At 71.2% G+C, this 86,203-nt stretch carries 77 protein-coding genes, 1 tRNA gene and 2 pseudogenes; 30 read left to right on the forward strand and 50 right to left on the reverse strand.

Translation table 11 applies throughout. From position 1 onward, the window contains the following. Positions 1 to 80: 80 nt before the first annotated feature. Positions 81 to 1,694 (reverse strand): adenosine deaminase family protein, encoded by a 1,614-nt coding sequence (locus QIS96_RS28750; RefSeq protein WP_282545703.1) that lies wholly within the window; start codon positions 1,692 to 1,694, stop codon positions 81 to 83. A gap of 537 nt (positions 1,695 to 2,231) precedes the next feature. On the opposite strand from QIS96_RS28750, the gene QIS96_RS28755 reads away from it, so the two are divergent. After that, positions 2,232 to 2,672 carry a hypothetical protein gene (locus QIS96_RS28755; RefSeq protein ID WP_282545704.1) on the forward strand — a complete coding sequence of 147 codons (441 nt, stop codon included), beginning with the start codon at positions 2,232 to 2,234 and terminating at the stop codon, positions 2,670 to 2,672. Positions 2,673 to 2,727: 55 nt separating this feature from the next. Here the strand turns inward: QIS96_RS28755 and QIS96_RS28760 are convergent, their stop codons facing one another. After that, on the reverse strand, positions 2,728 to 3,258 hold the full coding sequence (locus tag QIS96_RS28760; RefSeq protein WP_282545705.1) for a flavoprotein: 531 nt from the start codon (positions 3,256 to 3,258) through the stop codon (positions 2,728 to 2,730). 182 nt (positions 3,259 to 3,440) lie between these two features. Here QIS96_RS28760 and QIS96_RS28765 point away from each other — a divergent pair, with 182 nt between their 5' ends. The 3 genes from QIS96_RS28765 to QIS96_RS28775 all read left to right on the forward strand — a co-directional run bounded on the left by QIS96_RS28765 (position 3,441) and on the right by QIS96_RS28775 (position 6,723). Then, the gene (locus tag QIS96_RS28765) at positions 3,441 to 3,608 is read left to right on the forward strand and encodes a hypothetical protein (RefSeq protein ID WP_282545706.1); all 168 of its coding nucleotides are present in this window, start codon (positions 3,441 to 3,443) and stop codon (positions 3,606 to 3,608) included. A 268-nt stretch (positions 3,609 to 3,876) separates the two neighbouring features. Further along, positions 3,877 to 5,736, forward strand: a complete 1,860-nt coding sequence (locus tag QIS96_RS28770) for a S9 family peptidase (protein WP_282545707.1) — start codon at positions 3,877 to 3,879, stop codon at positions 5,734 to 5,736. 63 nt (positions 5,737 to 5,799) lie between these two features. After that, positions 5,800 to 6,723, forward strand: coding sequence for an SURF1 family protein (locus QIS96_RS28775; RefSeq protein ID WP_282545708.1), 924 nt, complete (start codon positions 5,800 to 5,802; stop codon positions 6,721 to 6,723). Positions 6,724 to 7,015: 292 nt separating this feature from the next. Here the strand turns inward: QIS96_RS28775 and QIS96_RS28780 are convergent, their stop codons facing one another. From QIS96_RS28780 to QIS96_RS28815, 8 genes and pseudogenes are all read right to left on the reverse strand, one after another. After that, positions 7,016 to 8,257 (reverse strand): hypothetical protein, encoded by a 1,242-nt coding sequence (locus tag QIS96_RS28780; protein WP_282545709.1) that lies wholly within the window; start codon positions 8,255 to 8,257, stop codon positions 7,016 to 7,018. After that, on the reverse strand, positions 8,254 to 8,868 hold the full coding sequence (locus QIS96_RS28785; protein ID WP_282545710.1) for a SigE family RNA polymerase sigma factor: 615 nt from the start codon (positions 8,866 to 8,868) through the stop codon (positions 8,254 to 8,256). The genes QIS96_RS28780 and QIS96_RS28785 overlap by 4 nt, the downstream gene beginning before the upstream one ends. A gap of 425 nt (positions 8,869 to 9,293) precedes the next feature. Then, positions 9,294 to 10,373: an aspartate-semialdehyde dehydrogenase gene (locus QIS96_RS28790; protein WP_282545711.1), complete on the reverse strand. Its 1,080-nt coding sequence runs from the start codon at positions 10,371 to 10,373 to the stop codon at positions 9,294 to 9,296. After that, positions 10,373 to 11,659: an aspartate kinase gene (locus QIS96_RS28795; protein WP_282545712.1), complete on the reverse strand. Its 1,287-nt coding sequence runs from the start codon at positions 11,657 to 11,659 to the stop codon at positions 10,373 to 10,375. Before QIS96_RS28795 ends, QIS96_RS28790 begins: the two co-directional genes overlap by 1 nt. 248 nt (positions 11,660 to 11,907) lie before the next feature. Then, positions 11,908 to 12,156: pseudogene (locus QIS96_RS28800) on the reverse strand (L,D-transpeptidase); the annotation flags it as partial. 33 nt (positions 12,157 to 12,189) lie between these two features. Next, on the reverse strand, positions 12,190 to 12,903 hold the full coding sequence (locus QIS96_RS28805) for a DUF5063 domain-containing protein (protein ID WP_282545713.1): 714 nt from the start codon (positions 12,901 to 12,903) through the stop codon (positions 12,190 to 12,192). Further along, complete coding sequence (recR, locus tag QIS96_RS28810) at positions 12,896 to 13,495, reverse strand: recombination mediator RecR (protein WP_282545714.1); 600 nt, start codon at positions 13,493 to 13,495, stop codon at positions 12,896 to 12,898. Before recR ends, QIS96_RS28805 begins: the two co-directional genes overlap by 8 nt. Before the next feature lie 172 nt (positions 13,496 to 13,667). Then, on the reverse strand, positions 13,668 to 14,015 hold the full coding sequence (locus QIS96_RS28815; protein WP_282545774.1) for a YbaB/EbfC family nucleoid-associated protein: 348 nt from the start codon (positions 14,013 to 14,015) through the stop codon (positions 13,668 to 13,670). Positions 14,016 to 14,325: 310 nt separating this feature from the next. Here QIS96_RS28815 and QIS96_RS28820 point away from each other — a divergent pair, with 310 nt between their 5' ends. The 5 genes from QIS96_RS28820 to QIS96_RS28840 all read left to right on the forward strand — a co-directional run bounded on the left by QIS96_RS28820 (position 14,326) and on the right by QIS96_RS28840 (position 20,410). Further along, positions 14,326 to 15,258 (forward strand): SLATT domain-containing protein, encoded by a 933-nt coding sequence (locus QIS96_RS28820; RefSeq protein WP_408907275.1) that lies wholly within the window; start codon positions 14,326 to 14,328, stop codon positions 15,256 to 15,258. 453 nt (positions 15,259 to 15,711) lie between these two features. Beyond that, entirely contained in the window at positions 15,712 to 16,044 is a 333-nt protein-coding gene (locus QIS96_RS28825; protein ID WP_282545715.1) for an ArsR/SmtB family transcription factor, read from the forward strand. Positions 16,045 to 16,084: 40 nt separating this feature from the next. Continuing rightward, on the forward strand, positions 16,085 to 16,750 hold the full coding sequence (locus tag QIS96_RS28830; protein ID WP_282545716.1) for a GntR family transcriptional regulator: 666 nt from the start codon (positions 16,085 to 16,087) through the stop codon (positions 16,748 to 16,750). Next, the gene (locus QIS96_RS28835; protein ID WP_282545717.1) at positions 16,747 to 19,206 is read left to right on the forward strand and encodes a dolichyl-phosphate beta-glucosyltransferase; all 2,460 of its coding nucleotides are present in this window, start codon (positions 16,747 to 16,749) and stop codon (positions 19,204 to 19,206) included. Before QIS96_RS28830 ends, QIS96_RS28835 begins: the two co-directional genes overlap by 4 nt. Positions 19,207 to 19,759: 553 nt before the next feature. Further along, on the forward strand, positions 19,760 to 20,410 hold the full coding sequence (locus tag QIS96_RS28840; RefSeq protein ID WP_282545718.1) for a hypothetical protein: 651 nt from the start codon (positions 19,760 to 19,762) through the stop codon (positions 20,408 to 20,410). Between the two features lie 55 nt (positions 20,411 to 20,465). Here the strand turns inward: QIS96_RS28840 and QIS96_RS28845 are convergent, their stop codons facing one another. Further along, positions 20,466 to 21,836 carry an aspartate aminotransferase family protein gene (locus QIS96_RS28845; RefSeq protein ID WP_282545719.1) on the reverse strand — a complete coding sequence of 457 codons (1,371 nt, stop codon included), beginning with the start codon at positions 21,834 to 21,836 and terminating at the stop codon, positions 20,466 to 20,468. 191 nt (positions 21,837 to 22,027) lie between these two features. Between QIS96_RS28845 and QIS96_RS28850 the strand changes: the two genes are divergently transcribed. The 6 genes from QIS96_RS28850 to QIS96_RS28875 all read left to right on the forward strand — a co-directional run bounded on the left by QIS96_RS28850 (position 22,028) and on the right by QIS96_RS28875 (position 29,285). Beyond that, complete coding sequence (locus QIS96_RS28850; RefSeq protein WP_282545720.1) at positions 22,028 to 22,678, forward strand: DJ-1/PfpI family protein; 651 nt, start codon at positions 22,028 to 22,030, stop codon at positions 22,676 to 22,678. 31 nt (positions 22,679 to 22,709) lie between these two features. Then, positions 22,710 to 23,159, forward strand: coding sequence for a MarR family winged helix-turn-helix transcriptional regulator (locus QIS96_RS28855; protein ID WP_282545721.1), 450 nt, complete (start codon positions 22,710 to 22,712; stop codon positions 23,157 to 23,159). Positions 23,160 to 23,260: 101 nt separating this feature from the next. Continuing rightward, the gene (locus QIS96_RS28860) at positions 23,261 to 25,354 is read left to right on the forward strand and encodes a serine/threonine-protein kinase (RefSeq protein WP_282545722.1); all 2,094 of its coding nucleotides are present in this window, start codon (positions 23,261 to 23,263) and stop codon (positions 25,352 to 25,354) included. 63 nt (positions 25,355 to 25,417) lie between these two features. Continuing rightward, positions 25,418 to 26,959, forward strand: a complete 1,542-nt coding sequence (locus QIS96_RS28865; RefSeq protein WP_282545723.1) for a PstS family phosphate ABC transporter substrate-binding protein — start codon at positions 25,418 to 25,420, stop codon at positions 26,957 to 26,959. Between the two features lie 23 nt (positions 26,960 to 26,982). Then, positions 26,983 to 27,306 carry a hypothetical protein gene (locus tag QIS96_RS28870; RefSeq protein WP_282545724.1) on the forward strand — a complete coding sequence of 108 codons (324 nt, stop codon included), beginning with the start codon at positions 26,983 to 26,985 and terminating at the stop codon, positions 27,304 to 27,306. 86 nt (positions 27,307 to 27,392) lie between these two features. After that, positions 27,393 to 29,285 carry a serine/threonine-protein kinase gene (locus tag QIS96_RS28875; protein ID WP_282545725.1) on the forward strand — a complete coding sequence of 631 codons (1,893 nt, stop codon included), beginning with the start codon at positions 27,393 to 27,395 and terminating at the stop codon, positions 29,283 to 29,285. A gap of 1 nt (position 29,286) precedes the next feature. Here QIS96_RS28875 and QIS96_RS28880 read toward each other — a convergent pair whose 3' ends face one another. Beyond that, the gene (locus tag QIS96_RS28880) at positions 29,287 to 29,874 is read right to left on the reverse strand and encodes a Uma2 family endonuclease (RefSeq protein WP_282545726.1); all 588 of its coding nucleotides are present in this window, start codon (positions 29,872 to 29,874) and stop codon (positions 29,287 to 29,289) included. A gap of 138 nt (positions 29,875 to 30,012) precedes the next feature. Further along, the gene (locus QIS96_RS28885; RefSeq protein WP_282545727.1) at positions 30,013 to 31,296 is read right to left on the reverse strand and encodes an adenylosuccinate synthase; all 1,284 of its coding nucleotides are present in this window, start codon (positions 31,294 to 31,296) and stop codon (positions 30,013 to 30,015) included. Between the two features lie 185 nt (positions 31,297 to 31,481). Here QIS96_RS28885 and QIS96_RS28890 point away from each other — a divergent pair, with 185 nt between their 5' ends. Then, positions 31,482 to 32,501: a diacylglycerol kinase family protein gene (locus QIS96_RS28890; RefSeq protein WP_282545728.1), complete on the forward strand. Its 1,020-nt coding sequence runs from the start codon at positions 31,482 to 31,484 to the stop codon at positions 32,499 to 32,501. A gap of 40 nt (positions 32,502 to 32,541) precedes the next feature. On the opposite strand, the gene QIS96_RS28895 is transcribed toward QIS96_RS28890, so the two are convergent. Further along, on the reverse strand, positions 32,542 to 33,060 hold the full coding sequence (locus QIS96_RS28895) for a GbsR/MarR family transcriptional regulator (RefSeq protein WP_282545776.1): 519 nt from the start codon (positions 33,058 to 33,060) through the stop codon (positions 32,542 to 32,544). A 104-nt stretch (positions 33,061 to 33,164) separates the two neighbouring features. Here QIS96_RS28895 and QIS96_RS28900 point away from each other — a divergent pair, with 104 nt between their 5' ends. Next, positions 33,165 to 34,130 (forward strand): ABC transporter ATP-binding protein, encoded by a 966-nt coding sequence (locus QIS96_RS28900; protein ID WP_282545729.1) that lies wholly within the window; start codon positions 33,165 to 33,167, stop codon positions 34,128 to 34,130. After that, positions 34,127 to 35,749, forward strand: coding sequence for an ABC transporter permease (locus QIS96_RS28905; protein WP_282545730.1), 1,623 nt, complete (start codon positions 34,127 to 34,129; stop codon positions 35,747 to 35,749). Before QIS96_RS28900 ends, QIS96_RS28905 begins: the two co-directional genes overlap by 4 nt. Before the next feature lie 118 nt (positions 35,750 to 35,867). Here QIS96_RS28905 and QIS96_RS28910 read toward each other — a convergent pair whose 3' ends face one another. The 6 genes from QIS96_RS28910 to QIS96_RS28935 all read right to left on the reverse strand — a co-directional run bounded on the left by QIS96_RS28910 (position 35,868) and on the right by QIS96_RS28935 (position 40,987). Beyond that, positions 35,868 to 36,566 (reverse strand): response regulator, encoded by a 699-nt coding sequence (locus QIS96_RS28910; protein WP_282545731.1) that lies wholly within the window; start codon positions 36,564 to 36,566, stop codon positions 35,868 to 35,870. Beyond that, a complete protein-coding gene (locus tag QIS96_RS28915; protein ID WP_282545732.1) occupies positions 36,563 to 37,903 on the reverse strand; it encodes a sensor histidine kinase in 1,341 nt (446 codons plus the stop codon). Before QIS96_RS28915 ends, QIS96_RS28910 begins: the two co-directional genes overlap by 4 nt. Before the next feature lie 102 nt (positions 37,904 to 38,005). Then, positions 38,006 to 38,611, reverse strand: a complete 606-nt coding sequence (locus QIS96_RS28920; RefSeq protein ID WP_282545733.1) for a Uma2 family endonuclease — start codon at positions 38,609 to 38,611, stop codon at positions 38,006 to 38,008. Between the two features lie 113 nt (positions 38,612 to 38,724). Further along, the gene (locus tag QIS96_RS28925; RefSeq protein ID WP_282545734.1) at positions 38,725 to 39,930 is read right to left on the reverse strand and encodes a cytochrome P450; all 1,206 of its coding nucleotides are present in this window, start codon (positions 39,928 to 39,930) and stop codon (positions 38,725 to 38,727) included. After that, positions 39,909 to 40,154, reverse strand: coding sequence for a DUF397 domain-containing protein (locus QIS96_RS28930; RefSeq protein WP_282545735.1), 246 nt, complete (start codon positions 40,152 to 40,154; stop codon positions 39,909 to 39,911). The genes QIS96_RS28925 and QIS96_RS28930 overlap by 22 nt, the downstream gene beginning before the upstream one ends. Beyond that, entirely contained in the window at positions 40,151 to 40,987 is an 837-nt protein-coding gene (locus QIS96_RS28935) for a helix-turn-helix domain-containing protein (protein WP_282545736.1), read from the reverse strand. Before QIS96_RS28935 ends, QIS96_RS28930 begins: the two co-directional genes overlap by 4 nt. A gap of 125 nt (positions 40,988 to 41,112) precedes the next feature. Between QIS96_RS28935 and QIS96_RS28940 the strand changes: the two genes are divergently transcribed. Then, positions 41,113 to 41,517 (forward strand): hypothetical protein, encoded by a 405-nt coding sequence (locus QIS96_RS28940; protein WP_282545737.1) that lies wholly within the window; start codon positions 41,113 to 41,115, stop codon positions 41,515 to 41,517. Here the strand turns inward: QIS96_RS28940 and QIS96_RS28945 are convergent. The 18 genes from QIS96_RS28945 to QIS96_RS29030 all read right to left on the reverse strand — a co-directional run bounded on the left by QIS96_RS28945 (position 41,514) and on the right by QIS96_RS29030 (position 59,444). Beyond that, positions 41,514 to 41,984 carry a hypothetical protein gene (locus tag QIS96_RS28945; protein WP_282545738.1) on the reverse strand — a complete coding sequence of 157 codons (471 nt, stop codon included), beginning with the start codon at positions 41,982 to 41,984 and terminating at the stop codon, positions 41,514 to 41,516. The genes QIS96_RS28940 and QIS96_RS28945 overlap by 4 nt on opposite strands. Further along, positions 41,972 to 43,282, reverse strand: a complete 1,311-nt coding sequence (locus QIS96_RS28950; RefSeq protein WP_282545739.1) for a hypothetical protein — start codon at positions 43,280 to 43,282, stop codon at positions 41,972 to 41,974. The genes QIS96_RS28945 and QIS96_RS28950 overlap by 13 nt, the downstream gene beginning before the upstream one ends. Next, on the reverse strand, positions 43,282 to 43,683 hold the full coding sequence (locus tag QIS96_RS28955; RefSeq protein ID WP_282545740.1) for a hypothetical protein: 402 nt from the start codon (positions 43,681 to 43,683) through the stop codon (positions 43,282 to 43,284). The genes QIS96_RS28950 and QIS96_RS28955 overlap by 1 nt, the downstream gene beginning before the upstream one ends. 323 nt (positions 43,684 to 44,006) lie before the next feature. After that, on the reverse strand, positions 44,007 to 44,669 hold the full coding sequence (locus tag QIS96_RS28960) for a response regulator (protein ID WP_282545741.1): 663 nt from the start codon (positions 44,667 to 44,669) through the stop codon (positions 44,007 to 44,009). A gap of 10 nt (positions 44,670 to 44,679) precedes the next feature. After that, entirely contained in the window at positions 44,680 to 45,948 is a 1,269-nt protein-coding gene (locus QIS96_RS28965; protein WP_282545742.1) for a sensor histidine kinase, read from the reverse strand. Positions 45,949 to 45,958: 10 nt separating this feature from the next. After that, a complete protein-coding gene (locus QIS96_RS28970; RefSeq protein WP_408907276.1) occupies positions 45,959 to 47,110 on the reverse strand; it encodes an acyltransferase family protein in 1,152 nt (383 codons plus the stop codon). Between the two features lie 148 nt (positions 47,111 to 47,258). Beyond that, complete coding sequence (locus QIS96_RS28975; protein ID WP_282545778.1) at positions 47,259 to 48,251, reverse strand: alpha/beta hydrolase; 993 nt, start codon at positions 48,249 to 48,251, stop codon at positions 47,259 to 47,261. A gap of 188 nt (positions 48,252 to 48,439) precedes the next feature. Further along, the gene (locus QIS96_RS28980; RefSeq protein WP_282545743.1) at positions 48,440 to 49,297 is read right to left on the reverse strand and encodes an alpha/beta hydrolase family protein; all 858 of its coding nucleotides are present in this window, start codon (positions 49,295 to 49,297) and stop codon (positions 48,440 to 48,442) included. Between the two features lie 143 nt (positions 49,298 to 49,440). Then, positions 49,441 to 50,649, reverse strand: a complete 1,209-nt coding sequence (gene kynU / locus QIS96_RS28985) for a kynureninase (RefSeq protein WP_282545744.1) — start codon at positions 50,647 to 50,649, stop codon at positions 49,441 to 49,443. Next, on the reverse strand, positions 50,642 to 51,487 hold the full coding sequence (locus tag QIS96_RS28990) for a tryptophan 2,3-dioxygenase family protein (RefSeq protein WP_282545745.1): 846 nt from the start codon (positions 51,485 to 51,487) through the stop codon (positions 50,642 to 50,644). Before QIS96_RS28990 ends, kynU begins: the two co-directional genes overlap by 8 nt. A gap of 171 nt (positions 51,488 to 51,658) precedes the next feature. Further along, the gene (locus QIS96_RS28995) at positions 51,659 to 52,072 is read right to left on the reverse strand and encodes a DUF3151 domain-containing protein (protein WP_282545746.1); all 414 of its coding nucleotides are present in this window, start codon (positions 52,070 to 52,072) and stop codon (positions 51,659 to 51,661) included. Between the two features lie 206 nt (positions 52,073 to 52,278). After that, a complete protein-coding gene (gene fbaA / locus QIS96_RS29000) occupies positions 52,279 to 53,301 on the reverse strand; it encodes a class II fructose-bisphosphate aldolase (protein WP_282545747.1) in 1,023 nt (340 codons plus the stop codon). Between the two features lie 208 nt (positions 53,302 to 53,509). Beyond that, positions 53,510 to 54,058: an orotate phosphoribosyltransferase gene (pyrE, locus tag QIS96_RS29005; RefSeq protein ID WP_282545748.1), complete on the reverse strand. Its 549-nt coding sequence runs from the start codon at positions 54,056 to 54,058 to the stop codon at positions 53,510 to 53,512. A 306-nt stretch (positions 54,059 to 54,364) separates the two neighbouring features. Beyond that, the gene (locus tag QIS96_RS29010) at positions 54,365 to 55,159 is read right to left on the reverse strand and encodes an aldose epimerase family protein (protein WP_282545749.1); all 795 of its coding nucleotides are present in this window, start codon (positions 55,157 to 55,159) and stop codon (positions 54,365 to 54,367) included. Positions 55,160 to 55,180: 21 nt separating this feature from the next. Then, positions 55,181 to 56,005, reverse strand: coding sequence for an SRPBCC domain-containing protein (locus QIS96_RS29015; protein ID WP_349017421.1), 825 nt, complete (start codon positions 56,003 to 56,005; stop codon positions 55,181 to 55,183). Positions 56,006 to 56,089: 84 nt separating this feature from the next. Then, positions 56,090 to 57,724 carry a polyamine aminopropyltransferase gene (locus QIS96_RS29020; protein WP_456316886.1) on the reverse strand — a complete coding sequence of 545 codons (1,635 nt, stop codon included), beginning with the start codon at positions 57,722 to 57,724 and terminating at the stop codon, positions 56,090 to 56,092. A 282-nt stretch (positions 57,725 to 58,006) separates the two neighbouring features. After that, positions 58,007 to 58,531: a DUF2617 family protein gene (locus QIS96_RS29025; protein ID WP_282545751.1), complete on the reverse strand. Its 525-nt coding sequence runs from the start codon at positions 58,529 to 58,531 to the stop codon at positions 58,007 to 58,009. A gap of 670 nt (positions 58,532 to 59,201) precedes the next feature. Further along, positions 59,202 to 59,444, reverse strand: a complete 243-nt coding sequence (locus tag QIS96_RS29030) for a hypothetical protein (protein ID WP_282545752.1) — start codon at positions 59,442 to 59,444, stop codon at positions 59,202 to 59,204. Positions 59,445 to 59,592: 148 nt separating this feature from the next. On the opposite strand from QIS96_RS29030, the gene QIS96_RS29035 reads away from it, so the two are divergent. Next, positions 59,593 to 60,774, forward strand: a complete 1,182-nt coding sequence (locus QIS96_RS29035) for a pyridoxal phosphate-dependent aminotransferase (protein WP_282545753.1) — start codon at positions 59,593 to 59,595, stop codon at positions 60,772 to 60,774. A gap of 36 nt (positions 60,775 to 60,810) precedes the next feature. Here the strand turns inward: QIS96_RS29035 and QIS96_RS29040 are convergent, their stop codons facing one another. From QIS96_RS29040 to clpB, 3 genes are all read right to left on the reverse strand, one after another. Then, positions 60,811 to 61,554, reverse strand: coding sequence for a DUF6333 family protein (locus tag QIS96_RS29040; protein ID WP_282545754.1), 744 nt, complete (start codon positions 61,552 to 61,554; stop codon positions 60,811 to 60,813). 139 nt (positions 61,555 to 61,693) lie between these two features. After that, entirely contained in the window at positions 61,694 to 62,230 is a 537-nt protein-coding gene (locus QIS96_RS29045) for a type III secretion system chaperone family protein (protein ID WP_282545755.1), read from the reverse strand. A 125-nt stretch (positions 62,231 to 62,355) separates the two neighbouring features. Beyond that, complete coding sequence (gene clpB / locus QIS96_RS29050; RefSeq protein ID WP_282545756.1) at positions 62,356 to 64,962, reverse strand: ATP-dependent chaperone ClpB; 2,607 nt, start codon at positions 64,960 to 64,962, stop codon at positions 62,356 to 62,358. Between the two features lie 111 nt (positions 64,963 to 65,073). Here clpB and QIS96_RS29055 point away from each other — a divergent pair, with 111 nt between their 5' ends. Continuing rightward, positions 65,074 to 65,490, forward strand: a complete 417-nt coding sequence (locus QIS96_RS29055; protein ID WP_282545757.1) for a pyridoxamine 5'-phosphate oxidase family protein — start codon at positions 65,074 to 65,076, stop codon at positions 65,488 to 65,490. 363 nt (positions 65,491 to 65,853) lie between these two features. Here QIS96_RS29055 and QIS96_RS29060 read toward each other — a convergent pair whose 3' ends face one another. Further along, positions 65,854 to 66,174: a Rieske (2Fe-2S) protein gene (locus QIS96_RS29060; protein ID WP_282545758.1), complete on the reverse strand. Its 321-nt coding sequence runs from the start codon at positions 66,172 to 66,174 to the stop codon at positions 65,854 to 65,856. 356 nt (positions 66,175 to 66,530) lie between these two features. Between QIS96_RS29060 and QIS96_RS29065 the strand changes: the two genes are divergently transcribed. Then, the gene (locus tag QIS96_RS29065) at positions 66,531 to 67,514 is read left to right on the forward strand and encodes a helix-turn-helix transcriptional regulator (RefSeq protein ID WP_282545759.1); all 984 of its coding nucleotides are present in this window, start codon (positions 66,531 to 66,533) and stop codon (positions 67,512 to 67,514) included. A gap of 299 nt (positions 67,515 to 67,813) precedes the next feature. Here the strand turns inward: QIS96_RS29065 and QIS96_RS29070 are convergent, their stop codons facing one another. From QIS96_RS29070 to QIS96_RS29095, 6 genes are all read right to left on the reverse strand, one after another. Continuing rightward, positions 67,814 to 68,257 carry a heat shock protein transcriptional repressor HspR gene (locus QIS96_RS29070; protein ID WP_282545760.1) on the reverse strand — a complete coding sequence of 148 codons (444 nt, stop codon included), beginning with the start codon at positions 68,255 to 68,257 and terminating at the stop codon, positions 67,814 to 67,816. 4 nt (positions 68,258 to 68,261) lie between these two features. After that, positions 68,262 to 69,443, reverse strand: a complete 1,182-nt coding sequence (gene dnaJ, locus QIS96_RS29075; protein WP_282545761.1) for a molecular chaperone DnaJ — start codon at positions 69,441 to 69,443, stop codon at positions 68,262 to 68,264. Positions 69,444 to 69,494: 51 nt separating this feature from the next. Further along, positions 69,495 to 70,202, reverse strand: coding sequence for a nucleotide exchange factor GrpE (gene grpE / locus QIS96_RS29080; protein WP_282545762.1), 708 nt, complete (start codon positions 70,200 to 70,202; stop codon positions 69,495 to 69,497). Then, positions 70,199 to 72,067: a molecular chaperone DnaK gene (gene dnaK / locus QIS96_RS29085; RefSeq protein ID WP_282545763.1), complete on the reverse strand. Its 1,869-nt coding sequence runs from the start codon at positions 72,065 to 72,067 to the stop codon at positions 70,199 to 70,201. The genes grpE and dnaK overlap by 4 nt, the downstream gene beginning before the upstream one ends. 231 nt (positions 72,068 to 72,298) lie before the next feature. After that, positions 72,299 to 73,030 (reverse strand): FkbM family methyltransferase, encoded by a 732-nt coding sequence (locus QIS96_RS29090; RefSeq protein ID WP_282545764.1) that lies wholly within the window; start codon positions 73,028 to 73,030, stop codon positions 72,299 to 72,301. Continuing rightward, entirely contained in the window at positions 73,027 to 74,388 is a 1,362-nt protein-coding gene (locus tag QIS96_RS29095) for an MraY family glycosyltransferase (RefSeq protein ID WP_282545765.1), read from the reverse strand. Before QIS96_RS29095 ends, QIS96_RS29090 begins: the two co-directional genes overlap by 4 nt. Before the next feature lie 359 nt (positions 74,389 to 74,747). Between QIS96_RS29095 and QIS96_RS29100 the strand changes: the two genes are divergently transcribed. From QIS96_RS29100 to QIS96_RS29115, 4 genes are all read left to right on the forward strand, one after another. Continuing rightward, a complete protein-coding gene (locus QIS96_RS29100) occupies positions 74,748 to 77,021 on the forward strand; it encodes a (Fe-S)-binding protein (protein WP_282545766.1) in 2,274 nt (757 codons plus the stop codon). Positions 77,022 to 77,144: 123 nt separating this feature from the next. Continuing rightward, a complete protein-coding gene (locus QIS96_RS29105) occupies positions 77,145 to 78,524 on the forward strand; it encodes an FG-GAP repeat domain-containing protein (protein WP_456316887.1) in 1,380 nt (459 codons plus the stop codon). Next, a complete protein-coding gene (locus tag QIS96_RS29110) occupies positions 78,521 to 79,966 on the forward strand; it encodes an FG-GAP repeat domain-containing protein (protein ID WP_282545768.1) in 1,446 nt (481 codons plus the stop codon). Before QIS96_RS29105 ends, QIS96_RS29110 begins: the two co-directional genes overlap by 4 nt. A gap of 178 nt (positions 79,967 to 80,144) precedes the next feature. After that, a complete protein-coding gene (locus QIS96_RS29115) occupies positions 80,145 to 81,065 on the forward strand; it encodes a Yip1 family protein (protein ID WP_282545769.1) in 921 nt (306 codons plus the stop codon). Between the two features lie 94 nt (positions 81,066 to 81,159). Here QIS96_RS29115 and QIS96_RS29120 read toward each other — a convergent pair whose 3' ends face one another. Further along, a complete protein-coding gene (locus tag QIS96_RS29120) occupies positions 81,160 to 81,648 on the reverse strand; it encodes a phosphoribosyltransferase (RefSeq protein WP_408907278.1) in 489 nt (162 codons plus the stop codon). Between the two features lie 26 nt (positions 81,649 to 81,674). Further along, on the reverse strand, positions 81,675 to 82,250 hold the full coding sequence (dcd, locus tag QIS96_RS29125; RefSeq protein WP_282545771.1) for a dCTP deaminase: 576 nt from the start codon (positions 82,248 to 82,250) through the stop codon (positions 81,675 to 81,677). 584 nt (positions 82,251 to 82,834) lie between these two features. Here dcd and QIS96_RS29130 point away from each other — a divergent pair. From QIS96_RS29130 to QIS96_RS29145, 4 genes and pseudogenes are all read left to right on the forward strand, one after another. Beyond that, a tRNA-Gly gene (locus tag QIS96_RS29130) sits at positions 82,835 to 82,908 on the forward strand. 350 nt (positions 82,909 to 83,258) lie between these two features. Then, complete coding sequence (locus QIS96_RS29135) at positions 83,259 to 83,867, forward strand: RNA polymerase sigma factor (protein ID WP_282545772.1); 609 nt, start codon at positions 83,259 to 83,261, stop codon at positions 83,865 to 83,867. Beyond that, complete coding sequence (locus tag QIS96_RS29140) at positions 83,864 to 84,685, forward strand: hypothetical protein (protein ID WP_282545773.1); 822 nt, start codon at positions 83,864 to 83,866, stop codon at positions 84,683 to 84,685. The genes QIS96_RS29135 and QIS96_RS29140 overlap by 4 nt, the downstream gene beginning before the upstream one ends. 1,152 nt (positions 84,686 to 85,837) lie before the next feature. Further along, positions 85,838 to 86,203: pseudogene (locus QIS96_RS29145) on the forward strand (hypothetical protein); the annotation flags it as partial.

Raw genomic sequence — 86,203 nt, forward strand, 5'->3', positions numbered from 1 at the left:
GGACTGTGGGGGGGGCCGGGGGGGGGGGGGGCGGCGCCCGCCCCCCCCCCCCCCGACGAAGTCAGGCGCGCTACGCCCCCTCATGCGCCCCCGCGTGCACCCGTCCACGGCCGGCCGGGGCGGTAGGTGCGTTCGAAGCGGTACAGGGATGCCTCCTGGCTCCACTGGAGCTCGGCCTTCGGGCTGCTCGCGAGCAGGGTGCGGCAGGCCGGGGCGGGCGGGAGCAGGCCGGGCGCCGAGCCGGTGCAGGCGGTGGCGAAGCGGTGGCCGTCGCGCGTCGGGTTGCCCCGCCACAGGCTGCGGCCTGGCAGGAAGGCGTACTCGAGTGACGCCCGCGCCAGGTTCTTGAGCTGCGGATACGACAGGTCGTACGTCTCGGACGCGTACTGGTACTCATGGCTGATGTCGACCCGGCTGATGCCGGGGTCGTCGGTGGCGAGGACGACGGGCACGCCGTGGCGGCGGTACGTCTCGAAGGGGTGGTCGGCACCGCGCACGCCGAGGATCTGCGCGTTGCTGGTGAACGGCACCTCGACGGCGACCTCACGCGCGGCCATGGTGGCGGCCGTGCTCTGCCAGTCGTCCTCGTGGACGAGGTCGACGCCGTGGCCGATGCGCTCGGCGCCCGCGACGCCCACCGCGTCCTTGATGTGGAACTTCAGGTCCTCCGGCTTGACCAGACCCGGCCACAACTCGCCTGCGTGCAGGGTGACATGGGCCTTCGGGTACACCCCGCGCAGGTACTGGATCATGCGCATCTGCAGGCTGTAGTCGCGCAGGGCGCGCTCGCCGTCCTCGGGCTGGACCAGGTTCACGGCGACGAAGCGGCCGTCGCGCTCGGCGAGGCGCATGCCGAGGGCGAGTTGGGTGAAGACCCGCTCGGGCGCGCTGCCGCGCGAGACCTGCGAGATCCAGCGCGTCGGCAGCGCGCAGCCCGGCCGCGCGGTCGGGGTGCCGCAGCGGCCCGCCGTACGGAACTCGGCTGCGGCGTCGTCGGCCTCCTTGCCCGCCTCGGCGACGAGCCGGTCGAGGCGCCCGCCCGCGAGGAGCTTGCCGTGCAGGTCGGCGAGGTTCGCGTCCCAACCGACCTCGGCTGCCAGCTTCTTCGCCCCGTCCGAGGCCGGCGTGACCATGGTCTCCACGTAGAACTGATGCTGCTCGGCCGCGTCGTCCGCCACTTCGGCGAGGAGCTTGCCGCGGTTCCGCCAGGTCACCGCGCCGAACTTCCCGAACGTGCCGAAGAAGTGGTCGTGCCCGTTCCCGTCCGCCGGGAAGTCCTGCATGGACCAGGCGCGGACGAGCGCGGCGCGGAAGTCCTGGTCGGTGCGGGCGTCCGCGGCCGGGCGGGCGTCCGGTCCGCAGGGCGGATCCACGGCCGTCATCGTGCCGGTGTCGATGCACATGCCGTCGTCCGCGGCCAGGTCGACCAGGTACTCGGTCGAGACCGCGCCCGACAGGTGGTTGTGCAGCTCACCTCCCTTGGGCAGCTGGCGGAAGAAGTCCTTCAACAGCTGCGGCTCGTCCTCGATGCCTTGCAGGTACGCGTCCGTGGCCGCCTCGCGGGACGAGATCGGCAGCGGCGGGGACCACGCGTCGGTGCGGGCCGCTGCGGCCGCGGCCGTGCTGGGCGCCGCCGCAGCGGCCGGGGGCAGGAGGAGGGACGACAGGGCCGCGCCGGCGGTGACAGCCACCACGGCCGATGTCCTGACACGGCCCGGGAGACCAGGGAGGCCGGGGAGGCCGGGGAGACCGAGGCGTCCGGGAAGACCAGGGAGACCAGGGAGAGAACGGTGTTGGAGATTCACCGGGTCATGATCAACAGCGCGGGGCGGGGCAGGGCCGCAACGACGCAGCTCTCCCCTTCGAGCCACCCGTAAGCCACCCGGCTGGTCGAAGGCGCCCGGCCCGCCGGGTCGGCGGGAGGGACGAGGGGCGACGGACGAGGGACGAGGGGCGAGGGGCGAGGGGCGAGGGGCGAGGGGCGAGGGACGAGGGGCGAGGGACGAGGGGCGAGGGACGAGGGACGAGGGGCGAGGGGCGAGGGGCGAGGGGCGAGGGGCGAGGGGCGAGGGGCGAGGGGCGAGGGGCGAGGGGCGAGGGGCGAGGGGCGAGGGGCGAGGGGCGAGGGGCGAGGGGCGAGGGGCGAGGGGCCCCGGCGCCCTGACTGTCACGGATCGGGCAGTGCCCGTACGCCCGTTGGGTTCGGCTCTCCTCCGGGCTACCGTCCTCCCATGAGGGAGCCGCCCCGCCTTCGCGCCACGACCGCCTACGACCGCACGTACGACGACCCCTCCCCCGAGCTGCTGCACCGGCTGCTCACGGAAGCCGTCGAGGAGTATCCCTTCGTCGTGCTCGAACGCCTCGATCTCGGCCCCGGCGGGCACTTCATGCAGACCTTCTACTGGGACGACGCGACCGGCTGCTCCGTCGAGTACCGCGAGGGCAGCTCCGAGCGGCAGTTCCGCACGCTCGTCTCCGGCCCTCTCGTGCCGGACGGGCACCGTGCCGTCACCGGTCTTCTCCTCGACTGGGCGCACGAGCGGCCGGGCTGGCGTGAACGGCACGTGTGGGAGCCGGTGTTCACCGAGGCACAGCTCCGCCGGGAGCGGATCGCGGATCGGACACTCGGCCGGCTGTTCCGGAGACGACCGCGCGGACGAGGCGAGGGCTGAACCGGCGGCACGTGGGCGGCGGGGGTCCCGCCAACAGCCGTTGTGCGAAGGGGACTTACTCAGCGACTCCCCCCTCCGCGACCGGATGAGGCAGCAGATCGAGCACGCGCTCCCAGGGGAACGCGTCGGTGTCCGGCACCGGGGTGGCGTCGGCGATCGCCACACCCATGCCGCGCAGCCGCTCCAGGCTCTCCCCGTACGCAGGATGCGCCGCCAACTGCGCGTTCACACTGGGCAGTACGGCCGTGGGGACGCCGCTGCCGAAGGCGTCGCACAGGGTGGCCACGGCCAGGGTGTCGGCTATGCCCGCCGCCCATTTGTTGACCGTGTTGAACGTGGCCGGGGCGACCGCTATCGCGTCCGGGTCCGGGAACGGCCGGGGGTCACCGGGGCCTCGCCAGGCCGAGCGGATCGGGTTGCCGGTCTGCGCCTCCACGGCCGCGGCGTCGAGGAAGGCGAGGCCGTGCGGGGTGGCGATCACGCCGACGTCCCACTGCCGCTCCTGGGCAGCGGTGATCAACTTGCCGGTGTCGGTGGCGACTCCGGCCGCGCAGACGACGAGGTACAGGAAAGGTTTGCGAGTCACGGCTCCGATTCTTTCGTTTCTCTCGTTCGTGTGGGCGTATGCGCGAAGCGAGGCTCCGGCCCGATATTCGTGCAAGTCAGAGCGGCGCCGGACGGCTTCGGGCAAGGTCGAGATGCCGATGGGGGCGGGCGGGGGGACAGTGGGTTACGTATGGCGCTCCGATGCGAGGAGGAGAGTGGACCATGCCCAAGAACGTCCACGGTCACGGTCAGCCGAAGGACCCCCAGCACTCGAAGCTTTCCGCGCAGCAGGCGCGGGAGAAGGGCACGCGGCCCGAGATGCAGTCGATCTCGGCGAAGACGCGGGGGATGCAGCAGAAGTCGCAGGCCCGCCGCCAGGGCAACCGCTGAGACCGCTGCAAGTCTGCCGCCGGCCGGAACCACAGTCGCGAACGATCACGTCAGGGGCCTGACCCGCACGCCGGGTCGGGCCCCTGGCCGTGCCTGCGGTATTCGTGTCGGAACTCGGGCGAGGGCGCAGGTGGGAAGTCATGCCGCGAGTCTGCCGCCGGGCACTGACAATCCCGGCCGGAGCCGCCGAGTTATCCACAGGCCGAGTTATCCACAGGCTGAGGGCCGCGGCGGCGGGTTGTCGGTCGGGCCAGGCAGTATGGGGCTCATGACTGCGGAGATGCCGAACTGGCCGGACTGGGAGAAGCGCTTCAGGGCGCCACGTGTGTCGCTGCCCGAGTGGGCGGAGGACGCACCGGACCGCTCGCTGTTCGTGTCGAACGCGACGGGGACTTACGAGCTGTACGCCTGGGACCGGGCGACCGGCGAGCAACGCCAGGTGACGGACCGGCCGAACGGCACGACGGACGGCGCGGTGAGCCCGGACGGCCAGTGGATCTGGTGGTTCTCGGACACGGACGGCGACGAGTTCGGCGTGTGGATGCGTCAGCCCTTCGCGGCCGACACGGGACAGGGACAGGGACAGGGGCAGGGCGAAGGGGCCACGGGCGCGGGCGCGGTGGACGAGCCGGCCGCTCCGGGTCTCGAACCTTCGTATCCGGCGGGCCTCGCCCTCGGCAGGGACGGCAGAACCGCGGTCGTGGGCCGCTCCACGGACGAGGACGGCTCCACGATCCACGTCGTGCGGGCGGGCGAGAAGCCGGTCGAGATCTACCGCCACCGGGAGTCGGCAGGCGTCGGCGACCTGTCGTACGACGGCACGCTGATCGCCGTGGAGCACACCGAGCACGGCGACGCGATGCACTCCGCACTGCGCGTGGTCCGGCTCGACGGCGGCACGGTCGCCGAGCTCGACGACTCCAAGGGCGGCGTGGAGGAGCTGGGACTCGAAGTGCTCGGCTTCGCTCCGGTCGAGGGGGACACCCGGCTGCTCGTCGGGCATCAGCGGCGCGGGCGCTGGGAGCCGATGGTCTGGGACGTCGCCACGGGCGAGGAGCTCGACCTCGCCCTCGAACTGCCGGGTGACGTGGGCGCGGAGTGGTATCCGGACGGCTCGGCGCTGCTCGTCGTGCACAGCTTCGAGGCCCGTAGCGAGCTGTTCCGGTTCGACCTGGCGGAGCGCGAGCTGATCGAGGTGCCGACGCCGAAGGGCTCGGTGTCGGGGGCGACGGCACGGCCCGACGGCACGGTGGAGTACCTGTGGTCCTCCGCGGCGGAGCCGCCGCAGGTGCGGTCGACGACGGGGGCGGTCGTGCTCGATCCGCCCGGCATGAAGGCGCCGGGGTCGGTGCCGGTGGAGGACGTGTGGGTGGAGGGGCCCGGCGGCCGTGTCCACGCGCTCGTGCAGCGGCCCGCCGGTGCTGGTCCGTTCCCGACGATCTTCGAGATCCACGGCGGCCCGACCTGGCACGACAGCGACGCGTTCGCGGCGGGCCCGGCGGCCTGGGTGGACCACGGGTACGCGGTGGTGCGGGTCAACTACCGCGGCTCCACGGGGTACGGCAGGGAGTGGACGGACGCGCTCAAGCACCGCGTCGGACTCATCGAGCTGGAGGACATCGCGGCCGTCCGCGAGTGGGCCGTCTCCTCCGGCCTCGCGGACCCGGCGAAGCTGGTGCTCTCCGGCGGCTCCTGGGGCGGGTACCTGACGCTCCTCGGGCTCGGCACGCAGCCCGACTTCTGGTCGCTCGGTCTGTCGGCGGTGCCCGTCGCGGACTACGTGACGGCGTACCACGACGAGATGGAGGCCCTGAAGTCGATGGACCGCACGCTGATGGGCGGTACGCCGGAGGAGGTCCCGGAGCGCTACGAGGCGTCGTCGCCGCTGACGTACGTGGACCGGGTGCGGGCACCCCTCTACATCTCGGCGGGCGTGAACGATCCGCGGTGCCCGATCCGCCAGGTCGAGAATTACGTGGACCGGCTGGCGGCGAGAGACGCGGTGCACGAGGTGTACCGGTACGACGCGGGGCACGGCTCGCTGGTCGTGGAGGAGCGGATCAAGCAGGTCCGCCTGGAGCTGGACTTCGCGACCCGGCACTTGGGGGTGAGCCCGTACAGAGCCTGACGGCGGACCGGCTAGCGGCACCCTGAGCCCGGCGTCGGAGGGTCGCACCGTACGGTGGTAGGCGTGTATCGGTTTCTGCTGACTCCGCGATGGTGGGGGATCAACCTCTTCCTGGTGCTGGCCATCCCCTTCTGCGTGTTCATGGGGTCCTGGCAGCTCGGGCGGTTCGAGGACCGTGTGGAGAGCCATGAGGCGGCCGAGAAGCGCAGCCACGAGGCGGGCAAGGGGCCGGCGCGGCCCCTGACCGAGCTGCTGCCCGTGGACAAGGAGACCTCCGGCGAGCGGGCCACCGCGACCGGCCGCTGGGATCGCCAACTCCTGGTCCCTGGCCGGGAGTTGGACGGCAAGCAGGGCTACTACGTCCTGGGGCTGCTGCGTACGGACGGGGGCAAGGCGTTGCCCGTGGTGCGCGGGTGGCTGCCCGGCGAGGCGGGGAAGGCGAAGGCCGAGGCGCCGAAGCTGCCGTCCGGCGAGGTCACGGTGACCGGCGCGCTCCAGGCCTCGGAGAACTCCGGCACCGACGGAGTGCACAAGGCCGGCGGTCTGCCCGAGGGCCAGCTGGGCATGATCAGCGCCGCGTCCCTGGTGAACCTGGTGCCGTACGAGGTGTACGACGCCTGGGTCACCGTCGACCGCAGCTCGGACGGGATGACCGCGGTGCCGCCGAGCGCTCCGCAAGGCAGCGGCCTCGACCTGAAGGCGTTCCAGAACCTCGGCTACACCGGGGAGTGGTTCATCTTCGCCGGGTTCGTGGTGTTCATGTGGTTCCGGTTGTTCCGGCGCGAGGTGGAGTTCGCTAAGGACGCCGAGCTGGGCCTCGTACCGCGGGAGGACGAGGCGGGCTCTGCGAACGGGGCGAGCGGGGCTGCGTCCGCGGGAGACGAGGCCGAGCCGGCCACTGCAACGGAAGCGGGGGCGGAGACACAGGCGGAAGCGGAGGCCGAGGCAGGAACCGCTTCCGGCGAGAAGGCCAAGGCTCAGAGCTGAGGCTGCGAGACTCCGGGGCTGGACCCAGACTGCCGAAGCTCGGGACTGGAGCCAAGCTGCCGAACCTCGGAGCTGAGGCCAGGGCTACCGAAGCTCGGAACTGGAGCCGGGGACGTTGGCTCTCGGTACTGGAGCCAAACTGCCGAACCTCGCGGCTGGACCCAGAACCACCGAACCTCGGGGCTGAAGCCAGAACCACCGAGCCTCGGAACTGAAGCCCAGAACGCCGAGCCTCGGGCGTGCGGCTCAAGGCTCAAGGCAAGGCCGTCGAGCCCTCGCAGCCTCTCCTGCCTCAGGAAGCCGCCAGTACGCCCGTGCGGTAGATCGTGCCCGCGCAGCCCGCGATGGTGGTGGCTGCGCTGGGGGCGCCCGGTTCTGCGGTGTGGGTGACCGTGACGCTGCCGTCGGACGGGCCTTCCTCGCCGCCGAGTTGGGTCGTCGTGCCGCTCTGCTCCGTGCCGCCGCTGGTGCCGTCGCCCGTGGGCGTCGGGTCCGGGGAGGCGCCGGGGCCGGGGCAGCTCTCGGACGGCACCCAGGCGAAGCGGACCTCGTAGGCCATGCCCGGCCCCAGGACGATCGAGGTCGGGCCGGCGGCCGGGTCCGGGAGGCGGGTGGCGGCGTCGCCGGAGGCGTGGTCCACGACGTTGATCTTCGCGGGGTCGGCCGCGCCCTGGGCGGCGAAGACGACGCTGCCCGCACCGCCCACCGTGCACTCGGCGTCGGAGGTGTTGGAGACGCGGAACGTGCCGTAGACCTTGCCCTCGGCGTCCGGGGGCTCGGCGGTCGCGGTGGCGCTGCCCAGCTGGGCGGCGTCGCAGGTCACGGCGGTGATGGCCTCCGTGGCCGTCGGGTCGGCGCCGGCGGTCGAGCCCTCGCCGGGCTCGGTGTCGCCGCTGCCCTTGCCCTTGCCCCCGTCGTCGCCCTTCTCCTTGCCGCCCTCGTCGCCCTTGCCCGCGGGCTTGTCGCCGCCCTGCTCGCCGCCGCCGGTGACCTTGGCGGAGTCGTTGCCGCCGGGCACTTCGGAGCTGTGGCCGACGGCCGAGGGGTGGTCGTCGTTGCCGCTCGGCGAGCTCGTGACGTGTACGAGGGCGGGGACGGCGGTGCCGATGAACAGCGCCGCGGCGGCCATCCCCACGACGGCCTGACGCTTGCGGGCCCGGCGGGCGGGCACGGCTCGACGCAGGTGGTCGAGGGCCTGGTCGGAGGGTTCGAGCTGCTGGACGGCGCCCTGGAGAAGTCGGCGTACGGCGAGCTCATCGGGGCCGAGGTCGGAGGGGCCGGCAGAGGATTCAACAGAGGGGTCGGCACCCGACGGCTCCCTCGACGAGTCCCGCCCGGCCGGCTCCGAGCCGCTCGCGTCTCCCCGCTCGCTCGGGGTGCTCTCGCTGCCGTGGGTGTGGGGGCCGCTGTTCACCGCTTCGTTCCCGCCGTGCTGGTCGTACTGAGCTTCGTTCTCGTACCCGTCGTACCGGTCGTACCCGTCGTACGTCTTGTCCTCGTGCCCGTTGTGCCCGTCGTGCGCGAACCTGCTCATGCCGGCGCCTCCATGGCGACGCGCAGGGCGGCTATGCCGCGCGAGCCGTACGCCTTGACCGAGCCGAGGGAGATGCCGAGGGTCTCGGCGACCTGGGCCTCCGTCATGTCCGCGAAGTACCGCAGGACCAGGACCTCTCGCTGGCGGCGCTGGAGGCCGCGCATCGCCTTGATCAGGGCGTCGCGCTCCAGCTGGTCGTACGCACCCTCCTCCGCGCTCGCCATGTCGGGCATCGGCTTCGAGAGCAGCTTGAGGCCGAGGATGCGGCGGCGCAGGGCGGAGCGGGAGAGGTTGACGACGGTCTGGCGGAGGTAGGCCAGCGTCTTCTCCGGGTCGCGGACGCGCTTGCGCGCGGAGTGCACGCGGATGAAGGCCTCCTGGACGACGTCCTCGCAGGAGGCGGTGTCGTCGAGGAGCAGAGCCGCGAGGCCGAGCAGCGAGCGGTAGTGCGCGCGGTAGGTCTCGGTGAGGTGGTCGACCGTGGTGCCGGAGGCCATGGCTTCGTCAGCGCCCTCGCGCTGGCCGGGCACACGCGTTGGCCGCGTCGCGGGCATGGGGGCGATCACCGGCATGCCGCCGCGCTGCGGCCGCGCGACTGCGCCGCGCGCCATGGGGAATTCGAGAACCTCTGCCACGCTTGTTGGACACGCTTCCCCCCGTCAGGGTTGTACGCACCGGGCCGCGTATTCACCGCGTCCGCTGCCCGCGCCGCGTACCGCACGCGTGGCGATGCGCCACATGTCACCCATGCCGCCCATGCCGTCATGTGCACCAGCTCTTCCCCTACGCCCCGATATGCCCCGTCTCCATGCGGTGCCTTGGAAGGCCGACCGCAAAGACGCTCCCCGGCGCCGCGTGGTTGCAGGAGATCCCACGGAACACGCGGAGGACGGGGAGCGAATCTTCGTACGAGGTCATGGCCCGGTTCAAGTGACCTGGACCGGCACGATGGACACACAACTTACACAGATCACACATGGAAAATCGCCCGGGTTTCAGCGACCCCCGGGCGCAACCAGCAGCAAAATTGGGCGAATTACGACATCTCTGCCGCGATCAGCTCCGCGATCTGTGCCGTGTTCAGTGCGGCGCCCTTGCGCAGATTGTCGCCGCAGACGAAGAGTTCGAGCGCGGCCGGGTCGTCGAGGGCGCGGCGGACGCGGCCGACCCAGGTGGGGTCCGTGCCCACCACGTCCGCGGGGGTGGGGAACTCACCGGCCGCGGGGTTGTCGAAGAGCACGACGCCGGGCGCGGTGGAGAGGATCTCGTGGGCGCGGCCCACCGTCACCTCGTTCTCGAAGCGGGCGTGGACGGTCAGCGAATGGGTCGTCACGACCGGTACACGGACACAGGTGACGCTCACCCGCAGATCGGGAAGATCCAGGATCTTCCGGGACTCGTTCCGGACCTTGAGCTCCTCGGACGACCAGCCGTCGTCCTGCAGCGAGCCGGCCCACGGGATCACGTTGAGGGCGATCGGCTCGCGGAACGGCCCGGTCCCGTCACCGACGGCACGGCGGACGTCGCCCGGCTTGGTGCCGAGGTCGGTGCCCGCGACCAGGTTCAACTGCTCGCGCAGCACGTCCACTCCGGCGAGCCCGGCCCCGCTCACCGCCTGGTACGAGGAGACCACGAGCTCGCGCAGCCCGAACTCGGCGTGCAGCGCGCCGATCGCGACGATCATCGAGAGCGTCGTGCAGTTCGGGTTGGCGACGATGCCGCGCGGGCGGACCCGGGCGGCGTGCGGATTGACCTCGGGGACGACCAGGGGGACGTCCGGGTCCATCCGGAAGGCGGCGGAGTTGTCCACGACCACCGCGCCCTTGGCGGCGGCGATGGGCGCCCACTGCGCGGAGACGTCGTCGGGTACGTCGAACATCGCGATGTCGACGCCCTCGAAGGCCTCTTCGGTGAGCGCGACGACCTCGACCTCCTCGCCGCGCACGGTCAGCTTGCGGCCGGCCGAGCGAGGGGAGGCGATCAGGCGGATCTCGCCCCAGATGTCAGCGTGCTGGGACAGGATCGAGAGCATGACCGAGCCGACGGCCCCGGTCGCCCCGACGACCGCGAGAGTGGGTCGAGCGTGGGCGTCCGGGGCCGTCGGCGCAGGGGTCATCAGCGGCCGGTGCCTCCGTAGACCACGGCCTCTTCGGAGTCGTTGTCGAGGCCGAAGGAGGTGTGCACGGCCTGCACGGCCTCCTTGACGTCGTCGGCGCGGGTGACGACCGAGATGCGGATCTCGGAGGTCGAGATCAGCTCGATGTTCACGCCCGCGTCGCTGAGCGCCTCGAAGAACTGCGCCGTGACGCCCGGGTTGGTCTTCATGCCGGCGCCGACGAGGGAGATCTTGGCGACCTGGTCGTCGTAGCGCAGGGAGTCGTAACCGACCGTCGGCTTGATCTTCTCCAGGGCGGCGGTGGCCTTCTTGCCCTCGGCCTTGGGGAGCGTGAAGGAGATGTCCGTCAGGCCGGTGGAGGCCGCCGACACGTTCTGCACGATCATGTCGATGTTGATCTCGGCGCTCGCGATGGCGCGGAAGATCGACGCGGCCTCGCCCGGCTTGTCCGGGACGCCGACGACGGTGACCTTGGCCTCGGAGACGTCGTGGGCGACTCCGGAAATGAGGGCGTGCTCCACCTGCTCGGCTCCCTGTGCAGACTGTTGCGGTCGTTCGTTGCTGACCCAGGTGCCCGGCAGCCCCGAGAAGGACGACCGTACGTGGATCGGGATGTTGTAGCGACGGGCGTACTCCACGCAGCGGTGGAGGAGCACCTTGGAGCCGGAAGCGGCGAGCTCCAGCATGTCCTCGAACGAGATCCAGTCGATCTTGCGGGCCTTCTTCACGACCCGCGGGTCGGCGGTGAAGACGCCGTCCACGTCGGTGTAGATCTCGCACACGTCGGCGTCGAGGGCGGCCGCGAGGGCCACCGCCGTGGTGTCACTGCCACCGCGGCCGAGCGTGGTGATGTCTTTGTTGTCCTGGCTGACGCCCTGGAATCCGGCGACGATGGCGATGTTGCCCTCGTCGACGGAGGTGCGGATCCGGCCCGGCGTGACATCGATGATGCGCGCTTTGTTGTGAACCGAGTCGGTGATGACACCTGCCTGGCTGCCGGTGAACGACTGGGCCTCGTGGCCCAGGTTTTTGATCGCCATGGCCAGCAGGGCCATGGAGATCCGCTCTCCTGCGGTCAGCAGCATGTCGAGCTCGCGCCCGGCAGGGATCGGCGAAACCTGCTCGGCGAGATCGATCAGCTCGTCCGTCGTGTCGCCCATCGCGGAGACCACGGCTACCACCTGGTTGCCGTTCTTCTTGGCCTCGACGATTCGCTTGGCGACCCGCTTGATGCCTTCGGCATCGGCTACGGAGGAGCCTCCGTACTTCTGCACGACAAGGCTCACGTGCGCTCCTCGCTCAATTCTTGGTGCGGTCGGCTCAGTTTAGCGAGCGGCCGGTTATCGCCCCGTATGTATCGCATCATGAGATGTCCCGCTCACGACGTGACCATCCGGAGCCCCTGTCATCCCGGCCGCTCCAGAACGGCACATGCCCGCTGAGGACCGAGACACTCCGGAAAGTGGGGCGGGTCACAACCCGGCGCACGGCCTGGAGATGTGTTCCGGCCACACCTCCACGGCCCGCCGAGCGGCTATTTCAGCCGCGCCGGACAGGCTCCCCACACATATACGCGATCGCCGGCCCGTGTGCGCTGCCAGAGCTTGCGGGCGTCGTCATGCATCAGGTTGACGCAGCCGTGCGAGCCCTTGCCGGTGTGGACGTAGCCGTACACGCCGTGCACGGCCTGGCCGCCGTTGAAGTACTGGGCGTACGGCATCGGGGCGTCGTAGAGCCGGGAGCGGTCGTCCTCGACGGGGCGGGTGGTGCGATGCCAGCCGGTGCGGGTCCGGTCGAGCGTCGAGACGTCGGGCGCCTACTCCTCGCGGCCGAGGCCCAGCGGCCCGGCGATCTCCTCGGCCATGACCTTGCCGGCCTCCTCGGCCAGCTCGTCCTCCTCGCCGAGGTCCTGGTCGGTGTCCAGGCCGTCCAGCTCCTGCAGCGGCTGGTCCAGGCGGACGTGGGCGACCAGGGACTGCAGCGCGCGCAGCGAGGCGGAGGCGGTGGAGCCCCAGTTGGAGAAGTACGAGAACTGCCACCACCAGAGCGCCTCGACCGTACGGCCCGCGCGGTAGTGGGCGAGGCCGTGGCGCAGATCGGTGACGACATCGGCCAGGTCGTCCGAGATCCGGCAGGCCACCGGGGCCTTGCGGGGCTCGTACGGGTCGAAGACCTCGGAGTAGACGTCGACCGGGTCGAGGAGGGCGGCGAGGCGCTCGCGGAGCTCGTCCGCCTCGTCGACGGCCTGCTCGGGGCCCAGGTCCGGTTCGTACCGCTCGTCCGGGACGATGTCCTCGTGGGCGCCCAAGCGGCCGCCGGCGAGCAGGAGTTGGGAGACTTCGAGGAGGAGATACGGCACTGCGGAGTCCGGCTCGTCGCCCTTGGCGACCTCGGTCACCGTGAGGATGAAGCTCTCGACCTGGTCGGCGATCTGCACCGCGAAGTCGGAGGGGTCCTGCGGCGTCGAGGCGGCAGTGGCGGGCGGTGCGTCGTCCCGCGCACCGTTCTTGACCTGCGTGGCGTCAGACATCGAGCAGTCGTCTCCCTTCGAAGGCGCGGCCCAGGGTGACCTCGTCCGCGTATTCAAGGTCTCCCCCGACGGGAAGGCCGCTGGCCAGCCGGGTGACCTTCAGGCCCATCGGCTTGATCATGCGAGCGAGGTACGTCGCCGTGGCCTCGCCTTCCAGGTTGGGGTCCGTGGCCAGGATCAGCTCGGTGACGGCGCCGTCGGCGAGCCTGGCGAGGAGTTCCCTTATCCGCAGGTCGTCCGGGCCGACGCCCTCGATGGGGCTGATCGCCCCGCCCAGGACGTGGTACCGCCCGCGGAACTCGCGGGTGCGCTCGATCGCCACGACGTCCTTGGGCTCCTCGACGACGCAGATGATCGCCGGGTCGCGCCGCTGGTCGCGGCAGACGGCGCACTGCTCCTCCTGCGCCACGTTCCCGCAGACGCTGCAGAAGCGGACCTTCTCCTTCACTTCGAGGAGGGCGTGCGCGAGGCGGCGCACATCGGTCGGCTCCGCCTGCAGGATGTGGAAGGCGATCCGCTGCGCGCTCTTGGGACCGACGCCGGGCAGCCTGCCCAACTCGTCGATGAGGTCCTGGACCACGCCTTCGTACAACGGACTGCCTTCCTTGTGCTTTCTGTCTTCTGTTCTGGCTGCCGTGCCGGCTGTCTGTTCTGACTGCCGTCCGGCTGCTGTTCTGGCTTGGTACGTACGGTAGTTGGTGGACCGGGACCTCAGATAGAGGAGATCCCGGCGTCACCCGTCCGTGACGGACCCGCGGCCGCCGCTAGAACGGCAGGCCGGGGATGCCGGCGCCACCGCCGCCGAGGCCCTGGGCCAGCGGGCCGAGCTTCTGCTGCTGCAGCGCCTGCGCGTTCTCGTTGGCCGCCTGCACCGCGGCGAGGATCAGGTCGGCCAGCGTCTCCGTGTCCTCAGGGTCCACCGCCTTCGGGTCGATGGCCAGACCGCGCAGCTCGCCGGAGCCGTTGACGGTGGCCTTCACGAGGCCGCCGCCCGCCTGCCCGTCGACCTCGGTCTGCGCAAGCTCCTCCTGCGCCTTCGCGAGGTCCTGCTGCATCTTCTGGGCCTGCTGCAGCAGCTGCTGCATATTGGGCTGGCCACCACCGGGAATCACGATCAGCTCCTGGCTCTCGACTGGTCCGGACGACACGTCCGTACGGGCGTACGCGGCGGGGTTTGCCGCCTGGCACGAGCCTACGTGTTCAAGGGACGGATCGCCCCAGCACTCTTTCGAGTGAGGCGGCGGGGCGCGGACCAGGGCCCTATACCTGATCAAGGCCCCCTTCCAGGCGGAAAACCACGAAAAAGGGCTCACGGCCACCCATTGGGCGGTAGTAAGGGTGCTTGCACATCAGCACATCAGCCACACCCGCCCCAGCAGGGGCGGCACGAACCGCAGTCCGCAGGAATCGAGGGAGTGCCGGGTGAGCCAGCCGGAGATGCAGCCCGAGGTGCCGCGCGGCGGCGGTGCGCACGGACGGGGCGAGGGGGCGGATTCCCGTACGGGGCCTCGTGCGGGGCCCGGCGCGGGGCCTGGTGCGGGGCCCGGTGGGAGTCCTGGTGCGGGGCCCGGTGGGGATCCTCGTACGGAAGGCTTCGCCGATCCTCGTACGGAGCCGGGTGACGGCCCTCGTACGGCGGGCCGTGCGGGCCGTGCGGCGCGGTCGGGCCGGGTGGGCGGCGGGGAGGATCTCATGGGCCGGCCCTTCCCGCTCGGCGACTGGGGCGAGCCCGCGGACCGGCTCGACGAGCTGTACCGCTGGGTGGAGGCGGGCGCCCTGGACACCGCCGCCCGGTACCTGGCCGACCGCGCCTGGAAGCGGCGGGGCGCGCGGCTGCTGCGGCTCGGAGCGGCGCTCGGCGCCCTGACCGGGGCGGCGCTGCCGCTGCTCGACGCGACGTCGACGGTCGAAGGGGCGGCGCCCTGGGGCTATCTGGCGCTGCTGCTCGCGGTGGGGTGTGTGGGCTGCGACCGGTACTTCGGGCTGACCTCCGGCTGGATAAGGGACATGGCCACGGCGCAGGCGGTGCAGCGGCGGCTGCAGGTGCTGCAGTTCGACTGGGCGTCGGAGAGCGTGCGCGAGGTGCTCGGGCCCGCGGAGGGGACGGCGAGCGAGGCGGCGGAGCGGTGCCTCGGGGTGCTGCGGAGGTTCTCCGAGGACGTCACGGAGCTGGTGCGGTCGGAGACCGCGGACTGGATGGTGGAGTTCCGGTCGGGGCCCGCGCCGTTGGGGCTGCAGGCGGCTGGGTCGGTGGGTGGGGCTCGGGGGGAGGGGCCTGTGCAGGGGCGGGTCTCGTTGCCGCCGCATGGGGCTCGGCCGAACATGCCGCGGCAGCGGCCGCCGGAGGCTCGGTGAACGGGGGCTTGCCCCCCGGCCCTGCGCCTTTCGCCCTACGGGCTCTCTTGATCCCCTCCCCGCCCCTTCCCGGCTGTGTCCGATATGCGGCTGCCGCCGCGTGGCCGCCGTCGGCACGGGGCCGGCCCCCGGACCCCCTCCCCCAAGCTCTCGGCTTCGCTCGAGCAGGGGGGACCCCCATCTCAAACGCCGGAGAGGCTGAATTTGGCGGGGCAGGGCTGAGACACGTGCCCCGGCAGGGGCGCGGGGCTGTGACATCAGCGGCTCCGCCGCGGGGCGCGACCAGCCACGACGAAGCCCGCAGCCGAACAACGACGGGACGGACAGGAACGGCGGAACGGCAAAGCAACAGCCGGACAACCGCGGTGCAGGCGGGCGCGGAGCCGCAGCCGAGCAGCTGCGGGGCTGTGGGCGGCGGACGACGGGCAGACAAAGTGCACGTAGGCTTCTTGCGTGGATGCGCAACAAGTGGTGGTCGTGCTCAAGGCCGTCGCCGATCCGACCCGGTTCACCGTGCTGTGGGAGCTGACCCGGGGCGAGCGGGCCGTGGGGCAGCTGGCCGAGCTGACCGGCGCCCAGGTCGCCGCCGTCTCCCAGCATCTGGCGCGGCTGCGCACCGCGGGGCTCGTCACGTCCCGCCGGTCCGGCACCCACGTGTACTACCGGGCCGCCGGAGAGCACGTACGGGCGCTGCTCGACCAGGCGGTCCTCGTCGCCGAGGAGGTCGCGGACGCCCCCGGACCGGTGCAGCGACGCTCGGTCGGCCCCCGGACCGGCGGCGCGTAAGGTGACCAGCTCCGAGCCTTCGAGAGGGACAGCCACGACCATGCGCAGCACCGCGGTCACCCGCAGCACCCTGCGCCAGCAGATCGCCGACGCCCTGCGCGACGAGGTCCTGGCCGGACGGCTCGCACCCGGCCAGGAGTTCAGCGTCAAGGAGATCGCCGACCAGTACGGCGTCTCCGCCACCCCCGTCCGCGAAGCGCTCGTCGACCTGTCCGCGCAGGGGCTGCTCGACTCCGTGCAGCACCGCGGGTTCAAGGTGCACGAGTTCAGCGCCGCCGACTACCGCGGCATGGTCGAGGCCCGCAGCATCGTCGCCGAGGCGATCTTCCGCGGCATCGCCGAGCGCGGCACGGACGGGATCTGCCTGGAGCTCGGCTCCGTGCGGCGGCGTGCCGAGGAGGCCCAGCGGGCCGCCACCGCCGGCGACCTCAACGTCCTCATCGGCTACGACCTGCGGTTCTGGCGCGAGCTCAGCGCGCTCTTCGGCAACCCGTACCTCAGCGACTTCCTGCACCGGCTGCGCGTGCAGTCCTGGGTGTTCGTCGTGCCGCACCTGCGCCGCGCGCCCGATCTGCGCGGCAAGCTGTGGCGGGGGCACATCGAGCTCGTCGAGGCGGTGGCGCGGCGCGACGCAGGCGCCGCGTACGCCCTGGTGGCCGCCTACAACGAGCACTCCCTCGCGCTGGTCGAGAACCTCGCACGGTGACCGTGCCGCAACCGCCGACCGAGCTGTCGGTCGTCGTCCCCGCCTACAACGAGGAGCACCGGCTGCGGCCCACGCTCGACGCCGTGCGCCGGCATCTGGCCGAGGGGCCGTGGGAGAGCTGGGAGATCGTCGTCGTCGACGACGGGTCCACGGACCGCACCCGTGCGATCGCCGAGGAGGCGGCCACCGCCGAGGGCGATCACGTCGTACAGGTCGTCGCGTACGACCGCAACCGCGGCAAGGGGTACGCGCTGCGCCAGGGCGTGGCGCACACGCGCGGGCGGCGGGTGCTCGTCACCGACGCCGATCTGGCCACGCCCGTCGAGGAGTTGGAGCGGCTTGAGAAGGCGATGGCGGGTGGCTGTGCCGTCGCTGTCGGGTCGCGGGCGCGGCCCGGGGCGACCATCGAGACGCATCAGAGCCGGCGGCGCGAACTCCTCGGCCGCTGCGGCAACTTCCTGATACGGGCCGTCGCGGTGCCCGGCATCCGCGACACCCAGTGCGGCTTCAAGCTCTTCGACGGCGAGCACGCGCGCGCCGCGTTCGCCGCCGCCCGCACCGACGGCTGGGCCATCGACGTCGAGGTGCTGCAGTATCTGCGCCGCCGGGGCCTCGGCATCGTCGAGGTGCCGGTGCGCTGGGCGCACCAGGAGGGCTCGAAGGTCCGCCCCCTCGACTACCCGCGGGTCCTCGGCGAGCTGGCGGTGATGAAGGCGCGGGCGGTGCGGCCCCGGCGGCTCACGGCGGTGCGGCCCGCGCAGCTCGCCGTTCTCGGCGCCTTCCTGCTCGCCTCGTTCCTGCTGCACCAGGGGCGCTGGCCCGATCCGTCGAGCCGTTATCTGCCGGACTCGATGCAGGACCAGAACCAGTGGGAGTGGTTCTTCGCCGTCACCGCCGACAGTGTCGGTTTCGGTCCCGGTCTTCGGAACCCGCTGTTCACCGATCTTCAGGGGTTTCCCGACGGCGTGAACCTCATGGCCAACACCGTGATGCTCGGCCTGTCCGTGCCGCTCGCGCCGGTCACCGCCGCCTTCGGGCCCGCCGTCTCGCTCGCGCTCGTGATGACGCTCGGCCTCGCCGCGACCGGGCTCGCCTGGTACCGGCTGATCCACAAGTGGCTCGGCACCGGCCGGTGCGCGGCGGTCGTCGGAGGGCTGCTCGCCGCGTTCGCGCCGCCGATGGTCAGCCACGCCAACGCGCACCCCAACTTCGTGGTGCTGTTCATGATCCCGCTGATCGTCGACCGCGCGCTCCGGCTCTGCACCCCGGACGCGCGGGTCGTACGGGACGGGGTCGTGCTCGGCCTGTTCGCCGCGTACCAGATCTTCCTCGGCGAGGAGCCGCTGCTGCTCGCGGCCGTCGGGATGCTGCTGTTCGCCGTGGCCTACGCGGTGGTGCGGCCGGCCGTGGCGCGGGCGGTGTGGCGGCCGCTCGGAAAAGGGCTCGCGGTCGGCGCGGGGGTGGCCCTGCCGCTGGTCGCGTACCCGCTGTACTGGCAGTTCTTCGGGCCGCAGAGCTACCGCTCGGTGCTGCACGGCGAGGGCACGGGGAACAGTCCGCTCGCACTCCTCTCCTTCGCCGAGCGGTCCCTGGCCGGGAGCCGCGAGGCCGCCGAGCCGCTCGCCCTCAACATCACCGAGCAGAACGCCTTCTACGGCTGGCCCCTCGTCACCCTGGCCCTGGCGATCACCGTCGGGCTGTGGCGGCGGGCGGTCGTGCGGGCCCTCGCGTTCACTGCGCTCGCGGCGGCGTTCCTGTCGCTCGGGCCGGAGTTCCGCATTCCGCTGACGGATGTCGTACTGCCGGGCCCCTGGCGGCCGTTGGCGCACGCGCCGCTCTTCGAGTCGGTGATCGAGTCGAGGGTCGCGATGGTGTGCGCGCCCGCGCTCGGGATGCTCGTCGCGCTCGCCGTGGACCGGTTGGCCGTCTCCCGCCCGTCGCGGCGGGCGCTCGGGCTCGCCGCGGTGGCCGCCGCGCTCGCGCCGATCGTGCCGATGCCGCTGCCGACGGTCGAGCGGGTCGCCGTGCCGCCGTTCATCACCGACGGTACGTGGCGGAGTTACGTCGACACCGCGCGCGGCGAGAGCCTCGTACCGGTGCCGCTGCCGGACCCCGGCAACGCCGAGGGGCTGCACTGGCAGGTCGCCGCCGGGCTCGGCTTCAAGGTGCCGGGCGGGTACTTCAACGGGCCCTGGGGCGAGGAGCGCGTCGGGATCTACGGGGCGGCGCCCCGGCACACCGCGAACCTGCTGCGCGACGTTCGCTACTCGGGGCGGGCGCCGTTGCTCGGCGATGCGTGGCGGCGGCAGGCGGCGGAGGATCTCGCGTACTGGAACGCGGGCGCGCTTGTCCTGGCCCCGCAGCCCGGGGCGGAGGCTCTTCGGGCGACTCTGCGGCAACTCCTCGGGCGGGATGGGGAGTTCGTGGGCGGGGTGTGGGTCTGGGAGCTGGGGTAGGGGGCCTTTTTCTTCCCGACCCCGCCCCTTCCCGGCTGTATCAATTTGCGGCTGCCGCCGCGTGGCCCGGCGGACAGCTCCGGGGGCTGCCACCCCCGGACCCCCCGCTCCCCGGGGCTGCCGCCCCTGGACCCCACCTCGGGGCTGCCGCCCCGGACCCCACCACGGGGCTCCGCCCCGGACCCCGCTTCGGGGGCCAGCCCCCGGAACCCCCGCTCCTCAAACGCCGGAGGGGCTGGATTTGCCCCCACCCCTCGGATGCCGGGGGCTGGATTTTGCGGGGCGGGGCTGGTTTTTAAGGGGCGCGGGGAACTGCGCGACCAGCCACGACGAAGCGGCACCCGAAAGACGACCGGGGGCCGGGGCGGAGCCGCGAAGAGGGGCCGGGGCGGCAGTCCCGGGCAGTGGCTGAGGGCGGAGCCCCAGAGGTGCCACTCGTCGGGGACTTTCGGGAAGGGGCGGGGTGGGGAAGAAGTACGGGGGGAGGTGCAGGGCCCGTGTGCGCACTACGCTTCCCGCACGATCTCCCGCAGCCGACCCGAGGAGCTCTCTCTTGGCCTGTGACCTGTGGCTCGTCCCCCTCGTCGACGTGCTGTGCCACAGCCCCGACAACCCGTTCGCGGAAGAACTCGCCCTCTACGACAAGGCACTCGGCGAAGCCGGGCTGCCACCGGTGCCGGTCTTCGCGTACATGCCGGGGCTCTCCGGGGACGTGGCGCCGGTCGCCGGGTTCGACTACGACGCGCTGCACTTCCTGCGCCGCGCGTACCTGCTGAAGCTGTGCGGGTTCGACGTCACGCCGGTCGACGAGCTGGGCGGGGACTACGAACAGCTCCTGGAGATGTTCGAGGCCACGGCCAAGGAGTCGCACCTGGTGTGGCACTACGACCACGCCGGGGCGTACGTGCCGGTGGACTTCGCGACCCCGCTCACCGGCGAGGAACTCCTCGACGGGGGCGGTCCGTTGGGGTCCGCGCAGGCCCTGCTGCGGGAGTTGGAGTTCGTCGCGCCGGCGATCGGCATCGACCCGGCCAACCCGCCGCCCGCCCCGGCCCCGCCCTCGGCCCCGACGGAGCTGGAGGAGCCGGCCGCGCCCGTCGCGTACGGGGACGACCCCTTCGCCAGGGAGCGGCACGTGTGGCTGGGGCTGCACGCGGCAGCCACCCGGAGCCTCGGCCAGGGGTCGATGATCGTCTTCAGTTGACGGGTGACAAGTGAGGGGTGGGGCGGGTTCTCGCCCCACCCCCTTCCCGTACGCGCTACGCCACCACGAACCCGTCCGCCACCGAGAGCGCCTCGTCCAGGACGGCCAGGCCCTCCTTGGCCTCCGCCTCGGTCACCGTGCAGGCCGGCACCGCGTGCGTGCGGTTCATGTTCACGAACGGCCACAGGCCGGACTTCTTGCAGGCCGCCGCGAACGCCGCCATCGGCGCGTTCGCCTCGCCCGTCGCGTTGTACGGGACCAGCGGCTCGCGGGTCTCCCGGTTGCGGACCAGGTCGAGGGCCCAGAAGACGCCGAGGCCGCGGACCTCGCCCACCGACGGGTGCCGCTCGGCCAGCTCGCGCAGGCCCGGACCGAGGACGTGCTCGCCGATGTGCGCGGCGTGCTCGACGATCCGCTCCTCCGCCATGACCTCCAGGGTCGACACCGCCGCCGCGCAGGCCAGCGGGTGCCCGGAGTAGGTGAGGCCGCCGGGGTACGGCTTCTTCGCGAAGGTCTCCGCGATCGCGCCGGAGATGGCGACGCCGCCGAGCGGGACGTAGCCCGAGTTGACGCCCTTGGCGAAGGTCAGCAGGTCGGGCACCACGTCGTAGTGGTCGGCGGCGAACCAGGCGCCGGTGCGGCCGAAGCCCGCCATGACCTCGTCGAGGACGAAGACGATGCCGTACCGGTCGCAGATCTCGCGGACGCCGGCGAGGTAGCCGGGCGGCGGCGTCATGATGCCGGCCGTGCCGGGCACGGTCTCCAGGACGATCGCGGCGATCGAGTTCGGGTTCTCGAACGCGATGGTGTCTTCCAGGTGCTGCAGCGCCCGCGCGCACTCCTCCGCCTCGGTCTCCGCGTAGAACGGCGAGCGGTAGAGGAACGGCGCCCAGAAGTGCACGACGCCCGCCGTGCCGCTGTCGGAGGCCCAGCGGCGCGGGTCGCCGGTCAGGTTGATCGCGGCGGCGGTGGCGCCGTGGTACGAGCGGTAGGCGCTCATGATCTTCGGGCGGCCGGTGTGCAGCCGGGCCATCCGGACGGCGTTCTCGACCGCCTCGGCGCCGCCGTTGGTGAAGAAGATCTTGTCCAGGTCGCCCGGCGTGCGCTCGGCGATGAGGCGTGCGGCCTCGGAGCGGACGTCGATGGCGAAGGCGGGCGCGAACGTCGTCATCCGCCCGGCCTGCTCCTGCACCGCGGCGACGACCTTCGGGTGCTGGTAGCCGATGTTGGTGTAGACGAGGCCGCTGGTGAAGTCGAGGTAGCGGTTGCCGTCGTAGTCCCAGAAGTACGCGCCCTCCGCACCTGCGACGGCGAGCGGGTCGATCAGTTCCTGCGCCGACCAGGAGTGGAACACATGCGCGCGGTCGGCGGCCTTGACGGCCGCGCCCTTGGCGGGATCGGCCTGAGGGGTGACATGAGGGGTCATGAGCCGAGGGTAAATGTCCGGGATACGGACGGAACATCGGCGTCGTGTTCGCTGCGCACGGGGCGGGCCCGACAGTCTGTCGAGCGGCGCGGGGCGGGCGGCGCACCCTTCGAAGGAGCACATTGACAGCATGCTGTCGACTTGACAGACTGCTGTCAGGTTCGCAGAATCCGAGCGCCCCGGGAGCAGCCATGACCAGCAGCACCACCGCCGCCACCGCCCGCAAGCCCGTACACGTCGCCGTCTACGACACCTACGCCGACTGGGAGTCCGGTCACGCCACGGCCTGGCTGGCCAGGGGCGGGTACGAGATCCGGTACGTCGGGGCGAGCCTCGACCCGGTCACCACCATCGGCGGCCTGCGCATCACGCCCGACCTGACGCTCGCCGACGTACGCCCCGAGGACAGCGCGCTGCTCGTCCTCACCGGCGGCGACCTGTGGGACGAGGGGGACGAGCTCACTCCGTTCGCACGCAAGGCGCGCGCGTTCCTCGACGCGGGCGTGCCGGTCGCCGCGATCTGCGGCGCGACCGCCGGCCTGGCCCGCGAGGGCCTCCTCGACGACCGGCCGCACACCAGCAACGTCTCCTTCTACCTCCAGGCCACCGGCTACAAGGGCGCCGAGCACTATGTCCCCGACGCCACCGCCGTCACCGACGGGGACCTCATCACCGCCAACAGCACCGACCCGGAGGGCTTCGCCCGCGAGATCCTCGGCCGCCTCGGGGTGTACGAGGGCGAGCAACTCGACGCCTGGTACCGGCTGTTCCGGACCTCCGACCCGGCCGCCTACGAGGTGCTCGCCGCCGGAGAGAACCAGGGAAGCGGAGAAGACCGGTGAATCGGAGAGACCAGGGAACCGGAGAGAACCAGTGAAGGAGACCGAGGCTCTCAGCCGGACGGCGCTCGGCGTCTTCCGCCTCAACGGCCAGTTCCTCGCCGTGTCCGAGCAGTTGGCGCGGCCCGCCGGGCTCACCGCCGCCTGGTGGCAGGTGCTCGGCGCCGTCCTCGCGGAGCCGCTGCCGGTCGCCGCGATCGCCCGCCGCATGGGCATCACCCGGCAGAGCGTGCAGCGCGTCGCGGACCGGCTCGTCGCCGACGGCCTCGCGCGCTACGAGCCCAACCCCGCCCACCGCAAGGCGAAGCTCGTCACGCCCACCGAGGAGGGCCGGGCCGCCGTCGACCGCATCCGCCCCGGCCACGCCCGCCTCGCCGCACAGCTCGCCGAGCGCCTCGGCGAGGCCGAACTCGCCGAGACCGTACGGGTGTTGGAGCAGCTGTCCGAGGCGATGCAGAGCCTGGAATCGGTTCCCGAACCCTAGGGCCGCCGTACCGGTTCCCTTCTATCCTCGAACTGTCGGGCTGCTGCGAGCCGGCGGAGTCGTTCGACGGCTCGGAGCCGGTACGGGGAGGGCTAGGGGCCATGGACGAGCTGGGCGCTTCGGACCCGCGGACGATCGGCGCGTACCGGCTGCTCGGGCGCCTCGGCTCGGGCGGCATGGGCCAGGTGTTCCTCGCCCGCTCGACCGCCGGGCGCACCGTCGCCGTGAAGCTGGTCCGCGAGGAGCTGGCCGAGCAGGAGGAGTTCCGCAGCCGCTTCCGGCAGGAGGTCGACACGGCCCGGCAGGTGGCAGGGCCGTGGACCGCGCCCGTCCTGGACGCCGACACCGAGGCCGACCGGCCCTGGCTCGCCACCGGGTACGTCGCCGGGCCCTCGCTGCACGCCGTGGTGGCCCGCGAGCACGGGCCGCTGCCCGAGCGCTCCGTGCGCATCCTCACCGCCGGACTCGCGCACGCGCTGCGCGAGATCCACGCCGCCGGGGTCGTGCACCGCGACCTCAAGCTGTCCAACGTCCTGCTCACCATCGACGGGCCGCGCGTCATCGACTTCGGCATCGCCCGCGCCCTGGAGACGGTCACCGACGGCGGCCTCACGCGCGCGGGCGCGCTCGTCGGCTCGCCCGGCTTCATGGCGCCCGAGCAGGTGCGCGGCGACCGGATCACGCCGGCCTGCGACGTGTTCTGCCTCGGCTCGGTCCTCGCGTACGCGGCCACCGGCCGGCTGCCGTTCGGCGCGGAGAACAGCGGGGCGCACGCGCTGATGTTCCGGATCGCCCAGGAGGAGCCGGACCTGCGCGGGCTGCCGAAGGCGCTGCGCGAGCTCGTGCGGTCCTGCCTCGCGAAGGACCCGCAGGACCGGCCCGCCCTGGACGAACTCCTGCGCCGCACCGGGGCGCACGACACGCTCGTCGACGGCCGCGCCCGCGAACCCTGGCTCCCCGGCACGCTCATCGCCCAACTGGGGCGGCACGCGGTGCGGTTGCTGGACGTGGAGGATCCGGGGGCGGGGGGTTCGGCGGGGGCAAGGAACTCGCCGGGAGCAGGGCACTCTGCGAGGGCAGGGGCTTCGGCAGGGGCCGCGTCGGGGGCGGCTGCGTCCGATCCGAACGTACGCGTGCCGGAACCCCGCTCCCCCGCCGACGACCGCCCCGCCCCCGCCCCGCCCGCGCACCCCCCGATACCGGGACCGGGACCGGGACCCGGGCCCGAGGGCGCCACCCCCGAACCCACCCTCGTCAGCGACCCCGCCGCGGACCGACCCGCGGACCGACCCGCAGGCGGCGCCCGCCCCTTGGACGACCTGCCCACGCTGACCGCCGAGGCCGAGGCCGCGGCGGTCGAAGCCGGAGCCGAAACCGGAGCCGAAGAGGTCGGCCCCGCGGAGGCCGCCGAAACCACCTACCGTGCCCCCCGCAGCCCCCGTACCCCCCGCGACCCGCACGCCCAGGCCGCGCCCGGCCCGCCCCAGCCCATCGGCTTCGGCCACCCGGCGACCGGCGGCGCGTCGGCGGCACTGCCCGGCGGCGGGCCCGCGCCCGAGCCGCCCTTCGGCTCCGACGCCTGGTACGCGCGGCTCGCCGAACAGGACCGCCAGGACCGACAGGACCAGCAGGAACGGCAGAACCGGCAGGACCGCCACGAGCCGCCCCACCCCCGCAGCAACCGGACCACAGCGTTCCTGGTCGCGGTCGCCGCAGCCGTCGCCATCGGCGCGGGCGGATCCGTCTACGCGATGATGAAGGGCGAGGGCCCCGGCAGTACGGACCAGGGCGAGAGCCCCGCCCCCACCGCACCGGCCACCCCGTCACCCGACCGGAACACAGCCTCCGACGGCGCGGTCCCGCAGGCCTACCTCGGCACCTGGCAGGCCCGCTTCGAGGCCGGCGGCGGCACCAACACCCGTACGCTGACGCTCACTCAGGGGGACCGCGGCGAGCAGGTCATGCGCCTGGAGGGCTCCGGCCCGAACCACGACTGCAGCTGGACGGCCGTGCTCCGGTCCGCCGACGAGGCGACGCTGACGCTCGGCCCGTCCACCGTCACCCGCGGCGATCCGGGCAGCTGCAAACCCGGCCCGGTCAGCGAACTCACCCTGCCGGACGACCGCACCCTCGTCCGCGAACTCATCGGCAGCGGCGGCACGCCCCTCACGTACACCCGTACGACCGGGCGGTGAACAGCAGGCGAAACCACGGGAGTTGAGCGCCCGGGACGCCTCCCGCGCTCATAGCGTGCCCCCGTGGAAGAGTGGCTCAGCGCGGAGAACGTGATCGCCGTCGGCACCGCCCTCCTCGGCGTGCTCGCGACCATCGTGGCCCTCTGGATCGAACGCCGGGTGCCACGCCGCAAGCGCATCGGCTACCGCGTGCAGATGGACACCCCCATCGGCAGCGACGAGGGCGCGGGCCGCGCCAACGTGCGCCTCGGCCTGTTCGGCGAGGGCGCGATGACGGACGCGACGCTCGTCCTGCTCCGCGTCGAGAACGACGGCAGCCAGAGCATCGCGGGCGACGACTACACGGGGCGTGAACTGCACGGCCTCACCGCCGAGTTCAGCTCCCGCACCATCCGCGGCATAGCGGTCACCCAGCCCGGCGACTCCGGCCATCTGATGGACCACTTCGCGCCCGCGCTCGGCATGCGGCACGAGGCGTCCAAGCTGTACATCCCGCGCGTACCGCTCAACCCGGGCGAGCACTTCAAGCTGCTCGTGCTGCTCTCCGGCGGCCATGTCGGCGACGCGATCAGCATCACCGGCGGCATCCGCGACGGCCGGGTGCTGCCCAACCGCAGCACCACACCCGACGACACCCCGCCCCTGCTCAGCCGCCCCGCGAAGCTCCTCGCCGGGCTGCTCACGCTCTGCGTCACGGCGCTCTCCACACTGATCGTCGTCGGCGGCGACCGGCCGCCGATGGGCTGCGCCGAGGGCCGCCTCACCGTCATCGGCTCCACCGCGTTCAAGCCCGTCGCCGAGGAGCTTGCCGACAAGTACGAGAAGGACTGCCCCGGTTCGGAGATCACCGTCGACGCGCACGGCAGCGCGCCCGGCATCAACGAACTCGACGAGGCGGGCGGCAAGTCGTCCGCCTCGCCCGCCCTGGTCGCGTTCTCCGACGGGCCCAAACCGAGCGGCCGGCCCCAGCTGCGGGAGAACCGCGTCGCCGTCTCCTCGTTCGCGATGGTCCTCAACGACCGCGTGCCGCTGAAGAACCTCTCCCTGTCCGACCTGCGCCGCGTCTACAGCGGCGAGGTCCGCACCTGGCGCGAGCTCGACCCCGGGCTGCCCGCGCTCCCTGTCGTCCTGGTCAGCCGCAACTCCAACTCCGGTACGCGCGCGGTGTTCCAACGCCGCATCCTGCGCGGCTTCGAGGAGGAGCCGTCGTCCGCGGACTGCCGCACCAAGGACAACCCGAAGGCCCCGCTCGTGCGCTGCGAGGCGGACAGCACGGAGCAGCTCCTCGACTCCGTCGCGGACGTCCCCGGCGCCATCGGGTACGCGGAACTGCGCTCCGCCACCGTGCCGAAGGGCCTGCACCGGCTCAGCCTGGACGGGGCCGCGCCGACCATCGAGGACGTGGCGGACTCCGCGTACCCGTTCCGGGAGATCGAGCACGCCTACACGTACGGCAGGCCGCCCGCGGACTCCCTCGTCTCCAGCTTCCTCAACTACACGGTGCGCGGCAGCGGCCAGGACGTGATCCGCACCCACGGCCATGTGCCGTGCGCGTCCCCCGAGGGGCTGCGGGCATGCGGTGACGGACCGGCGATCGATCCGTGACCTGCGGTCCTTAGGCTGCGGACATGACACAGGGGGACGACGACCATGAGCCGGTGTTCAAGAAGAGCCGCTGGGGCACCAGTCGGTACGTCTACAACCTCAACAACCCCGTGGGGCTCGCCCTCGCCATCGGGAGCGTGCTGTTCGCCGTCGTCATGATGGTCATGGCGGAGAACCACGCCGGCCCCTTCGCGCCGCCGGAGCCGACGCAGTCGCCCTGGCACCTGCCCGAGGACGATCCGACGTACGACTTCGGCCCGCTCCCGAACGACACCGGGTCCGCGACGCCGACGCCCACGCCCACACCTTCGGGCTCTCCTTCGGGCTCTGCTTCGGTCTCTCCTTAGCGCCCCAACTCCCGTGATCCCAGGCCGGATCGGGAGGAACCACCGTCGCCCCTCAACGCTCCTTCGGGTGGTCTACAGTCGATCGGGTGGACGCCCTCACAACTGAAGATCCGCCCCGCATCGGCCCCTACCGACTGCTCGCGCGCCTCGGCGCCGGCGGCATGGGCCGCGTCTATCTCGCGCGCTCCGAGGGCGGACGCACCGTAGCCGTGAAGGTCGTGCACGCCGAATTCGCCGGGCACCCCGAGTTCCGCCGCAGATTCACCCGCGAGGTGGCCGCCGCCCGGCGCGTGGGCGGACGGTGGACGGCCCCGGTCCTCGACGCCGACACCGAGGCGGAGACCCCCTGGGTCGCGACAGGGTACGTACCGGGCCCCGACCTGCACAGCGTCGTAGCGCAGAGCCACGGCCCGCTGCCCGAGCCGTCCGTCCTCGCCCTCGCCGGCGGGCTCTCGCACGCCCTGCAGGCCATCCACGGCGCGGCGTTGGTGCACCGCGACCTCAAGCCGTCCAACGTCCTGCTCACCATCGACGGGCCGCGCGTCATCGACTTCGGCATCGCCCGCGCCCTCGACCCGGCCGTCGACGGGATCAGGACGCACACCGGCGCCGTCATCGGCTCCCCCGGCTTCATGTCGCCCGAGCAGGTGCGCGGCCGGCGGCTCACACCCGCGTCCGACGTGTTCTGCCTCGGCTCGGTCCTCGCGTTCGCGGCGACCGGGCGGACGCCCTTCGGCACGGCGGACAGCGGGATGCACGCGGTGATGTTCCGGATCGCCGAGGAGGAGCCCGACCTCACCGCCGTACCCGCCGGGATCCTGCCCCTCGTACGGGACTGCCTGGCCAAGTCGCCGGACGAACGGCCGCCCGTGGAAGAGCTGTTGGCGCGCACCCGGGACGCGGCGATCGGGCCGGGCGCCGCCTGGCTGCCGGGCCCGCTGCTCGCCCAGCTGGGCCGGCGCGCCGCCGAACTCCTCGACGCCGACGCCCCGCCCACGCAACTGGACCTGCCGCCGAACCCGCAGCCGTACGCGCCCCAGGCATACGCGCAACAGGCGTACGCGCAACAGGCGTATGCACCCCAGGCGCCCCTGCCCACCCCGACTCCGACTCCGACTCCGACTCCTACGCCGCCGCCCAACTCCCGTGCGGGAGCCCGCGCTCGGGTGGGCTGGGTGGCGCTCGGCACGGTCGTCGCCGTCCTCGCCGCGAGCGGGGCCGTGCTCGCCCTGCGCTCCGACAGGACCCCCGGCGACGACAAGCCGCCCGCGGGCGACCAGAGCCAGGACTCTGGCAAGACGGAACCGAAACCGGAGGCGGCGCGGATCGACGGCTCCTGGGAGGGCCTCGTCCAGCACTCCGAGAGCTCCGTCACCGACGAGCACGAGTATCTGCGCGTCACCTTCGACCGGGCCGCGAAAAAGGCCGACCTCGCCTATCTGACCCCGGACCTGTACTGCAAGGTCACCGCCGCGCTCGGCCCGCAGCGCGGGGACACGGTCGCCCTGTCCTCGTTCCGCACGGTGAAGTCCGTACGCCACCGGGACTCCGTCGGCGAGTGCGACCTGAACCGGGCGAAGAGCGTCAAGTTGGCCTCGGGCAGGCTGAGTTGGACGACCGGGGAGAAGTCCGCCGACCTGAAGAAGCTCCGCACCTCGCCCCGCCCCGTCCCGGACAAGTTCCTCGGCACCTGGAAGTCCGAGGTGTCCGGCACGCTCACGATCGAGCAGGGTCCGGTCGGCACGAAGATCGCCAAGTACAAGGGCTGGTCGATCGACTACCGCTGCAACGGCAGCGCGGAGCTGGTCTCCACCACCCCGAACCGGGTCACTTTGAGCCCCATGGAACTCGACCCGACCACCCCCCGGAACATCGGCTGCCCCCACAGCGTCTCCGAGACCCTCACCTGGAAGTCGCAGAACGAACTGGAGCTCCGCTACCCGGAGTCGATCGCGGTACGGCTGACTCGGGTGCGCTGAGTCAGCGGACGTACTTCTTCAGCGGCTCGGTGTCGAGGGGGATGCCGACGGGATCGGGCAAAGTCGTCTTCTCGCCGAAGGGCACGATGTCCACGTGCAGGTACTGGCCGTGGTCGGTGTCCGGGCGGGTGTGGACGGCAAGCGCCTGACGGTCCCGGTCGACCAGCAGATAGACCGGGATGCCTGCGGCCGCGTATGCGGCCGGCTTCTCGTGGCGGTCACGGCTCTCGGTGTCGGCGTCGTACGACGTGACCTCGACGACCATCAGCGCGCCCTCGGGGTCTGCCCAGTCGCTGTCTTGGTCCACGAAGTGGTCGATGGGAGCGAGCGTCCCGTCCGGGATGGCCCGGCCCTTGCGATAACGCTCGACCCTCAACCCCTGGTTCGCGACCAGATCCAGCTCAGGGCGAGCCTGCATGCACTGCCTGATCAACCACGATACGAGCGCCGCATGCTTGCTGTCCGTCACAGGCTTCACCTCGAGCCGACCGTTGATGAACTCCAACGTGACGGTCTCGGGCGCAGCGGAGGCGAGTTCCTCGAAGTCCTCCACCGACATCTGAGACGTGCGTTCTGCCATGAGCGTCATGCTGCCCTCCCTTCCGTCTGCATGCCAGTGTTGCCGAACACGACGAAGGGGCGGACCGCTGCAGAAGCAGTCCACCCCTTCGAGTGAATGTGCGAACTGTACGAACCGAGTACGGTTCAAACAGCTCAGCTCATCGGCTCAGAGGAACGAGTTGATCTCGATCGTCTCGTCCCGGCCCGGACCCACGCCGATCGCGGAGATCGGCGCCCCGGACATCTCCTCCAGGGCCTTCACGTACGCCTGCGCGTTCTTCGGCAGGTCCGCGAAGGACTTGGCCTTGGTGATGTCCTCGGACCAGCCCGGCAGGTACTCGTACACCGGCTTCGCGTGGTGGAAGTCGGTCTGGCTGTACGGGAGTTCCTCGACGCGCTTGCCGTCGATCTCGTACGCGACGCAGACCGGGATCTGCTCCCAGCCGGTGAGGACGTCGAGCTTCGTGAGGAAGAAGTCCGTCAGGCCGTTCACGCGGGTCGCGTAGCGGGCGATGACCGCGTCGAACCAGCCGCAGCGGCGGTCACGGCCGGTGGTGACACCGCGCTCGCCGCCGATGCGGCGCAGGTCCTCGCCGTCCTGATCGAACAGCTCGGTCGGGAACGGTCCGGCGCCGACGCGGGTCGTGTACGCCTTGAGGATGCCGATGACCCGGTTGATCTTCGTGGGACCGACGCCCGCACCCGTGCACGCGCCGCCCGAGGTCGGGTTCGACGAGGTCACGAAGGGGTACGTGCCGTGGTCCACGTCGAGCAGCGTGCCCTGGCCGCCCTCGAAGAGGACGACCTTGCCCTCGTCGATGGCGTTGTTGAGGATCAGCGTGGTGTCCGCGACGTACGGCTTGAGCTGGTCCGCGAAGGTCAGCATCTCCTCGACGATCTTGTCCGTCTCGATCGCGCGACGGTTGAAGACCTTGGTGAGGAGCTGGTTCTTCGTGTCGAGGGCAGCCTCGACCTTCTGCTCCAGGATCGACTCGTCGTAGAGGTCCTGGACGCGGATGCCCACGCGGTTGATCTTGTCCGCGTAGGTCGGGCCGATGCCACGGCCGGTGGTGCCGATCTTCCGCTTGCCGAGGAAGCGTTCCGTCACCTTGTCGACGGTGACGTTGTACGGCGTGATCAGGTGGGCGTTGCCGCTGATCAGGAGCTTGGAGGTGTCGACACCGCGCTCGTTCAGGCCGCTCAGCTCGGAGAGCAGCACCGCCGGGTCGACGACGACACCATTGCCGATGACGGGCGTACACCCCGGCGAGAGGATTCCGGAGGGGAGGAGGTGGAGCGCATACTTCTGGTCGCCTACGACAACCGTGTGGCCGGCGTTGTTGCCGCCCTGGTAGCGCACCACATAGTCAACGGAGCCACCGAGCAGGTCGGTGGCCTTTCCCTTGCCCTCGTCACCCCACTGAGCACCGAGCAGCACAAGTGCGGGCACAGGCGTACACCCCTTCCGGGCGGGGCATGTCCAAGGTCAGGGGCGTACGCGAACGCTTCTCGTGCGCGCACACCGCGACCCTCGTTGGCCGCACCCGTCGGACCGGTGCCCCGGAATAGACGAAGCCCCTGGCGCAATAGCGCAAGGGGCTCTTGCACAAAGATGCTACCCGAGGAAGGACCGAGGTGTCGGCTCCAGAGCCCGCCGGGCAGAGCGCGCAGCCGCTTCAGCCGCCCAATCCGCTCCTGGTGGTGATCGATCCGGCGGCCCGCGAGGTCGACGGGGAGTCGGTCCGGATCGCGAAGGACGTGCTGTGCGCGGGCGCTTCCGGAGGCCCGGTCAAGGTCTGCCTGCCGGAAGGCCCGGAGGAGTTCACGCGCGCCCTGACCCGGCGCGGCTCGCGCAGGCCGGTGGTGGTGGGCGACGACCGGGCGCTGCTTCGCGCCGTGAGCGCCCTGCACCGCGAGCGGGAGCTGTCGGGCGCCGAGCTCTCCCTGGTCCCGGTGGGTACGACGACCGGGCTCGCGCACGCCCTCGGGGTGCCGACGGGCGCGGTGGCCGCGGCCCGCGCGGTCCTCGACGGCTCGCCCCGCCGACTCGACCTGCTGGTGGACGACAGCGACGGGGTGGTGCTCGGGCGGCTCGCGATCCCGGCGGCGGTGGGGCCGGGGGCTGGTTCTGGTTCTGGTTCTGGTTCTGGTCCGGGTCCTGGTTCTGGTCCGGGTCCTGGTTCTGGTCCGGGTCCTGGTTCTGGTCCGGGGCAGAGGGCTGCGGGATCGGGTTCGGGGTCGGGTGGGCCCGCTGCTGAGGCGGGTTCCGGCTCGGGGTCCGGTTCCGGGTCCGGCTCGGGTGCCGGGGCGTTGCTGCGTACGTGCCAGTCGCTGGTGCGGACGCTGGTACGGCCCGCACCCGCGGCACGCCCCGCTCCCGGCCCCGCCCGGCTGCGCGTGGAGGCGGACGGGGTGACGCTCGTCGACCTGGACCAGCCGGTGGTGGGGGTGTCGGTGCGGCCGCTGCGCGACGGGATCGCGCGGGTCGAGGTGTGGGCGGTCGCGGCGGAGGCCCCGGTCCGGGCGCACGCGCGGACGGTGACGGTCTCCGGCCCGGACTTCCGCTACCGCGCCGACGCGGTGACCTCCGGACCGGTCCGCGCCAGGACGTGGACGGTACGGCCTCAGGCCTGGGCGCTGACGTTGCCGGGGTGAGGCCGCGCGCCGACGTTGCCGGGGTGAAGCCGCGCGCCGCTCACCGCTCCCCGAACAGCTCCTCGCGCCGGACCCGCCAGCGCTCCAGCATCAGCGGCAGCTCCTCCCCGACGAACTCGAAGAACGCCTGCGTCTCCGCCATCCGCCGGCCCGCGGGCGTCTCCGCGCCGAGGCTGTTGACGCCCTCGCGCAGCGCCTCCTCCCAGCGCTTCATGATCTGGTCGCGGTTGGCGAGCGCCTCGTACCACTGGTTGTTGTGGACGCGATAGCGGTCGCGGCGGGTGCCGGGCTCGCGCTCGCGGGACACCATGTGCTGCTGCGTCAGATACCGCACCGCTCCGGACACCGCGGCCGGGCTGACCTGCAGCTGTTCGCCCAGCTCCGCGGATGACATGGCGCCGGAGTCGGAGGCGAGGAGCGCGGCGAAGACGCGGGCCGGCATGCGCTGGACGCCCGCCTCCACGAACACGCCCGCGAAGTTCTCCACGAAGCGCGCGACGGCCTCTTCGTTCCGGCCCGCACCGGCCCCACCGGCCTGTCCCGTACCGGCCTTGCCCATCGCCCGATCATCTCCCCTGCTCATCGCGGTACCCCCGGCGTCCCGGCGAGTTTATACGCTTCCTTAACTTCACAAATTTGTGAAACTACCGTACGTTCAAAATCATGACGAAGGCAAACCGCGCTGTTGAGGTATCCGGACTGCACAAGTCCTTCGGACGGACACACGCGCTCGACGGCCTCGACCTGGACGTCGAGACCGGTGAGGTCCACGGCTTCCTCGGGCCCAACGGCGCCGGGAAGTCCACCACCATCCGCGTGCTGCTCGGACTGCTGCGCGCCGACTCCGGGGCCGCCCAACTCCTCGGCAGAGACCCGTGGAGCGACGCGGTCGAGCTGCACCGCCGTATCGCGTACGTCCCCGGCGACGTCACCCTGTGGCGCAACCTCAGCGGCGGCGAGGTCATCGACCTGTACGGGCGGCTGCGCGGAGGACTCGACAAGGCACGCCGGACCGACCTGATCGAGCGGTTCGAGCTGGACCCGACCAAGAAGGGCCGCACCTACTCCAAGGGCAACCGGCAGAAGGTGGCCCTGGTAGCGGCGTTCGCCTCGGATGTGGACCTGCTGATCCTGGACGAGCCGACCAGCGGACTCGACCCGCTGATGGAGGAGGTCTTCCAGGCCTGCGTCGCCGAGGAGCGCGACCGGGGCCGTACGGTCCTGCTCTCCTCGCACATCCTCAGCGAGGTCGAGACGCTCTGCGACCGCGTCTCGATCATTCGCAAGGGCGTCACCGTCGAGACCGGCTCCCTCGCCGACCTGCGGCACCTGACCCGCACCAGCGTCACCGCCGAACTCGCGGGCGCGCCCGCCGGGTTGGGCTCTCTACCCGGCGTGCACGACCTGACCGGCGGCGCGGTCGAGGGCGGCCGGGGCCACCGCGTCACCCTGCAGGTCGACTCGGACAAGCTGGACGCGGTGCTGCGCTGCCTCACCGAGTCCGGGGTCCGCTCGCTGACCAGCACGCCGCCCACCCTGGAGGAGCTGTTCCTGCGGCACTACCAGGACGACGTACCCGGCGCGGCAGCCCGTGCCGGGCAGAACTCCGAGAAGGCGATGTCGCGATGACCTCCCTGTCTCCCGTCCCCGTGTCCGTCGCGTCCCGGCGGCGCGGATCGCGTCAACTCGCGGGCACCGGAGCCCTGTTGCGGCTCGCGCTGCGCCGGGACCGGGTGATGGTGCCGCTGTGGGTGCTGCTCATCGGCGGCACCACCGCGAGCGCCACGAACACCCTCGGCCAGATCTACGACACCCCCGCCGAACGCGCGGGCGTCGTCACGTCGATGGCCGCCAACAGCTCCCTTCGCTCCCTCTACGGGCCGGTCTTCAACGACTCCCTCGGCGCGCTCGTGACCTGGCGGTACGTCGCGTTCATGGCCGCTTTCGCCGCGCTGATGAGCCTCCTCCTGGTCGTACGGCACACCCGCGAGGAGGAGGAGACCGGGCGGCAGGAGATGCTCTCCGCCGCGATGGTCGGCCGCCGGGCGCCGCTGACCGCGTCGCTCCTCGTCGCGCTGATCGCCAATACGGGCATCGCGCTGCTCGTCGTCCTCGGCCTGGCCGGGGAGGGCATGGGCGGCGCCCTCGCGCTCGGGCTCGGCATCGGCGGCGTGGGCATGGTGTTCGCGACGCTCGCCGCCGTGGCCGCCCAACTCACCGAGACCGCACGCCTCGCCAAGGGCCTGACGGCCGCCGGGCTCGGGCTCGCCTGGGTCCTGAAGGCTGCGGGCGACGCGGCCTCGGACGACGCCTCGCACCCCCTGACGTGGCTGTCGCCGATCGGCTGGGCGGAGAACCTGCGGGCCTTCGGCGGTGAACGGTGGTGGGTACTGCTCCTCTTCGCCGGCGCCGTCGCCGTACTGACCGGGCTCGCATACGTCCTGACCGGGCGGCGGGACATCGGCATGAGCTTCATGCCCGCCCGGCCCGGTCCTGCCGAGGGGCGGATCGCCACGGCGGCCGGACTCGCCTGGCGGCTGCAGCGCGGGAGCCTGTTGGGCTGGGGCATCGGATTCCTCGTCGCGGGCGTGATGTTCGGCGGGATCACCGAGGGCGTCGCCGACCTGGTCGGGGACAACGAGCAGACCAAGGCGATGCTGGCCCGGCTCGGCGGCCAGTCCGGGATCACGGACTCCTTCCTCGCCGCGATGATCTCGATGCTCGGCATGATCGCGGCGGTGTACGTGGTGCAGTCGGTGCTACGGCTGAACGGTGAGGAGACCTCGCAGCGCGGCGAACCCGTCCTCGCGGGCGCGGTCGGCCGCGTGCGCTGGGCGGCCGGGCACCTGCTGATCGCGTTCGGCGGCGCGGCCCTCCTGATGCTCCTCGCGGGCGCCGGCCTCGCCCTCGGCTACGGCGAGCGGGCCGGGGCGATCCTCGGCGGCTGCCTGGTCCTGATCCCGGCGATCTGGCTGATCGGCTCGGTCGCGGTGCTCGTGTACGGCCTGCTGCCTCGGGCCGCCGTCCTCGGCTGGGTCTACGCCGGCCTGTGCCTCGGCCTCGGCTGGCTGGGCGCGGCGTTCGACCTGCCGAAGCGGGCCCTGGACGTCTCCCCCTTCGAGCACCTCCCCCGGCTCCCGGGCAACGCGATGGAGTGGACCCCCTTCCTGACCCTCCTCGCCCTGTCCGCCCTGGCCACGGCCGCGGGGCTCGCGGGACTACGACGTCGGGACCTGCAGACGGGCTGAGGCGGACGAGCTGAGGCGGACGAGCTGCGGGTGTGCCTCGGGGCTGAGGCGGACTGGGCTGAGGGTGAGCTTCGGGGCTGAGCCCCGGGGCCGCTCCCTCTCCGGTCCCCGGAGGGGCTCAACTCGAAGGGGTCACCAGCCGTGCCTCGTACGCGAACACCGCCGCCTGCGTCCGATCCCGCAGCCCCAACTTCACCAGGATCCGGCTGACATGAGTCTTGATCGTCGACTCGGCGACCACCAGGTGCAGGGCTATCTCCGCGTTGGAGCGGCCCTGCGCGATCAGGACAAGCACTTCCGTCTCGCGCTCCGTGAGGTCCCCGAGCTGCGTGATCGCCGGCGTCTTCGCCGCAGCCGTCGCGCCGAGTCTGGCGAACTCGGAGATGAGGCGTCTCGTCACCGTCGGCGCGAGCAGCGCCTCCCCCGAGGCCACCACCCGTATTCCGTCGGCGAGTTGGTGGGCCGAGGCGTCCTTCAGGAGGAACCCGGAGGCGCCGGCGCGCAGCGCCTCGTAGACGTACTCGTCGAGGTCGAAGGTCGTCAGGACGAGAACGCGGGTGCCGGTGGAGGTGTCGGCCGCAAGGATCTCGCGGGTGGCTTCGATCCCGTTCAGCTCGGGCATGCGGATGTCCATCAGGACGACGTCCGGGCGGAGTTCGGCGACCTTCGCGACCGCCTCCCGTCCATTCACCGCCTCTCCGACGACCTCGATCCCCAACATCGCGCCGAGCAGTACGGAGAAGCCCTCGCGGACCATCATCTGGTCGTCGGCGATCAGCACGCGGACGGCGTCGGCATGGACGTGGGCGGCGCTCATGCGGACCGCTCCTCGTCCTCGCCCCGCACAGGCAGGAACACCGTGACCTCGTACCCGCCGTCCGCGCTCCGGTCGGCCGTCATCTCTCCGTCGAGCATCGTGACGCGCTCCCGCATGCCGGTCAGCCCGTGCCCCGCGCCGTGTCCCGTACCCGCCGAGGCCTTCGCCAGGCCGGTCGGCGGGCCGTTGACTATGCGCAGTCCGAGGCCGCCGAGCACGTACGAGACCTCCACCTGGGCGGTGGCGCCGGGCGCGTGCCGCAGTGCGTTGCTGAGGGCCTCCTGCACTATGCGGTACGCGGACAGCTCCACGCCCTGCGGCAGCGCACGGACCGCGCCGGTGACGGTCTGTCCGACAGTCAGGCCGGCCTCGCGGACGTTGTCGAGGAGCGCGTCGAGGTCGCCGAGGGTGGGCTGGGGTGCGTCGGGGGCCTCGTAGTCCTCCGCTCTGACCACGCCGAGTACGCGGCGGAGTTCGGTGAGCGCGGCCACCGCGTTCTCCCTGATCGTGGCGAAGGCCTGGGCGAGCTCCGGCGGCGGGTTCTCCACCCGGTACGGGGCGGCCTCGGCCTGGATGGCGACGACGGACATGTGGTGCGCCACCACGTCATGCAGCTCGCGGGCGATGGTGGTGCGCTCCTCCAGGAGGGTCCGCTTCGACCGCTCGACGAGCGTCACCTCCTCCTTGGCCGCGACCTCACGCTCCTTCGCGGCGACCTCGCGCCGCGCGGACGACCAGCCGCGCAGGGAAACAGCGACGGCCAGCGAAAGCCCGGAGAACACCGCCATGGCCAGGGCGGGGGCGGATTCGCCGATCAGCGCGCCGAGGAGGACCGCGAACACGAGGGTGAGCACCCACATCTCCACGGCCACTCGGGGCCGGGACCGCAGCGCCACCTGCATCATCACGAACAGGTGCGCCATGAAGCCGGTCACTGTCCACGGGAATGCCGGGTCGGCGGAGAGCGGCATCGCGAGCAGCGTCAGCGCGAAGGACAGCCAGAACGCGGCGACGGGCCGGAACAGCGTTAGGAGTACCGGCGCCACCGCGAGCAGCCCCGTGGCCACGCCTTCCTCGACCGCGTCCGCCGAGGTCATCGCGACGAACAGGAGAAAGCACGCCACAGCGCTCACCGCGATGTGCGGCAGCCAACGAGCGTACGCGCGAGCGCTGTCCGGTATCCGCCGCAGCAGCCGGGAGCCGTCGTCGCCCTCGGTCAGCGGCTCCATGGGCCGGAACGCGAGGACCCCGGTCATCAGGTCCGCCCGGAGCGCGGCGAACGCGGTCCGGATGAGGCTGGCCTCGGTGCGCATGGGGGGTGTGGTCGTCTGGGTCACACGCACAACGTAGGCGCGCCCGGACCGCCAGGTCGTCACCTGCGATGGGGATCTCTGGGGGTCCCTCTCAGGTACTACGGGTCGGTCTTGGGGGCTGAGCCGTCAGCGCACAAAGTCCCTCAGCCTCTCTGTTTCGAGGGCGAAGCTCACGGGGTCGGGCAGGTGAACGCTGTCGCCGAACTTCGCGATATGGATGTCCTGGTACCGACCGGCCTCGGCGTCCGGGTTGCTGTGCACTATCAGGGTGCCCTCGTCCCGGTCGATCAACAGATGCACGGGAATTCCTGCCGCCGCATACGCGAGCGGCTTCTCCTTTCGGTCACGGCGGTCTGTGTCCGAGTCATGGGAAGTGATCTCCACCGTCATCAGGACACCGTCGGGATCGGCCCATTCGCCGTGCCCGGCGAAGTACGCCTCGGGCACGAGTACGGCATCGGGGCGTGCCCGGCCGCGGCGGTAGGACTCCCCCCTGAGCCCTTGGTCTGCGTAGACGTCAAGCTCCGGCCGGTGCTGCATACAGCGCCGAATCAGCCAGGTCACGATGGTTCCGTGGTCGCCGTCCGGCACGTCCTTGACCTCGATCCGTCCGTCGATGAACTCCAACTTGACGGCGTTGTCCGAGTCCTTGGCGGCGAAGTCCGCGATCCGCTCGAACTCCTCCACCGACAACGGGGACGTCTGAGGCGTGCGCTCTGCCATAACCGTCATGGTGCCCTCCTGCGCAGGCAACAGCCAGGCTGCCGAGGCGCGGGCGCCGGACGCGATGGTTCCGCGATCACCTCACTCGAACGAATGAGCGCACGCCAGATAGGCGCACCCCCTCAGACCTCCACCACGAGCTCCCGCAGCCCCCGGATCACCAGGCCGGCCTTCCAGCGCGGTTCGGCCGACAGTCTCAGCCCGGGGGCCTGTCTCAGCAACTGGCCGTACGACGCGGCCAGTTCGAGCCGTGCCAGCGGTGCGCCCAGGCAGTAGTGGATGCCGCCGCCGAGGCTGACGTGCGGGTTGTCCGTGCGGGTCGGGTCGAGGCGGTCCGGGTCCTGGAACGCGGCCGGGTCGCGGTTGGCCGAGCCGAACAGCAGGGCCACCTCCGAGCCGCGCGGGATCCGCACCCCGCCGACCTCGATGTCCTCAAGGGCCCACCGCTCGAAGAGGTGCAGCGGCGAGTCGTACCGCAGCAGTTCCTCCACAGCTGTGGAGAGTGGTACGTCGCCGGAGCGCAGTGCTGCGAGCTGCTCGGGGCAGCGGAACAGGGCCCACCAGCCGTTGCCCGTTGCGTTCACCGTGGCCTCGTGGCCGGCGTTCAGAAGCAGCACCGCCGTGGAGATCATCTCCTGCTCGGTGAGCCGCCCGCCGTCCTCGTCGTGCACGGCGATCAGCCCCGAGATCAGGTCGTCGCCCAGGTCCTTCCGCCGCTCAGCGATCAACTCCTTCAAGTACGCGGTGAATTCGACGGACGCCTCGACCGCCGCCCGCGCCGTCTCCTCCGAGGGATTCAGCTCGTACATCCCACAGATCGCCGCCGACCAGGGCCGCAACAGATGTCGGTCCGGCTCCGGGACGCCGAGCATCTGCGCGATCACCGCGACCGGCAGGGGCTCCGCGAGGCGGGACACGAGATCGCCACCGCCGTCCGCGACGAGCCCGGCGACCAGCTTGCCCGCCAACTCCTCAATGTATGGCCCAAGTTCCGCCACCCTGCGGGGCGTGAACGCCTTCGACACCAGCCGTCTGATCCGCGTGTGCCGGGGCGCTTCCAGGTCGAGCAGCCCGTTGTCGTTCAGGACGTGGAACGGTTCGTGCGCGGCGGGCGGCGGGGTGCGGCCGAACTCCTCGTGCGTGAACCGGTGCAGATACGTCCGCCCGAGCCGCCGGTCGCGCAGCAGCGCGGTCACGTCCCGGTGGTGCGGGATCAGCCACTGGCCCGACGGCTCGTACCAGAGGGCCCGGCCTTGCGCGCGCAGCGCGGCGTAGGCGGGGTACGGGTCGGCCGGATCGGCCGCGGCTAGGAGTCGGTGCTCGTCCATACGACGAAGCTTTCCCACGCGGTGGGGTCGACGGCCAGCCGTGCGCGGTCGGGGGTTTTGGAGTCGCGTATGTGGATGCGGTGGGGCTCCTTGGCCACTTCGACGCAGTCGCCGCCGCTGTCGTGGCTGTAGCTGGACTTGAACCAGTCGTAGGCGACTTCTACGCAAGCTCCGCCGCTGTCGCTGCTGTAGCTGGACTTGAACCACCGCAGATCGTCGGTCACTTCAACTCTCCTGCCAACCGCTCAACGAGGGCCAACGAATGCTCCGTATCCAAGGCCTGGCAACGGATCTTCGCATACCGGTGCGCATACGTTCTCAGCTTTGCGGGGGCACTGATCAGCACGCTCTCGTCCTGCGGCTCCAGGTATACGAACCGCTCCGACTCGTCGGTCTCGACCAGCACCATCGGGCCACGCATGCCCGCGTTCTCCCCGCGGAATCCCCGATCGGCGGGCAGGACGTGGAGCACCACGTTCGGCCGCTGGGCGCACTCGACGAGGTGGAGCAACTGCTCCCTCATCACTGCCGGGCTGCCGACCCCGCGGCTCAACACGGATTCGTCCATGATCAGTTCGAGCAACGGAACCGGCCTGCGATCGAACAGCGCCCGCCGAGCCATGCGCCCCGCCACAAGCTCCTCGACCCGCTCCTCGGACAGCGGCGGGTAGCCCCCGCCGATCAGCGCTCGCGCGTACTCCGCCGTCTGGAACAGGCCGTACACGACGACCGTCTCGTAGGCACTGAGTGTGATCGCTTGCTGCTCGATGCGCGCAAAGCTCTGGAACTGTGCCGGATACCGCTCCAACCGCATGTACTCCCGCGCCCGCTCGAAGAACCCCAACCCACCCCCGATCACCCGCTCCAGCGCGACCAACATCTCATCGCTCGCCGGCTGCGTGCACCGCTCCATCGCGCTCACGGCCGCCGCCGTGTACCCGATCTTGCGGCCCAACTCCTCCTGGGACAGCCCCGCTTTGATCCGCATCGCGCGGGCCATCTCCGCGACCTGGCGGGCCGTCGTCCCCGCCGTGTCCCTGTTCTCCGCTCGCGCCATTGCGAACACCCCCGATTTCCAACCGCCCTCGACCGGCCCCAACCGAGCACAACCTCACTCGACCGTGACCGACCATCAACGCTGAGTCATGGAAAACGCTAACGCGCGCCACTGACACTGACCCCATGAACTCCCCAACTGCCCCACCCTGGCTCCCCGCCTCCGGCATCCAACTCCGAAAGGCAGGCGTGCAGTTCGACGCCGTTCGTGTCGATGGCGACCTAGGACGACGCCTTGCCGACACCCTGGAGCGGATGACCGGGGGCTCACCGGGGCCCGTCGTCGTGGAGGAGCGCGGGCGGCGGTCCGTCTACTTCCTCGTCCCCGTGGGCAGTACGGCGCACCGCGCCTGGCCGGTGAACGCGACCCGCCTCACCGCAGGGCCGGGGCTCGTCTCGTACATCCCCGTACCGGTGCTCAACAGCTGGACCTGGCCGCTGAGTTGGCGCTGCAGGCCGTGCCCGATGGGCGGCCTCGTGCACCCGCTGCTGCTGCGCACGGTACTCGCCGAGCTGAACGCAACCGTCTAGTCCGGGACTGCCTTGACCGTGATCCTGGCCGCAGTCTCCCCATACCACTCCAGGTCGACGTCGGAGGTGTACGTGACCGTGAACGTGCGCCGCATCCCACCGAAGCGGTCCGTGAACGTCACCTCGGCGGGTCCGGTCTTCTTCGGCTCGGCCGAAATCTCGTATGTCCGCCGGAAGTCGTCCGCGCTCGAGTCGATGCTCGCCTCAACCCGGTACCGGAGCTCGACCGACCCATCCTTCCCAGTCTTGTAGTACCTCGGGATGTAGTACCGGCCCGACTTCGGATGCTGCTCGTGATGCACCCCCGCCTTCCTCTGCTCGTCCTCCCAAGGGTCCGGCAGCGACGCCTTGTAGAAGCGCACACCGACCCACACGACCACGCCCACGATCCACACCATGCAGAGCGCGAGGAACACGACGAGGGCCTTGCGCTGCCACGTGCCAGAGCCCGCCTTCAGCCCTTCCAAGTCCGCACCTCGCTCTGGCCGCTCATATCGAACTCCCTGGCCAGGCCTGCCCGATGGAGCCTTGCCAAGTCGGCGTCCGATACATTGCCGAGCGCTGGAACGGGAGTCTCTTTCCCTTTATCCCAGTTATAGCGATCGTGCACATGCGTCTGATAGCGAATCGTGGCCTTGGGCTCTCCGTCCGGGCCAGGGACAACCTCGACTTGGGCGACCGTGTTGTAGTGGTAGGACCCCATAGCGTGGTACCAGTCGGAGTCCTTCTCCGCCTCCCACCCTTGCCAACCGGTCTGCTGGACCATCGACACCGGCTTTCCGGTGCGCTCGAACTCGGCGAGCGCCTGCGCCTTCCATGAATCGGCGTTCTCCGCCAACTGCCTTTCGGAATTGCGCTGCATATCCGGCAGGTCGTTCAACATGGCATCCACATCGATGTCCATCGGATCACCGCTGTTCCCCAGGAAATGCATCATGTGCTTGGACGCAATGGGACCACCGAGCACCGCAGGGGACCACCCGGCGAACAGGCCCATCCTGTTCTTGATGCCTTGGTCCTCTTCGGTGGGCTCACGGCTCTTGTAGTCACCGGAACCCTCGTCCAGAGCGGGAGGCGGCAGCACGACTCCACCACGGCCCGAGAGCACACGGTCCAGACGGTTGGCGCCCTGGGCGTCGCCCTTGATGGACCGCTTGGTCAGATCGTCCAGAACGCTGTATTTCACCGCCTTCTTGATGCGCTCGATTTCGTAGTCGACGTGCTCATTGACGTCGGCGGCATAGCCGAGGGCCGCCGCCGCACGCGTGCGCAGGGACTCGGCCTCCTCCTGATCCTGCCGGGCCGCACCCGCACTGTCCGGGTCGTTGGGCGGGTAATTCCTGTCGGGGATGGTGACGCTGCCGTCGTCGTTCAGTGTCAGGTGATTCTGCTTAGCCATCTCCTTGGCCTCGTCCAGCCAGGTGGTGGCGAGTTTGAACCCGTTCTTGGCCGCCGAGAGCGTGGTCGCGGCTGCTTTCGACTCATGTTTGGCGATGGTCAGTTCTTCGTGCATTGCCATCAGCTGCACCCGAGCCGACAGGGCGGACTCGCTCTGCCACACAAAGGGCAGCTTGTGCAGGACGTTCTGGACGTGCTCTCGGGCTTTTACGGCCGCTGTCGCCAGGTCTCGCCACTCGTCCGCCGCCCGGTCCCAGGCTTCCGGGCGGACATCCTCGAGTTCGGAAACAGTGATGCTCTGCCGTTGCACCGCGTCTTTGTGCCCGTGGTCCGGGCCGCGACTCTCCCGGTCGTCGATATCTGCCATCAGGCCTCCCTCCCCGTCGCGCCGAGAATGGCCGCAAACTCCTGAGCCGTTCGCTCTTCCTGCGCCCTGTAGTTCTTGTGCGTCTCGCGCATCTTGTGTGCTAGCGATCGGCACTGCTTGGCGAGGCGGGTGACTTCGTCGTCCCAGTCGGCGGTTGCTCCTCTGAGCCGCTTCCCTGAAGTAAGCATGCTGTGCACCCGGGCCGTCGTAGCCGACTCGGCCAGCCCCTTGTCCGCCTTCTCCAGGATCTCAGCAGCGTCGTCCAACTCATCGGCCATCTTGCCGAGTTCGGTGTTGCTGACGCCGTAGCCGTTGTCGGCGCTGCCGGACTGCGCAGTGCCAATGCTCGGAGCTCCCGCAGGTCCCGCCGGTCCGGGCCCGGTGCCAGTCCCTGCAGCCATCGGGCGTAGGCCGTCCTCGTCGAAACCTGACGGCGGGTCCAGGGCAGGTGCCGGATCAAGGTCCCGTATGTCCACCGGGTCTTTCGGCTCTGGTAGTTGGTGTACAGCGGGCTCGTCTGCCAGAGGCTCCGCCGAGGCCGAGACGGGCTGGTATCGGGAGCCCGGGTCGGCGGCGTCCGCCCCGTCATCGGCTGCAGGCCTCCGTGCTGCCCGGGGTCGGAGTCTGAACCCAAGACATCCCCCTTGTCTTGTGCGAACACTGCCGCCGAGTGTCGCACGAGGGCACCCTGTTTAGCCTGTACATCTCAAGCCCAGTAGAGCCCCTAATACCCCGCCGGCCGCACCAACCCGCTCTCGTACGCGAACACCGCCGCCTGGGTGCGGTCGCGGAGGCCCAGTTTCACCAGGATGCGGCCCACGTGGGTCTTCACCGTCTGTTCCGCCACCACCAGCCGCTCCGCGATCTCCGCGTTGGACAGGCCCTGGGCGATCAGGGCGAGGACTTCCGTCTCGCGCTCCGTGAGGCCCGCGAGGGTGGTCTTGGTGGGGGCGCGGGGTGCGCCGAGACGGGCGAACTCGTGGATCAGGCGGCGGGTGATGCCCGGGGCGAGCAGTGCGTCGCCGGCCGCCACCACCCGTACCGCCTCGGCGAGTTGGTCGGCCGAGGCGTCCTTGAGGAGGAAGCCGGATGCGCCCGCGCGCAGGGCCTCGTAGACGTACTCGTCGAGGTCGAACGTGGTGAGGACCAGGACCTTCACGGGGGCGCCCGACTCCATGACGCGGCGGGTCGCCTCGATGCCGCTGAGCTCGGGCATGCGAATGTCCATCAGGACGACGTCCGGGGCGAGTTCGGTGACCTTCGCGACCGCGTCCGCGCCGTCGACGGCCTGCCCCACCACCTCGATGTCCGGCTCCGCGTTCAGCAGCACCGTGAAGCCCTGCCGGACCATCATCTGGTCGTCGGCGATCAGCACTCGGACCGTCATACGCACCCCCTCAGTTCAACGGCAGCAGCGCCGTCACTTCGTACCCGCCCGTGGACGTCGGGCCCGCGAACAGCTCCCCGCCGAGCATCGCCGTCCGTTCCCGCATCCCGAGCAGCCCGTGCCCCGCCCCCGGCGACAACGCGACCGGCCGGCCAGGGCTGCTGTTCAGGACGCGTACGCGCAGGCAGCCTCCGATGCGTTTGACCTCCACGCGCACCTCGGCGGCGGGAGCGTGCCGCATCGCGTTGCTCAACGCTTCCTGCACGATACGGAACGCGGACAGCTCCACGCCCGACGGCAACGGGCCCTCTGCGCCCGAGAGTTCGGCGTCGACGGTCAGGCCCGCCGCACGCGCGTTGTCGAGCAGCCCGTCGAGCCGGTCCAGGGTCGGCTGGGGCATGTCGGGCGCGCCCTCTCCCTGTTCGGAGCGCAGCACGCCCAGGACGCGGCGGAGTTCGGTCAGCGCCTCAAGGGCGTTGTTCCTGATCCCGGCGAGGTTCTCCTTGAGCTCGTCGGAGGGGTTCTCGACCAGGTGCGGGGCGACCTGCGCCTGTATGGAGATCACCGACATGTGGTGGGCCACCACATCGTGCAGTTCCCTGGCTATTCGGCTGCGTTCCTCCAGGAGCGTGCGCCGTGCCCGCTCCTCTGCCGTGAGCGTGGCCTGTTTGACGAGCTGGGTCCGGGCCTGGCGCAGCCCACGCAGCGGGGCGCCGAAGAAGGCGGCGAGCGCGAACACGGCGACGGCCACCGCGTCCACGTCCTGCCCTGCTCCGGGCGGGGTCCGCACGTACGGCAGGAGGACCGTGCAGCCCATGGTGATTCCGAGGATCGTCAGGGTCGCCCGAGCCGGTATCCGCAGCACGGCCAGGATCAGTACGAGCACCTCCAGGACGAGGCTCCACACCGGCCACGGCCAGTAGTGGTCCTCCAATGTCCCCTGGACCGCGAGCGCTTGTGCGAAGGACGCCCCGGTGACCAGCCACCACGCGGCGACGGGCCGGGACACGACCAGGATCAGCGCGGCGGCCTGCAGCATGATCAGGGCCTGGAGCAGACGGGCGCTGACCGGGGTCGTCTCGAACGTGCTCGACAGGTTGGCCATGCCCGCCACGCCCAGGGCGGCTGCCCCGTACACGAACGGCACGTAGAGGAGTGCGCGCAGCCAGCGTGGGCGTGACGGGGAGAGCAGCGGGTCGGGGGCGAGCGTCAACAGGTCCTGGCGCAGGGCCCGGAGGCCTCGGCGCAGGTGCCGCAGCAGCGGTTCAGCCGTCGTCACAGCGGTCACCCTAGGCATGTCGCTCAGCCCTTTCGAGGGCGGGCCGATGCCGGCGTACGACCGTGGTGGTCCCGCGGCTGCGGCGGCCGTGCTCGATGCGGTGGAACGCGGCCCAGCAGACGGCGAGCGCCGCTGTGAACACGGGCAGCCAGGCGAGCCGGGCGAGTATCCAGCCGGGGCCGTCCGGGGCTGTGTGCAGTCCGGGCAGGGCCCGACCCGCGAGCAGTCCGCAGGCGGTGACGGCGAGCAGTGCCGTCTGGTGCCAGAGGAAGACGGTGAGCGCCGACAGGTTGCCGAGCGCCACGCCCGCCCACAGCTTCGCCCTGCGGCGCATCGCCCGGTCCAGCGGCCCGTGCAGGAGCAGTGCGAGCCCGCACTGGGCGAGGCCGAACGTGACGGCGGCCAGGGTCGGCGGGTTGAGGTTGGACACGGCCGCACCGGGCACGCCCACCATGGACGCCGGGTACCCGCCGACGGCCACGAGCACGGCGGTCGCCGCCGCGCCCCCTGCGAGCAGGACGAATCCGGTGGTGCGGACGCCCTCCCGATCCCCGAGCCGGCCGCGGGCCCAGGCCGCGCCCAGGCAGTACGGCACGAGCCAGCCCGCCGGTACGTTGATCCAGCCCAGCCACTCCGGCCCGTCGAAGCCGAACCGCCACAGGTCGACGTGGGCCACGACGGCCAGCGGCCACATCGGGTGCAGCCTCGCCACCAGCGGTGTGAGGGCCGTCAGGGCGGCGAGGACGAGCAGGAACCAGAGCGGCGAGAGCACCAGCTTGAGCAGCGTCCGGACGGTGCCCAGGTCGGTGCCGCCGGCGAGCAGCCCGACCGAGGCGACCGCCCACAGCCCGAGCACGGTCGCGACCGGCCGGAACAGCCGCGCGAGCCGGGCCCGCAGCCACGGCCCGTACTCCCGAGGATCACTGCCTGCGCCGCGCGCCGCCACGTACCCGCTGACCAGGAAGAACACGGCGAGCGTCTGCAACAGCCAGGAGATCGGAGTGAGCCACGGCTGCCGGGAGAGGGGGCTGGCGCCGTGCAGAGCCCCGCCCTCGCTGACCAGGGCGGTGACCAGCCAGTGGCCGAGCACCACACCGAGGATCGCGGCAGCCCGCACCGCGTCCACGCCCCGGTCCCGGCCGGCCGGGGTGGCGGCGGCCACACGGTGGACAATTCCGGGCGAGGTTCCGGTCCGAACTTCGCGCGGGGTTCCGGTCCGGGGTCCGTGCCCTGCGACGTACCGGGTTCCGTGCCCGGCGACGTACCGGGCTTCGTGCGGGATTCCGTGTGTGGCTTCGTGCGTGATTCCGTCAGGCATGCGGCACCTCCGGGGTCTGCCCGCGGGCGATGCGGGCCAGGTTGTCGAGGGCGGTGGAGCCGGGCTCCAGATAGTCGCTGTGGCTGCCGTCGCCTGCGTCGAAGCGGTGGGCGCCGAACGCGGCGGACATCGGGTCGGGGCCGAACCCGACGGTGACGCCGAGGAGTTGGGCCCGAGCGTGCGGGACGTCGGCGATCCAGTCGTGCGTGGCGCGGCCGGCCCAGACGCGGGCACGGGTGCGCAGCTCGGCGACCCGGTCGTAGCCGGTGCCGGGGCTGCCGTAGAGGACGATGTCGGTGACCCGGGGCTGCGGGCCCGGCTCGCCGAGTCCGTGCGCGGCCCTGGCGCACACCACGGAGCCGTAGGAGTGGCAGAGCAGCGCTATGGGGGTGCGACCGGGAACCCCGTACGCCCGCAACCTGTCGAGGAATGCGCGGAGTTCGGCGGCTCCGGTGCGGGCGCGGTCGGGCGTGACGGCCTCCGTGCTGACCGTGCCGGGGGTCGCGTAGCCGAGCCAGGCGACGACGGCCACCCGCGGGCCGAGCTTCGCGTGCAGGGCGAGGGCGCCGCGGCGGAAGCGCGCGTACGTGTCGATGCTCGTGTCGGAGCCGGGTACGAGGATCGCGATGCGCTCGGCGGTGCGCGGGTCGCCGAGCACCTCGGCGGTGGCGCCGGGACCGCGGGCGTCGAACTCCAGGAAGTGCCGCTCCGGCGCGGCCAGTTCACGCAGGGCTGCCGCGCGCCGCGAGGCTCCGGCAGCCTGGGCCACGCGGGCGGCCTCGGCGGCGTTCGCGCGATGCGCTGCGTACCGCACGGCGAGCGGAGCTGCGGGGGCGACACGGGCGGGCGCGGGCGCCGGGACCTCTGGCCGCACGGCGGCGGAGAGCGGCACCACCACGCAGGCGACGATCAGCACAGCGAGCCCGGCCCGCCACCACCGCCCCGACCGGTGCACCCCGGTCGCATCCCCCCGCCCGAACCACATCCCCACGCCCCCCCGCTCCCCGTTTCCCGGCCCGCCCAACTGCGGTGCCTGCCAGGAAAAGTTAGGAGCCGGAGGCCGTGACCTACGTCCCTCCGCCGGGGTGACCTGCCGGATAGCTCTCAGGTATGACGCGGTCTACATACGTCCCGCCGTACGATCAACGCGAGTCATCAGAAAGCCACGACTCATCAGAAAGCCAGTTGGGCGATCTCCTCCGCCACCACCGCGCACGCATCGGCAGCCGGGTCGATCAGGGCGAAGTGGCCGACGTCCTCAAGAAGCGTGCAGCCCACGATCTCGCCGGCCTTCGCCGCGGCGTCCGCATACTCCTCGGCGAGTTCGTACGGCACCGTCGTATCGCTGCGGCCCTGCACAAGGGTCGTCGCGATACCCGTCGGAAGCAGCATGGCCGGATCGGCGAGCAGCGACCGCTCGGCGAACTTGCCCTTACCACCAAGGAGTTGATGCACAGCGCCCCCGCACACATCCAGCTCCACCGCCCGCTCGAAGCCCGCGATCGGCGCCAGCGCGACGACACCCCGCAGCGACGTGGGGCGCGGCAGACTCCACGGCGTGCCCGGCGGCAGGACATGCCGCGCCGCCGCCCACAACGCCAGGTGCCCGCCCGCCGAGTGGCCCGTGAGGACCGTGCGCCGCAAATCGGCCTGCGGCAGGTGCGGCGGCACGAGCTCGGGGAGAGCGTCGATCGCGGCCGCCACGTCGTCGAACGTCTCCGGCCAGCGCCCCGCGACAGGCGCGTCCACCCCCTGGTGGGGCAGCGAACTCCCCCTGCGGTACTCGACGTTGGCGACGGCGAAGCCGCGCCGGGCCAGGAAGTCCGCGAACGGCGTCACATGCTGCCGGTCGTACGGGCCGCGCCAAGCCCCACCGTGCAGCACGACCACGAGCGGCGCGGCCCGGCCGTCACCGACGCGGGGCGCGTAGAAGTCGACGACCTGGTCGGGATGTTCGCCGTAGGACGCGGTGGCGTCGGGGGCGACGGCGGGGTGCGAGAAGGCCGAGTCCTCTTCGGCGTCGTCCGACATGCTGCAGCCTTTCCATGAGTACGGGGCGGGGCCCTGATCCGGAACAGGCCCCTGGTACGGCGGGGCGGGTCCGGGGCGATCTTTCCCCAGGCCCGCCCCTCCCCGTGACCGGGGTACGCGTAGCCGTGCCGGTGGCCGTGCGGCTACCGGGCCAGCACCTCGCCGAGCACCCGGGCCGCCCGCTCCACCTCGGCGAAGCCCACGTACAGCGGGGTGAAGCCGAAACGGAGGACGTCCGGGGCGCGGAAGTCGCCGACCACGCCGCGGGCGATCAACTCGTCCATCACGGCGGCCGCACCGTCACACCGAAGTGCGACCTGGCTGCCGCGCTCGGCGTGCACCTCAGGAGTGACCGAGGCGACCCGACCGGCCGGGACGTGCGCCGCGACGCACTCCAGGAAGAAGTCCGTGAGCGCCAGGGACTTCTCCCGGACCGCCGCCACCGACACCCCGTCCCACACCTTCAGGGACTCCTCGAGGGCCAGCATCGACAGGATGTCCGGCGTGCCGACGCGCCCGCGCAGCGCGCCGTCCGCGGGCGCGTAGCCGGGGCGCATGCCGAAAGGCTCGGCATGCGAGTTCCAGCCGGGCAGCGGCGAGTCGAAGACGGCCTGGTGGCGCTCGGCCACGTACAGATACGCGGGCGAACCCGGGCCGCCGTTCAGGAACTTGTACGTGCAGCCCACCGCGAGGTCGACGCCGTGCTCGTCCAGGCCGACCGGCAGCGCGCCCGCGCTGTGGCACAGGTCCCAGACGGCCAACGCGCCCGCGGCCCGCACCGCGGCCGTGATGCCGGGCAGGTCGTGCAGGCGCCCGGTGCGGTAGTCGACGTGGTTGACGAGGACCGCCGCGGTGCGCGGGCCGACCGCGCCCGGTATGTCGGCGGGGGCCGTCGGCCGCAGCGTGCAGCCCGTCATCCGGGCGGCGGACTCGGCGATGTACCCGTCAGTGGGGAACGTCGAGGAGTCCACGAGGATCTCGTCCCGTCCCGCATCGGGTCCGCCCGAGAGCCGGACCGCACCCACAAGCGCCTTGAAGACATTGACGCTTGTGGAGTCGCCGACCACGATCTGCCCGGCCGCCGCGCCCACGATCGGCGCGATCCGGTCACCGATCCGCTCGGGCGCGGTCCACCAGCCCGACTCCGTCCAGGAGCGGATACGCAGCCGCCCCCACTCCCGCTCCACGACGTCCGCGACCCGGCCGGGAACCGAACTCGGCAGCGCGCCGAGCGAGTTCCCGTCCAGGTACACCGTCCCGTCGTCGAGGACGAACTGCTCGCGCAGCTTGCCCAGTTCGTCCACAGCATCGAGGGCCGCCGCCCGCTCCTCCAGGTTCGGAACCTCAGACATGGCTACGCGCCGTCCACAGCTCGGGGAACACGTTCTTACGGGCCCGCTTCTCCAGCCAGGCCACTCCGGCGGAGCCGCCCGTGCCGGCCTTGGAGCCCATCGCGCGCCGGGTCGCCACCAGGTGGTCGTTGCGCCAGCGCCACACCAGCTCGCCGACGTCCGTCAACGCCTCGCCCAGACGCACCAGTTCGCTGTCCTGGTCGCCCGCGTACACCGCCGTCCAGACCGCCTCCACCTCGGGCGACGGCTCGTACCGCAGCGCCACGTCACGGTCGAGGACGTCCTGCGGGATGTCGAAGCCGCGGCGCGCGAGGAGCCGCACCACCTCGTCGTACAGGCTCGGTTCGTGCAGTGCCTTCTCCAGCTCGGCGTGCACGCGCGGGGCGCCGCGGTGCGGGACGAGCATCGACGCGGACTTCTCGGCGAGGAGGAACTCCATCCGCCGGTACATCGCCGACTGGAAGCCGGAGCCGTCGCCGAGCGCGCTGCGGTACGCGTTGAACTGCGCCGGGGTGAGCTGCCCGAGCGGCTTCCAGGAGGCGTTCAGCGCCTCCAGCTCACGGACACTGCGCTTGAGGGCGGCCACCGCGGTGGGCAGGTCGTCCTGGCGCAGGGCGCCGGCCGCGGTCTCCCACTCGTGCACGATCACGGTGAACCACAGCTCCATCACCTGCGTGGTGACGAGGAAGACCATCTCCCCGGGGTCGTCGGAGAGCGGGTGCTGCAGATGGGTGAGGACGTCCGCCTGTACGTAGTCCTCGTACGGCGTGGTGCCTGCGAAGTCGAGATGCGGGGCCTCGGGGATCTCCCCGGCCGTCGTTTCCGCCTCGTGGGACATCGCTGTCTCCTTGGTGCCTGCTACGGGTAGCGGTCCGCCCCTGCCGATGCCGACACGGGGGCCCCGGTCCCCACCGGCATCCTCCGCGATCCTCCCCCGGGACGGCAAGACCTGCCTGGTCACAGCGACCGGGCAGGTCTTGACACCGACCTGCGGGCTCTCGGATGCGGGTCAGCCGAGGGTGTCGGCCGCGGCCTGCGAGGACTCGCGCAGGAAGGTCGAGCAGCGCTCGTACTCCTCCTGCTCGCCGATGGACTGGGCCGCGCGCGCGAGGGCGTGCAGGGCGCGCAGGAAGCCGCGGTTCGGCTCGTGCTCCCACGGCACCGGGCCGTGGCCCTTCCAGCCGGCGCGCCGCAGCGCGTCCAGGCCGCGGTGGTATCCCGTACGCGCGTACGCGTACGACTCGACGGTGCTGCCGCGCTCGAAGGCCTCGTCGGCGAGACGGGCCCAGGCCAGCGACGACGACGGGTACTTGGCGGCCACGTCCGCCGCCGGCGTACCGCCCGCGAGGAGTTCGCGGGGCTCGGGGTCGTCGGGCAGGTGGGTCGGGGGCGGGCCCCCGAGCAGGTTCTCGTGAATGGACATGCCCCAAGTCTGCCTTGTCCGCCGGGCGGAGCGCCGAGCCTGTGGATAACCCGGTTTCCCCGTGCGGGCACGCCGAAGGGCCCGGCTCCCTGGGCGGGAGCCGAGCCCTCGGCGCGGTGCTCGGGGGCCGAGCCCTCGGTGCGGTGCTGCCGCGGTTCTGCTTCGGACCGCTGCGGTCCGACTTCAGCTTCGCGGCTGCCGCGGTACTACTTCAGCTTCGTGCCGGCCGAGCGCAGCGCGACGCAGGCCTCGCCCACGCGCTTCGCCATGCCGGCCTCGGCGAGCTTGCCCCAGGTGCGCGGGTCGTACGTCTTCTTGTTGCCGACCTCGCCGTCGACCTTCAGGACGCCGTCGTAGTTCTTGAACATGTGGTCCGCGACGGGACGCGTGAAGGCGTACTGGGTGTCGGTGTCGAGGTTCATCTTCACGACGCCGTTCTCCAGGGCCGTGGCGATCTCCTCGGCGGTGGAGCCGGAGCCACCGTGGAAGACGAAGTCGAACGGGGAGGTCTTGCCGTACTTCTCGCCGACGCCCTGCTGCAGGTCCTTGAGCAGCTCGGGGCGGAGCACGACGTTGCCCGGCTTGTAGACGCCGTGGACGTTGCCGAACGAGGCGGCCAGCAGGTAGCGGCCCTTCTCGCCCAGGCCGAGGGCCTCGGCGGTGCGCAGCGCGTCGTCGACGGTCGTGTACAGCTCGTCGTTGATCTCGTGGCTGACGCCGTCCTCCTCACCGCCGGTGGGGGTGATCTCCACCTCGAGGATGATCTTGGCGGCGCGGGCCTTCTCCAGGAGCTCCTGGCCGATGGCGAGGTTGTCGGCGAGGGTCTCGGCGGAGCCGTCCCACATGTGCGACTGGAACAGCGGGTTCTCACCCTTGGCGACGCGCTCGGCGGAGACGTCGAGCAGCGGGCGGACGTACCCGTCGAGCTTGTCCTTCGGGCAGTGGTCGGTGTGCAGCGCGACAGTGACGTCGTACTTCTTGGCGACGATGTGCGCGTACTCTGCGAGCGCGACGGCGCCGGTCACCATGTCCTTGTTGTACTGCCCGCCCAGGAACTCCGCACCGCCGGTGGAGATCTGGATGATGCCGTCGCTCTCGGCCTCCGCGAAACCGCGCAGTGCGGCGTGCAGGGTCTGGGAGGAGGTGACGTTGATGGCCGGGTAGGCGAACTTGCCCGCCTTCGCCCGGTCCAGCATCTCGTTGTAGACCTCGGGGGTTGCGATGGGCATCTGGCCGCTCCTTGTGATGTGCGGATGTAAGTGTGGCCCTGACCGGAGGGCCCCTCACAGATGTTCATTGAGGGGGCGACGTCATCGTCGCCCCCATCCTTCCAGACGCGCCGGATTGCTCCAGCGCGACGGTCCGGAACCCCCGTCGGTCACGACCCTCGGCCGGTCCGTCGGCCGAGGCCGTCGGTCGTGGCTTCGGCCTCGGCCGTCAGTCGAGGCCGAGCTCGTCCTTCGAGTACGCGAAGAGGTACGGGACCCCGGCGCCCTCGGTGATCTTCTCGGCGGCTCCGGTGGCCCGGTCCACGATCGTCGCGACGCCCACGACCTCGGCGCCGGCCGCGCGCACGGCCTCGACGGCGGTCAGCGGGGAGCCGCCGGTGGTGGAGGTGTCCTCGACGACGAGGACGCGGCGGCCCTTGATGTCCGGGCCCTCGACCTGGCGCTGCAGGCCGTGCGCCTTGGCGGCCTTGCGGACGACGAACGCGTCCAGGCGCTTTCCGCGCGCGGCGGCCGCATGCAGCATCGACGCGGCGACCGGGTCGGCGCCCATGGTCAGCCCGCCGACGGCGTCGAAGTCCAGCTCGGCGGTGAGGTCGAGGAGGACCTGCCCGACCAGGGGGGCGGCCTCGCCGTCGAGGGTGATGCGGCGCAGGTCCACGTAGTAGTCGGCCTCGATGCCCGAGGAGAGCGTCACCTTGCCGTGCACCACGGCCTTGTCCTTGATCTGCTGCAGCAGCTCGCCGCGTACGTCACTCATGCTTGTCAGCTTAAGTGGGCCGCGGGGGTGCCCGTGCCGCCCCTGGCCTCCGCCGATCCCGCTCCGCGCTGCGTTCCCCACCCCGCCCCTTCCCGAAAGCCTGCGGCGCCGCCTCGTTCGTCTGCTGCGCCGTCGTGGCTGGTCGCGCAGTTCCCCGCGCCCCTGAAAACCAGCCCCTCCGGCGTTTGAGGAGCGGGGGTCTGGGGGCTGGCCCCCAGTTCGGGAAGGGGCGGGGTGGGGAAGAAGCCCGCCGCAGGCGCACCACAGACGGCCGGGGGCCGGGGCGGAGCCCCGGCTGGTTGGGGGCTAGAGAGGACGCCAGTCCCAGCGCATCGTCGCCTCCAGCGGCTCGATCGGCGTCACGAGCCGCGGCTCGGTGTTGAGACCGTTCGGCGGCCCGGTCTGGGGCTCGACGCAGACCGCCTCCGGCTGCTCGTCGTAGATCACGACCCACTGCTCGGGCCCGCTCACCTTGAGCTCCAGCTGCTCGGGCCAGGTCAGCGTGACCGCCACCCCGTCGGGCATGCCGAAGCAGTCGTCCCACGGCCCAGGCAGGGGGTCGATGCGCTTGCCGGTGGGCAGGTGGTCCGCGCCGCGCTCCTCCTGCCAGGCCGGGTCGAAGTCGATCGTCACGTCCTCGCGGCCGAGGTTGCGCAGGAACCAGGGGTGCCAGCCGAGCTGCGCCGGGAACGAGTCGCCGTACGTCTCCAGGCCCATCCGGACCGTCAGGGAGCTCTCGTCCAGCTCGAAGATCTGGGTGATCCGCCCGCTGTACGGCCACGGCTCGACGAGGTCGTACGTGAACACCGCCTGCGTGTCGCCGCCGCCGCGCGCCCGGCGCCAGGGCTTGTCTCGGACGGTGCCGTGGATGGCGTGCGGCGGGCTGTTCACGGGCAGCCGGTGCACCTGACCGCCGTTGCGGAACTGGCCGTTCTCGGTGCGGCCGCACCAGGGGGCCATAGGGAACGAGCCGAAGTGGTCGCCCTGTCTGAGCACTTCGGTGCCGCCGATGCGGAGGCTCCCGATGCGGCATCCGTTGCCGCTCTGCACCGTCAGTTCCGCATCGCCCGCGACGAGGGTCGCCGTCTCCTGAGTCTTCACGGACCCGACCCTAGGTCCTGACTACCGGCGGCGCCGCAGCGCCCGTCCGACGACGATCGCCGATGCGACGACGAGGGCGGCCGCGGGTGCGGCCCAGCGCAGGGTGTCGCCCGCGGTGGTCGCCTGCGGTGCGGGCACGGGTGCGTACCGCCCGCGCGGCGGGGCGTGGTCGACCTCCTCCGCGCTGCGGCCGATCATCGTGCGCCGGGCGTGCGCGGCCTCGGCGGGCGGCGCGATGAACGACTCGTCGCCGGCGTCCTGGTGGAAGGGGTCGGGGGCGGAGCTCTGGGGTGCGCCTTCCTCGTCCTCGTCGGCCGCCTCCCGAGGCTCACCGGCCGCTTCCCGAGGCTCGTCGACCACCTCCCGAGGCTCAGTCGACTCCGCAGCCGAGGTCGACCCCGACTCCGACCCCGGCTCCGACTCCGCCGACCGCTCGGCGACCCTCGCCAAGCTCTCCGAGAAACGGTTCAGCAGTCGCCGTACGGCCGCCTCGACCGCGGTGGTCTCCAGCTCCGCGACCCGGCCGTCGCCCTTGCCCGTGCCGGAGTACGCCAGTCGCGTGCCGCCCTCGGCAGTCAACAGCCGTACGCCGAGGGTGAGTTCGACCGATCCGGAGCCGCGTACCTCCGTCGCCTCGCCGGTGACCGTGAAGGACGGGGTGGCCGCCGAGGTGTCCTCGGTGACCCGGAGTGCGCCACGGTAGGTGATGGTGTGCCCCGCGATCCGCACTTTGAGGCGGCCCGACAGGGGCTCGGCCCCCACGCCCACATCGCGCTGGAGTCCCTGGATGCCGCGGGCGACGCGGGCGGCGTCACCGAACGCCTGTCGCAGGGGCTCTGTCTCCACGGGAACGAACACCTCATGCTCCATGTCAGCCGAGCCTACCCACGCGCGTACGAGCCGCACCCCCGTGTGCACACATTCGGCACGTCAGCCGCCCGGGGTCGCCGCTTCGCCGTATCTCGGGCGCACAAGCGTGGACGGGGGCAGTCCGGGGACGCGGGTCCGTTCGATCGCGCGGGCCCCGTCGCGGAGCATCGCCGGGGTGAGTGAGCGACGGCCGGGTCTCGCGTCCAGGCCGAGCTCGGGCGGGGTGCGCGCGGCGAGCAGGAAGCCCCAGTCGCGGGGCGCGCGGGCCCGTCCCGCGCCGGCTCGGGCGCTGCGGCGCTCGGCGCTGTACGGGACGGTGCGCAGGCGGGCGGCGCGGACGCTCGCGTCGACGGTCCAGAACGCCCGCGGCTCGGCGGTCGCCCCGGCGTGCACGGCGAGCCGGCCCGCGGGGGCGAGGGCGCGGGCGGCGAGGCCGAAGAACTCCCGGGAGTAGAGCTTGGCGGACTCGGTGACGCCGGGGTCGGGCAGATCGGCGATCACCACGTCGTACGGCCGGGAGGCGCCGCCCGTGCGTTCCTCGCGCAGCCACTGGAAGGCGTCGGCGTGCACCGCCTGGAGCCGGGGGTCGTCGTAGGCGTGGCCGTTGAGGGCGCTGAGGGCGGGGTCGGTGCGGGCCAGGTCGGCCAGCTCCTCGTCGGGTGCGACGACGTCGACGCGGTCGACTCCGGGGTGGCGGAGGACTTCGCGGGCGGCGAGGCCGTCCCCGCCGCCGAGGATCAGCACGCGCGCGTGCGGGCCGCGCATCGCGGGGTGCACGAGCGCCTCGTGGTACCGGTGTTCGTCGCGTCCGCTGACCCTGAGCCGCCCGTTCACGTACAGGTCGAGGTCGGTTGCCGGGCGGTGGGCGCCGCCGGTGAGGACGATCTCCTGGACGTCGGTCTGCAGGGCCACGCGGACGTCCGCGCCGTACACCGCGTACCGCGCGGCGCGTTCGAAGTCGCCGACGCCCGCGGCGAGGGTGGCGAGCAGGACGAGCACGGCGAGGTTGACGGCGAGCAGCCGGCGGCGGGCGCGGGCGCTCAGGTCGTGCCGGAAGAGCCACAGGACGAGGGTGCCGCCCGCGATGGCGTTGACGGCGCCGGTGAGGAGCGCGCCCGTCAGCTGGCCGAGCAGCGGCAGGAGAAGGAACGGGAAGGCGAGGCCGCCGACGAGCGCGCCCACGTAGTCGGCGGCGAAGAGGTCGGCGACGGCGCCGCCCGCGTCCTGGCGGCGGATGCGCTGGATGAGGGTCATGAGCAGCGGCACTTCGGCGCCGATGAGCACGCCGATGGCGAGGGAGAACACGACGAGCAGCAGGCGCGTGCTCGCGCCCCAGACGAATCCTGCGTACAGCACGAGGGCGCTGCAGCCGCCGACCAGGGCGAGCGCGGCCTCGACGGCACCGAACGCGGCGGCGGCCCGGCAGCGCAGGTGTTTGGCGAGCAGCGAGCCGACGCCCATGGCGAAGACCATCACGGACAGCACGACGGAGGCCTGGGTGACGGAGTTCCCGATCAAGTACGAGGCGATGGCGACGAGTTCGAGTTCGTACACCAGGCCGCAGGCGGCGCTGACGAAGACGGCGACGAGGACGAGGAGTCGCCCGGCGCGCGGCGAGACGGGCAGCACGGCCGTGCTCTGCGGGCCCGCGGACGGCGGGGCTCCGGACGGCACGGACAGCGGCGAATCGATCACGATGGGAACGCTACGTCACCGCCCGTGTGCACCCTGTCACCCACACGTGTGCAAACCTCGGCGAACGGCGGGCGCGCGGCGGTGCGTGAGCGGTGCACGGGCGGTTGTGCGGTAGTGCGCAACGGACATGGGAGCACGGGCGGTTGTGCGGCAGTGCGCAACGGGCGTAGGAGCACGGGTGGTTGTGCGGTGGCGCGGTGCGGGCGCGGGGGCACAGGATGGCGCCCGCGCTTGGGCAACGGGGTGGCATCGGCGCTCAAGCAGGCGTACGCGAGCGGCGGTTCAGGCCGGTTGCGGTGCGGGCAGGCGCGCACCCACGCGGGTGCGGGTGGCGACGAGCTGGCCTTCCTGCGGGTAGGCGTGCCAGGTGCGCCAGTGCACCTGGTCGTCCTGGCGCTGCACCAGGAGTGCGGTGAACGCGTGCGGGCTGCCGGGGAAGACGCCCGCGAGCCCGTTGGGGTGGTCGGAGACCAGGGCGAGCAATTCCTGGGCGCGGCCTGCGAAGGAGCCGCTCGACATGGTCTCGACGCGGGCGGCGAACTCGTACTCCCAGTCGCCCACGCGCTTGGCGACGCCGAGCGGAAGGGGGGTGCTGCTGCCCGCGATGCAGGCGACGGTCTCGGAGCAGCTGGAGTCGCCCTGTTCGATGATGACCTGGTGGGAGGCGCCGAGGAGCCTCAACTGCACTTTGACGTCCTGGAGTTGCAGGTCGAGCGCGGCGAGGGCGGGCAGCGGTTCGCGGCCCAGGGCCCAGGCGAGGTCGTCGGCGCGTGTGTCGGTGTAGGAGGTCTGCAGAGTCGTGAGCATGGGGAGGGCTCCGGGGCATGCGTGGAGGTCGAGCCGGGGCGCCCAGCGTGATGCGCCGATAGGCGCACGGAGTTGGGGTTCGCCGGCTTACTGCCCACGAGTCGGCCGAGGGCTGCGTGGATGAATAAGAGGGAATCATGAACGGCAGCCCGCCACAGCGTTTTTACCCAACTTCGTAGGGTTTCCATCCCCTCGGGTGGTCTCACTGTTCAACTGTTCTGCCGTCTTCGACCAGGCCTGCGAGTCGACCCGACAGGGGGCGTGGGAGGGAGCATGGGAGAGGCTCGGGGGTTTGGACGCCGGGTGACCAACACCGAGGCGCCCGACGGAAGTTGATTCGCGTCGGGCGCCTTGTACGGCTGTGGATCGGCTGCCCCGTGTCAGCCGCTTCCGCGGCCGCTCCCCTTGTCGCGCGGGCGTGTGGCGCTGACCGCCGCCCCGAGCAGTCCCACGATGAAGACCGCGACGAAGGCTGCGAACACGATGCCGAAGACCATGGTCCTCACCCCCCTTCGTGTCCCCCGGTGCACGCACCGCTGTGCGTGCGTGTGCACCGGGGATTCCCGCTACTCCCTTACGTCAAAGCGGAGTTGAGGAAGACCAGAGGTTCTCCGGAGAACCTCCGGGGCTCTCAGCAGGTGCGCGGAAGGCACTCCGGAGCGCGGTCGGCTCAGGAACCGCCGCCTCCGCCACCGCCGCCGCAACCTCCGCCGCCACCGCCGCCACCGCCGCAGGAGGACGAGCTGCCGCACGAGGAGCCGCCGCCGCAGCCCCCGCCGCCTCCGCCGCCTCCGCCGCCGGCGTACCAGCTACCGCCGCCGTTGCGCCGCGAGCGCCGGTTGGATCCCGAACCGCTCGACACCGCGATGCCGATGACCACTGCCAGAAACACCATGATGAAGAAGAACTCCATGTTCCTCTCCCTCCTTTCGTTCCCCCGAAGCGTTCTGAAGCGTTCTGAAGCTTTCTGAAGCGTTGCGCTCTCTGTTGTGTGCAGGACAGATCCCCGGCCCCGCGGATCCCCAAAGCAGAGTTGAGGAAGTCCAGAGGTTCGGCGCAGGATGACGCCCATGACCTCTGCGCCCGAGTCCCGCCCGCTGCTCAACCGCCGCCTGGCCGAGTTCGGCACCACGATCTTCGCCGAGATGTCCGCGCTCGCCCTGCGCACCGGAGCGATCAACCTCGGCCAGGGCTTCCCCGACACCGACGGCCCCGAGGAGGTCAGGGAGGCGGCGGTACGGGCGCTGCGCGACGGCCGCGGCAACCAGTACCCGCCGGGCCCCGGCATCCCCGAGCTGCGCACCGCGATCACCGAGCACCAGCAGCGCTTCTACGGCCTCGGCTTCGACCCCGACACCGAGGTCCTGGTCACCGCGGGCGCGACCGAAGCCATCGCGGCCACGATGCTGGCGCTGCTCGAACCGGGCGACGAGGTCATCGCCTTCGAGCCGTACTACGACTCGTACGCGGCGAGCATCGCAATGGCCGGCGGCAAGCGCGTCCCGCTGACCCTCCGCGCCCCGGACTTCCGCCCGGACCTCGACGCGCTGCGCGACGCGGTCACCGACCGGACCCGCCTGCTCCTCCTCAACTCCCCGCACAACCCGACCGGCATGGTCCTGACCCGCGAGGAGCTCACGGCCATCGCCGAGCTCGCGGTCGAGCGGGACCTGATCGTCGTCACCGACGAGGTCTACGAGCACCTGGTCTTCGACGGCGAGCACATCCCTCTGATCTCGCTGCCGGGGATGCGCGAGCGCACGGTCTCGATCTCCTCGGCCGGCAAGACCTTCTCGTTCACGGGGTGGAAGGTCGGCTGGGTCACGGCTGCCGCTCCCCTGCTGACGGCGGTCCGTACGGCCAAGCAGTTCCTGACGTACGTCTCTGCGGGGCCGTTCCAGTTCGCGGTGGCCGAGGCGCTGCGGCTGCCGGACGACTACTACTCCGCGTTCCGCGCCGACCTGGGCGCCAAGCGCGACCTGCTCGCGGGCGGGCTCGCCGACGCGGGCTTCGAGGTGCACCGCCCGCAGGGGACGTACTTCATCACCACGGACGTCGCCGCCCTCGGCGAGAAGGACGCCCTCGCCTTCTGCCGCGCCCTGCCGGAGCGCTGCGGCGTGGTGGCCGTCCCCAACTCGGTCTTCTACGACGACCCGGAGGCTGGGCGCAGCCAGGTCCGCTTCGCCTTCTGCAAGCAGGAGAGCGTCCTGCGCGAGGCGGTGACACGGCTCGGGCGGCTGTGAGCCCACTGCCCCTCAGGGGCTAGGGGGTGTCTCCCCCTAGCCCGAGAACCAGACCGCGTCGATGCAGTTCTCGCCCTCCGCCGTCCGCTCGACCAGGAACGTCGACTCCTGGCGTTCCTCGCGGCTGTAGACGCTCAGCGCGCCGTCGGTGAGGGTGTGGAGGAAGGCGTAGTAGTCCGCGAACACCCCCTCGTCCTCCACGTCCTCCTCGTCCTCGAAGTACTCGGCGCCGGACTCGTCGAGGTCGACGCCCAGGTGGGCCAGTGTGGCGCGGGGGTCGCCGGTGATCTCCAGATCGCTCCAGCCCTCGATCACCAGATCCGGTGCGCCCGGCACCGCCGCGAGCACCTTCAAGTACGAGGCGCCGAAGTCGCGTTCGCAGACTCCGACGATCCGGGCGTCGGGGAATCGCTTCCGCTGCGCCTCGAACGCGTCGTCCAGGGCGCCGCCGAGCCCGTCCTCGACGAGCGCCGGATCGGTGATCTTCACGGTGGAGCCCCACACGGCCACGCTCACCTCGTCGAGGTGCTCGCGCACGGACGGGCTCCCCGGAAGTCCGAGCCGGGCCGGGGCGTCCTCGCGGCGTACCGCGGCGACCAGGTCGAGGGCCAGCACCTCCGCGCGCGCCGCCTCGGGATCGTGGGCGGCGACGGCCGTCGGCCGCCGGCTGGGCAGGAGCGGGGGGCCGAACGGCGGCTGGAGGACCACCAGGTGTGCGTGTCCGTGGTGCCGGATGTCCACCGGGGCGTCGGGCGGGAGGCGAGTGGGTCCGGAGTTCATGGCGGCGAGTATGCCGCACCGCGCCTCGGCATCAACTAGCGGGCGCAGAAAGCGAGTTGAGGCGCAAGCGAGAGGGCCCGGCCGGGGTGCGCCACGCTGCTGGCGGCGGCCCCGGCCGGGCCCTCTCAGAACTGCTGAACTACTCGTCGTCCGGCTTCTCCGCCGAGTCGACGTCCTCGACCAGGCCGAGGTGCTCGACCAGCCAGCGCTCGAACTCGATCGCGGCCCGCACCCAGCTGACCGTGGAGGACACGAAGTGCTCCAGGCTGACGCCGGTGCCGATCAGCATCTGCGCCTCGCCCACGATGCGGACGGTGGTCGGGCCGCCCTCCTCCTCGTGGGTGTGGGTGTAGACCTTGGGCCACAGGGTGCGGCGGTTCCACTCGTCCACGGCGTCGAGGATCTGCGCCTTGGACTCGATGGGGTGCGGCCGGTCGTAGAACGTCCGCACCGAGAAGACCTGCTGGTCGCCCTCGCCGCGGAACATGAAGTACGTGCGGAAGTTCTCCCACGGCGCCGCGAGGTCACCCTCGTCGTCGACGACGTGCTTGAGCTCCATCTGGTCCAGGAGCTGCTTCACCAGGTCCTGATCGGGGACGACGGGGCCCGCCGGTCCTTCGGCCTGCGGTTCCGGCTTGGCCCCGAAGTTCGGAATCGAGGACGGGTCGATGCTCACCGTGTATTTCCCTTCGTACGGATTGCGCCCATCCTCCACCATCGAAGGGCGGTCGCCGCAACCCCTGACGACGGCGATCCGCCACGAGCCGAACTTCGGGGTCCGCGCCCCTTACGCCGAGCCCCTTACTGCGCGGGCCCCACGAGCAGCTCGTCCCCGACCCGGTCCACGCGCACCGTGTCGCCGTCCTTGACCTCGCCGGAGAGGATCTCCCGGGCGAGCCGGTCGCCGATCGCGGTCTGCACGAGGCGGCGCAGCGGCCGCGCCCCGTACGCCGGGTCGTTGCCCTCCTCCGCGAGCCAGGCCAGGGCCTCGGGCGTGACGTCCAGGCTGAGGCGGCGCTCGGCGAGGCGCTTGGCGAGGCGGTCGATCTGCAGCTGGGCGATCCGGCCCAACTCGGCCTTGTCCAGGGCGGAGAACACCACCAGGTCGTCGAGCCGGTTCAGGAACTCCGGCTTGAACGAGGCCCGTACGACCTCCAGGACCTGCTGCTTCTTCTCCTCCTCGGACGTGAGGGGCTCCACGAGGTACTGACTGCCGAGGTTGGACGTCAGGATCAGGATGGTGTTGCGGAAGTCCACCGTCCGGCCCTGGCCGTCGGTGAGGCGGCCGTCGTCGAGGACCTGCAGCAGGATGTCGAAGACCTCCGGGTGCGCCTTCTCCACCTCGTCGAGCAGCACCACGCTGTACGGGCGCCGGCGCACCGCCTCGGTGAGCTGGCCGCCCTCCTCGTACCCGACGTAGCCGGGCGGGGCGCCGACCAGGCGGGCCACCGAGTGCTTCTCGCCGTACTCCGACATGTCGATGCGGACCATGGCCCGCTCGTCGTCGAAGAGGAAGTCCGCGAGGGCCTTGGCCAGCTCGGTCTTGCCGACGCCGGTCGGGCCGAGGAAGAGGAACGAGCCGGTGGGGCGGTCCGGGTCGGCGATGCCCGCGCGGGTGCGGCGCACGGCGTCGGACACGGCCCGTACGGCCTCGGTCTGGCCGATGAGGCGCTTGCCGAGCTCGTCCTCCATGCGCAGCAGCTTCTGCGTCTCGCCTTCGAGGAGCCGCCCGGCGGGGATGCCGGTCCAGGAGCCGACGACGTCCGCGATGTCGTCGGGGCCGACCTCCTCCTTGACCATCGAGCTCTTGATGTCGCCAGTCTTCGCGGCTTCCTGCTCGGCCTCGGCCTCGCTGGCCTCCGCCAACTCCCGTTCCAGGCCCGGGATCTCGCCGTAGAGCAGCTTGGAGGCGGTGTCGAAGTCGCCGTCGCGCTGGGCGCGTTCGGCCTGGCCGCGCAGTTCGTCGAGCTTCTCCTTGAGTTCGCCGACGCGGTTGAGGGAGGTCTTCTCCTTCTCCCAGCGTGCGGTCAGGCCGCGCAGCTCCTCCTCCTTGTCGGCGAGGTCACGGCGCAGCTTGTCCAGGCGCTCCTTGCTCGCGGCGTCGGTCTCCTTGCCGATCGCCAGCTCCTCCATGCGCAGCCGGTCGACGGCGCGCTGGAGTTCGTCGATCTCGACGGGCGAGGAGTCGATCTCCATCCGGAGCCGGGACGCGGCCTCGTCGACCAGGTCGATGGCCTTGTCGGGCAGGAAGCGGGAGGTGATGTACCGGTCGGAGAGGGTGGCGGCGGCCACCAGCGCGGAGTCCGCGATGACGACCTTGTGGTGCGCCTCGTACCGGCCCTTGAGTCCGCGCAGGATCGCGATGGTGTCCTCGACGGACGGCTCGGCGACCAGGACCTGCTGGAAGCGGCGCTCCAGGGCCGGGTCCTTCTCGATCCGCTCGCGGTACTCGTCGAGCGTCGTGGCGCCGACCATGCGCAGCTCGCCGCGGGCCAGCATCGGCTTCAGCATGTTGCCCGCGTCCATCGCGGAGTCGCCGCCCGCTCCCGCGCCGACCACGGTGTGCAGCTCGTCGATGAACGTGATGATCTGGCCGTCGCTCTCCTTGATCTCGGAGAGGACGGTCTTCAGGCGCTCCTCGAACTCGCCCCGGTACTTGGCGCCCGCGACCATCGCGCCCAGGTCAAGACTCACCAGCCGCTTGTCGCGGAGGCTCTCCGGCACGTCGCCCTTCACGATGCGCTGCGCGAGCCCCTCCACGACGGCGGTCTTGCCGACGCCGGGCTCGCCGATCAGCACCGGGTTGTTCTTCGTACGCCGCGAAAGGACCTGGACGACGCGGCGGATCTCCTGGTCCCGGCCGATGACCGGGTCGAGCTTGCCCTCGCGGGCGGCGGCGGTGAAGTCGGTGCCGAACTTCTCCAGGGCCTTGTACTGGCCCTCGGGGTCGGGGGTCGTCACGCGGCGGCCTCCCCTGGCCTCGCCGAACGCGTCAAGCAGCTTCTTGTCACTGGCGCCCTGTTCCTTCAGTACGTCCGCGGCCTGGCCGCCCTTCGCGGCGATGCCGATGAGCAGATGCTCGGTGGAGAGGTAGTCGTCGCCGAGGTCCTTGGCGCGCTGCGAGGCGTCCGCGATGACGGCGAGCAGCTCGCGGTTGGGCTGCGGCGGCGCCACCGTGGACCCGGTCACGCTCGGCAGGCCGGCGAGGACGCGCTCGGCTCCGGAGCGCACGGCGACCTGGTCGGCGTCGACGGCGGCGAGCAGGTCGGTGATGTTCTCGTTGTCCCGGCCCTCAAGCAGGGCGAGCAGCAGATGCGCGGGCGTCAGGTCCGGGTTTCCCCCCGACACGGCCCGGCTCGTCGCCGCCTGGAGCGCCTCCCGGCTCCGGTTCGTCAGCTCTGCGTCCACGTGCGCGCTACCTCCTCGGTCTCTCCCACTACTCAAGCACACTGACTGAGTCAACGTGCATAAAGTTGAGCCTATTCCACTCAAGGTGCGACCGAGGATACATTCCTGAGCATGGCCATAGACCCCCGAGACCCCGGCACCGCCTACCTCAGCTTCTGGCGGGAACGGCACGTGTGCACCTTGACGACCCTGCGCCCCAACGGCACTCCCCACGTCGTCCCGGTGGGCGTGACGTACGACCCGGAGGCGGGGGTCGCGCGCGTCATCAGCAGCAAGTCCAGCAAGAAGGTCGGCAACGTCCTGGCGGGGGGCGTGGACGGGGCGCCGGCCTCCGTCTGCCAGTTCGCCGGCCGCCTGTGGGCCACCCTCGAGGGCCGCGCCCGCGTCGTGACGGAACCGGAGGCGATAGCCGACGCGGAGCGTCGCTACGCGGAGCGGTACGAGCGCACGCCCTCCCCCAACCCGAACCGGGTGGTCATCGAGATCACCCTGACGGGAGCGATGGGCAGCCGAGCCCTGCGCGATTAGCCCCCACCCCGCCCCTTCCCGAAAGTCCTGGCGGACGGCTCCGGGGGCCAGCCCCCGGACCCCCGCTCCTCAAAAGCCGGAGCGGCTGAATTGGGCTGATGCGGGGCCCCGATAGGGGCGCGGGGAACTGCGCGACCAGCCACGACGGCGCGGACAGCCGAAAGACAGCCGGGGTTTGGGGGCGCAGCCCCCGGAGCCGTCCGCAGGCCACGCGGCGGCAGCCGCAAATTGACACAGCCGGGAAGGGGCGGGGAGGGGAGAGAAACAGCAAACACACAGCGGCGCCACCGTGATTCCAGGTTCACGGTGGCGCCGCTGCAGGGGGAAGCGCCTGGGCGATCTTTTGACGACGGGGGAATCGCGTCAGGCACTGCGGGGGGTGGCAGGGATGCTTTCCTCCTCGACCAGCTCGTGGTCACGCTGGTCGAGGTTGACGAAGATCATTCCGTACCGGATCGCGCATCGCACCGGCTGCGGCGCCCCACGCGGCTTGCGCAGACAGCGAAAGGCGCGCACATCGTCGTCCTCGTCGTCCCGGACGATCAGAATCGGCTCGCCGAAGAGGGTGACCATCAACGAATCGCCGGGGCCCGGTAGGGCCGTGACGAGGTCGATGAAGTGCCACCCGGAACGGTAGGCGGACGCCATCTCGCGCCGGAAGCGGATGTCCTCAGGAACAGTCATGTCGTCAGGACCAACCCGGGTCGCTAAGGGACGATTCGGTCTGCGAGGACATGACGGACCACCCCGGGTCATCGGCCATCACATGCCAACCGGGGTCACTGGGGGCAGCAGCGACCTTCGACGTGGGCCCCGACGCGGCGGTGCCCACGGCCGAGTCCACAACCCCCACCGCGGCTGCGGCGATGAAGGCGACAGCAACCACTGCACGTATGAGTCTCTTGGCCATTACCGAGCAACCTCACTTGAAGATGTCGCTTCCTAGCCCCCGCAACAATGACGATGGCTCACACTGCGCCCCCTGCACCACCGGGGCCAGGCATCATGTTCCTGATATGCAGGAGCCTGGGGGTATTCATATGGGGAAAGAAGCGGATCAAACGGGTCACCCCCATTCGCACACGGAGCTGTGCGAATCGGGGGCCAGGCTCTACGGGAGCGCCTTGCGCACGGGGCGAATAGCCCGGTCAGAGCTGGGCGCGGCCCCCTGCCTCATCGACCTGGCCCTGCTGCACCCCGACCCCGACGACGCCCAGTGGCTGCGCCCCGTGCCCCCCTCGGCGGCGCTCGCGCAATTGCTGCAACCCGTCGAACGGGAGATACAGGAACGCCGGCGCCTGACGGTCGCCCTGGCCGACGCTTTTGAGCCATTCATGGCCATCAGCGCGCTCGACCCGCCGACGACGCACGCCATCACGGTCCTCGAAGGCCTCAGCCTCATCAACGCCACCCTGGACCGCGTCATCGCCAACTGCTCCAAGGAGCTGCTCACGGTCCAGCCCGGCGGCGGCCGCCCGGCGAAGGCGCTCAACGAGGCGCTCGAGCGCGTACAACCACTCCTGAACCGCGGCATCCAGATGCGCACGCTGTACCAACACACCGCACGCCACACCGAGTTGACCCTGCACTACCTCGAACAGGTCGGCCCCGAGGTGGAGGTGCGCACTCTGGAAGAGATCATCGACCGGCTCATCATCGTCGACCGCGAGGTGGCCTTCATTCCGGCCCGCAGCGACCGCAGGATCGCCCTGGAACTGCGCCACCCCGGGCTCGTCGAGTATCTGGTCGGCGTCTTCGACCAGTTCTGGCAGTTGGCCGTGCCCATCAACGAGGAGGTGCCCTACGACCACAAGACCGACGGGGTCACCGGAGTCCAGCGCTCCATCGCCCGCCTCCTGGTGGAGGGCCACGTGGACGAGGCCATCGCCCGCCGCCTCGGCATGAACGTACGCACCTGCCGCGCCCATATCGCCAAGCTGGCGGCGACCCTGGGCAGCGGCAGCCGGGCCCAACTCGGCTATCTCATCGCGCGGTCGGGGCTCCTCGACGAAGAGCGGCCGTGACCGCGCAGCGCCCCGGCGCGCCCCGCAAGACTGACCGGCGCGGCCTGCCCGAACGGTCCGTACGCCCCATTTAGGACCCCTCAACTCCTTGCCCCCGCAACAACATGAGGCTTCCCGCACCCGGCCCCGTCCCGCATGGTTGAAGGGCGAACCTCAAACGTCCCGGCCGGGTCCCCTCGGCCGGGACGCACCCCACGCACCACCCGTTGACCCGGACCCCCCACCCCACACCCCCCAACGCAGCAGGCCCGCTCCCCTCACCGAGGGGGCGGGCCTGCTGCGTTGCCTGAACTTGCGCGCTACTCCGGGCGCTTGGGACGCCAGACCACCAGCGCACTGGTCGGATGCGCCTCCTGGTACGGGACCAGGTCCCGGCGGTACGAGGCGTGCACCTGGGCCTCGCGCTGCTGCATCGCCGCCGCCGCGCCCTCGACCGCCGCCGACAGCTCGGCGACCCGGGACTGCAGCGCCGCGACCTGGTTCTCCAGCTCGATGATGCGCTTGATCCCGGCGAGGTTGATGCCCTCGTCCTGCGACAACTGCTGGACGGTGCGCAGCAGTTCGATGTCACGGGCCGAGTAGCGGCGGCCCCGCCCGGCCGTGCGGTCCGGGGAGACCAGGCCGAGACGGTCGTACTGCCGCAGGGTCTGCGGGTGGAGTCCGGAGAGCTGGGCCGCCACCGAGATGACGTACACCGGTGTCTCGTCGGTCAGTTGATACGGGTTACGTCGACGGCCGTCCATCTGCTCAAGCTCCCTTCGCGGCCTGGAACAGTTCTGCCCGCGGATCGTCGTCCGCAGTCGCCTTGCGGTACGTCTCCAGGGCTTCCTGGGCCTCGGGGCTCAGGTCCTTGGGGACCGCCACCTCGACCGTGACCAATAGATCGCCCCGCGTGCCGTCCTTGCGGACCGCGCCCTTGCCCCGGGCGCGCATCGTGCGTCCGTTGGGCGTGCCCGCCGGCAGTTTCAGGGTGACCGTGGGCCCGCCGAGCGTCGGCACCTTCACCTCGCCGCCGAGCGCCGCCTCCACGAAGGAGACCGGCACCGTGACGGTGAGGTTGTCGCCCTTGCGGCCGAAGACCGGGTGCGCGTCCACATGCACCACGACGTACAAGTCGCCCGCGGGGCCGCCCCGTTCGCCCGGCGCGCCCTTGCCGCGGAGGCGGATGCGCTGGCCGTCGGAGACGCCCGCGGGGATGCGGACCTGCATCGTGCGGGACGACTTGGCGCGGCCGGAGCCCTTGCAGACCTCGCAGGGGGTCTCGGCGATGAGGCCGCGCCCCTTGCAGTCCACGCACGGGTCGGTGAGGGAGAACCCTCCGCCGCCGCCCCGCGAGACCTGGCCGGTGCCGACGCAGGTCGGGCACACGCGCGGCGTGCCGTTCTTGTCGCCGGTGCCCGAACAGGCCTTGCAGGGCTGCTGGCTGGACATCCGGAGCGGGACCGTGGCCCCGTCCACCGCCTCGGTGAAGCTCAGCGTCACCTCGGACTCGATGTCCTGGCCGCGCCGGGGCTGCGTCCGCGTGCCCGCGGGGCCGCCCCGGTTGAAGAGTCCGCCGAAGACGTCGCCGATCCCGCCGCCGCCGAAGCCGCCGGCGCCGCCCGCGCCCTGGCCGCCCCCGAAGAGGTCGCCCAGGTCGAAGTTGAAGTTGCCGCCCCCGCCGGCGCCGGGACCGGGCCGGAACCCGCCGTTGCCGAAGAGGGTGCGCGCCTCGTCGTACTCCTTGCGCTTCTTGGGGTCGCCGAGGATGTCGTTCGCCTCGGAGATCTCCTTGAACCGCTCCTCCGCCTTGGGGTTGTTCTTGTTGGCGTCGGGGTGGTTCTCGCGCGCGAGCTTGCGGTACGCCTTCTTGATCTCGGCGTCGGTGGCGTCCTTCGGGACGCCGAGGACCTTGTAGTAGTCCTTCTCGATGAAGTCCTTGGTGCTCATCCCCGGCGTCCCTCCTTCCGCTGGCCGGTCACCCGGACGACTGTGTCGGCGTCAGCCCTCTTCCGGGCCACCGCTCTCCTTGTCGTCCGCCGCTTCGGCGGTCTTGTCCTTGCTCTTCTTGCCCTTGCCCTTGCCGTCCGCGTCGCTCTCGCCCTTGGCGGGCTGCGCACCGGGCTGCGGCTCGGCCACGGCCACCCGCGCGGGGCGGATGGTGCGCTCCCCGATGCGGTACCCCGGCTGCAGGATCGCGACGCAGGTCGTCTCGGTGACGTCCGGCGCGTAGCTGTGCATCAGGGCCTCGTGGATCGTCGGGTCGAAGGGCTCGCCCTCCTTGCCGAACTGCTGCAGGCCCATCTTCGCGGCGACCGTCTCGGTCGATTCGGCCACCGACTTGAAGCCGCCGACCAGTTCGCCGTGCTCACGGGCGCGGCCGATGTCGTCGAGCACGGGCAGGAGCTCGGTCAGGAGGTTCGCCACGGCGATCTCCTTGACCGCGACCCGGTCGCGCTCGACCCGACGGCGGTAGTTCTGGAACTCGGCCTGGAGCCGCTGGAGGTCCGCGGTCCGCTCGTTGAGGGCGGCGCGGGCCTGGTCCAGCTGCGCCGTCAGACCGACGTCCGCTGCTGCATCGTCTCCGGCCGGGGCCGCCCCCTCCTCAGCGGAGGGAGCGGCCTTCGACTCGGCGGCCTCAGGGGTGTCGCCGGAGGAGACGTCAGTGGGCTCGTCCTGCTCGTCGAAGCCCGGGGTCTCCTCCGTCATGCGGCGCCGCCCTTCGCGTTACCGGGCTTCTCGTCGTCGACGATCTCGGCGTCCACGACGTCGTCGTCCGCCTTGGCCTGTCCGGCGCCGGCGTCAGCACCGGGAGCCTCGCCGCCCGCGGCCTGCGCGGCCTGGGCGTCGGCGTACATCGCCTGGCCCAGCTTCTGCGCGACGGCCTGGACCTTCTCGGTGGCGGTGCGGATCTCGGCGGTGTCGTCGCCCTTGAGCTTCTCCTTCAGCTCGGTGAGCGACTCCTCGACCTCGGTCTTCACCTCGCCCGGGACCTTCTCCTCGTTGTCCTTGAGGAACTTCTCGGTCTGGTAGACGAGCTGCTCGCCCTGGTTGCGGGACTCGGCGGCCTCGCGGCGCTTGGTGTCCTCGTCCGCGTACTGCTCGGCCTCCTGGCGCATGCGGTCGACCTCGTCCTTCGGCAGCGAGGAGCCGCCGGTGACGGTCATCTTCTGCTCCTTGCCCGTGCCGAGGTCCTTGGCCGTGACGTGCATGATGCCGTTGGCGTCGATGTCGAAGGAGACCTCGATCTGCGGGACGCCACGCGGGGCCGGCGGCAGACCGGTCAGCTCGAACATCCCGAGCTTCTTGTTGTACGCCGCGATCTCGCGCTCGCCCTGGTAGACCTGGATCTGCACGGACGGCTGGTTGTCCTCGGCCGTCGTGAAGATCTCGGAGCGCTTCGTCGGAATCGTGGTGTTCCGCTCGATCAGCTTGGTCATGATGCCGCCCTTGGTCTCGATACCAAGCGACAGCGGGGTCACGTCGAGGAGCAGGACGTCCTTGACCTCACCCTTGAGCACACCGGCCTGCAGGGCGGCGCCGATGGCGACGACCTCGTCCGGGTTCACGCCCTTGTTGGCCTCCTTGCCGCCGGTCAGCTCCTTGACGAGCTCGGCGACGGCGGGCATGCGGGTGGAACCGCCGACCAGGACCACGTGGTCGATCTCGGACAGCGCGATGCCGGCGTCCTTGATGACGTTGTGGAACGGGGTCTTGCAGCGCTCGATCAGGTCCTGCGTGAGCTGCTGGAACTGGGCGCGCGTGAGCTTCTCGTCCAGGTGCAGTGGGCCCTCGGCGGAAGCCGTGATGTAGGGCAGGTTGATCGTGGTCTCGGTCGAGGACGAGAGCTCGATCTTCGCCTTCTCAGCGGCCTCGCGCAGGCGCTGGAGCGCCATCTTGTCCTTGGACAGGTCCACGCCGTGGCCGTTGTTGAACTGCTTGACCAGGTAGTCGACGACGCGCTGGTCCCAGTCGTCACCACCGAGGTGGTTGTCGCCGTTGGTGGCCTTCACCTCGACGACGCCGTCGCCGATCTCCAGGAGCGAGACGTCGAAGGTGCCGCCACCGAGGTCGAAGACGAGGATCGTCTGGTCGTCCTTGTCCAGGCCGTAGGCCAGGGCGGCGGAGGTGGGCTCGTTGACGATGCGCAGGACGTTCAGGCCCGCGATCTCGCCGGCCTCCTTGGTGGCCTGACGCTCGGAGTCGTTGAAGTACGCCGGGACGGTGATGACCGCGTCGGTGACCTTCTCGCCGAGGTAGGACTCCGCGTCGCGCTTCAGCTTCTGCAGGATGAAGGCGCTCATCTGCTGCGGGTTGAAGGTCTTGTCGTCGATGTCGACCTTCCAGTCAGTGCCCATGTGGCGCTTGACCGACCGGATGGTCCTGTCGACGTTGGTGACCGCCTGACGCTTCGCGACCTCGCCGACCAGCACCTCACCGTTCTTCGCGAAGGCGACGACGGACGGCGTGGTCCTGGCGCCCTCGGCGTTGGTGATGACGGTGGGCTCGCCGCCCTCCAGAACGCTGACGACGGAGTTAGTCGTGCCCAGGTCGATGCCGACCGCACGTGCCATTTCAATTCCTCCATGACTTGAGTGGAACAGGCTCAAGGATGCATGACGGATCCGATCGAGTCAACAGACCTGAGTCGGGCCGACTCAACTTTTATCCCGCACTTACGGGCAACACTGATGCGCGTGCCCCTTGAGTGACGCCTGAACCCACCCTCGCAGCCCCTCGAAACAGGGCATCCCGGACGCCCGTCCCAGAGTCCCCTCGGACCTCAGCCCGTGCAAGCGACGGGGTCAGCCCTCACGGAACAGCACGAGCCCGCACTGCAGCAGTTCGCCCGAACGCGGGTCCGCGGCGCCCGGGGCCAGCGACTTCAGGCAGAGCCCGAGCGTCGACTGCGCGAGGTCGAGGGCCTCGGCGAACAGCAGCCCGTCCCCGTACAGCGGCACGAACGAGGTCTGCAGCTGCACACCCGTGACGTCGTCCGCGTACTCGCCCGCGCCGCGCAGCACTTGGGACTCGCAGCCGCGCACGTCGAGCTTGAGGAAGACCCGCTCGCCGGGCGCCACGACCTGCTCCCACAGCTCGTCGAGGCGGCGCACCTCGACCGGCTGCCGGGCCACGTACGCCGAGCGCGGCTGCGCCTCGCGGTGCCGGGGCAGCATCGGCAGGACCGAGCTCGCGGCGCCGTCCCCGCCGGCCACGTTCAGGACCGCAGGCCCGCTCTCGTCGCCGAGCGCGTACGGCAGCACGCTCCACGCGTCGTCCTGCGCGGCCGCCCGCTCCAGGCTGCGGCGCGCCCCGTCGAGCGGCTCGAACGACACGATCCGCCCGCGGTACCCGGCCCGCCGCAGCCCGCCCGCGTACCGCCCCGCGTGCGCGCCCGCGTCCAGGACCAGGTCGACCTCGAACTCCTCGATGAGCCGCACCAGTCGGGTCTCGTACGCGGCGGGGTCGGGGTAGCGGGTGACGTCGACGCCGAAGCGCTGCGCGGCGCCCCGCACCCGGTCGAGAAGAGTGGTCATGTGCGCGCTCCAGGGACAGCGGTACGGGGCCGGGTGCGAGTGCCGGTACGAGTACGGCTCTGCGTCGTCGAAGGGGTCGGGGCGGGGGTCGGTGCGGGGGCCGGGGTCGGGGGCTGGGGCTGCAGCGGGCGGCCCCCGGTGCGTGCCCCGGTCGCCGTCGCGCTCGCCTGACCGCGCGCGAGGACGGCGGCGACGCGGCTGCGCCGGGACGCGGTCCGCGGGCTGCGCGGGTGGGCGACGCGCACCCCGGCGACGCGTACGGCGGCGGCCCGTGCGGCGACGACCCGCGCGGCGGCCATACGCCCCCCGCCACGGCGGCCCGTCGGACGGGGGCGCCGGGGCCGGCCGACCTGCGGGGCGCGGCGGGCGGCGCCGGTACCGGCGGCCGGCCGCTCGTACACGCGGACCCTGAGCAGCGCCCAGACGCCCGCGGCCACGGCGAGGAACAGCGGCCCCGCGGCGAGCGGGCCCCACGCGCCGCTGTGCACCAGGACCCCGGTGAGCGTCCCGGCGAAGGCGGTGGCCCCGAGCACCACCGCCGCCCCGGGCACCGTGAAGCCGACGCGGCGCAGCCGGTGCGCGATGTGGTCGGTGCCCCCGATCAGCAGGGGCCGGCCCGCGCGACGGCGGGCGAGGGCGACCAGGACGGTGTCGGCGAGGCCGACGACGGTGAGCGAGACCAGGCCGACGGCGCCGGGCAGCGGCTCGTGCCCGGTGTGCACGAGGACGGCGGCGCAGGCGAGCACGAAGCCGGTGAAGAGGGAGCCGCAGTCGCCGAGGAAGATCCGCGCCGGGTGCCAGTTCTGGGTGAGGAACCCGGTCAGCGCGGCCGCGAGCACGCAGAGCAGCAGCGCGAGCGAGGTGAGTCCGTCGGCGGCGGCGCAGAGCGCGAGTCCGAGCGCGGTGACGACCCCGACGACGCCCATCGCGCCGTCCGCGTTGTCGATCAGGTTGAAGGAGTTGGTGACGAGCACGATCCAGCTGACGGCGAGGATCCCGGCGGCCGGCGTGAGCTCGCTCGCCCACACCACGGCGACGGCGGCGCCGGTCTCGACGATCAGCCGGGGCCGTACGCCGAGGGGTCTGAGGTCGTCGACGAAGCCGAGCAGGGCGACCGCGCCCGCGGCGGCCAGGAGCACGGCCACGCCGGGGCCGAGCGGTGCGTAGCCGGTGCACATCACGGTGACGGCGCCCGCGACGACGGCGAGGCCGCCGGTGTGCGGGGTGGGGCGGGCGTACGTCTTGCGGCCGCCGGGCCGGTCGACGAGGCCGGTGCGCAGGCCGAGCAGGCGTGCGCAGGTGGTGAGCACGGTGGTTAGAAGCAGGGCCACGACGCTGGCCACGATTCCGTAGAGCATGGGCGTCCTCCCGTCGGACCCCGCGACGGGGCAGGGCGAGCGAGCAATAAGCTAGTTCGCTATAGCCTTATTTGTCGCGAATAACACGATTTGCTGCCCATGGAAAGCCGACGACCGTCCGAGCACCCCCGACCGGCTCAAGACCCGTACGGACCCGCGCAGCGCGCGGGGCACGCACTCAGGGTCGCCTGAGCGACACAGATCACCGCACCCGTGGCTACAGTGCGGCTCAATAAGTGGGTAGTCTCAGACGGACTGCATAAGTTACCGCTTAGTAATCACCGGTGAAGCTCCATCGTCACCGGTCAGCCCGGTAGTCAACGACGAGACCACCCCTCGCAGGCCCGAGGAGCCCCCAAATGCAACTCGCCGCGATCATCGTGTCGCTGGTTCTGATCGTGGTCGGCGTGGCCCTGTTCGTCCGCGCCCTCCTGCAGATCTACAACTTCATGCGGCTCGGTCAGAACGTGCCCGCGGGCACCCGCACCGACGAGCCCGTGCAGCGCACCGTCACCGTGGCCAGGGAGTTCCTCGGCCATACCCGGATGAACCGCTGGGGCATCGTCGGTGTCGCGCACTGGTTCGTGGCGGTGGGCTTCTTCTCCCTGCTGCTCACGATCGTCAACGCCATCGGCCAGCTCTTCCAGGCCGACTGGCTGCTGCCGATCATCGGCGAGTGGGCGCCGTACAACGTCTTCGTCGAGTTCCTCGGCACGATGACGGTGCTCGGCATCCTGACGCTGATCGTCATCCGCCAGCTGAGCCGTCCGGGCAAGGCGGGCCGCAAGTCCCGCTTCGCCGGGTCCAACATCGGCCAGGCGTACTTCGTCGAGGCCGTCATCCTCATCGTCGGCGTCTGCATCTTCATGCTGCACGCCCTCGAAGGCGCCCAGCACCACGTGGACAGCTACGAGGCCTCGTTCTTCATCTCGTACCCGGTCGTCCACGCGCTCGAGGGGCTCGACCTCGGCACGCTGCAGAACCTCACGTACTTCTTCGCCGGGCTGAAGATCGCGACCTCCTTCATCTGGATGATCACGGTCGCCCTGAAGACCGACATGGGCGTGGCCTGGCACCGGTTCCTGGCCTTCCCGAACATCTGGTTCAAGCGGAACGCCGACGGCGAGACCTCGCTCGGCGCGCTGCTCCCGATGACCTCGGGCGGCAAGGAGATCGACTTCGAGGACCCGGGCGAGGACGACACCTTCGGCGTCTCCCAGGTCGAGCAGTTCTCCTGGAAGGGCCTGCTCGACTTCTCCACGTGTACGGAGTGCGGTCGCTGCCAGTCGCAGTGCCCGGCCTGGAACACGGGCAAGCCGCTCTCCCCGAAGCTGCTGATCATGTCGCTGCGCGACCACGCGCACGCCAAGGCCCCGTACCTGCTCGCCGGTGGCGGCAAGTCCATGGAGGGCGAGGAGAAGGCTTCTGAGGAGCAGCTCAAGGACGTGCCTGCAGCCGCCCTCGCCGAGGCCGAGCGGCCGCTCATCGGCACCGTCGAGGAGAACGGCGTCATCGACCCGGACGTCCTGTGGTCCTGCACCACCTGCGGCGCCTGTGTCGAGCAGTGCCCGGTCGACATCGAGCACGTCGACCACATCGTCGACATGCGCCGCTACCAGGTGATGATCGAGTCCGCGTTCCCGTCCGAGGCGGGCACGATGCTCAAGAACCTGGAGAAGAAGGGCAACCCCTGGGGCCTCGCCAAGAAGCAGCGCCTGGAGTGGACCAAGGAGGTCGACTTCGAGGTGCCGGTCGTCGGCAAGACGATCGACGACCTCACCGAGGTCGAGTACCTGTACTGGGTCGGCTGCGCCGGCGCCCTGGAGGACCGCGCGAAGAAGACCACCAAGGCCTTCGCCGAGCTGCTGCACATCGCGGGCGTCAAGTTCGCGATCATGGGCGGCGACGAGAAGTGCACCGGTGACTCCGCCCGCCGTCTCGGCAACGAGCCCCTCTTCCAGGAGCTCGGCATGGAGAACGTCGCCACGCTGAACGCCGCGTTCGGCGAGGACGACGAGGACGAGACGACTCGTAAGCCCAAGTCGGCAAAGAAGATCGTCGCGACCTGCCCGCACTGCCTCAACACCCTCGGCAACGAGTACCCGCAGCTCGGCGGCGACTACGAGGTCATCCACCACACCCAGCTGCTGCAGCACCTCATCGACGAGGGCAAGCTCATCCCCGTCACCCCGGTCGAGGGTCTGATCACCTACCACGACCCCTGCTACCTGGGCCGCCACAACAAGATCTACACGCCTCCGCGCGAGATCATCGGCAAGGTCCCGGGCCTGCGCAACGAGGAGATGCACCGCCACAAGGAGCGCGGCTTCTGCTGCGGCGCCGGCGGCGCCCGGATGTGGATGGAAGAGCGCATCGGCAAGCGCATCAACACCGAGCGCGTCGACGAGGCACTCTCGTTGAACCCGGACATCGTCTCCACTGCCTGCCCGTTCTGCCTCGTCATGCTCACCGACTCGGTGAACGGCAAGAAGAACGACGGCAAGGCCAAGGAGTCCCTCCAGGTCGTCGACGTCTCCCAGCTGCTGCTCGAATCGGTCAAGACGCCGACCGAGGAGCCGCCGGCGGGCGAGGCCGAGTCGGAGGACGCACCCGAGCCCGAGCCGGTGAAGTAACCGCTCGTACACGACAGTTGGTCGTACGCAGTTGAAGGGGGCCGCCCGCCTGGGCGGCCCCCTTCGCCGTATCGTGAGCTGCTCACGTGGGCTGCTCGCAGGGGCGGAGGGGCGGGGTGGGGCATGGGTGAGGGCTGGAGACCCGGAGCTGTACGGGGAGCCGCGCTGGCGTTGGGTTGTGCGTTGCTGGTCGCCGGGTGCAGCGGTGGTACGGAACCGGCGCCCCGCGCCCCGGCCGCGGCCAAGAAGGCCGACGCAGTCCCCCTCCTGCCCGTGCCGCGCGGCAAGGGCAGCGAACTCGCCGCCCGCGGGGCCGACTTCAACGGCGACGGGCTGCGCGACCTGGTCCTGGACGACCTCGTGCACGACAGCCACGGCGACGACGCGGGCATCGGCATCGCGTACGGCACCCGAGGCGGCCTCCCCGACGCGCGCGCCCGGCAGCTGCTCGACCCCGCCGAGCAGGCCGCGCCCACCGACGGCGAACTGCCCGCCGCCTTCGACGCGGCGGCGAGCTGCGACCTCGACGGGGACGGCTTCACCGACCTGGTCGTGGCCACCGACCCGCCGTACGACGGCATCGGCAGGCCGCCCGTACCGCTGCAGCTGCTCTTCGGCTCCCCCGGCGGGCTCACCGGCAAGGCCGTGAAGCTCGCCATTCCCGGGCGTGCGCGGGGCGGCAACGAGTGGTCGGACCAGCCGGTGTGCGGCGACTTCGACGGGGACGGCCGCGCCGACCTGGTCGTGCACGCCAGCAACGCGCGGATCAGCTTTCTGCGCGGCCCGTTCACCAAGTCCGGCGCGCGCCGCGGCGCCCCGCGCTCCGGCACGCTTCTGGACGCCCCCGGCACGGCCCTTCGCGGCCCCGCACTCGACGTGAACCGGGACGGCCGCGACGACTTCGTGGTGCGCGCATCGGGCGGTACGTCGCGCAGCGGCCTCGTCCTCGGCGGTCCGGCCGGGCCGACGCGGACCGGGGCGAGGTTCCCGGCGGGGCGTGAGCTGGCGTTCGGCCGGTTCGGGCGGGGCCGGGGCCTGGACGCGGCGGTCGCCGGGGAGCGCCGGATCGAGCTGCGGTACGACATGGGCGCGGCGGGCGCCGGTCGGGGCTCGCTCGACGTGCGCGCCGCGGCCCTGAGCAGCGGTGACCTGGACGGCGACGGCCGCACCGAGCTCGTCGTCGGCACGGGCGGCCTGAAGGGCCCGTACGTCTTCGAGGGGACGCGGCGGTCGACGGTCCCGCGGACGAAGGCCGAGGGCACGCGGGACGTCGTCGCGGTCGCCGACTTCGACGGGGACGGGCTCGACGACCTCGTCCTGCGCACCCACCGGGGCGAGACCCGGGACGAGGTGGCCCTGTTCCCCGGCACGAAGGACGGCCTCGCGGCCCGGCCCGCCCGTACGTTCTCCACGACAGCCTTCGTCCCGGCCGCGCGCGCCGCCGACGCCGATTCCAGCGATGGCGATTCCGGAGACGGCCGCACGACGGAAGGCACCGAGTGAAGCCTCAACTCCCCTGCGCGGTCGGCTTGTTCACGCTCATCGGCGCGCTGCTGCTCACCGGCTGCGGCACGGGCGCGGACTCCGACGGCTCCGCGAAACCCCGCCCCACCGTCCCGCCCGCGGGCAAACCCGACGCCTCCCCCGACCCGCTCGACCACGAGGCCCTGGGGGACTTCAACGGCGACGGCCACGACGACTACGCCGAGGTCCTGGTGGCCCGCAGCAAGGACGGCGAGCGGCACCGCGGCACCCTCGTGGTCGTCTACGGCTCCCCGTCCGGCCTGCGCCCCGAGACCGCCGTACGCGCCTCGGCCGGCGACAGCGCCGACGAGATCACCGCACTGGTCCGCGCCGACCTCGACAACGACGGCTACACCGACCTCGTCGCCCGCCGCGGCAACCACCCGGACCCGGGCGAGGTGTTCGCGATCTTCGGCGGGGCGCGCGGCCTGTCCAAGCCCCAACTCCTCGACGTACCCGAGGAGTTCGCCCCGCGCGCCGCCGGCGACTTCGACGGCGACGGCACCACCGACCTGCTCTCCGGCGGCCGGGGCGGCACCGGCGACCCGGGCGCGCTGCCCGGCCGCGTGGAAGGCCGGCTGCTCCTCGGCCCCATCGACCGCACCGGCCGCGCCGCCCGCCAGGTCCCCCTGGACGTGGGGCAGCACGGGTACGCGAGCCCCAGCGGCTTCATCACCGGCGACTTCGACGGGGACCGGCGCAGCGACGTGATCATGACGTACGCGTACGACGCGGAGGAGGACGAGTCCGCGCCGCGGGACCTCACCCCGGTCGCCTACTACCGGGGCAGCCCGGACGGTCTGGTTCCGGGGCCCGAGGTGACGCCCCCGCTCGCCGAGGCCATGGCCGACATCGACGACGGCCCGCGCGGCGGCACCGCGGGCGACGTCGACGGCGACGGCGTCGACGACCTGGTGGCCGTCGGCGAGAGCCCCTCACGCACCGGCCGCCTCACCGTGATCCACGGCGCGAAGGCGGGCCTCGGCCGCGGCCGCCCGGCCCAGGTCATCACCGGCAAGGGCACGAACTGGGGCCTCGGCGCGGCCGTGGGCGACGTCGACGGCGACGGCGCCCCCGACCTCCTCACCGCCAAGCCGGGCTTCAGCCTCATGGACACCGACCAGCTGATCCTGCTGCCCGGCGGACCCGAAGGCCCCGGCGGCCCCCGCCTCTCCGACGCCCAGGTCGTCCCCGGCGACGCCCCCGGCCTGCCCGGCCGACCCGCGCCCCAGGACCTGTCGGGCGCGCGGCTCCTCGACGTGGACGGGGACCGGCGCCAGGACGCGGTGGTGTTCTCGCCGTACTGGAACAAGGGGCGCGGTGCGATCCTCGTCCTCCCCGGCGCCCGGACCGGCCTGGACACCGAGCACGCACAGCAGATCCGGCCGGAGGAGGTGGGGGTGCCGCTGCGGTTGAAGTGAGGGACGGCGCGGTGGGAGCGGGGACGGCGCCCCGGCACCAGGCCCCTAGCGCACCAGACCCCCAGGGCGAACCAGACCCCTAGGGCGTCCCCTAGGGGTTGTCACAGCTCGGCCGCAAAGCGCCCCTCATGCGATCACCGTCACACACCACCCCGGCAGACCAGGTACGTTCGATTACGTGGCTGGATTCAGGATCGGACGCGGCCGGGACAACGGTTCCCAGGGCCCTCGCCCGCAACAACACCCGCAGCAGCAGCCGTACGGACAGAACCCGCCGTACGGCGGCCCGCCCGCGCCCCCGTACCCGCAGCAGTGGCCCGCCGCGGGCGGCGCCCCGCACGGCGGCCCCGGCGGAAACGGCGACGGGCGCGGCGGTGCGCACGGCGAGCCCGAGTACTTCGGCGACCCGCAGCAGGCGCCGTACCCGCAGCAGGGCGCGCCGCACGACCCGTTCGCGCCCAACAACAACCCTGGGCACACGCAGGCGTTCTCCATCGGCGAGGACCCGTACAGCCAGGGCGACACCTACCGCGCCGGCGCCTCGGCCGCCCCGATGGGGCCGCGCCTGCACTGGAAGGAACTGCTGCGCGGCATCGTCATGCGCCCCGCCCCGACCTTCCTGCAGATGCGGGACCACGCGGTGTGGGGCCCGGCGCTCGTCGTCACATTCATCTACGGGCTGCTCGCGGTCTTCGGCTTCGACACGGCCCGCGAGGACGCGATCAACGCGACGCTCGCGACGAGCGTCCCAATCGTCCTCACCACCGGCGTCGCCATCGTCATCAGCGCCCTGGTGCTCGGCGCGGTCACGCACACCCTGGCCCGCCAGCTCGGCGGCGACGGCGCCTGGCAGCCGACGGTCGGCCTCTCCATGCTGATCATGTCCATCACGGACGCCCCGCGCCTGGTCTTCGCCATGTTCCTGGGCGGCGACGCCCCGCTGGTGCAGATCCTCGGCTGGGCGACCTGGGTCGCGGCCGGCGCCCTGTTCACCACGATGGTGAGCAAGTCCCACGACCTGCCGTGGCCGAAGGCCCTCGCGGCCTCCTCCATCCAGCTCCTCGCCCTGCTGTCGCTCATCAAGCTGGGCACGTTCTAGCGGGGCAGTACGGGACGGGACAGGACCCGGAAACAACGAAAAGGGCCGACGGGAAATCCCGCCGGCCCTTTCTTCATGCTTTTCTTCACGCTTCTCAGGCGTCGAGAACCTGACCCTCACGACGTACGACGGGCGGTTCGACACTCCAAGGGAAGTTGATCCAGTCATCCGTGCGCTTCCACACGTACTCGCACTTGACCAGCGAATGCGACTTCTCGTAGATCACCGCGGAGCGGACCTCGGCGACGGTGTCCAGGCAGAAGTCGTGCACGAGCTTCAGCGTCTTGCCGGTGTCGGCGACGTCGTCGGCGATCAGCACCTTCTTGTTGCTGAAGTCGATCGCGTTCGGCACGGGCGCCAGCATGACCGGCATCTCCAGGGTCGTACCGACCCCAGTGTAGAACTCCACATTCACCAGGTGGATGTTCTTGCAGTCGATCGCGTACGCGAGACCGCCCGCCACGAACACACCGCCGCGCGCGATGCTGAGCACGATGTCCGGCTGATATCCGTCATCGGCGATGGCCTGCGCCAGCTCGCGCACAGCCACCCCGAACTTCTCGTACGTCAGATTCTCGCGCACGCCACCGACGTCACTCATACCGCTGCTCACACCTGCGTTCTGTGGAAGTTGAGATAGGAACGCGAAGCCGTCGGGCCCCGCTGCCCCTGATAACGCGACCCGTATCGCTCGCTGCCGTAAGGGAATTCAGCGGGCGAGCTCAGCTTGAACATGCACAGCTGGCCGATCTTCATTCCCGGCCACAACTTGATCGGCAGCGTGGCGAGGTTGCTGAGCTCGAGCGTCACATGCCCGGAGAATCCGGGGTCGATGAAACCCGCGGTGGAATGCGTGACGAGCCCGAGCCGCCCAAGCGAACTCTTGCCCTCCAGCCGGCTGGCCAGATCGTCCGGCAACGTGATGACCTCGTACGTCGACGCGAGTACGAATTCACCGGGGTGCAGAATGAACGGCTCGTCGCCCTCCGGCTCCACCATCCGCGTCAGATCGGTCTGCTCAACGGCAGGGTCGATGTGCGGATAACGGTGGTTCTCGAACACCCGGAAGTAACGGTCAAGCCGCACGTCGATGCTCGAGGGCTGCACCATGGTTTCGTCGTACGGGTCGATCCGCACCCGCCCGGCGTCGATCTCGGCCCGGATGTCCTTGTCTGAGAGAAGCACGCCCTGAGGATACGCAGAGCGCGTGGGCCCGCCCCAATCGGACGCCGCCCACGCGCTCTGCACGAACCGTTTCGCTACGGGTTCAGCACCAGCCCACTACTGCCCGTTCACGATCACCGGCTGATACCGCTCGCTCGCGCTACTTGCCCTTGCTGCTCGCTCTGACCGCTCTTACCGCTTGGCCGCCTCGTCCAACGGCACCGCATGCCGCAACCGAGCACATCGCGGACACCGGATGAGCCGGCCAGGCCCGATCCGCTCGGCGCCGAGCTGCTGCATCGGAAACGAAGCGGTGCTGAAAACATGCCCTTCGGCACAACGGACGACGGTGCGCTCCATCAAGTCCTCGAGTCCCTTCCCCACGTGAGTCACTGGGTCGCCGACTGCAACGAAACCTCACATTACGGGATGAAAGGGACGCCCCTCCAGGCGGCACTCCGCACCGCCACGCTACGCCCCAACTCCCGCTCCCCGCAGCCTCTTCGACCCCGCACAAGCGCATACCCGAGCACCGGTGAATACACCGGGAGGCGAGGATGGGGTAGGGTGTCCACACGATGCGACAGGTCACGGCCTTGCATCTTGCGGGTGTAGTTTAATGGTAGAACATGAGCTTCCCAAGCTCAGAGCGCGGGTTCGATTCCCGTCACCCGCTCCACGGCAGAACCCCAGGTCAGCGACCTGGGGTTTGTTTGTTGTCTAGGCCAATTTCGGAGCTCGTGCCATACGCGTGCCGCAAGTGGGCGGCTGGAGCGGGCAGTTGAGGGTCGGGAGTTCCTCCCTTACTACCGCCCCCAGGGGTATTCCGACTCACCACCCACCGGCCCGAGCGAACTCGCTCCCCTGCCTTTGTCCCGCCCGACGACACTGAACGCCGCGTCTAACAAGGGGGGTTGGCGACTCGGCGTGGGGCCGTTGCAGGGGGACATCGCCCACTTGGGGGCTGGTGGATGGTGTCGTACGCTCCGGAGCGTTACTCGGCCTCGGCCTATGGGGAGCGGATCGATCGTGCGAGAGAGAAGGCGCGTTCGGCACCTGTCGGCCGATGATCTGGCGCTGAGCACGGCGGTTGCACGGGCCCAGGACGGTGACGAGGCGGCGTTCTCGGCCCTGTACCGATCGGTCCATCCCGGCCTCGACGGTTACCTGCGCGGACTCCTGGGCGATGAAGCCGACGACGTGGCTGCCGCCGTCTGGCGGGAGATCGCCGGCGACCTGCCGCGGTTTCGTGGCGATGGGCCCGGATTCCGCGGCTGGACGGCGAGCATCGCCCGGCGTCACTTACGCGGCCACCTCCGACGGCACAGCGCGCTGCCCCGCTCGGCAGACTTCCGGTCGCCCCTGGCCGCAGACCACGCCGGCCACCCTCCGCGCGGAGCCGTGGTGCCCGGCGAGACGGCCCGGTCCTGGATCGCCCGGCTGCCCCGCGCTCAGGCGGAGGTCATCCTCCTGCGCCATGTCGTACGCCTCGACGAACCGGCGACCGCCCGGGTCTTGGGCAGGCCCGTCCTTGTCGTACGGACGCTGGAGCGTCGTGGCCTCAGGAGCCTGGCCCGTCTGCTGGACACCAGTCATGAGAAGCACCATGTCGGGCGCACTCTTGGGGAACCGGGATGAGCACGCACCGAGACGGAGACGACCAGTTGAGCGGCGAGGCTCACCCACCCGAAACTGCCTCACACCTCGGCCCCACCGCTGAACGCGACGGCGCGTTCAGCCTGGACGACATCGCCGAGATGATCGGTGAGGCACTGCGACAGCCCCCTGCGGACGACCGTGGGGAACAGGCCGCCCTCGCTGCCTTCCGCAGTGCGCGCGCGACGAACGACGCGGGCGTGCGCACCCGGCGACGCGACGACTGGCGCCCGGCGACGCGCAGGCGACGTCGGGCGCGCGGTGGGGCCCTGGCCCTCGCGGCCAGCACCCTGCTGGGCGGTATCGCCGTCGCTTCCATCGGCGTGGTCGACAGCACACGACACCCTGCTCCCAAAGTCCCCACCAGCAGCCCACTGCGGTCGCCCGCGCCCACCCGTGGCGAACAGGACGCCCGGCCCACCGAGCCGACGACGTCACCGACCGCTTCCGCGTCCCACCCCGGCACTGTGAAAGACCTGGAGGCACACTGCCGGGCCTACAAGAAGGGAAAGGGCCGAGGCCATGCGCTGAAGGCCACGGCATGGCAGCGCCTCGCCCGTGCCGCGGGCGGTGAACGACAGATCCCGGGGTTCTGCGCCCGGTTGACCGGAGCGGTGGCTGACCTCACCCCTGAGCCGCCGAAGCCGGACAAGGCCACGAACAAGCCCACGAACAAGCCCACGAACGAGCCTCAGAAGACCGGCAAGACGAAGAGCACGAAGAATGCAGAGGAAACAGGCAAGGGCCAGGGCAAGCCGAGCGCCGAGGCCCAGCAGTCGATCGGCTCCGACCGGCGTTAGGCAGCGCTCTTCATCCAGGCGATGAGCTGGGCCCACCTGCCGTCCTTCGGCCCGGCCCGATGCGATCTCGGTGGATTCGTCGGCTCCCCGGCGAGGACCGGCTTGCGCTTCACCGGCTCACACGTGCACCGCTGCGGTGTCGGCACGTCGGCGAGTACTTGCTCCACGTGCCCTCCGCAGCCCTCGTAGGTCGCCTTACGGCATGACTGGCAGACAGCGCGTCGGCACATGGGACTCCTTCATTCATCAGCGCACCCTCGTTAATGACCAGTAATATCAACAGTTTCGTCACAAGCGAATTCACGCCTCCACCCGGAGGAGCCCCCTACCCGTTCATAACCTCCACGAAAAATCCACTTCTCCCGTCGCTGGGGGTGGGCATATAGCCGCGTCGCGCCCGATATTGCGCGCTTTGCGGCGCTCGTCGATGCCGGGCGTTTGTGGCCGTCTCTTGAAGTTGCTTGCGATACCGAACAGTGGTTCCATCTCGCCCGGTCGAGGCAGGAAGGCACTGCTCCGATCTGTGACAGGCCATCACCGCACCTTTTGACATCGTCGACTTGGGTGCGGTGAGGCAAGTGAGAACGGTGACCGGCACGCATGGAACGGGGGTGTGCGACGGTCAGAAGGGAGCAACGTGAGTTGCTCGCACTCCGCAGGATGCCCCCTATTCCCCTTGCTCAGGGCGAGTTTGCAAGGGTGGCGCGATTACTACTGCGACAGCGAGGATCGGTGGCTCGGCTGTGCGCGCTACAAGGTGTCACTCACCGGCGAGCGGGTGCCGATCAGCCTGCTCCCCAACGGAGCCAACGCTCGATACCTCGAAAGCTCGGGCCGGCCCAACGCCGGCTCTGAACAAGGACCCCAGCAGGCCCCTCCGCCACAGGGGAATCCCCGGCCACCGGAGAACCTGTACTCGTCGCAGTCGGCACCGGCTTGGCCGGCAGAGCCGTCGGAACCTTTGACCGCGGCATCGGAGGATGCGGCTCAGTTCGGTTCGGCGTCCCCGACGATTTCTGCGTCGCACTACAACCCGTCATCGCCCCCGCGGACACCTCGGCCTGCAGGCCGTACGTCCGGACGCACGGGGCGGAGCTCCAGGCCGAAGCGCGGCTGGTGGGCTCTATTCACTCACTGGATGGGAGGCCCCGCATGAGCGGCTACTGGCCCTGGTGGGCCGGCGCTGCCGGGCTCGCCCTGATCACCGTCAACTACGCCCTCACCACGGACCGTTCCTTCGGGGTGTCGTCCGCGTGGGATCGCGTCCTGCACTGGCGCAGGGAGCGCCAACTGGAGCGGATGGACGCGGAGTTCACCGACGAGAACGCTCTCGCTGAGGCTCTCGCCGCGGCGGCGGCGGAGCACTTCGGCACCGGCTCCGGCACTGGCACCGGCTCCGGCACCGGCACCATCTCCGCGGCGCCCACCGCGCCGCCGGCTCCGTACGGGACTTCACAGCCGGCGCAGGCGGACGCCGAACCAGTGGTGAGTGAGGACACTCCGGCCCTGGCCCCGACT

It is taken from the genome of Streptomyces cavernicola, assembly GCF_029968035.1.
GTDB lineage: Bacteria > Actinomycetota > Actinomycetes > Streptomycetales > Streptomycetaceae > Streptomyces > Streptomyces cavernicola.

What these genes read in the sequence shown, in the direction of transcription:
- grpE (WP_282545762.1), bottom strand. Translation starts at nt 70,202, where the DNA reads ATGACGGAGGAGACCCCGGGCTTCGACGAGCAGGACGAGCCCACTGAC.
- QIS96_RS29060 (WP_282545758.1), bottom strand. Translation starts at nt 66,174, where the DNA reads ATGACTGTTCCTGAGGACATCCGCTTCCGGCGCGAGATGGCGTCCGCC.
- QIS96_RS29065 (WP_282545759.1), top strand. Translation starts at nt 66,531, where the DNA reads ATGGGGAAAGAAGCGGATCAAACGGGTCACCCCCATTCGCACACGGAG.
- QIS96_RS29140 (WP_282545773.1), top strand. Translation starts at nt 83,864, where the DNA reads ATGAGCACGCACCGAGACGGAGACGACCAGTTGAGCGGCGAGGCTCAC.
- QIS96_RS28845 (WP_282545719.1), bottom strand. Translation starts at nt 21,836, where the DNA reads ATGACCCCTCATGTCACCCCTCAGGCCGATCCCGCCAAGGGCGCGGCC.
- QIS96_RS28905 (WP_282545730.1), top strand. Translation starts at nt 34,127, where the DNA reads ATGACCTCCCTGTCTCCCGTCCCCGTGTCCGTCGCGTCCCGGCGGCGC.
- QIS96_RS28830 (WP_282545716.1), top strand. Translation starts at nt 16,085, where the DNA reads ATGCGCAGCACCGCGGTCACCCGCAGCACCCTGCGCCAGCAGATCGCC.
- QIS96_RS28900 (WP_282545729.1), top strand. Translation starts at nt 33,165, where the DNA reads ATGACGAAGGCAAACCGCGCTGTTGAGGTATCCGGACTGCACAAGTCC.
- QIS96_RS28935 (WP_282545736.1), bottom strand. Translation starts at nt 40,987, where the DNA reads ATGGCGCGAGCGGAGAACAGGGACACGGCGGGGACGACGGCCCGCCAG.
- QIS96_RS28880 (WP_282545726.1), bottom strand. Translation starts at nt 29,874, where the DNA reads ATGACGCTCATGGCAGAACGCACGTCTCAGATGTCGGTGGAGGACTTC.
- QIS96_RS29105 (WP_456316887.1), top strand. Translation starts at nt 77,145, where the DNA reads ATGGGTGAGGGCTGGAGACCCGGAGCTGTACGGGGAGCCGCGCTGGCG.
- QIS96_RS28770 (WP_282545707.1), top strand. Translation starts at nt 3,877, where the DNA reads ATGACTGCGGAGATGCCGAACTGGCCGGACTGGGAGAAGCGCTTCAGG.
- QIS96_RS28975 (WP_282545778.1), bottom strand. Translation starts at nt 48,251, where the DNA reads ATGTGGTTCGGGCGGGGGGATGCGACCGGGGTGCACCGGTCGGGGCGG.
- QIS96_RS29025 (WP_282545751.1), bottom strand. Translation starts at nt 58,531, where the DNA reads ATGCTCACGACTCTGCAGACCTCCTACACCGACACACGCGCCGACGAC.
- QIS96_RS29035 (WP_282545753.1), top strand. Translation starts at nt 59,593, where the DNA reads ATGACGCCCATGACCTCTGCGCCCGAGTCCCGCCCGCTGCTCAACCGC.
- QIS96_RS29070 (WP_282545760.1), bottom strand. Translation starts at nt 68,257, where the DNA reads ATGGACGGCCGTCGACGTAACCCGTATCAACTGACCGACGAGACACCG.
- QIS96_RS28895 (WP_282545776.1), bottom strand. Translation starts at nt 33,060, where the DNA reads ATGGGCAAGGCCGGTACGGGACAGGCCGGTGGGGCCGGTGCGGGCCGG.
- kynU (WP_282545744.1), bottom strand. Translation starts at nt 50,649, where the DNA reads ATGTCTGAGGTTCCGAACCTGGAGGAGCGGGCGGCGGCCCTCGATGCT.
- QIS96_RS28990 (WP_282545745.1), bottom strand. Translation starts at nt 51,487, where the DNA reads ATGTCCCACGAGGCGGAAACGACGGCCGGGGAGATCCCCGAGGCCCCG.
- QIS96_RS28780 (WP_282545709.1), bottom strand. Translation starts at nt 8,257, where the DNA reads ATGAGCAGGTTCGCGCACGACGGGCACAACGGGCACGAGGACAAGACG.
- fbaA (WP_282545747.1), bottom strand. Translation starts at nt 53,301, where the DNA reads ATGCCCATCGCAACCCCCGAGGTCTACAACGAGATGCTGGACCGGGCG.
- QIS96_RS28755 (WP_282545704.1), top strand. Translation starts at nt 2,232, where the DNA reads ATGAGGGAGCCGCCCCGCCTTCGCGCCACGACCGCCTACGACCGCACG.
- QIS96_RS28980 (WP_282545743.1), bottom strand. Translation starts at nt 49,297, where the DNA reads ATGTCGGACGACGCCGAAGAGGACTCGGCCTTCTCGCACCCCGCCGTC.
- QIS96_RS28790 (WP_282545711.1), bottom strand. Translation starts at nt 10,373, where the DNA reads ATGACCCCTGCGCCGACGGCCCCGGACGCCCACGCTCGACCCACTCTC.
- QIS96_RS28955 (WP_282545740.1), bottom strand. Translation starts at nt 43,683, where the DNA reads ATGGCTGCAGGGACTGGCACCGGGCCCGGACCGGCGGGACCTGCGGGA.
- QIS96_RS29040 (WP_282545754.1), bottom strand. Translation starts at nt 61,554, where the DNA reads ATGAACTCCGGACCCACTCGCCTCCCGCCCGACGCCCCGGTGGACATC.
- dnaK (WP_282545763.1), bottom strand. Translation starts at nt 72,067, where the DNA reads ATGGCACGTGCGGTCGGCATCGACCTGGGCACGACTAACTCCGTCGTC.
- QIS96_RS28995 (WP_282545746.1), bottom strand. Translation starts at nt 52,072, where the DNA reads ATGTCCATTCACGAGAACCTGCTCGGGGGCCCGCCCCCGACCCACCTG.
- QIS96_RS28920 (WP_282545733.1), bottom strand. Translation starts at nt 38,611, where the DNA reads ATGACGGTTATGGCAGAGCGCACGCCTCAGACGTCCCCGTTGTCGGTG.
- QIS96_RS28860 (WP_282545722.1), top strand. Translation starts at nt 23,261, where the DNA reads ATGGACGAGCTGGGCGCTTCGGACCCGCGGACGATCGGCGCGTACCGG.
- dnaJ (WP_282545761.1), bottom strand. Translation starts at nt 69,443, where the DNA reads ATGAGCACCAAGGACTTCATCGAGAAGGACTACTACAAGGTCCTCGGC.
- QIS96_RS28805 (WP_282545713.1), bottom strand. Translation starts at nt 12,903, where the DNA reads ATGTCTGACGCCACGCAGGTCAAGAACGGTGCGCGGGACGACGCACCG.
- QIS96_RS29090 (WP_282545764.1), bottom strand. Translation starts at nt 73,030, where the DNA reads ATGACCACTCTTCTCGACCGGGTGCGGGGCGCCGCGCAGCGCTTCGGC.
- pyrE (WP_282545748.1), bottom strand. Translation starts at nt 54,058, where the DNA reads ATGAGTGACGTACGCGGCGAGCTGCTGCAGCAGATCAAGGACAAGGCC.
- QIS96_RS29030 (WP_282545752.1), bottom strand. Translation starts at nt 59,444, where the DNA reads ATGGAGTTCTTCTTCATCATGGTGTTTCTGGCAGTGGTCATCGGCATC.
- QIS96_RS29100 (WP_282545766.1), top strand. Translation starts at nt 74,748, where the DNA reads ATGCAACTCGCCGCGATCATCGTGTCGCTGGTTCTGATCGTGGTCGGC.
- QIS96_RS28925 (WP_282545734.1), bottom strand. Translation starts at nt 39,930, where the DNA reads ATGGACGAGCACCGACTCCTAGCCGCGGCCGATCCGGCCGACCCGTAC.
- QIS96_RS29095 (WP_282545765.1), bottom strand. Translation starts at nt 74,388, where the DNA reads ATGCTCTACGGAATCGTGGCCAGCGTCGTGGCCCTGCTTCTAACCACC.
- QIS96_RS28910 (WP_282545731.1), bottom strand. Translation starts at nt 36,566, where the DNA reads ATGAGCGCCGCCCACGTCCATGCCGACGCCGTCCGCGTGCTGATCGCC.
- QIS96_RS28785 (WP_282545710.1), bottom strand. Translation starts at nt 8,868, where the DNA reads ATGGCGCGCGGCGCAGTCGCGCGGCCGCAGCGCGGCGGCATGCCGGTG.
- QIS96_RS28940 (WP_282545737.1), top strand. Translation starts at nt 41,113, where the DNA reads ATGAACTCCCCAACTGCCCCACCCTGGCTCCCCGCCTCCGGCATCCAA.
- QIS96_RS28960 (WP_282545741.1), bottom strand. Translation starts at nt 44,669, where the DNA reads ATGACGGTCCGAGTGCTGATCGCCGACGACCAGATGATGGTCCGGCAG.
- QIS96_RS28765 (WP_282545706.1), top strand. Translation starts at nt 3,441, where the DNA reads ATGCCCAAGAACGTCCACGGTCACGGTCAGCCGAAGGACCCCCAGCAC.
- QIS96_RS29055 (WP_282545757.1), top strand. Translation starts at nt 65,074, where the DNA reads ATGGCCATAGACCCCCGAGACCCCGGCACCGCCTACCTCAGCTTCTGG.
- QIS96_RS28950 (WP_282545739.1), bottom strand. Translation starts at nt 43,282, where the DNA reads ATGGCAGATATCGACGACCGGGAGAGTCGCGGCCCGGACCACGGGCAC.
- QIS96_RS28850 (WP_282545720.1), top strand. Translation starts at nt 22,028, where the DNA reads ATGACCAGCAGCACCACCGCCGCCACCGCCCGCAAGCCCGTACACGTC.
- QIS96_RS28870 (WP_282545724.1), top strand. Translation starts at nt 26,983, where the DNA reads ATGACACAGGGGGACGACGACCATGAGCCGGTGTTCAAGAAGAGCCGC.